Annotated in this window: 84 protein-coding genes, 3 tRNA genes and 1 pseudogene; 39 read left to right on the top strand and 49 right to left on the bottom strand. The window is 71.9% G+C overall.

Going from position 1 to position 112,288, the window contains the following annotated elements:
• From IH00_RS39915 to IH00_RS0106310, 14 genes are all read right to left on the bottom strand, one after another.
• On the bottom strand, positions 1 to 359 hold a 359-nt coding region (locus IH00_RS39915), incomplete at its 3' end, for a hypothetical protein (protein WP_039946301.1).
• A gap of 183 nt (positions 360 to 542) precedes the next feature.
• The gene (locus tag IH00_RS0106250) at positions 543 to 1,319 is read right to left on the bottom strand and encodes a TIGR03936 family radical SAM-associated protein (protein WP_031070443.1); all 777 of its coding nucleotides are present in this window, start codon (positions 1,317 to 1,319) and stop codon (positions 543 to 545) included.
• A 125-nt stretch (positions 1,320 to 1,444) separates the two neighbouring features.
• Entirely contained in the window at positions 1,445 to 2,428 is a 984-nt protein-coding gene (locus tag IH00_RS0106255) for a hypothetical protein (RefSeq protein ID WP_039946303.1), read from the bottom strand.
• Between the two features lie 70 nt (positions 2,429 to 2,498).
• A complete protein-coding gene (locus IH00_RS0106260) occupies positions 2,499 to 4,421 on the bottom strand; it encodes a TIGR03960 family B12-binding radical SAM protein (protein ID WP_031070447.1) in 1,923 nt (640 codons plus the stop codon).
• Positions 4,422 to 4,481: 60 nt separating this feature from the next.
• Positions 4,482 to 5,990, bottom strand: a complete 1,509-nt coding sequence (locus tag IH00_RS0106265) for a CYTH and CHAD domain-containing protein (protein ID WP_031070449.1) — start codon at positions 5,988 to 5,990, stop codon at positions 4,482 to 4,484.
• Between the two features lie 55 nt (positions 5,991 to 6,045).
• A complete protein-coding gene (gene rodA, locus IH00_RS0106270) occupies positions 6,046 to 7,248 on the bottom strand; it encodes a rod shape-determining protein RodA (protein ID WP_031070450.1) in 1,203 nt (400 codons plus the stop codon).
• A gap of 6 nt (positions 7,249 to 7,254) precedes the next feature.
• On the bottom strand, positions 7,255 to 9,444 hold the full coding sequence (gene mrdA, locus IH00_RS0106275; protein ID WP_031070452.1) for a penicillin-binding protein 2: 2,190 nt from the start codon (positions 9,442 to 9,444) through the stop codon (positions 7,255 to 7,257).
• Positions 9,445 to 9,463: 19 nt separating this feature from the next.
• On the bottom strand, positions 9,464 to 10,126 hold the full coding sequence (mreD, locus tag IH00_RS0106280) for a rod shape-determining protein MreD (protein WP_031070453.1): 663 nt from the start codon (positions 10,124 to 10,126) through the stop codon (positions 9,464 to 9,466).
• 4 nt (positions 10,127 to 10,130) lie between these two features.
• A complete protein-coding gene (mreC, locus tag IH00_RS0106285) occupies positions 10,131 to 11,081 on the bottom strand; it encodes a rod shape-determining protein MreC (RefSeq protein WP_031070455.1) in 951 nt (316 codons plus the stop codon).
• 150 nt (positions 11,082 to 11,231) lie between these two features.
• Positions 11,232 to 12,251 carry a rod shape-determining protein gene (locus tag IH00_RS0106290; RefSeq protein WP_031070458.1) on the bottom strand — a complete coding sequence of 340 codons (1,020 nt, stop codon included), beginning with the start codon at positions 12,249 to 12,251 and terminating at the stop codon, positions 11,232 to 11,234.
• Positions 12,252 to 12,514: 263 nt separating this feature from the next.
• Positions 12,515 to 12,928 carry a nucleoside-diphosphate kinase gene (ndk, locus tag IH00_RS0106295; protein WP_031070460.1) on the bottom strand — a complete coding sequence of 138 codons (414 nt, stop codon included), beginning with the start codon at positions 12,926 to 12,928 and terminating at the stop codon, positions 12,515 to 12,517.
• Positions 12,929 to 13,027: 99 nt separating this feature from the next.
• Entirely contained in the window at positions 13,028 to 13,381 is a 354-nt protein-coding gene (locus IH00_RS0106300) for a DUF4233 domain-containing protein (protein WP_031070464.1), read from the bottom strand.
• Between the two features lie 7 nt (positions 13,382 to 13,388).
• A complete protein-coding gene (gene folC / locus IH00_RS0106305; protein ID WP_031070466.1) occupies positions 13,389 to 14,885 on the bottom strand; it encodes a bifunctional tetrahydrofolate synthase/dihydrofolate synthase in 1,497 nt (498 codons plus the stop codon).
• A gap of 61 nt (positions 14,886 to 14,946) precedes the next feature.
• Entirely contained in the window at positions 14,947 to 17,568 is a 2,622-nt protein-coding gene (locus IH00_RS0106310) for a valine--tRNA ligase (protein ID WP_031070468.1), read from the bottom strand.
• A gap of 139 nt (positions 17,569 to 17,707) precedes the next feature.
• Between IH00_RS0106310 and IH00_RS0106315 the strand changes: the two genes are divergently transcribed.
• Positions 17,708 to 18,694 carry a hypothetical protein gene (locus tag IH00_RS0106315; protein WP_031070470.1) on the top strand — a complete coding sequence of 329 codons (987 nt, stop codon included), beginning with the start codon at positions 17,708 to 17,710 and terminating at the stop codon, positions 18,692 to 18,694.
• A gap of 81 nt (positions 18,695 to 18,775) precedes the next feature.
• Here the strand turns inward: IH00_RS0106315 and clpX are convergent, their stop codons facing one another.
• The 5 genes from clpX to IH00_RS0106340 form a co-directional block, all read right to left on the bottom strand.
• Positions 18,776 to 20,059, bottom strand: coding sequence for an ATP-dependent Clp protease ATP-binding subunit ClpX (gene clpX / locus IH00_RS0106320; protein ID WP_031070473.1), 1,284 nt, complete (start codon positions 20,057 to 20,059; stop codon positions 18,776 to 18,778).
• A 157-nt stretch (positions 20,060 to 20,216) separates the two neighbouring features.
• Positions 20,217 to 20,891 (bottom strand): ATP-dependent Clp protease proteolytic subunit, encoded by a 675-nt coding sequence (locus IH00_RS0106325; protein WP_031070475.1) that lies wholly within the window; start codon positions 20,889 to 20,891, stop codon positions 20,217 to 20,219.
• Positions 20,892 to 20,935: 44 nt separating this feature from the next.
• Positions 20,936 to 21,553, bottom strand: coding sequence for an ATP-dependent Clp protease proteolytic subunit (locus tag IH00_RS0106330; RefSeq protein ID WP_031070477.1), 618 nt, complete (start codon positions 21,551 to 21,553; stop codon positions 20,936 to 20,938).
• 263 nt (positions 21,554 to 21,816) lie between these two features.
• The gene (tig, locus tag IH00_RS0106335) at positions 21,817 to 23,202 is read right to left on the bottom strand and encodes a trigger factor (RefSeq protein WP_031070480.1); all 1,386 of its coding nucleotides are present in this window, start codon (positions 23,200 to 23,202) and stop codon (positions 21,817 to 21,819) included.
• A 183-nt stretch (positions 23,203 to 23,385) separates the two neighbouring features.
• Positions 23,386 to 23,462 (bottom strand) — tRNA-Pro (locus tag IH00_RS0106340).
• A gap of 129 nt (positions 23,463 to 23,591) precedes the next feature.
• Here IH00_RS0106340 and IH00_RS0106345 point away from each other — a divergent pair.
• Positions 23,592 to 23,665 (top strand) — tRNA-Gly (locus IH00_RS0106345).
• 114 nt (positions 23,666 to 23,779) lie between these two features.
• On the opposite strand, the gene IH00_RS0106350 is transcribed toward IH00_RS0106345, so the two are convergent.
• Positions 23,780 to 25,855, bottom strand: coding sequence for a protein kinase domain-containing protein (locus IH00_RS0106350; protein WP_031070482.1), 2,076 nt, complete (start codon positions 25,853 to 25,855; stop codon positions 23,780 to 23,782).
• A 31-nt stretch (positions 25,856 to 25,886) separates the two neighbouring features.
• Entirely contained in the window at positions 25,887 to 26,081 is a 195-nt protein-coding gene (locus IH00_RS0106355; RefSeq protein WP_052411211.1) for a hypothetical protein, read from the bottom strand.
• Between the two features lie 394 nt (positions 26,082 to 26,475).
• Here IH00_RS0106355 and IH00_RS0106360 point away from each other — a divergent pair, with 394 nt between their 5' ends.
• Complete coding sequence (locus tag IH00_RS0106360) at positions 26,476 to 27,633, top strand: acyltransferase family protein (RefSeq protein WP_031070487.1); 1,158 nt, start codon at positions 26,476 to 26,478, stop codon at positions 27,631 to 27,633.
• On the opposite strand, the gene IH00_RS0106365 is transcribed toward IH00_RS0106360, so the two are convergent.
• Together IH00_RS0106365 and IH00_RS0106370 are read right to left on the bottom strand one after the other, a co-directional pair.
• A complete protein-coding gene (locus IH00_RS0106365; protein ID WP_031070489.1) occupies positions 27,620 to 28,078 on the bottom strand; it encodes an HD domain-containing protein in 459 nt (152 codons plus the stop codon). The two genes, IH00_RS0106360 and IH00_RS0106365, sit on opposite strands and share 14 nt — an antisense overlap.
• Before the next feature lie 89 nt (positions 28,079 to 28,167).
• The gene (locus tag IH00_RS0106370) at positions 28,168 to 29,313 is read right to left on the bottom strand and encodes a PP2C family protein-serine/threonine phosphatase (RefSeq protein WP_031070492.1); all 1,146 of its coding nucleotides are present in this window, start codon (positions 29,311 to 29,313) and stop codon (positions 28,168 to 28,170) included.
• 106 nt (positions 29,314 to 29,419) lie between these two features.
• Here IH00_RS0106370 and IH00_RS0106375 point away from each other — a divergent pair, with 106 nt between their 5' ends.
• Positions 29,420 to 30,649 carry a GNAT family N-acetyltransferase gene (locus tag IH00_RS0106375; protein ID WP_031070493.1) on the top strand — a complete coding sequence of 410 codons (1,230 nt, stop codon included), beginning with the start codon at positions 29,420 to 29,422 and terminating at the stop codon, positions 30,647 to 30,649.
• On the opposite strand, the gene IH00_RS0106380 is transcribed toward IH00_RS0106375, so the two are convergent.
• Together IH00_RS0106380 and IH00_RS0106385 are read right to left on the bottom strand one after the other, a co-directional pair.
• On the bottom strand, positions 30,637 to 31,446 hold the full coding sequence (locus IH00_RS0106380) for an Fpg/Nei family DNA glycosylase (protein WP_031070495.1): 810 nt from the start codon (positions 31,444 to 31,446) through the stop codon (positions 30,637 to 30,639). The two genes, IH00_RS0106375 and IH00_RS0106380, sit on opposite strands and share 13 nt — an antisense overlap.
• On the bottom strand, positions 31,446 to 31,940 hold the full coding sequence (locus IH00_RS0106385; RefSeq protein WP_031070497.1) for a ribose-5-phosphate isomerase: 495 nt from the start codon (positions 31,938 to 31,940) through the stop codon (positions 31,446 to 31,448). Before IH00_RS0106385 ends, IH00_RS0106380 begins: the two co-directional genes overlap by 1 nt.
• A 160-nt stretch (positions 31,941 to 32,100) precedes the next feature.
• Here IH00_RS0106385 and IH00_RS0106390 point away from each other — a divergent pair, with 160 nt between their 5' ends.
• Complete coding sequence (locus IH00_RS0106390) at positions 32,101 to 33,534, top strand: amino acid permease (protein ID WP_031070499.1); 1,434 nt, start codon at positions 32,101 to 32,103, stop codon at positions 33,532 to 33,534.
• Between the two features lie 167 nt (positions 33,535 to 33,701).
• Here the strand turns inward: IH00_RS0106390 and IH00_RS0106395 are convergent, their stop codons facing one another.
• Positions 33,702 to 34,286 carry a biotin transporter BioY gene (locus IH00_RS0106395; protein ID WP_031070501.1) on the bottom strand — a complete coding sequence of 195 codons (585 nt, stop codon included), beginning with the start codon at positions 34,284 to 34,286 and terminating at the stop codon, positions 33,702 to 33,704.
• Positions 34,287 to 34,552: 266 nt separating this feature from the next.
• Here IH00_RS0106395 and IH00_RS0106400 point away from each other — a divergent pair, with 266 nt between their 5' ends.
• The 4 genes from IH00_RS0106400 (at position 34,553) to IH00_RS0106415 (ending at position 39,478) form a co-directional block, all read left to right on the top strand.
• Entirely contained in the window at positions 34,553 to 35,953 is a 1,401-nt protein-coding gene (locus tag IH00_RS0106400; protein ID WP_031070503.1) for an amino acid permease, read from the top strand.
• A gap of 136 nt (positions 35,954 to 36,089) precedes the next feature.
• Positions 36,090 to 37,529: an amino acid permease gene (locus IH00_RS0106405; protein ID WP_031070505.1), complete on the top strand. Its 1,440-nt coding sequence runs from the start codon at positions 36,090 to 36,092 to the stop codon at positions 37,527 to 37,529.
• A 143-nt stretch (positions 37,530 to 37,672) separates the two neighbouring features.
• A complete protein-coding gene (locus tag IH00_RS0106410; RefSeq protein ID WP_031070507.1) occupies positions 37,673 to 38,740 on the top strand; it encodes a glycerophosphodiester phosphodiesterase family protein in 1,068 nt (355 codons plus the stop codon).
• 93 nt (positions 38,741 to 38,833) lie between these two features.
• A complete protein-coding gene (locus tag IH00_RS0106415) occupies positions 38,834 to 39,478 on the top strand; it encodes a superoxide dismutase (RefSeq protein ID WP_031070508.1) in 645 nt (214 codons plus the stop codon).
• Between the two features lie 135 nt (positions 39,479 to 39,613).
• On the opposite strand, the gene IH00_RS0106420 is transcribed toward IH00_RS0106415, so the two are convergent.
• A complete protein-coding gene (locus IH00_RS0106420; RefSeq protein ID WP_031070509.1) occupies positions 39,614 to 40,255 on the bottom strand; it encodes a mycothiol-dependent nitroreductase Rv2466c family protein in 642 nt (213 codons plus the stop codon).
• Between the two features lie 143 nt (positions 40,256 to 40,398).
• On the opposite strand from IH00_RS0106420, the gene pepN (IH00_RS0106425) reads away from it, so the two are divergent.
• On the top strand, positions 40,399 to 42,945 hold the full coding sequence (gene pepN, locus IH00_RS0106425) for an aminopeptidase N (RefSeq protein ID WP_031070510.1): 2,547 nt from the start codon (positions 40,399 to 40,401) through the stop codon (positions 42,943 to 42,945).
• Between the two features lie 226 nt (positions 42,946 to 43,171).
• Positions 43,172 to 44,167, top strand: coding sequence for a hypothetical protein (locus IH00_RS0106430; RefSeq protein ID WP_031070511.1), 996 nt, complete (start codon positions 43,172 to 43,174; stop codon positions 44,165 to 44,167).
• Between the two features lie 28 nt (positions 44,168 to 44,195).
• Here the strand turns inward: IH00_RS0106430 and IH00_RS0106435 are convergent, their stop codons facing one another.
• From IH00_RS0106435 to IH00_RS0106445, 3 genes are all read right to left on the bottom strand, one after another.
• Positions 44,196 to 45,362, bottom strand: coding sequence for a serine hydrolase domain-containing protein (locus IH00_RS0106435; protein ID WP_031070512.1), 1,167 nt, complete (start codon positions 45,360 to 45,362; stop codon positions 44,196 to 44,198).
• Positions 45,363 to 45,452: 90 nt separating this feature from the next.
• Positions 45,453 to 46,370: a pyridoxamine 5'-phosphate oxidase family protein gene (locus tag IH00_RS0106440; RefSeq protein ID WP_031070514.1), complete on the bottom strand. Its 918-nt coding sequence runs from the start codon at positions 46,368 to 46,370 to the stop codon at positions 45,453 to 45,455.
• 11 nt (positions 46,371 to 46,381) lie between these two features.
• A complete protein-coding gene (locus IH00_RS0106445; protein WP_031070516.1) occupies positions 46,382 to 46,843 on the bottom strand; it encodes a VOC family protein in 462 nt (153 codons plus the stop codon).
• Between the two features lie 127 nt (positions 46,844 to 46,970).
• Between IH00_RS0106445 and IH00_RS0106450 the strand changes: the two genes are divergently transcribed.
• The 4 genes from IH00_RS0106450 (at position 46,971) to pepN (IH00_RS0106465) (ending at position 54,908) form a co-directional block, all read left to right on the top strand.
• Positions 46,971 to 47,519, top strand: coding sequence for a CGNR zinc finger domain-containing protein (locus tag IH00_RS0106450; protein ID WP_031070518.1), 549 nt, complete (start codon positions 46,971 to 46,973; stop codon positions 47,517 to 47,519).
• A 199-nt stretch (positions 47,520 to 47,718) separates the two neighbouring features.
• Entirely contained in the window at positions 47,719 to 51,036 is a 3,318-nt protein-coding gene (locus tag IH00_RS0106455; RefSeq protein ID WP_031070520.1) for a S8 family serine peptidase, read from the top strand.
• A gap of 165 nt (positions 51,037 to 51,201) precedes the next feature.
• Positions 51,202 to 52,218, top strand: coding sequence for an aspartate-semialdehyde dehydrogenase (locus IH00_RS0106460; protein ID WP_031070521.1), 1,017 nt, complete (start codon positions 51,202 to 51,204; stop codon positions 52,216 to 52,218).
• A gap of 107 nt (positions 52,219 to 52,325) precedes the next feature.
• Positions 52,326 to 54,908 carry an aminopeptidase N gene (gene pepN, locus IH00_RS0106465; RefSeq protein WP_031070523.1) on the top strand — a complete coding sequence of 861 codons (2,583 nt, stop codon included), beginning with the start codon at positions 52,326 to 52,328 and terminating at the stop codon, positions 54,906 to 54,908.
• Positions 54,909 to 55,225: 317 nt separating this feature from the next.
• Here pepN (IH00_RS0106465) and wrbA read toward each other — a convergent pair whose 3' ends face one another.
• Positions 55,226 to 55,831, bottom strand: coding sequence for an NAD(P)H:quinone oxidoreductase (gene wrbA, locus IH00_RS0106470; RefSeq protein ID WP_031070525.1), 606 nt, complete (start codon positions 55,829 to 55,831; stop codon positions 55,226 to 55,228).
• 139 nt (positions 55,832 to 55,970) lie between these two features.
• On the opposite strand from wrbA, the gene IH00_RS0106475 reads away from it, so the two are divergent.
• Positions 55,971 to 56,612, top strand: coding sequence for a TetR/AcrR family transcriptional regulator (locus tag IH00_RS0106475; RefSeq protein ID WP_031070527.1), 642 nt, complete (start codon positions 55,971 to 55,973; stop codon positions 56,610 to 56,612).
• 78 nt (positions 56,613 to 56,690) lie between these two features.
• On the opposite strand, the gene IH00_RS0106480 is transcribed toward IH00_RS0106475, so the two are convergent.
• Entirely contained in the window at positions 56,691 to 57,593 is a 903-nt protein-coding gene (locus IH00_RS0106480) for a LysR family transcriptional regulator (RefSeq protein ID WP_031070529.1), read from the bottom strand.
• Positions 57,594 to 57,819: 226 nt separating this feature from the next.
• Between IH00_RS0106480 and IH00_RS38800 the strand changes: the two genes are divergently transcribed.
• Positions 57,820 to 58,401: a peptidase inhibitor family I36 protein gene (locus tag IH00_RS38800; protein WP_107064408.1), complete on the top strand. Its 582-nt coding sequence runs from the start codon at positions 57,820 to 57,822 to the stop codon at positions 58,399 to 58,401.
• A gap of 299 nt (positions 58,402 to 58,700) precedes the next feature.
• On the opposite strand, the gene IH00_RS0106490 is transcribed toward IH00_RS38800, so the two are convergent.
• On the bottom strand, positions 58,701 to 59,633 hold the full coding sequence (locus IH00_RS0106490; RefSeq protein WP_078887572.1) for a DMT family transporter: 933 nt from the start codon (positions 59,631 to 59,633) through the stop codon (positions 58,701 to 58,703).
• Between the two features lie 50 nt (positions 59,634 to 59,683).
• Positions 59,684 to 60,619, bottom strand: coding sequence for an EamA family transporter (locus IH00_RS0106495; protein ID WP_031070535.1), 936 nt, complete (start codon positions 60,617 to 60,619; stop codon positions 59,684 to 59,686).
• 107 nt (positions 60,620 to 60,726) lie between these two features.
• On the opposite strand from IH00_RS0106495, the gene IH00_RS0106500 reads away from it, so the two are divergent.
• Entirely contained in the window at positions 60,727 to 61,284 is a 558-nt protein-coding gene (locus tag IH00_RS0106500; RefSeq protein WP_078887573.1) for a MarR family winged helix-turn-helix transcriptional regulator, read from the top strand.
• Between the two features lie 145 nt (positions 61,285 to 61,429).
• On the opposite strand, the gene IH00_RS0106505 is transcribed toward IH00_RS0106500, so the two are convergent.
• Genes IH00_RS0106505 through IH00_RS0106515 form a run of 3 tightly spaced genes read right to left on the bottom strand, consistent with a single transcriptional unit; the run spans position 61,430 to position 64,065 of the window.
• Positions 61,430 to 61,660 (bottom strand): hypothetical protein, encoded by a 231-nt coding sequence (locus IH00_RS0106505; protein ID WP_031070539.1) that lies wholly within the window; start codon positions 61,658 to 61,660, stop codon positions 61,430 to 61,432.
• 20 nt (positions 61,661 to 61,680) lie between these two features.
• On the bottom strand, positions 61,681 to 63,819 hold the full coding sequence (gene malQ, locus IH00_RS0106510; RefSeq protein WP_031070541.1) for a 4-alpha-glucanotransferase: 2,139 nt from the start codon (positions 63,817 to 63,819) through the stop codon (positions 61,681 to 61,683).
• A complete protein-coding gene (locus IH00_RS0106515) occupies positions 63,820 to 64,065 on the bottom strand; it encodes a hypothetical protein (RefSeq protein WP_031070542.1) in 246 nt (81 codons plus the stop codon).
• 283 nt (positions 64,066 to 64,348) lie between these two features.
• On the opposite strand from IH00_RS0106515, the gene IH00_RS0106520 reads away from it, so the two are divergent.
• Positions 64,349 to 67,327, top strand: coding sequence for a glycoside hydrolase family 84 protein (locus IH00_RS0106520; RefSeq protein ID WP_031070544.1), 2,979 nt, complete (start codon positions 64,349 to 64,351; stop codon positions 67,325 to 67,327).
• A 332-nt stretch (positions 67,328 to 67,659) separates the two neighbouring features.
• On the opposite strand, the gene IH00_RS0106525 is transcribed toward IH00_RS0106520, so the two are convergent.
• Positions 67,660 to 68,196 (bottom strand): HNH endonuclease, encoded by a 537-nt coding sequence (locus IH00_RS0106525; RefSeq protein ID WP_031070546.1) that lies wholly within the window; start codon positions 68,194 to 68,196, stop codon positions 67,660 to 67,662.
• A 237-nt stretch (positions 68,197 to 68,433) separates the two neighbouring features.
• Between IH00_RS0106525 and IH00_RS0106530 the strand changes: the two genes are divergently transcribed.
• The 3 genes from IH00_RS0106530 to IH00_RS0106540 all read left to right on the top strand — a co-directional run bounded on the left by IH00_RS0106530 (position 68,434) and on the right by IH00_RS0106540 (position 70,264).
• Positions 68,434 to 69,531, top strand: coding sequence for a mechanosensitive ion channel family protein (locus IH00_RS0106530; RefSeq protein WP_031070547.1), 1,098 nt, complete (start codon positions 68,434 to 68,436; stop codon positions 69,529 to 69,531).
• Between the two features lie 62 nt (positions 69,532 to 69,593).
• Positions 69,594 to 69,884, top strand: coding sequence for a DUF1778 domain-containing protein (locus IH00_RS0106535; RefSeq protein ID WP_031070550.1), 291 nt, complete (start codon positions 69,594 to 69,596; stop codon positions 69,882 to 69,884).
• Complete coding sequence (locus tag IH00_RS0106540; protein ID WP_107064409.1) at positions 69,884 to 70,264, top strand: PIN domain-containing protein; 381 nt, start codon at positions 69,884 to 69,886, stop codon at positions 70,262 to 70,264. Before IH00_RS0106535 ends, IH00_RS0106540 begins: the two co-directional genes overlap by 1 nt.
• 679 nt (positions 70,265 to 70,943) lie before the next feature.
• Here the strand turns inward: IH00_RS0106540 and IH00_RS0106545 are convergent.
• Together IH00_RS0106545 and IH00_RS0106555 are read right to left on the bottom strand one after the other, a co-directional pair.
• Positions 70,944 to 77,528, bottom strand: a complete 6,585-nt coding sequence (locus IH00_RS0106545; protein ID WP_031070554.1) for an RHS repeat-associated core domain-containing protein — start codon at positions 77,526 to 77,528, stop codon at positions 70,944 to 70,946.
• Between the two features lie 237 nt (positions 77,529 to 77,765).
• Positions 77,766 to 81,443 carry a laminin G domain-containing protein gene (locus IH00_RS0106555; protein ID WP_078887574.1) on the bottom strand — a complete coding sequence of 1,226 codons (3,678 nt, stop codon included), beginning with the start codon at positions 81,441 to 81,443 and terminating at the stop codon, positions 77,766 to 77,768.
• 482 nt (positions 81,444 to 81,925) lie between these two features.
• Here IH00_RS0106555 and IH00_RS0106560 point away from each other — a divergent pair, with 482 nt between their 5' ends.
• From IH00_RS0106560 to IH00_RS0106620, 13 genes are all read left to right on the top strand, one after another.
• Positions 81,926 to 83,086, top strand: coding sequence for an ROK family transcriptional regulator (locus tag IH00_RS0106560; RefSeq protein WP_052411213.1), 1,161 nt, complete (start codon positions 81,926 to 81,928; stop codon positions 83,084 to 83,086).
• Positions 83,087 to 83,114: 28 nt separating this feature from the next.
• Complete coding sequence (locus IH00_RS0106565) at positions 83,115 to 84,443, top strand: ABC transporter substrate-binding protein (protein WP_031070560.1); 1,329 nt, start codon at positions 83,115 to 83,117, stop codon at positions 84,441 to 84,443.
• Positions 84,440 to 85,390, top strand: coding sequence for a carbohydrate ABC transporter permease (locus IH00_RS0106570; RefSeq protein WP_031070562.1), 951 nt, complete (start codon positions 84,440 to 84,442; stop codon positions 85,388 to 85,390). Before IH00_RS0106565 ends, IH00_RS0106570 begins: the two co-directional genes overlap by 4 nt.
• Positions 85,387 to 86,271, top strand: coding sequence for a carbohydrate ABC transporter permease (locus tag IH00_RS0106575; RefSeq protein ID WP_031070564.1), 885 nt, complete (start codon positions 85,387 to 85,389; stop codon positions 86,269 to 86,271). Before IH00_RS0106570 ends, IH00_RS0106575 begins: the two co-directional genes overlap by 4 nt.
• A 7-nt stretch (positions 86,272 to 86,278) precedes the next feature.
• Entirely contained in the window at positions 86,279 to 87,550 is a 1,272-nt protein-coding gene (locus IH00_RS0106580) for a 6-phospho-beta-glucosidase (protein ID WP_031070565.1), read from the top strand.
• A complete protein-coding gene (locus tag IH00_RS0106585) occupies positions 87,541 to 88,536 on the top strand; it encodes an N-acetylglucosamine kinase (RefSeq protein ID WP_031070567.1) in 996 nt (331 codons plus the stop codon). The genes IH00_RS0106580 and IH00_RS0106585 overlap by 10 nt, the downstream gene beginning before the upstream one ends.
• Before the next feature lie 289 nt (positions 88,537 to 88,825).
• The gene (locus tag IH00_RS0106590; RefSeq protein WP_420710861.1) at positions 88,826 to 90,196 is read left to right on the top strand and encodes a hypothetical protein; all 1,371 of its coding nucleotides are present in this window, start codon (positions 88,826 to 88,828) and stop codon (positions 90,194 to 90,196) included.
• A 17-nt stretch (positions 90,197 to 90,213) separates the two neighbouring features.
• Positions 90,214 to 91,356: a glutamate ABC transporter substrate-binding protein gene (locus IH00_RS0106595; RefSeq protein ID WP_078887575.1), complete on the top strand. Its 1,143-nt coding sequence runs from the start codon at positions 90,214 to 90,216 to the stop codon at positions 91,354 to 91,356.
• A 31-nt stretch (positions 91,357 to 91,387) separates the two neighbouring features.
• Entirely contained in the window at positions 91,388 to 92,656 is a 1,269-nt protein-coding gene (locus IH00_RS0106600; RefSeq protein WP_031070573.1) for a hypothetical protein, read from the top strand.
• Positions 92,653 to 95,232 carry a serine/threonine-protein kinase gene (locus tag IH00_RS0106605; RefSeq protein ID WP_031070574.1) on the top strand — a complete coding sequence of 860 codons (2,580 nt, stop codon included), beginning with the start codon at positions 92,653 to 92,655 and terminating at the stop codon, positions 95,230 to 95,232. Before IH00_RS0106600 ends, IH00_RS0106605 begins: the two co-directional genes overlap by 4 nt.
• A 3-nt stretch (positions 95,233 to 95,235) precedes the next feature.
• Positions 95,236 to 96,645: a PP2C family protein-serine/threonine phosphatase gene (locus IH00_RS0106610; protein ID WP_031070576.1), complete on the top strand. Its 1,410-nt coding sequence runs from the start codon at positions 95,236 to 95,238 to the stop codon at positions 96,643 to 96,645.
• A 55-nt stretch (positions 96,646 to 96,700) separates the two neighbouring features.
• Entirely contained in the window at positions 96,701 to 98,059 is a 1,359-nt protein-coding gene (locus tag IH00_RS0106615; protein ID WP_031070578.1) for a vWA domain-containing protein, read from the top strand.
• A 52-nt stretch (positions 98,060 to 98,111) separates the two neighbouring features.
• Positions 98,112 to 99,380 (top strand): FHA domain-containing protein, encoded by a 1,269-nt coding sequence (locus IH00_RS0106620; protein ID WP_031070580.1) that lies wholly within the window; start codon positions 98,112 to 98,114, stop codon positions 99,378 to 99,380.
• Between the two features lie 19 nt (positions 99,381 to 99,399).
• Here the strand turns inward: IH00_RS0106620 and IH00_RS0106625 are convergent, their stop codons facing one another.
• Positions 99,400 to 100,401 (bottom strand): methyltransferase domain-containing protein, encoded by a 1,002-nt coding sequence (locus IH00_RS0106625; protein ID WP_031070582.1) that lies wholly within the window; start codon positions 100,399 to 100,401, stop codon positions 99,400 to 99,402.
• Between the two features lie 137 nt (positions 100,402 to 100,538).
• On the opposite strand from IH00_RS0106625, the gene IH00_RS0106630 reads away from it, so the two are divergent.
• Positions 100,539 to 100,943 carry a globin gene (locus IH00_RS0106630; protein WP_031070583.1) on the top strand — a complete coding sequence of 135 codons (405 nt, stop codon included), beginning with the start codon at positions 100,539 to 100,541 and terminating at the stop codon, positions 100,941 to 100,943.
• A 25-nt stretch (positions 100,944 to 100,968) separates the two neighbouring features.
• Here the strand turns inward: IH00_RS0106630 and IH00_RS0106635 are convergent, their stop codons facing one another.
• The 7 genes from IH00_RS0106635 to IH00_RS0106665 all read right to left on the bottom strand — a co-directional run bounded on the left by IH00_RS0106635 (position 100,969) and on the right by IH00_RS0106665 (position 109,755).
• Complete coding sequence (locus tag IH00_RS0106635; protein ID WP_031070585.1) at positions 100,969 to 101,640, bottom strand: DUF8010 domain-containing protein; 672 nt, start codon at positions 101,638 to 101,640, stop codon at positions 100,969 to 100,971.
• The gene (locus IH00_RS0106640; protein WP_031070587.1) at positions 101,637 to 102,086 is read right to left on the bottom strand and encodes an acyl-CoA thioesterase; all 450 of its coding nucleotides are present in this window, start codon (positions 102,084 to 102,086) and stop codon (positions 101,637 to 101,639) included. Before IH00_RS0106640 ends, IH00_RS0106635 begins: the two co-directional genes overlap by 4 nt.
• Positions 102,087 to 102,096: 10 nt before the next feature.
• Positions 102,097 to 103,761, bottom strand: a complete 1,665-nt coding sequence (gene ettA / locus IH00_RS0106645; RefSeq protein ID WP_078887576.1) for an energy-dependent translational throttle protein EttA — start codon at positions 103,759 to 103,761, stop codon at positions 102,097 to 102,099.
• A gap of 178 nt (positions 103,762 to 103,939) precedes the next feature.
• The gene (locus IH00_RS0106650) at positions 103,940 to 105,397 is read right to left on the bottom strand and encodes a Cys-Gln thioester bond-forming surface protein (protein ID WP_078887577.1); all 1,458 of its coding nucleotides are present in this window, start codon (positions 105,395 to 105,397) and stop codon (positions 103,940 to 103,942) included.
• Positions 105,398 to 105,591: 194 nt separating this feature from the next.
• A complete protein-coding gene (locus IH00_RS0106655; RefSeq protein WP_031070592.1) occupies positions 105,592 to 106,038 on the bottom strand; it encodes a single-stranded DNA-binding protein in 447 nt (148 codons plus the stop codon).
• Positions 106,039 to 106,321: 283 nt separating this feature from the next.
• Positions 106,322 to 108,178, bottom strand: a complete 1,857-nt coding sequence (locus IH00_RS0106660) for a GTPase (RefSeq protein WP_039946313.1) — start codon at positions 108,176 to 108,178, stop codon at positions 106,322 to 106,324.
• Positions 108,175 to 109,755: a dynamin family protein gene (locus IH00_RS0106665; protein WP_031070596.1), complete on the bottom strand. Its 1,581-nt coding sequence runs from the start codon at positions 109,753 to 109,755 to the stop codon at positions 108,175 to 108,177. The genes IH00_RS0106660 and IH00_RS0106665 overlap by 4 nt, the downstream gene beginning before the upstream one ends.
• Before the next feature lie 324 nt (positions 109,756 to 110,079).
• Here IH00_RS0106665 and IH00_RS0106670 point away from each other — a divergent pair.
• The 3 genes and pseudogenes from IH00_RS0106670 (at position 110,080) to IH00_RS43860 (ending at position 110,961) form a co-directional block, all read left to right on the top strand.
• A tRNA-Arg gene (locus IH00_RS0106670) sits at positions 110,080 to 110,152 on the top strand.
• Positions 110,153 to 110,224: 72 nt separating this feature from the next.
• Positions 110,225 to 110,620: pseudogene (locus IH00_RS43855) on the top strand (exonuclease domain-containing protein); the annotation flags it as partial.
• A gap of 92 nt (positions 110,621 to 110,712) precedes the next feature.
• Entirely contained in the window at positions 110,713 to 110,961 is a 249-nt protein-coding gene (locus IH00_RS43860; RefSeq protein WP_420710862.1) for a TerD family protein, read from the top strand.
• 239 nt (positions 110,962 to 111,200) lie between these two features.
• Here the strand turns inward: IH00_RS43860 and IH00_RS0106680 are convergent, their stop codons facing one another.
• Positions 111,201 to 112,094: a helix-turn-helix domain-containing protein gene (locus IH00_RS0106680; protein WP_031070601.1), complete on the bottom strand. Its 894-nt coding sequence runs from the start codon at positions 112,092 to 112,094 to the stop codon at positions 111,201 to 111,203.
• Between the last annotated feature and the right edge of the window lie 194 nt (positions 112,095 to 112,288).

The following is a 112,288-nucleotide window of genomic DNA, read 5'->3' on the forward strand; positions in this document are numbered from 1 at the left end:
GTACGAGCCGGAGCGGCGGCCTCCTCGGCCGCGGCCTCCTCGACCGGGGCCTCGGCGGAGGCTTCCGCGGCGGGCGCACCGGCGGGAGCCGTCGCCTTGCGCGTGGCACGGCGGCGCGGACGGGCGGGTGCGGCGTCCTCGGCGGCCGGAGCCGCGGCGGCGGGCGCCTCGGCGGCGGCCGGTGCCGGCTCCGGGGTGTCGACGACGACCTCGGCGGCGCCGGTGGCCGCGGACGGCGGCCCGGCGGGGCGCGAGGCGGCGCGGCGCCGACGGCGCGGCGGCAGCGTGTCGCTCGGAGAGTTGTTCTCTTCGCTGGTGTTGTTACCGGCGGTGACGCCGGATTCGTTCGGCTCGAGCATGCGGGCGGTTCTCCCGTCACGCTCCCGGGCGCCGCGTCTGGCGCGGGCGCCGCACGGGAGCTGTTATGTCTGGCTCGCCGGTTCCGTACGAGGTACGCACGGCCTGGCGAAAGTCTTGTGTGTGTGCACGCGGCCCGACCCAGGTGGCTCCCGAGTGCCAGGGCTGCGCTGCGACGACCACCCCTACGCGGAACCTGCACCCTGCGTCGCCGCGGCATGTTCGGCGGCCTTGGGTGGGGCGGCCGTGACTGCCTCGCGGTCGGGCGCGAGCGGGTCGGTCACCGTGCCGGTCTCCTCGTCGAAGAGCCCCTGCGCCAGCCTGGTCACCGCTGCGGGGACCGGCGGCGCCAGGTCGGCCACAGCTCGGAGACCGGACAGGACGTCGTCGGGTCGTACGGCAGGTGTCACGTGCCGAACAACCAGCCGCAGTATCGCACAGGGGCCCTGCCCGGGCCTATCGTCCGGCGCGGAGGCCGCTTCCAGGCCCGCCACGGCGGCCCGTGCGTCGAAGGTGCGGATGCCGTTCTTCGTCTTGCGCTGCACCTCGACGGTGCCGGCTGCCAGGAAGGCGGCGACGGCGCGCTCGGCGTCCTCGGCGCCCACACCGTCGAGCCTCAGCTCCCAGACGGAGGCGGTGAGCCGGTCGGCGAGTCCGGACGTGCGTGCCTCGACGGCGTCGATGATGTCGAGGCCGTCGGGGAGCGATTCGTCGAGCAGCTCGCGCAGCGTGTCGGGGTCGCGCGGCTCGGTGAGGGCGATCTCCAGGTACTCCGCTTCGGAGCCGGTACCCGTGGGGGCGGCGTTGGCGTACGACACCTTCGGGTGCGGGGTGAAGCCGGCCGAGTACGCCATGGGCACCTCGGCGCGGCGCAGTGCCCGCTCGAAGGCGCGCTGGAAGTCGCGGTGGCTGGTGAACCGGAGGCGGCCGCGCTTGGTGTAGCGCAGTCGGATGCGCTGCACCGCCGGTGCGGGCGGCGGGCCTTCGGGCTGTCGCTTGCCCAGTGGTTCTTCTCCTCGGTGCGGGGCGGGCGCGGGTGGCGCACCGCCCACGAAAATTCGGGCGGCTCCCGGGGGTCCCGCCCGGCTCACCCCCGCTTGCGCAGGGAGATCTCGGGTGCGGGCGCCGCGCCAGGAGCGGTCGTCGTACTACCCAGAGTACGCGCCGGGACGTGCGCGCGTTCCAGGGGCTGTCGCGCGGCGGCGTCGCCGACCAGGGCCCGCCATGCGTCCCGGCGGGCCTTGCGCACCACTTCACCTGCGGAGACGAGCGCCGCCTTGGCCGCCCGCCCCGCCGCGACGGCGGCGCGCCGGGCGGGGCGCCAGAGGTGGTCGCGCACGGCATGGCCGACCGGGGTGCACACGGTGCGGTAGAACCAGGCGGCGGGCCGGCCGACGAGCTGCCAGGCGAGCCACTTCAGCGCACGGCCCACGGCACGCGAGACGTACCCGGCGACGCGCCAGGCGACCTCGGCCGCGGCGACGATCTCGCGCCCGACGGCGAGGAGACCGCGTCCGACGGGGGTGAGCACCCAGCGGTACAGCCACCGGCAGGGCACCACGACGAGGACCGTGCCGAGCCAGGCCAGGCCGTGTCCGACCGGGGTGAGCACCCAGCGGTACAGGGCGGTGAAGGGCCAGACGAAGACGGCCCGGAGGATACACCCCAGGCCCCGCCCGACCGGTGCGAGCACGGTGCGGCAGAACCAGACCAGCGGTGTGACGACCAGCGTCCTGACCAGCCAGGCGATGCCCCGGCCCAGCGGCGTGAGCACCCGGCGGTACAGCCACTGGCAGGGCACCACGATGCCGTACGTCACCAGGCCCGACACCAGCCACGCCAGGGCGCGGCCCACGGGCACCAGCAGGGTGTCCCACACCCACTCCAGGGCCCGGCCCAGCGGGCGCAGCAGCACCCGGTCGATCGCCCGGCCGCAGGCGGTCAGGACGTCCCAGACCATGCGGACGGGGATCACCACGAGCAGCACCACGATCCGCACCGGGATCCTGATCACCGTGGTCAGGCAGCCTTCGCCGCCTTCGTACGCCTCGTTCCGCTTTTCCAGGTCCATACCCGGCATGACGCAACGGCCCGGCCAGGGGTTTCTTCCCCGGCCGGGCCGTTGCGCGGACGTTACATGATCACTTCACGACGGTCAGCGGAAGGAGCTTCTTGCCGGTGGGACCGACCTGGATCTCCGTCTGCATGGCGGGGCACACGCCGCAGTCGAAGCACGGGGTCCAGCGGCAGTCCTCGACCTCCGTCTCGTCGAGCGCGTCCTGCCAGTCCTCCCAGAGCCAGTCCTTGTCGAGACCGGAGTCCAGGTGGTCCCAGGGCAGGACCTCCTCGTAGGTGCGCTCGCGGGTGGTGTACCAGTCGACGTCCACGCCGTACTCCGGCAGCGTCTTCTCGGCGCAGGCCATCCAGCGGTCGTAGCTGAAGTGCTCGCGCCAGCCGTCGAAGCGGCCGCCGTCCTCGTACACCGCGCGGATGACCGCGCCGACCCGGCGGTCGCCGCGGGAGAGCAGGCCCTCGACGATGCCGGGCTTGCCGTCGTGGTAGCGGAAGCCGATGGAGCGGCCGTACTTCTTGTCGCCGCGGATCTTGTCGCGGAGCTTCTCCAGGCGGGCGTCGGTCTCCTCGGCGGAGAGCTGCGGAGCCCACTGGAAGGGGGTGTGCGGCTTGGGGACGAACCCGCCGATCGACACCGTGCAGCGGATGTCGTTGGACTTCGACACCTCGCGGCCCTTGGCGATGACGTTCGCCGCCATGTCGGCGATCTGCAGCACGTCGTCGTCGGTCTCCGTCGGCAGGCCGCACATGAAGTACAGCTTCACCTGGCGCCAGCCGTTGCCGTACGCGGTGGCGACGGTGCGGATCAGGTCCTCCTCCGACACCATCTTGTTGATGACCTTGCGCATGCGCTCGGAGCCGCCCTCGGGGGCGAAGGTCAGACCGGACCGGCGGCCGTTCCTCGTCAGCTCGTTGGCGAGGTCGACGTTGAACGCGTCGACGCGGGTGGAGGGGAGGGACAGGCCGATCTTGTCCTCCTCGTACCGGTCGGCGAGGCCCTTGGCGATGTCACCGATCTCGGAGTGGTCGGCGGAGGACAGCGACAACAGGCCGACCTCCTCGAAGCCGGTCGCCTTCAGGCCCTTGTCGACCATCTCGCCGATGCCGGTGATGCTTCGCTCCCGCACGGGGCGCGTGATCATGCCGGCCTGGCAGAAACGGCAGCCGCGGGTGCAGCCGCGGAAGATCTCCACGCTCATCCGCTCGTGGACGGTCTCGGCGAGCGGGACGAGCGGCTGCTTGGGGTAGGGCCACTCATCGAGGTCCATGACGGTGTGCTTGGACACGCGCCACGGGACGCCCGACCGGTTCGGTACGACGCGGCCGATGCGGCCGTCGGGCAGGTACTCGACGTCGTAGAACGCCGGGATGTAGACCGAGCCGGTCTTCGCCAGGCGGAGGAGGACCTCCTCGCGGCCGCCGGGGCGGCCCTCCGCCTTCCAGGCGCGGATGATCTCGGTCATGTCGAGCACGGCCTGCTCGCCGTCACCGATGATCGCGGCGTCGATGAAGTCGGCGATCGGCTCCGGGTTGAAGGCGGCGTGGCCGCCCGCGAGCACGATCGGGTCGTCGAGCGTGCGGTCCTTCGCCTCCAGCGGGATGCCCGCGAGGTCGAGCGCGGTGAGCATGTTGGTGTAGCCGAGCTCGGTGGAGAAGCTCAGCCCGAAGACGTCGAACGCCTTCACGGGCCGGTGGCTGTCCACGGTGAACTGCGGCACCCGGTGCTCGCGCATCAGGGCTTCGAGGTCGGGCCACACGCTGTAGGTGCGCTCGGCGAGCACGCCCTCACGCTCGTTGAGCACCTCGTACAGGATCATGACGCCCTGGTTGGGCAGGCCTACCTCGTACGCGTCCGGGTACATCAGCGCCCAGCGCACGTCGCAGCTGTCCCACTCCTTGACGGTGGAGTTCAGCTCACCGCCGACGTACTGGATGGGCTTCTGCACATGCGGGAGCAGAGCTTCGAGCTGTGGGAAGACCGACTCGGACATCTCGAACCTTCGTGAGCTGGCAAGGGGGCGACTCTCAAGCGTAACCCGGCCCCCGGGGCTTCAGAGCCGCCCCGCTTTCCCGCCCGGGGCCGCCCGGCCCCACACCTGCGGCAGCTCGCGCTCGCATTGCTCCGCCCGGGACTCCTCCCTGCCGTACAGCAACCCCCAGGTGAACGCGGTCTCGCCGGCCGCGTGGGCTTTGACCGCCATGTCCCGCAGGGTCTCGCGGGCGACGACGGCGTCCTGGTGCTCGCCGAGGAGCTGCTGGACGCTCTTCATCCGCCGGGCGAAGCGCTTCGCGGGCTTGCCGAGTGCCGGGCGGGCGGCCTCCGTGGCGTACCGGACCCGCTTGGCGGCCTTGCGGGCGTCGTGCAGGGCGTGGTCGCGCGCGTTGCCCGGGGGCAGCGCGAGGGCGCGGTCGACGCGGGCGGCGAGCCGCTCGTACTCCTTGAGCACCGCGCCGCGCAGCACCTTTGCGGCGGGCCCGCGGGCCGCGCGGCGCAGCGGCGGCTCGGCCAGCAGCGCGGTGAGGGAGGCGAGGAGGGCGAGGTAGCGGTCGCTGTCGAGGGCGGCGGCGGTGCGCTCCCTGGTGCCGGCGCGGCCGGCCGCGGCCCAGGCCTGCAGCCTGGCGCGCACCGGGCCGAGGAGCAGGGTGTCGGGCAGGGCGTCGATGCGGGCGGTGAGCCGCTCGGTGAGCACCTCGTGATCGCGCGCGGCGCCGAGTTCACCCGCCAGCCACTTGAGCTCGTCGGCCACGGGGTCGGTGGCCGTGCGGTCGAGGACCTTGCGGTACGAGCGCAGGGCGCTGCGCATGCGGCGTGTGGCGACCCGCATCTTGTGCACCGAGTCGGGCAGGTCGCGCCGTACGGCGGCGTCGTAGGTGAGGAGTGCCTCGGCTTGTTCGCGCAGGTAGCGCAGGACGTGGTCGCCCGCGCTCCCGTCCCCCTCGGGTTCCCGCGCAGGGCGCCAGCCGGTCTCCGCGAGCGCGCGTTCGAGCTTGGACGAGGAGGCGGCGGGGCGCAGGCCGGCCTTGCGCAGCCGCTTGTGCACGGCGTCGAGGAACGCGGGGTCCCCGCCGTCCGCGAGCTCCACTTCGATCTCGGTCCACTCGGCGTGACGGCCCGAGCCGTTCAGGCGGTCCGCGCGGACCGTGTCGGTGCTGAGTTCGGCGAGCAGCGCACCCCGGTCGTCCAGGAGGTGCCGCACGTCCCGCGACGACCGCAGGCGCACGACGGGGACGACGGCGGCGCCGCGGGTCCGGGCACGGACCAGGGCTGTCAGGGCGTCCGGCACCTCGTCGGCGAGCGGGGCGCTGATCTCGTCGCGGGTCCCGGGGGCCACGGGCAGTTTGAGGTGCCAGCCGGCGTCGCCGCCCCCGGTGCGGCGCCGCAGGGTGATGCCGGCCGCGGCGAGGCGCAGGTCGGCGGTGTCGTAGTACACGGCGTCCAGCTCGGCGACGCCCTGGTCGACGGTCCGGGCGGTCCCGGCCACGCCGGTCAGGACGGGCAGCCGGGTGCCGGGGGTGGCTTCGTACTTCCGCTCGATCTCGCGTTTCGTATCCGCCGTCATTCGATTCGGGTTACCCCGGACGGGCCTGTCTACGCCGGACCGCGCGCCGTGCCGCTCAGGCCGTTATCGGCCGCTGCACCCTGATCGACTGGAGCAGCCCGATGGCCACCCACACCGCGAACATCGACGATCCGCCGTACGACACGAACGGCAGCGGCAGACCGGCGACCGGCATGATGCCGAGCGTCATGCCGATGTTCTCGAAGGACTGGAAGGCGAACCAGGCGATGATGCCGGCGGCGACGATCGTCCCGTAGAGCTCGGTCGTCTCGCGGGCGATGCGGCAGGCCCGCCACAGCACCACGCCGAGCAGCGCGAGTATCGTGCCGGCGCCGATGAAGCCGAGTTCCTCGCCGGCGACGGTGAAGATGAAGTCGGTCTGCTGTTCGGGGACGAACTGGCCGGTGGTCTGGTGGCCGTTGAAGAGGCCCGCTCCGTACAGCCCGCCCGAACCGATGGCGATGCGCGCCTGATTGGTGTTGTAGCCGACGCCCGCGGGGTCGAGTTCGGGGTTGGCGAAGGCGGCGAAGCGGTTGATCTGGTACTCGTCGAGGACGCCGAGGGCCGCGACCAGGGCGGCGCCGACGGCGCCCGCGCCGATCAGGCCGAAGATCCAGCGGTTGGAGGCGCCGGAGGCGAGCAGCACGCCGAGCACGATGACGACCATCACCATGACCGAGCCGAGGTCCGGCATCAGCATGACGATGGCCATCGGTACGACGGCGATGCCGAGGGACTTGGCGACCGTCCGGTGGTCCGGATGGAGCTGGTCCCCCGCGTCGACCTTCGCGGCGAGCAGCATCGCCATGCCCAGGATGATCGTGATCTTCACGAACTCGGAGGGCTGGAGGGAGAAGCCGCCGCCGATCACGATCCACGCGTGCGCGCCGTTGATGGTGGCGCCGAGCGGGGTGAGGACGAGCAGGACCAGCACCACGGAGATGCCGTACAGCACGGGCACGGCACCGCGCAGGGTGCGGTGGCCCAGCCAGATCGTCCCGATCATCAGGGCGAACCCGATGCCGCTGTTGAGCACGTGGCGCAGCAGGAAGTAGTACGGGTCGCCGTGGTTGAGCTCGGTGCGGTTGCGGGTGGCGGACCACACCAGCAGCGCCCCGATGAAGGACAGCGCGATGGAGGAGAAGAGCAGCGGCCAGTCGAGCCGGCGCACCCAGGAGTCGCGTGCGGTCAGTCGGGACCAGGCACCGCCGCGCTGCGGCGCGTACCCGGGGACGGAGAAGTTGTTGGTTCCGGCCATCGTGGATCAGTCCCTCCAGGCCGGGGGCGGGCCCGCGAGCTGCGGCTCCCCGTCGCCCTGCCGGGCCGGGTCGACCTTCTGGGATTCGGGGTCGTACGGCGTGACTTCCGGTGCCTCGATGGTGCCGTCCGGCTGGATCCTGGGCAGCGTCTTCTGCGGCTGGGGCAGCAGGGCGCGCTTGATGTCCTGGTTGCCGGCGTCGTCCAGGCCGTAGAGGGCGTCGTAGATGTTGCGCACGGCGGGGCCGGAGGCACCGGAGCCCGTGCCGCCCTGGGAGATCGTCATGACGATCGTGAAGTCGTCGGTGTAGGTGGCGAACCACGAGGTGGTCTGCTTGCCGTAGACCTGGGCGGTGCCGGTCTTGGCGCGCATCGGGATCTTGTCCTGCGGCCAGCCGCCGAACCGCCAGGCGGCGGTGCCGCCGGGCTCGACGACGGAGCGCAGGCCCTTGTCGAGGTTGCTGATGGTCCGGGCGTCGACCGGCAGCCTGCCGCTGGCCCTGGGCTTGATCTCCTCGATCCGCTTGCCGTCGGGGCTGATGATGGCCTTGCCGATGGTGGGCCGGTGCAGGGTGCCGCCGTTGCTGATGGCGGCGTAGGCGGTGGCCATCTGGATGGGGGTGACGAGGACGTCGCCCTGGCCGATGGCGTAGTTGATGCTGTCGAAGGCCTTCAGCTGGTTGCCTTCCAGGCAGCTCTCGTAGGCGATCTGCTCGACGTAAGTGCCGCCCTTCTTGCCCTGCTTGCACCAGGAGTCCTTGTTGGCCTGCCAGAACCTCTGCTTCCAGTGGCGGTCGGGGATGCGGCCGGTGACCTCGTTGGGCAGGTCGATGCCGGTCTCGGAGCCGAGGCCGAACTCGTGGGCGGTCCGGTAGAACCAGTCGTGGGCGTTCTTCTTGGGCTTCAGGCCCCCGTCCTTCTGCCATTCCTGGTGGCCGAGGGCGTAGAAGACGGTGTTGCAGGAGAACTTGAGGGCGTCCCCGAGGCTGATGGGACCGTGCCCCTTGGACTCGAAGTTCGCGAAGCTGCGGCCGCCGAGGCTGTAGGAGCTGCTGCAGTTGTAGCGGCCGTCGAAGGGGTAGCCGGCCCGCACGGCGGCGCTCGCCGACACCACCTTGAAGATGGAGCCGGCGGGTGCCTGGCCCTGGATGGCCCGGTTGAGCAGCGGGTAGTTGGAGTTCTTGCCGGTGAGCTTGGCGTACTCCTTGGCGGAGATGCCGCCGACCCAGGCGTTGGGGTCGTAGTCGGGCTGGGAGGCCATGGCCACGACGCGGCCGGTCCTCGACTCCATGACGACGACGGCGCCCGCGTCCGCCTCGTACGGGCGACCGGTGATCTTGTCGGTCTCCTTGCGGACGGTCTTCATCGCCTGGTGGAGCTCGTACTCGGCGACGGCCTGGACCCGGGCGTCGATGCTGGTGACGACGGTGGAGCCGGGGCGGCCCGGGTCGCTCTCGGCCTCGCCGAGGACACGGCCGAGGTTGTCGACCTCGTAGCGGGTGACGCCCGCCTTGCCGCGCAACGCCTTGTCGTACGTGCGTTCCAGGCCGGAGCGGCCGACCATGTCGGAGCGCAGGAACGGCGAGTCGGTGTCCTTGGCCTTCTCGATCTCCTCGTCGGTGACGGGCGAGAGGTAGCCGAGGACCTGCGCGGTGCGGGCGCCGCCGGGCGCGGTGTAGCGGCGTACGGCGGTGGGTTCGGCGGTGATGCCGGGGAAGTCCTCGGCGCGCTCGCGGATCTGGAGGGCCTGCTGCGTGGTGGCCTCGTCGGTGACGGGGATCGGCTGGAAGGGTGAGCCGTTCCAGCAGGGCTGGGGCGTCTTGGCGTCGCAGAGGCGGACCTTGTCCATGACCTCCTTCGGCTTCATGCCGAGGACGCCCGCGAGGCGGGTCAGGACGGCCTTGCCGTCGTCCTTCATCTTGAGCAGCTCGGTGCGGGACGCGGAGACGACGAGGCGGGTCTCGTTGTCGGCGAGGGGCACGCCGCGGGCGTCGAGGATGGAGCCGCGGACGGCGGGCTGGACGACCTGCTGGACGTGGTTGTTCTTCGCCTCGTCGGTGTACTCCTTGCCCTGCCGGATCTGGAGGTACCACAGGCGCCCGCCGAGCGTGAACAGCAGGGAGAAGACCAGGACCTGGATGACGATGAGACGGATCTGGACCCGCGGGGTCCGGCCGGTCTCGGGGATGTTGCTCATGTCGCGGTGGCCCCCTCGGTCACAGTCGCTTGACGCCCTTGATGCGGCCCGCGCGGGCCGCCCTGCTGCGGGCGGCCTTGATGCGCAGTCCGCTGCGCTGGCTGCCGATGCGCAGTCCGGTGCCCGAGGCCATCCAGCCGGTGGAGACGTCGGCGCCGCCGGTGTTCTCGGCCAGGGGATCGTTCTCGGCGCGCCGGGCGAGCGCCATGATCAGCGGCACCGTGAAGGGCGCGAGCAGGATGTCGTAGATGACGGCGCTGATCAGCAGGGAGACCAGGCCGACGTGGCGGGCGGCGGTGTCCCCGACGAGGGCGCCGACGCCCGCGTACAGCAGCGTGGAGGCGACGGCGGCGGCCACGACCATGACCATGGGGCCGGTGGCGGAGCGCAGCTGCCCGTTCTCCGGCTTGGTCAGGCCAGCGAGGTAGCCGATGACGCACAGGACGAGGGCGTAGGTGCCGGCGGCGTGGTCGGCGGGCGGGGCGAGATCGGCCAGCAGCCCGGCGCCGAAGCCGATGAGGGCACCGCTGACGTGCCCGTACACGAGGGCCAGCGCGAGGACGACGAGCAGCAGCAGGTCGGGCACGGCGCCGGGGAGCTGGAGGCGGGCCAGGATCGACACCTGCAGGACCAGGGCGACCACGACGAGCGTGGTGGAGAGCAGGATCCGGTTGAAGCGCATGGTCTTACTCCCCCTCCGGTGCGCCGCTCGGCGAGCCGCTGGGCGTGCCGGCCGCGGACGGGGTCACCGTCACCGTGACGGTCGGTTCGGGCGTGGGCTTGGGCGGCAGCACCGTGTCGCGGGGGTCGGTGCGCGGGGCCTGGACGACGACGCCGACGATGTCGAGCTTGCTGAAGCCGACGTACGGGCGGACGAAGACGTTGCGGGTGAGGTCGCCGCCGGACGGGTCGACGCGGATGACCTCGCCGACCGGGACGCCGGGCACGAACGGCTTGGCGGCCTGCGAGCCGAAGGTGACGAGCCGGTCGCCGGGCTTCACCTTGGCCTTGCCGTTGAGGAACTGCACCGACAGCGGGCGGTCGCCCTGGCCGGTGGCGAAGCCGAGCTCGTCGGTCCTCTCCATCCGGGTGCCGACGGTGAAGTCCGGGTCGTTGGCGAGGAGCACGGTGGCGGTGCTCGGCCCGACGGTGGTCACGCGGCCGACGAGTCCGTCGCCGTTGATGACGGTCATGTCGCGCCGGATGCCGTCGGCGGAGCCGGCGTCGATGGTCACGGTCCACGAGAAGCCCTGGGCGGCTCCTATGGCGATGACCTCGGCGGCCTTGATGCCGTACTGGCCGGAGCCCGCCTTCTTCAGCAGGTTGTCGAGCTCGCGGACGCGGCTGCGGTTGCGGTCGTCGCTGCCGAGTCTCGCCTTCAGCGCGGCGTTCTCCCGCTCCAGCTGCGCGACGCGGTTGTGGCGTTCACCGGAGTCCCGCACGGCGGCGATCGCGTTGCCGACCGGGTCGACCGCGGACGCGACGCTCTTCTCGACGGGGCCGAAGACCGTCGCGGCGGCCCGCCGGGCGCCGTCCACGGGTGACTCCTCACCGCCGCGGATGTCCACCGTGATCAGCGCGAACGCGATGGCTACCAGCAGCACCAGGAGCAGCCGGCTCTCTCGTGTGTCCCTCACGTGGGGCGGCCGTGCCCTTCCTCGTAGGAAAACTCACAGGGATGTGTGTCGCAGGGTGTGTGTGCCGTTATACCAACCGGAACGACCGGATCAACGATCAGCCGTACGGGTCTGGACAGCACCCGTACGGCTGACCGCTGGCGGGACGCGCTATCTGCGCGGCTGGGCGTCCAGCACCTGCTGGAGCGCCTCGAACTCCTCGACGCACTTGCCGGAGCCCAGCGCCACCGAGTCCAGCGGGTCCTCGGCGATGTGGATGGGCATGCCGGTCTCACGGCGCAGCCGCTCGTCGAGGCCGCGCAGCAGGGCGCCGCCGCCGGTGAGCACGATGCCGCGGTCCATGACGTCGCCGGACAGCTCCGGCGGGCACTTGTCGAGGGTCGTCTTCACGGCGTCGACGATGGCGTTGACCGGTTCCTCGATGGCCTTGCGGACCTCGGCGGCCGAGATGACCACGGTCTTGGGCAGCCCGGAGACCAGGTCGCGGCCGCGGATCTCGGTGTGCTCGTCGGTCTCGAGGTCGAACGCCGAGCCGATGGTGATCTTGATCTGCTCGGCGGTGCGCTCCCCGAGGAGGAGGCTGTACTCCTTCTTGATGTGCTGGATGATCGCGTTGTCCAGCTCGTCGCCGGCCACCCGGATGGACTGTGCCGTGACGATTCCGCCGAGCGAGATGACGGCGACCTCGGTGGTGCCGCCACCGATGTCGACGACCATGTTTCCGGTGGCCTCGTGGACCGGGAGGCCGGAGCCGATGGCCGCGGCCATGGGCTCTTCGATGATGTGCACCTGGCGCGCGCCGGCCTGCGTGGACGCCTCGATGACGGCGCGGCGCTCGACTCCGGTGATTCCCGAGGGAACGCAGACCACGACCCGGGGACGGGCCAGGTAGCGACGCTTGTGGATCTTCAGGATGAAATACCTGAGCATCCGCTCGGTGATCTCGAAGTCGGCGATCACCCCGTCTTTCAGCGGGCGGACGGCGACGATGTTGCCGGGGGTCCGGCCGATCATCTTCTTCGCTTCGGCACCGACCGCCAGGATGCCACCGGTGTTGGTGTTGATGGCGACGACGGACGGCTCGTTGAGGACGATGCCGCGACCCCTGACGTACACCAGCGTGTTGGCGGTCCCGAGGTCGACAGCCATGTCACGGCCGATGAACGACATTGAGTTCCCCTTGTTTCCCATGAGGATGCGTCGGGCCTTCCCAATTAGAGCGTTGACGGCTTCTCAGGTAGGCGAGGTGGGTGGTGTGGCGCGGAGATTCACATCGTAGTCCCGCCTGCACGGACACGGCGCGGTGGCCCGCCTCTGTATAGGTGACGAGGTGTCGGACGGATGCGTTCCCGGACGGGGCGTTCATATGCCGAAGGGCGACCGAAATTCCATCGGTCGCCCCAGGTCATGGGCGCTGTACGGCTGACAGCGGGTCAGGAAATACCGGGGAAGAAAATCTTCAGTTCCCGAATGGCGGACTCCTCCGAGTCCGACGCGTGGATGAGGTTCTCCCGGACGATGGTCCCGAAGTCGCCCCGGATGGACCCCGGCGCTGCGGCGATCGGGTCGGTCGGCCCGGCCAGCTGCCGTACGCCCTCGATCACGCGCTCGCCCTCGACGACCAGGGCGACGACCGGACCGGAGGACATGAACGCCACGAGCGGCTCGTAGAACGGCTTGCCCTTGTGCTCGCCGTAGTGCTGCTCCAGCGTCTCCTGATCGAGGGTGCGCAGCTCCAGCGCGGTGATGGCCCAGCCGGCCTTGCGCTCGATGCGACCGATGATCTCGCCGATCAGGCCGCGGCGTACGGCGTCGGGCTTGAGCAGGACGAGCGTGCGCTGGGTCATGTGTGACGGCTCCTTGCAGGCAAACGGGTGCGGTGAGCTGAGGCTACAGGGCCCCTGCGGCCCGCCGGCACCCGGATCACCCCACCGGCCGGGCCCCCGCTAGCGGGGCTGGGCCGCCTCTTCCGACTGGGCCGCCCAGCGCGCCTTCGCCTCGTCGATCCTGCGGCCGAAGTGGATCGACGCCCACCACAGGCCCGCGAAGACCGCACCCAGGAAGAACATGATCGGCACGACGAATCCGCTCGCGATGAGCGCGATCTGCAGCGCCCAGCCGAGCTGGAGGCCGCCCGGCCGGGTGATCATGCCGCACAGCAGCACGCTGAGGGCCATGAGCACCCCGCACACCGTCCACACCGTGCCCAGCGCCAGGCCGTCGTCCTTCATCGCCACCAGACCGGCGAAGCCGATCACGAAGAACTCGCCGATCAGCGTGGACGCGCAGAGCGTACGCATCGAATCCTCAGCCCTTCCCCAGCAGCAGCCGGGCCTCGCCGACCGTGATCACGGAGCCCGTCACCAGGACACCCGCACCCGAGAACTCGCTCTCCTCCTCGGCGAGCGTGATCGCCTCCTCCAGCGCGTCGTCCAGCCGCGGCTCGACCACCACGCGCTCGTCGCCGAAGACCTCGACGGCGATCGCGGCCAGCTCGTCGGCGTCCATCGCGCGATGGCTGGAGTTCTGCGTGACCACGACCTCCGCGAAGATCGGCTCGAACGCCTCCAGCAGGCCCCGCACGTCCTTGTCGCCGCTCGTGCCCACGACACCGATCAGGCGCGAGAAACCGAACGCCTCGCTGATGCCCTCGGCGGTCGCCTGCGCCCCGGCCGGGTTGTGCGCGGCGTCCAGCACCACGGTCGGGCTGCGCCGCACCACCTCCAGGCGGCCCGGCGAGGCCACCGAGGCGAACGCCCGCCGGATGGTCTCCATGTCCAGCGTGCGCCCCTGCGCGCTCACCCCGAAGAACGCCTCCACCGCGGCCAGCGCGACCGCCGCGTTGTGCGCCTGGTGGGCGCCGTACAGCGGGAGGAAGATCTCCTCGTACTCGCCGCCGAGACCGCGCAGCGTCAGCAGCTGCCCGCCGACCGCCACCTCGCGCGAGACGACACCGAACTCCAGTCCCTCGCGGGCCACCGTCGCGTCGGCCTCGACGGCCTTCTTCAGCATCACCTGCGCGGCGTCCACCGGCTGCTGCGCCAGGACGACGGTCGCGCCCTCCTTGATGATCCCGGCCTTCTCGCCGGCGATCTCGGCGGGCGTCGAGCCGAGCCGGTCCGTGTGGTCCAGCGAGATGGGCGTGACCACGGCGACGGAGCCGTCGATCACGTTCGTCGCGTCCCAGCTGCCGCCCATGCCGACCTCGACGACCGCCACGTCCACCGGCGCGTCCGCGAAGGCGGCGTACGCCATTCCGGTGAGGACCTCGAAGAAGGAGAGCCGGTAGTCCTGCTGGGCGTCGACCATCTCGACGTACGGCTTGATGTCCCGGTACGTCTCCACGAAGCGCTCGTGGCTGATCGGCGCGCCGTCCAGGCTGATCCGCTCGGTGATCGACTGCACGTGCGGCGAGGTGTACCGCCCGGTGCGCAGGTCGAACGCGGCGAGCAGCGCCTCGATCATCCGTGCGGTGGAGGTCTTGCCGTTGGTGCCGGTGATGTGGATCGAGGGGTACGAGCGCTGCGGCTCGCCCAGCACGTCCATCAGGGCGGCGATCCGCGCCACCGAGGGCTCCAGCTTGGTCTCGCCCCACCGGGTGGCGAGCTCCTGCTCCACCTCCCGCAGCGCCTGGTCGACCTCCGGGTCGGTGGGCCGCGCGGGCACGGTGTCGGCCTGGGGAGGTCCGGCCTGGGCGCGCAGCGTACGGCTGCCGGCCTCGATCACCGCCAGGTCGGGGTCTCGGTCGGTCTCGGCCTCGACGATCTCGTCGAAGTCATCGCTGGAGGGGGGCTGCTCACTCACGCCGTCCAGTCTACGGAGCGGCCCCGGAACCTTTCGGTTCCGGGGCCGTTACCGCGGTGCGCTACGCCTGCGGCAGGTTCCGGAGCTGGGCGGTGATGCGGGTGATGTCCTCGTCCGCCTGGGCCAGCCGTGTGCGGATCTTGTCGACGACCTGGTCCGGCGCCTTGGCGAGGAAGGCCTCGTTGCCGAGCTTGGCCGTGGCCTGCGCCTTCTCCTTCTCGGCCGCGGCGAGGTCCTTGGCGAGGCGCTTGCGCTCCGCCTCGACGTCGATCGCGCCGGAGAGGTCGAGCGCGACCGTGGCCCCGGCGACCGGGAGGGTCGCGGTGGGCTGGAAGGACTCGCCCTCGGGCTGGAGGCGCAGGAGCTGGCGGATGGCCGGCTCGTGCGGTGCCAGCGCCGTGCCGGCCAGCTCCAGACGGGCCGGGACCTTCTGTCCCGCCTGCAGGCCCTGGTCGTTGCGGAAGCGGCGGACCTCGGTGACGACCCGCTGGACGAGCTCGATCTCGCGCTCGGCGGCCTCGTCACGGAAGCCGGAGTCGGCCGGCCAGTCGGCGATGACGACCGACTCGCGGCCGGTGAGCGTGGTCCACAGCGTCTCGGTGACGAACGGGACGACGGGGTGCAGCAGCCGCAGCATGACGTCCAGGACCTCGCCGAGCACCCGGGCGGAGACCTTGGCAGGCTCCCCGCCCGCGAAGAACGTGGTCTTGGACAGCTCGACGTACCAGTCGAAGACCTCGTCCCACGCGAAGTGGTAGAGGGTGTCGGACAGCTTGGAGAACTGGTAGTCCTCGTAGAACGCGTCGACCTCGGCGACCGTCGTGTTGAGGCGGGAGAGGATCCACCGGTCGGTGGCCGACATCTCCGACGGGTCGGGCAGCGGGCCCTCCACCGTCGCGCCGTTCATCAGCGCGAAGCGGGTGGCGTTCCAGATCTTGTTGGCGAAGTTGCGGGACGCCTGGACCCAGTCCTCGCCGATCGGGACGTCGATGCCCGGGTTGGCGCCGCGCGCGAGGGTGAAGCGGAGCGCGTCGGAGCCGTACTTGTCCATCCAGTCCAGCGGGTTGACCGCGTTGCCGAAGGACTTCGACATCTTCTTGCCGTTCTGGTCACGGACCATGCCGTGCAGGGCGATGGTGTGGAACGGCGGCGTGCCGTCCATCGCGTACAGGCCGAACATCATCATCCGGGCGACCCAGAAGAAGAGGATGTCGTAGCCGGTGACGAGGACGGAGTTCGGGTAGAACTTCGCGAGGCTGTCGGTCCGCTCCGGCCAGCCGAGCGTGGAGAACGGCCACAGGCCGGACGAGAACCAGGTGTCGAGGACGTCGGTGTCCTGGTGCCAGCCCTCGCCGGACGGCGGCTGCTCGTCGGGACCGACACAGACGACCTCGCCGTTCGGGCCGTACCAGACCGGGATGCGGTGGCCCCACCACAGCTGGCGCGAGATGCACCAGTCGTGGAGGTTGTCGACCCAGTCGAAGTACCGCTTCTCCATGTCCTGCGGGTGGATCTTGACGCTGCCGTCGCGGACCGCGTCACCGGCGGCCTTGGCGAGCGGGCCGACCTTGACCCACCACTGCATGGACAGCCGCGGCTCGATGGTGGTCTTGCAGCGCGAGCAGTGGCCGACGGAGTGGACGTACGGACGCTTCTCGGCGACGATCCGGCCCTCGGCGCGCAGGGCGCCGACGATGGCGGAGCGGGCTTCGAGCCGGTCCAGGCCCTGGAACGGGCCGTGGGCGGTGATGACCGCGTGCTCGTCCATGACGGCGATCGCCGGCAGGCCGTGGCGCTGGCCGATCTCGAAGTCGTTCGGGTCGTGCGCCGGGGTCACCTTGACGGCGCCGGTGCCGAACTCGGGGTCGACGTGCTCGTCGGCGACGACCGGGATGCGGCGGCCGGTGAGCGGCAGCTCGATCTCGGTGCCGACGAGGTGCCGGTAGCGCTCGTCGTCGGGGTGGACCGCGACGGCGGTGTCACCGAGCATCGTCTCGGCGCGGGTGGTGGCGACGACGATGGAGTTCTCGCCCTCGCCGTACCGGATGGAGACGAGTTCGCCGTCGTCGTCCTGGTACTCCACCTCGATGTCGGAGATGGCGGTCAGGCAGCGCGGGCACCAGTTGATGATGCGCTCGGCGCGGTAGATGAGCTCGTCGTCGTAGAGCTTCTTGAAGATGGTCTGGACGGCCTTCGACAGGCCCTCGTCCATCGTGAACCGCTCGCGCGACCAGGCGACGCCGTCGCCCAGGCGCCGCATCTGGCCGGAGATCTGGCCGCCGGACTCCGCCTTCCACTGCCAGACGCGCTCGACGAACGCCTCCCGGCCCAGGTCGTGGCGGGACTTGCCCTCCTTGGCGAGCTCGCGCTCCACGACGTTCTGGGTCGCGATGCCGGCGTGGTCCATGCCGGGCTGCCACAGCGTCTCGTAACCCTGCATGCGCTTGCGGCGGGTCAGGGCGTCGATCAGCGTGTGCTCGAAGGCGTGGCCCAGGTGGAGGCTGCCGGTGACGTTCGGCGGCGGGATGACGATGGTGTACGCCGGCTTGTCGCTGTGCTCGTCGGCGTCGAAGTAACCGCGCTCCACCCAGCGCTCGTACAGCGGCCCCTCTACCTCGGCCGGCGCGTAGGTGGTCGGCAGTTCGGGGAGGGACGCTGGCTGCTGCTGAGTGTTCTCGGTCACGGGCCACAGTTTAGAGGTGTCACAGCCCCGTACTGAAACGGGAATGTTCCGTAACGGTGTGGACCCCGCCGTGCGACCAGAACGCTCTTTCGGCCAGGATGTGAGAAACGCATAAGCATGGTGGAGGGGGAACCCCTTAATGAGCTACAACCAGCCGGGCCCGTACGGCGGGCAGCCTCAGCAGCCGGGACCGTACGGTCAGCCGGGTCCTTACGGCCAGCAGCCGCAGGCCCCGCAGCCCGGCTACGGCTATCCGCAGCAGCCCCCGGCGCCGCAGCCGGGCTACGGGTACCCGCAGCAGCAGCCGCAGGCGCAGGCTCCGTACGGCCAGCAGCCGCAGGCCCCGTACGGCCAGCCCCCGCAGCAGCCCCCCTACGGCGCGGGCCCCGGCGCCTACCCGCCGCCCCCGCCGCCGGCCTCGGGCGGTGGCAAGAAGACGGGCATCATCATCGGCTCGGTGGCCGTGGTGGCGGCGATCGCCGTCGGCGCGTACTTCGTCTTCGGCGGCAGCGGCAACGCCGCGGTGGCGGACGACACCAAGGGTTACAAGGTGACGCCCGCCGAAGCGATCGACGGCTACAAGAAGAGCGGCCCCGACAAGCCGATCGAGATGGACGACAAGATGAAGGCGAACGCCACCGCCATGGGGATCAGCAACCCCCAGATGGTGTCCGCCAGCTACAGGGAGGGCGGCTCCACCACCGACCCCGCGCAGGCGATGGCGGGCCGCAACATGAGCCTCAATGGGACCTGGGGCGAGATCGCCGACCCGGAGAAGGCCATCGACATGGGCTTCGCGAACTACACGAAGAACCAGAAGATGACGGAGGACGAGGCCTTCAAGATGGAGCCCGTCGGCAGCCCGGAGGAGAAGACTCCCGACGGCTTCGAGGGCGCCCTGATGAAGTGCCAGTTCATCAAGTTCGTGAATCCGGCCGGGGACGGGACGCCGAAGAACGGCCCCAAGGAGTTCACGATCCCGACCTGCATCTGGGCGGATTACAGCACTTACGGCGTGGTCAACACGATGGACCTGGCCAAGGCGATGACCGGTCAGGCCGGCACGCTCGACGAGGCGGCCGCCCTGACGGCGAAGCACTACAAGGCGTCGCGCTCCAAGATCTGACGCACCGGAGCACGCCTCGTGAAAAAAGGGGGCGCCCCGCCGACTCGGTCGGTGGGGCGCCCCCTTCGGGGTCTCGCGGGGTTACGCCGACTTCTCGTGGCGGCCCGGGTCCTTGACGACGCGGGGCACGAGCGTCGGGTTGACGTTGTTGTGCACGACGTCCTCCGTGATGACGACGCGGGCGACGTCCTTGCGGGACGGGACCTCGTACATCACCGACATCAGCACCTCCTCCATGATGGCGCGCAGGCCGCGCGCGCCGGTGCCGCGGAGGATGGCCTGGTCCGCGATGGCCTCCAGGGCCGGGCGGTCGAAGTCCAGTTCCACGCCGTCGAGTTCGAAGAGGCGCTGGTACTGCTTGACCAGGGCGTTGCGCGGCTCGACGAGGATCTTCAGCAGTGCCTCGCGGTCCAGGTTGTGGACCGAGGTGATGACGGGCAGGCGCCCGATGAACTCGGGGATCATGCCGAACTTGACGAGGTCCTCCGGCATGACCTCCTGGAACTGGTCGCTGGCCTCGATCTCGCGCTTGGAGCGGATCGTCGCGCCGAAGCCGATGCCCTTCGCGCCGGCCCGCGACTCGATGATCTTCTCCAGGCCGGCGAAGGCACCGCCCACGATGAACAGGACGTTCGTCGTGTCGATCTGGATGAACTCCTGGTGCGGGTGCTTGCGGCCGCCCTGCGGCGGGACCGAGGCGGTCGTGCCCTCCAGGATCTTCAGGAGCGCCTGCTGGACGCCCTCGCCGGACACATCGCGCGTGATGGACGGGTTTTCGCTCTTACGGGCGACCTTGTCGATCTCGTCGATGTAGATGATGCCCGTCTCGGCCTTCTTGACGTCGTAGTCGGCGGCCTGGATGAGCTTCAGCAGGATGTTCTCGACGTCCTCGCCCACATAGCCCGCCTCCGTGAGCGCCGTCGCGTCCGCGATGGCGAACGGGACGTTGAGCATGCGGGCCAGTGTCTGGGCCAGGAGCGTCTTGCCGGAGCCCGTGGGGCCCAGCAACAGGATGTTGGACTTGGCGAGTTCGATCGCGTCGTCCCGGCCCTGCGCGCCGCCGTTCTCGCCGGCCTGGACGCGCTTGTAGTGGTTGTACACCGCGACGGAGAGGGCCTTCTTCGCGGGCTCCTGCCCGACGACGTACCCCTCCAGGAACTCGTAGATCTCGCGCGGCTTGGGGAGTTCCTCCCACCGCACCTCGGAGGTCTCCGCGAGCTCCTCCTCGATGATCTCGTTGCAGAGGTCGATGCACTCGTCGCAGATGTACACACCGGGGCCTGCGATGAGCTTCTTCACCTGCTTCTGGCTCTTTCCGCAGAACGAGCACTTGAGCAGGTCGCCGCCATCACCGATGCGTGCCACGAGGTGCTTCCCCTTCGCCTGGGAGCGGCTTGGTTCAGCCTGCTCCTGGTGCCTCATATCCGACGGTACCTTGCCGGGCCCCCCGTTCGGGCCCCCCTTGGCACGGTTCGCACGGAGGTGAAGCCGTGCGGGGCCGTGCCAAGGGAAAGGCAGCGCGTCAGGCAGCCGCCGCGGCGGTGCTCTTGCGGGTCGACACGATCTGGTCGACCAGGCCGTACGCCAGGGCGTCCTCGGCCGTCAGGATCTTGTCGCGCTCGATGTCGTCGCGGATCTTCTCGATCGGCTGGGTGGAGTGCTTGGCCAGCATCTCCTCCAGCTGCGTCCGCATGCGCAGGATCTCGTTGGCGGCGATCTCCAGGTCGGAGAGCTGCTCACGGCCGGTGCCGCCGGACGGCTGGTGGATCAGCACACGGGCGTTCGGCAGGGCCATCCGCTTGCCGGGCGTACCGGCGGCGAGCAGCACGGCCGCGGCGGACGCCGCCTGGCCCATGCACACCGTCTGGATGTCCGGCTTCACGAACTGCATCGTGTCGTAGATGGCCGTCAGCGCCGTGAAGGAGCCGCCGGGGCTGTTGATGTAGATGGAGATGTCGCGGTCCGGGTCCATCGACTCCAGGCACAGCAGCTGGGCCATGACGTCGTTGGCGGAGGCGTCGTCGATCTGCACGCCGAGGAAGATCACGCGCTCCTCGAACAGCTTCGCGTACGGGTCGTACTCGCGCACGCCCTGCGAGGTGCGCTCGACGAAGCGCGGGACGACGTACCGGTTGTCCACCTGCGGGCCGGTGTAGAGGCCGCTCGCGGAGAAGTTGCTCATGTGGGTGTTCACCATCCTGGTGACGTTCGGCGGGCTGGGAGGCGGGGGTGCGGGTCGGCTCAGGCGCCGGTGCCGCCACCGCCCGGCACGCCCGCGGCGGCGGACATGATGTCGTCGATCAGGCCGTACTCCTTGGCCTCCTCGGCCGTGAACCAGCGGTCGCGGTCGCCGTCGCGGATGATGGTCTCCACGGACTGGCCGGAGTGGCGCGCGGTGATCTCGGCCATGCGCTTCTTCGTGCGGAGAAGGTACTCGGCCTGGATCTTGATGTCCGAGGCGGTGCCGCCGATGCCGGCGGAGCCCTGGTGCATCAGGATGTCGGTGTTGGGCAGCGCGAAGCGCTTGCCGGCGGTGCCGCCGGTGAGCAGGAACTGGCCCATGGAGGCCGCCATGCCCATACCGATGGTGACCACGTCGTTCGGGATGTACTGCATGGTGTCGTAGATGGCCATGCCGGCCGTCACCGAACCACCCGGGCTGTTGATGTACAGGTAGATGTCCTTGTCCGGGTCGGCGGCAAGGAGCAGCATCTGCGAGGTGATCTTGTTGGCGATCTCGTCGTCGACCTGCTGGCCGAGGAAGATGATCCGCTCGCCGAGCAGCCGGTTGTAGACATGGTCGCCGAGGCCGCCACCGATGGACGGCTCACCCGCGGCGTAAGGCTTCAGATTCGTCACGTATCCACCTGCTCGTCTCTGACGGCTCCGGCGGCCGTCTCAGCGTCTTCGTAACCGGGGCGGGTAACTGCCCTGGGCGGGTACTCCCCTGCCCTCGTATTCATGGACCCTAACGCGCAGGTGGGACAACACCATCCCGCTTCCCGAACTGTTCGCTGGGAGCGCAAGGTCCGGTGCCGGTGGCCGGCGCATCCGGCCGTACGGCGACGGGCCCGGCCGCACACGGGGTGCGGGCGGGCCCGTCGGAGGGTTCAGCGCGGGGCTCAGGCCTCGGACTTGTCCTCGGACGCCTCGGTGGCGGCCTCGGCGGCGTCGGCGGCCTCCGCGGCCTCGTCCTCGTCGTCGTCCAGCTCGACCGGCTCACCGTTGGTGTCGACGACCTTGGCGGCCTCGACGACGACCGCGAGCGCCTTGCCGCGGGCGACCTCGCCGACGAGCATCGGCACCTGGCCGCCCTCGACGACGGCCTTGGCGAACTGGTCGGGGCTCATGCCGGAGGAGGCGGCACGCCGCATGAGGTGCTCGGTGAGCTCCTCCTGGTTGACGTTGAGCTTCTCCTGCGAGACCAGCTCGTCGAGGATGAACTGGGTCTTGATGCCCTTGACCGCCTGCTCGCGCGTCTCGGCGTCGAACTCCTCGGCGGTCTTGCCCTGGAGCTCCAGGTACTTGTCGAGGGTCAGGCCCATCTGGCCGAGCTGGTGGTGCTCGAGGTTGTGCTTGCGGGTGTTGACCTCGTCCTCGAGGAGCTTCTCGGGGATCGGGACCTCGGCCAGCTTCAGCAGCTCGTCCAGGACGCGCTCCTGGGCCTGGGTGGCCTGGTCGAACTGCTTCATGTTCTCGAGGCGCTTGCGGCTGTCGGCCTTCAGCTCGTCGAGGGTGTCGAACTCGGACGCCATCTGGGCGAAGTCGTCGTCGAGCTCGGGGAGCTCACGGGCGGCGACCTGGGTGACCTTGACGGTGACCTCGGCCTCCTTGCCCTCGGCGGAGCCGCCCTTCAGCGTGGAGGTGAAGGTGGCCTCGCCACCGGCCTCCAGGCCGGTCACGGCCTCGTCGATGCCGTCGAGGAGCTCGCCGGAGCCGATCGTGTACGACACGCCGTTGGCGACGCCGTCCGGGAGGACCTCGCCGTCGACCTTGGCCTCGAGGTCGATCGTCACGACGTCGCCCTCGGCGGCGGCGCGCTCCACCGGGGAGGTGGAGGCGAAGCGCTCGCGCAGCTGCTCCACGGACTTCTCGACGTCCTCGTCGGTGACCTCGACGGCGTCGACGGTGACCTCGATGCCCGAGTAGTCCGGGATCTCGATGGCCGGGCGGATGTCGACCTCGGCGGTGAAGGCCAGCAGCTCGCCGTCCTTCAGCTCGGTGATGTCCACGTCGGGCTGGCCCAGCACGTTGAGCTCGGCCTCGTTGACCGCCTCGGTGTAGAGCTTCGGAAGGGCGTCGTTGACGGCCTCCTCCAGCACCGCACCACGGCCGAACCGCTGGTCGATCACCCGGGCCGGGATCTTGCCCTTGCGGAAGCCCTTGACCGTGACCTGCTGGTTGATCTTCTTGTACGCCGCGTCGAGGCTGGCCTTGAGCTCCTCGAAGGGCACCTCGACAGTGAGCCGAACCCGAGTCGGGTTCAGGGTCTCCACGGCGCTCTTCACGGTTCGGTCTCCTTGGTGGCTGATTCTGGGATTCTGCCGGGCGCTCGGTCGGGCGGCCCGGCGGATCGGCCCGGTCTTGAAGACACACGGGCACGCAGCTTGCATAGTAACCGCAAGCGGGATGAGGCCCACAATGTGATCTTGGTTGCGCGGCGGCCGCCGGGAGCGGGGAGCGCGCGTATTTGGTCGGGGTGGCGGGATTTGAACCCACGGCCTTCCGCTCCCAAAGCGGACGCGCTACCAAGCTGCGCCACACCCCGTCGGTGCGACACGTAGGGTACATGGCCGCGGGCGCTGCGTCGGCACCTTTGACGGGCGTGCGGCGACCGGCCCGGACCCGCTACGATGCTCCTCGTGCCGCGGCCCTCGCGACCTGCGGCGCGCTGCATGCGGGCGTAGCTCAATGGTAGAGCCCTAGTCTTCCAAACTAGCTACGCGGGTTCGATTCCCGTCGCCCGCTCCACGGCCTCCGGCCCGCCCCGATGCGCTGCACCGGGGCGGGCCGGAGGCGTTTCGGCGCCCGAGTGCTTCCGTTCCCGCGCACTCGCGTGTACGGCGCACCGGACGTCCGGGCCCCTCACACGCGGTGGGTGACGTCCAGCGAGAAGACGACCTCGCTGACGGCGGAGGCGTACAGCGCGTCCCCGATCAGCAGCGGCGCGGGCAGTGGGTCGCCGTTGGAGGACTGCTCGTCGTCGGCCTGAGGCCGGCGGCTCACCCAGCGCTCCGCCCCCGTCCCCGGGTCCAGGGCGATCACCCGGCCGGAGCCGGAGGTGGCGTAGAGGGTCCCGTCGCGGCCGGCCGCGGGCAGCGAGACGTTCTCCACCGAGGTGATCGCGTCCCACAGCGTGTTGCCCGTGCGGGGTGACACGGCGCGCAGCCGGCCGTTGCCGTACGGCACGTAGAGCCGGTCACCCACCAGCGCGGGGGGTCGGGGGGCGGCCGCGGCCAGCGGGATGCGGCGCAGCGCACGGGTCGTCGGGTGAACGGTGTACAGGGCGGTGTACGAGCCCTCGTCGGCGCCTTCGGTCACGGCCGCGGTCAGGATCAGGGTCCCGTCGAGGACGCCGACGGGCTCGAGGGGCTCCCGGTAGGTGCGGGACCACGTGGCACGGCCGTCGGCGGGGTTCACCTCGGCGACGCGGGTGGCGGGGTACCGGCCGCGAGGCGTGCACACCAGGTGGAGCCGGTCGGCGCCGCCCCAGATGCCGCATTCCTCGGCCGCCGTCTCCAGGGGTGCGGTCCAGCGGGTCCGGCCGTCGGCGAGCCCGATCAGGCGGTAGGTCTTCCAGCCGCGGTCGACGGCGAAGACGCCGGCGCTGGTGAGGACGCCGTGTTCGGCCGGGACGCTCCAGCGCGTGGCGCCGGTCCGCGTGTCGTAGGCGCTCAGATACGGGACGGGGTCGTCGCCGCGGGCCGCGCGTTCACTGTGGGCCACCAGCAGCCCGGCGGTGGTGCCGGCGATCGCGTCACCGGAGGAGCGGGCCGGCGAGACGGCCTCCCGGGCGTCGGAGGGGCGGCTCCAGAGGACCTTCCCGGTGGCCGGATCCAGCCGGACGGCCCGGTGGTCGCCGCCGACGCAGTACAGCGCGGCACGGTCCGTGGCGCAGGAGGCCAGCGAGTTGCTGACGGATCCGGGCTGGGCGAGCGTACGGCGCCAGGCGTGCCATCCGGCCGGCAGGTCGGCGCGCGGCGGCGCGGCGGGTTCGTCGCCGTCGGCGAGCAGCGGGACGCCCGCGGCGGTGAGGAGGCCGGCCAGGAGGGCGCCGCCCGCGGCCAGGGCGGCGCGTCGGCGCCGGCGGGCGCGCGCGGGCTGCCGCGGGCCGGGCTCCGGGGGCGGTGCGGGCGCCGGGAGCTCCGTGCGCAGCCAGGCCAGCAGCTGGTCGGGGGTGGGGCGGTCCTCGGGGGCCTTGGCGAGGCAGCGTTCCACCAGGGGCCGCAGGCCGGCGGGAACGTCCGCGAGGTCGGGCTCGCCCTGGACGACCCGGATGGCGGTCTCGTACGGGCTGTCGCTGTCGAAGGGGCCGCGACCGGTGGCCGCGAAGGCGAGGACCGCGCCGAACGAGAAGGTGTCGGATGCGGGGCCGGCCTCGCGGGGGCGGCTGAGCTGCTCCGGCGACATGAACGGCGGGGTGCCCATGATCCGGCCGGTCTGGGTGAGCGACTCGGAGCCGGCCGCGCGGGAGATGCCGAAGTCGATGACCCGGGGGCCGTCGTCGGCCATCAGCACGTTGGCCGGCTTCAGATCGCGGTGGACGACTCCGGCGTGGTGGATGTCGCGCAGGGCCTCGGCCAGTCCGACAGCCAGCTCGCGCAGGTCGTCCGGGGGGAGCGGCCCCCGGTCGGCGACGCGCTCGCCGAGCGTGGGCGCGGGGATGTAGAGGGCGCCCATCCAGGGCCGTGCGGCGTCGGCGTCGGCGTCCACGACGGGCGCGGTGAACGCGCCGCTGACCCGGCGTGCGGCGGCGACCTCCTGACGGAAGCGGCCGCGGAACTCGGGGTCGTCGGCGTACTGGCTGTGCACGACCTTGACGGCGAGCCGCCGCCCGGAGGCGGAGCGCGCGAGGTAGACGACCCCCATTCCGCCGGACCCGAGCCGCGCCTCCAGCGCGTAGCCGCCGACCTCGGCCGGGTCCCCGGCGTGCAGGACCACCGTCCCCCTCCCCCTGTCCCGGACGGACGCGCTAGAAGCTGATCTGGTTGATGGTGCTCGCTATCGAATTGAGGAAGCGCTGGATGTCGTCGGCCATGCCCGTGGAGGCGAGGAAGAAGCCGAAGAGGGCGGCGACGATCGCGGGTCCGGCTTTGATCGAACCGCTGCGGATCATCACCACGAGGATGATCGCCAACAGCAGCACCACGGACAGTGAAATGGCCACACTGATCACAACCCTCGGTCGGTCTGGTCCGCTTTGCCGGCCCGGGGGTGGGCGGACCCCCGTCCGGCTTATCGTGCCACCAACCTTCCCCCGATCGCGGCCGGGTGACGCATCGTCCGGCGCATCGTCGGCATTTCGATACCGGCATCTCCCCCGGAGTGCGAAAAACGGACTGACCGTTCAGCGTGATGGTTTCGTCACACACACGGAGCGCTCACAGGAAATTCGCACCGCGGAGGGCGGTAATTCATCCAGGGAAACCCGGTGGCAATATGCCCGATTTAAGACGGATTAATGGGGGCATATCGCGCACTTGGTTGCCGTGTCGTCTTCGAATGGACGCGCCTTGGCAGGGGTTTTACGAATACGCGGAGCCGCCACTAAGGTGCCTCAGATGTTCCACGCTCTGCAGGGAAATGAACGGGCCCCGCTCCCCCCGGCCAGGGAACCGGAGGCCCCCGGCACGAGCCGGAAGGCACCGGCCGTCGACAGACCCCCGCGGACGACGGGCACGGCGCGGACCGCGCCGCCGGCCGCGACCGGCGGGGCCCCCGCGGGCCGGGAGGCGTACTTCGACAACGCCAAGTACCTGGCGATCGTGCTGGTGGCCGTGGCACACGCCTGGGAGCCCGTCATGGAGGGCAGCCGGGCGGCCCGGGCGCTCTACATGCTCGTCTACACCTTCCACATGCCGGCCTTCATCCTGATCTCCGGCTACTTCTCCCGCAGCTTCACCGGGCGGCCCCACCAGGTGCGACGGCTGATCACCGGCATCGCCGTGCCGTACGTGGTCTTCGAGGTGGCCTACACGCTCTTCAAGCGCTGGGCGGACGACGACCCCCAGCACCCCTTCAGTCTCACCGACCCGTTCTACCTGACGTGGTTCCTCATCGCGCTGTTCGTCTGGCGGCTGTCCGCACCGGTCTGGCGCACCCTGCGCCACCCGCTGCCCGTCGCCCTGGTGATCGCCTGCCTCGGCTCGCTCACGCCGGGCATCGCCGACGACCTCGACCTCCAGCGCATCCTGCAGTTCCTGCCGTTCTTCGTGCTGGGCCTGTGCATGAAGCCCGAGCACTTCCGGTGGGTGCGCCGGCGCGCGGTGCGGCTGGCGGCGGTGCCATTGGTCGCGGGTGCCGCGCCGTTCACCTACTGGGTCGCCCCGCGGCTGCGGATGAACTGGTTCTACCGCTCCACCAGCGCCCCGGACCTGGGCTTCGCCTGGTGGACCGGGCCGCTGATGACGCTGGGGCTCTTCGGCTGCGCGCTGCTGCTGACGGTGGCGTTCCTCGCCTGGGTGCCCGGGCGCCGGACGTGGTTCACCGTGCTGGGCTCCGGCACCATCTGCGGTTACCTGCTGCACGGCTTCCTGGTGAAGGCCCTCGACTACTGGCACGTCGTCGAGGCGCACCCCTGGCTCACCGGGCCCGCCGGGCTGGTCGCCACGACGGTGGGCGCCGCCGCTGCGGTGACCCTGCTGTGCACGCCTCCCGTGCGGCGGGCCCTGCGCTGCGTGACGGAGCCGGAGATGCGGTGGGCGTTCAGGAAGGAGTGAGGCCCAGCAGGGCCCGCACCCGCGCGTACTTCGCGGTCAACCGGACCCGGGTCGCCTCGTCCAGCACGGCGAGGCGGCCCGGGTCCGCGTTGTGCGCCAGGTCGGCCTCCTTCACCAGGCGGGCACCCGGCACCGCGAGAATGCGGGCGGTGTACGCGGCGAGGTCCTCGCCGGGCCGCTTCGTGAGGGCCAGCACCATGTCCTTGGTCCCCTGCGGCAGCGCCGCCGCCGCGAGCCACTCGGCCGTCAGCCGGTCGTCCTCCACGGCGTCGTGCAGCCATGCGGCGGCGATCTGCTCCTCGCTGCCGCCCCGCTCGCGCACGCCCCGCGCCACCGCCTCGAGGTGCTCGGCGTAGGGGCGCCCCGCCTTGTCGGTCTGGCTGGCGTGGGCCTCCCGGGCGACGGCCTCCACCTGGTCGAGCGTCAGGTACGTCCCGTACGGCATGCGTGCCCCTCCCCAGGGGTGTGTCGTCGATGAGGCCGGGCCGGCGAGTGCCCGGTGTCGCGAGCCCGGCACGACCGGCGCGGCACCCCCTATGCCTCGCGGGTGATCAGCAGCAGGGCCCGGTCGTCGTTCACGTCCTTGGCGCACGCCTCGATCAGGTGCCACGCCGACCCCTCGAAGCCCGAGGCCACGTAGCGGTCGGCCTCGCCCGTCAGCCGGTCGATGCCCTCCGCGATGTCCCGGTCGGCCGCCTCGACCAGGCCGTCCGTGAACAGCATCAGCACGTCGCCGGGGCGCAGCGAGCCCTTGACCGGGTGGAACTCGGCACCGTCGTACACGCCGAGCAGCGGGCCCTCGGCGGCCTTCTCCTCCCAGCGGCCGCTCCCCGCGTGCAGCTGGAGCGCGGGCAGGTGGCCCGCCGACAGCAGCTCGTAGTCGCCGGAGTCCAGGTCGAGCACCAGGTGGATGGAGGTCGCGAAGCCCTCTTGCCAGTCCTGGCGCAGCAGGTATCCGTTGGCGGCCGGGAGGAAGCCGTGCGGCGGCAGCGAGCCGAGCAGCCCGCCGAAGGCGCCCGACAGCAGCAAGGCGCGGGAGCCCGCGTCCATGCCCTTGCCGGACACGTCGGTGAGGACGACCTCCAGGGTGCGGCCTCCGTGGGTGCGGGCCGCGACGACGAAGTCGCCGGAGAAGGACTGGCCGCCGGCGGGGCGCAGCGCCATCTCGTGGTGCCAGCCCTTGGGCAGCTGCGGCAGGGCGCTCTGCACCCGGATGCGTTCGCGCAGGTCGAAGAGCATCGTGCCGCCGCGCCGCCAGGGCACGCCGACGCGGGCCCGGAACTGCGCGAGCAGCAGCCCGAACAGTCCGCACGCGGCGACCACCAGCACCGTGCCGGGGGTGACCCGCGCCGCGCCCTCGGTGTAGGGCCCGAGGACCATCGACTCGACGATCAGCGCCACGGCGGACGCCGCGTACAGGCCGAGCAGGCTCGCGGGGCGCAGCAGCAGGCCGCCCGCCACGATGGGCAGGACGAGCGCCGCGGGCGAGGCCCACACGGGTGTGGCGATGGTGAGCAGGGTGATCGCCGGGATGGTGAGGAGCAGTCCGACGAGGGCGATCCAGTCGGAGCCGTCGCCCCGGAAGTAGTCGACACCGGACTTGCGCAGGGCGATGCGGGCCCGGCGCATCGACTTCCGCATCCGGGCCGGGTACGCGTCCACTCGTGCGCTACGGGCCATTGGCCTGGACCCTATCCACACGCCCGGCCCGCGTGCAGGGGGACCCCTTGACAATGCGCTCGAAATTGGGTCGCCCCGGGCGCCCGCCGCCTGCTAGGCATGGCATATGACGACGCAATTACGGGTACTCCAGCCGGCCGAGTGGGACCGGTGGTACGGGCAGCTGGAACTCGCCTTCGGCGGCGTGGCGGAGGCCCCGGAGGAGCGCGAGCTGTGGGAGGCGCTCACCGAGCCCGAGCGCTCGCTGGGCGCGTGGGACGGAGGGACCTGCGTCGGTACGGCGGGGGCGTTCTCGTTCCGGATCTCCGTGCCGGGCGGCGCGCTGGTGCCCGCGGCCGGCGTGACGATGGTCAGCGTGGCGCCGACGCACCGCAGGCGGGGTGTGCTCACCTCGATGATGCGGCGCCAGCTCGATGACGTACGGGCGTGGGGTGAACCGCTGGCGGTGCTGACGGCGTCCGAACCCGACATCTACGGGCGCTTCGGATACGGCGTCGCGACCCAGCAGCTGCGCGCGGAAATCGACACGACCCGGGTCCGGCTGTCCGTGCCGGAGGGGACGGATGACGTACGGCTACGGCTCGTGCCGCCCGCGGAGGCGAGCGGGGCGTGCGAGGCGGTGTACGCGCGGCTGGTGCGCGAGCGGCCGGGGATGATCGCCCGGGCGCCGGGCTGGGAGCGGCTGCCGCTGCTGGACCCGCCGGGCGAGCGCGGGGGCGCCTCGCCGCTGCAGTGCGTGCTGGCCGAGCGGGCCGGTGAGGTCGTGGGGTACGCCCTGTACACCAACAAACCGCGGTGGGAGCCGGCCGGCGCCGACGGGGTGATCACCCTGCGGTACCTCGGGGCGCTGGACCCGGCGGCGGACGCCGCGCTGTGGCGGTACCTCTTCGAGGTCGACCTGACGACGACCGTCCAGTTCTGGAACCGTCCGGTGGACGACGCCTGGCAGTTGCTCGTCTCGGACATCCGGCGCTGCGGCGTGAGCCCGCGCGACGGGCTCTTCGTACGGCCGGTGGAGGTCGGCGCGGCGCTGGAGGCACGGACGTACCAGGCGCCGGTGGACGTGGTGCTGGAGGTGGCCGACGCCTTCTGCCCGTGGAACGAGGGGCGTTGGCGGCTGTCCGGCGACAGCAAGGGGGCCACCTGCTCGCGCACCACCGACGCGCCCGATCTGGCGCTGTCGGTGCGGGAGCTGGGCGCCGCGTACCTGGGCGGGTTCTCCCTCGCCTCGCTAGCGGCCGCGGGCCGGGTGCGGGAGCTGCGCCGGGGCGCGCTGGCGGAGGCGTCCCTGGCCTTCGGCTCCACGGTCGCGCCCTGGCTGCCTCACGGCTTCTGACAGGCGGGGCACCAGAAGAGGTTGCGGGCGGCGAGGCCGGCGGTGCGGATCCCGCCCCCGCAGACGTGGCAGGGCAGGTTCGCCCGGCGGTAGACGTACACCTCGCCGCCGTGGTCGTCGACGCGCGGCGGGCGGCCCATGGCCTCGGGCGTGTGCTCGGGGCGGACGGTGTCGATGCGGTTGGTGCGCACGCCCTCGCGCATCAGCGCCACGAGGTCGGCCCAGAGGGCGTCCCACTGGTCGCGGCGGAGGTCCTTGCCGGCGCGGTAGGGGTCGATGCCGTGCCGGAAGAGCACCTCGGCGCGGTAGACGTTGCCGACACCGGCGATGACCTTCTGGTCCATGAGCAGCGCGGCGATGGTGGTGCGGCTCTTCGAGATCCGCCGCCACGCCTTCTCCGGGTCGTCGCCGGCACGCAGCGGGTCGGGGCCGAGCCGGTCGTGCACCGCCCGCTTCTCGGGCCCGGTGATCAGCGCGCAGGCGGTGGGGCCGCGCAGGTCCATCCACGACGCGGGGCCGGCGATGCGCAGGCGGACCGTGTCGGTGGGCGGCGGGGCGGGGGCGTCGCCGAAGGCGACCTTGCCGAACAGGCCGAGGTGGATGTGCACCCATGTGTCGCGCCCGAAGCCGAGGAAGAGGTGCTTGCCGTGGGCCTCGGCGGTCTCCAGCACCGTGCCGTCGAGCAGTGCGGCGGCGTCGGAGAACTTTCCCTGCGGGCTGGTCACCCGCACGGACCGGCCGCCGAACCGTTCCCGGTGGTCGGCGGCCAGTCGGTGGATCGTGTGCCCTTCGGGCATCAGGCGGTCGGCTCCTGCGGGTGGTGGGCCGGGATCGCCGGGAGCTCGCCGGTGGTCTCGTACGCCGACAGCATCTCGATGCGGCGGGTGTGGCGCTCCTCACCCGAGTACGGCGTGTTCAGGAAGATCTCCACGAATTTCGTGGATTCCTCCAGGGAGTGCATGCGGCCGCCGATGGCGACGACGTTCGCGTTGTTGTGCTCGCGGCCGAGCGCGGCGGTCTGCTCGCTCCAGGCCAGGGCCGCCCGCACGCCCTTCACCTTGTTGGCGGCGATCTGCTCGCCGTTGCCGGAGCCGCCGATGACGATGCCCAGGCTGTCGGGGTCGGCGGCGGTCCGCTCCGCGGCACGCAGACAGAACGGCGGGTAGTCGTCCTGGGCGTCGTAGATGTGGGGACCGCAGTCGACGGGCTCGTGGCCGTGGGCCGTGAGCCACTCGACGAGGTGGTTCTTCAGTTCGAAACCGGCATGGTCGGAGCCGAGGTACACGCGCATGGCTCCGAGTGTGGCACGGGTCCGGGCCGGGTCCGGTCAGCGGGGCCCCTGGGGTGCCGCCGCATCACGATCCGGAATCGGGTCTTTCGGTGCGTCCGGGTCTCGTGTTTGCATGCACGGGCTCGTAACCCGAGTGCCGCACAGACGTAAGGAATCGTCCATGACGACGCAGTCGACCCTGCCGAAGGAAGGCGGAGCGACCGGAGAACCCGGTACTTCGCAGTCCCCCGACGGTCTCAAGGCCGGGCTCAAGAACCGCCACCTGTCCATGATCGCCATCGGTGGCGTCATCGGCGCCGGCCTCTTCGTCGGATCATCCGGCGGCATCGCCAAGGCCGGCCCCGCCATCCTCCTCTCGTACGTCATCGTCGGAGCGATGGTCGTCTTCGTGATGCGGATGCTGGGCGAGATGGCCGCCGCCAGCCCGAACTCCGGCTCCTTCTCCGCCTACGCGGACCGCGCCCTCGGCCGCTGGGCCGGCTTCTCCATCGGCTGGCTCTACTGGTTCTTCTGGGTCGTGGTGCTGGCGGTCGAGGCGACCGCGGGTGCCGTGATCCTGGAGGGCTGGATCCCGGCGGTGCCGCAGTGGGGCTGGGCCCTGATCGTCATGGTCGTGCTGACCGCGACGAACCTCGCCTCCGTCGCCTCGTACGGCGAGTTCGAGTTCTGGTTCGCGGGCATCAAGGTCGTCGCCATCGGCGCCTTCGTGGTCATCGGCCTGCTGGCCGTGTTCGGCTTCCTGCCCGGCTCCGACAACCCGGGCGCGGGCTTTGCGCACCTCACCGACGCGGGCGGCTTCTTCCCGAACGGCGTCGGCGCCATCCTGACCGGTGTGCTGATGGTCGTCTTCTCGTTCATGGGCAGTGAGATCGTCACGCTGGCCGCCGGCGAGTCGGAGGACCCGCGCCGCGCCGTCACCAAGGCCACCAACAGCGTGATCTGGCGCATCGCCGTGTTCTACCTGGGCTCGATCTTCGTCGTGCTGACGCTGCTGCCCTGGAACGACAAGTCGATCGTCGACAAGGGCTCGTACGTCGCCGCCCTGGACTCCATCGGCATCCCGCACGCCGGCCAGATCATGAACGTGATCGTGCTGACGGCCGTGCTGTCCTGCCTGAACTCGGGCCTGTACACCGCTTCCCGCATGGCGTTCTCGCTGGGCGAGCGCGGGGATGCCCCGAAGGCCTTCGCCAAGGCCAACGCCAAGGGCGTGCCCACCGCCGCGATCCTCGCCTCGGTGATCTTCGGCTTCGTCGCCGTGTACTTCAACTACGCGTTCAAGGACACGGTCTTCCTGTTCCTGCTGAACTCCTCGGGCGCGGTGGCGCTGTTCGTCTGGCTGGTGATCTGCTTCACCCAGCTGCGGATGCGCGGCATCCTCATGCGCGAGGCGCCGGAGAAGGTCACCGTCAAGATGTGGCTCTTCCCGTACCTGACGTGGGGGACCGCCGCGATGATCTCCTTCGTGCTGGTCTACATGCTCTTCGACGACGCCAACCGCGAGGTCGTGCTGGCGTCGGTGCTGGTCGCCGCGGTCGTGGTGATCACCGGCTTCGTGCTGGACCGCAGGCGCCGCGCCGTTTCGCACTCGTGACGGGCGCTGCCTGACGGCTCCCGCCGGGCATGAGGAAAGGCCCCCCGGACCACCGGGGGGCCTTTTCCGTGCCCGCTCGCCGTTCGGGGACCGGCACCGCCCTCGGACGCGAAAGAGGCCCGCCGGGCGCTACGGCCCGGCGAGCCTCTCCGGCGGCAGTTCTTCCCTCAGCCCTTCCGGCCGATGAGCTTCCACGCGGCGGGCAGTGCGCCCATGGCGAGCGCGGCCTTGAGAGCGTCGCCGATCAGGAACGGCACCAGACCGGCCGCCACGGCCTGCTGCAGCGTCATGCCGGTGGCGAGCGCCAGATACGGCACGCCGACCGCGTAGATGATCAGCGAGCCGAGCGCCATCGTGCCCGCCATGCGCAGCACGGTGCGGTCGGCGCCGCGCCGGGCGAGGGCGCCGACGACGGTCGAGGCGAGCAGCATGCCGACGACGTACCCGAGCGAGGGGATGGCGTACCCGGAGGCCCCCTGCGCGAACCACGGCACGCCCGCCATGCCGGCCACCAGGTAGAGCCCGAGGGAGAGGAAGCCGCGGCGGGCGCCGAGCGAGGTGCCGACGAGCAGGGCGGCGAAGGTCTGGCCGGAGACCGGCACGGTCGAGCCGGGGACGTCCACGGCCAGCTGGGCGGATATGCCGGTGAGGGCGGCGCCGCCGACGACGAGCGCGATGTCGCGGGCGCGGCTGGCGGGCAGCAGGTCCGCGAGGACGGGTCCGGTACGGACGGGGGCGGCGGCAAGGCTCATCAGGGGCTCCGCGGGGTGAGGGCAGGTGAGGACAGCCCGACGCTAGCCCAGGAGTGAACGAGCGATCACCGTCTGCCCATGACAAAGCGGCGGCCGAGCGGTTGGTGGACTTCAGACAAAGGGCGTCACGCCTGCATGGCATGAAGTGACGCTCGTCACGAGCGGCTCTTGACGGACCGTCCGTTTTGCGCCGTGAGGGTTGCAGCGGAGAGACTGTCGAGTCCCACCAAACACCCATGATCCGCACCTGCGAGAGTACGAGCGCCATGCACGACGCCCCTACGGCCGCACCGCCGGCCCCCCTGGCCCCGGAGCCCGAGCCGCTCTCGCACGGGCTGAAGCAGCGGCACCTGACGATGCTCGGTCTGGGCGGGGTGATCGGCGCCGGGCTGTTCGTCGGCTCGGGCGCCGGGATCGCGGTCGCGGGTCCCGGGATCGTGCTGTCGTACCTGATCGCGGGCGCGCTCGCGATGCTGATCATGCGGATGCTGGGCGAGATGTCGGCGGCGATGCCCGCGTCGGGCGCCTTCTCGGTGCACGCGGAGCGGGCGCTCGGGCGCTGGGCCGGTTTCTCCGTCGGCTGGCTGTACTGGTTCCTCCTGGTGGTCGTGCTGGCGGTGGAGGCGTCGGGGGCGGCGCGGATCGCGCACGGCTGGGCGCCGGGGGTGCCGCAGTGGACATGGGTCCTGCTGTTCATGGTGGTGTTCACCGCGACCAACCTGGCGGCCGTGAAGAACTTCGGCGAGTTCGAGTTCTGGTTCGCCGCGCTGAAGGTCGGCGCGATCGTGCTGTTCCTGGCGCTCGGTGTGCTCGCGATCGGCGGCTGGCTGCCGGACACCTCCCCGGTGGGCATGGCGAACCTGACCGGGCAGGGCGGCTTCCTGCCGGCCGGCTGGGGCGGGGTCGTCTCCGGGGTGCTCGCGGTCGTCTTCGCCTTCGGCGGCCTGGAGGTGGTGACCATCGCCGCCGCCGAGTCGCGCGACCCGGCGCGCAACGTGGCCCGCGCGGTGCGCAGCGCCGTCTGGCGCATCCTCTTCTTCTACGTCGGCTCGATACTGGTCGTCGTGACGCTGCTGCCGTGGACGTCGATGGAGCCGGGGGAGAGCCCGTACGTCGCCGTGCTGGACGCGATCGGGGTGCCCGCGGCCGGGCAGATCATGAACGTGGTCGTGTTCGTGGCGCTGCTGTCCGCGCTCAACGCCAACCTGTACGGGTCGTCGCGGATGGTGTTCTCGCTCGCGGAGCGCGGCGAGGCGCCGGCCGGGCTGCTGAAGGTGTCGGGCGGCGGGGTGCCGCGGCGGGCGGTGCTGGCGTCGGTGGCGTTCGGCTTCGTGTCGGTGCTGCTGAACCTCGCCTGGCCGGACTCCGTATTCCTCTACATGCTGAACGCGGTCGGCGCCGTGCTGCTGTTCGTCTGGGCGCTGATCGCGGTGTCGCAGCTGCGGCTGCGGCGGCGGATCGAGCGCGAGGCGCCCGAGAAGCTGACGCTGCGCATGTGGGGCTTCCCCTGGCTGACGTGGACGGCACTGGCCGCGATGGCGGCGGTGCTGGTGCTGATGCTGGCCGACGAGGGCACGCGTCCGCAGGTGCTGTGGTCCGGCGGGGCGACGGCGGCGGTGCTCGCCGTGGCCGGGGCACGGGAGTGGCGACAGCACCGGAAGATGTGATGAATGTGTGGGCAAACCTTCACACTGTGTGAACAGGGTGTCCGTATAGCGGGCGAAGGTTCCCTGTGAGCGGTGCACCCGCCCAGACTGTGGGCCATTCTCGTCCCCCCGTCTCGGCTCACGAAGAGGCTCGCCCATGTCACGGACCTCCGCGCCGGCGCCGGCGGACTCGGCCCTCCCGGCCGACTCCCCCGCCCCGCTCTCGCACGGACTGAAGCAACGCCATCTGTCGATGATCGCCCTCGGCGGCGTCATCGGTGCGGGTCTCTTCGTCGGCTCCGGCACCGCCATCGCGGCCGCCGGCCCGGCGATCGTACTGGCGTACGCGATCTCCGGCGCGCTCGTGATGCTGGTGATGCGCATGCTGGGCGAGATGGCCGCCGCGAACCCGGCGTCCGGCTCGTTCTCCGTGCACGCCGAGCGGGCCATCGGGCCGTGGGCGGGCTTCACGGCGGGCTGGTCGTTCTGGTTCCTGCTCTGCGTGGCCGTCGGCCTGGAGGGCATCGGCGCCTCGAAGATCATGACCGGCTGGTTCCCCGGAACCCCGGAATGGGCCTGGGTGGCCCTGTTCATGCTGGTGTTCTGCGCCACGAACCTGGCGGCGGTGAAGAACTTCGGTGAGTTCGAGTTCTGGTTCGCGGCGCTGAAGGTCGGCGCGATCGTGCTCTTCCTCGGCATCGGCGTTCTGGCGATCACGGGCGTCCTGCCCGGCACCGACTCCCCCGGCACGGCCAACCTCACCGGCCACGGAGGCTTCCTGCCCAACGGCTCCGAGGGCCTGATCGTCGGCCTGCTCGCCTCCGTCTTCGCGTACGGCGGCCTGGAGACGGTCACCATCGCCGCCGCCGAGTCCGAGCACCCGGTGCAGGGCGTCGCGAAGGCCGTGCGGACCGCGATGTGGCGGATCGGCGTCTTCTACATCGGCTCGATGGCCGTGGTCGTCACGCTGCTGCCGTGGACCGACAAGGCGGTCGCCGAGAAGGGCCCGTACGTCGCCACGCTGGAGCACCTCGACATCCCGTACGCCGGCCAGATCATGAACGTCGTGGTGCTGGTCGCGCTGCTGTCCGCGATGAACGCGAACATCTACGGCGCCTCGCGCATGGCCAACTCCCTGGTGGCGCGCGGGCAGGGCCCGAAGGTGCTCGGCCGGATCTCCGGCGGGGTGCCGCGCATCGCCGTCCTCACCTCCTCGGTCATCGGCTTCGGGTGCGTGCTGCTCAGCTACTGGCGGCCCGACGACGTCTTCATCTGGCTGCTCAACATGATCGGCGCGATCATCCTGGTGGTCTGGATCTTCATCGCGGTCTCGCAGCTGGTGATGCGCCGCCGGCTGGAGCGCGAGGAGCCGTCGAAGCTGGTCGTGCGGATGTGGGCGTACCCGTACCTGACGTACGTGGCGCTGGCCGGCATGGCGGCGGTCTTCGTGCTGATGGCCCGCGAAGAGGGCACGCGGGTCCAGCTGTACGCCACGGGCGGACTGACGCTGGCGCTCGCGGTGGTGGGCTACCTCGTGCAGACGACCCGGGAGAAGGCCGCCCGGGCAGCGGCGGCGAAGGACCCGGACGCGGCCTGACGCTCGTCCGGAACGAGAGGGGCCCCGGCGCACCGCGCGCCGGGGCCCCTCTCGTGCGCGGTGCGGCACGCGAGGTGAAAACCGGCCGCACGGCCGGTGAAGTCCGGCGGCGCGGGCGGAAGGGACGCCTACCGTCCGGCGGTATGAGACGACGCTCGGTACTCCTCGCGGCGGGCGCCACCGCCACCGCCGCCCTCTCCCCCTCGCCCGCCCGGTCCTCCGCGCCCCTCCCCGGGCCGCCCGGGCGGGCGGCCCGGGCGCTGGTGATCGGTCACCGCGGCGCGGCCGGGTGGCGCCCCGAACACACGGCCGCCTCCTACACCTTCGCCGTCCAGTGCGGCGCCGACTGGATCGAGCCCGACCTCGTCGCCACCCGCGACCACCAGCTCGTCGTGCGGCACGAGAACGAGATCTCGGCCACCACGGATGTCGCCCGGCATCCCGAGTTCGCGCGCCGCCGCACCACGAAGACGGTCGACGGCCGGTCCGTCACCGGCTGGTTCACCGAGGACTTCACGCTCGCGGAGCTCAAGACCCTGCGGGCGGTGGAGCGCCTCCCCCTCGTCCGCAACCGCAACACCGTCTTCGACGGGCGCGAGCAGGTGCTGACCTTCCAGGAGGTCGTCGACCTCGCGCGCGGGCTCTCCCGGCGGTACGGCCGGACCGTGACCGTCTTCCCGGAGACCAAGCACCCGACGTACTTCCGCTCCCTCGGGCTGCCGCTGGAACCGGTGCTGGCCGATCTGGTGCGCCGCAACCGGCTGGGGCCGCGCGAGTGCGTGATCCAGTCGTTCGAGCCGTCCAGCCTGCTGCGGCTCGCCCGTGAGGAGCGGCTGCGCGTCCCGCTGTGGCAGGCCCTCGGCACCGCCGGCGGCCCGTACGGCCACCCCCTCACGTACGCGGAGATGGCGACGCCCGACGGGCTGCGCGCCATCGCGGCGTACGCGCGGTGGATCGGGCCCGACAAGTCGTCCCTGGTGGGGCCCTCCACGCTGGTGGCGGACGCGCACGCGGCGGGGCTCGCGGTCGGCGCGTACACCTTCCGCGCCGAGAACCGCTACCTGCCCGCCGCGCTGCGGCGCGGCAGCGGCCCGGACGACTTCGGCGACGCCTTCGCCGAGTACGCGGAGCACTACGCGCGGGGGGTGGACGCCGTGGTGACCGACTTCCCGGACCTGGCGGCGGCGGCCAGGGACACAGTCCCGTCCTAGGACGAAGGACTGATCAACTTCCGTCCCTCCTGCTGCTAACCTGCACTTGCATATAGGTTGCAATAAGCGGCACAGCAGTCGGAGGGCTCGGACATGGCGATCTACACACTTCCTGAACTTCCGTACGACTACGCGGCGCTCGAGCCGGTCATCGACCCGCAGATCATCGAGCTGCACCACGACAAGCACCACGCCGCCTACGTCAAGGGCGCGAACGACACCCTGGAGCAGCTGGAGGAGGCCCGCGACAAGGAGCAGTGGGGCTCCATCAACGGCCTGGAGAAGAACCTCGCCTTCCACCTCTCCGGCCACATCCTTCACTCCATCTACTGGCACAACATGACCGGCCCGAAGGAGGGCGGCGGTGGCGAGCCGCTGGCGGCGGACGGCGTGGGCGAGCTCGCCGACGCGATCGCCGCGTCCTTCGGCTCCTTCGCCAGGTTCCGGACCCAGCTGTCCAAGGCCGCCGCCACGACCCAGGGCTCGGGCTGGGGCGTCCTGGCGTACGAGCCGGTCAGCGGCCGCCTCATCGTCGAGCAGGTCTACGACCACCAGGGCAACGTCGGCCAGGGCTCGGTGCCGATCCTGGTCTTCGACGCCTGGGAGCACGCCTTCTACCTGCAGTACAAGAACCAGAAGGTGGACTTCATCGAGGCGATGTGGCGGGTCGTCAACTGGCAGGACGTGGCGAAGCGGTACGCGCGGGCCAAGGAGCGCACGCCGCTGATCGCACCCTGAACGGGGTGCGCCGAGACCCCCTGCTCGTGATCGTCTTCTCAGCCTTCACGGGGCAGGCGGATGAAGGAAGGCCCCCTGCGAGGACGGGACTCGCGGGGGGCCTTCCGTGCGGCCGGCTGCCGGAGGTGCCGGCGGTCAGAGGTTGCTGAAGTCGGGGCCCTGGGTCCGGGTCCGCTTGATCTCGTAGAAGCCGGGGATCGACGCCACCATCAGCGTGCCGTCCCACAGGCGGGCCGCCTCCTCGCCCTTGGGGGCGGGAGTGACGACCGGGCCGAAGAAGGCGATCTGCTCGCCGTCCGCGCCGGGGACCGCGATGACCGGCGTGCCGACCTCCTGGCCCACCTTCTCGATGCCCTCGTTGTGCGAGGCGCGCAGCTGCGCGTCGTAGGTGTCCTTGTCGGCGTACTCGATCAGCGACGCGGGCAGGCCGGCGTCCTCCAGCGACTCGGCGATCGCGGTGCGGGTCGGGCCCTCGCCCTTGTTGTGGAAGCGCGTGCCCATCGCGGTGTAGAGCCTGCCCACCACCTCGTCGCCGTGCAGCTGCTGGGCGGCGGTGACCACGCGGACCGGGGCCCAGCCCTTCGGCCCCAGCAGCTCGCGGTACCGCTCGGGGAGCTCGTCCAGCTTGTTCTCGTTGAGGACGGCCAGGCTCATCACGTGCCAGCGCACGTCCACGGGGCGGACCTTCTCCACCTCCAGCATCCAGCGGGAGGTCATCCAGGCCCAGGGGCACAGCGGGTCGAACCAGAAGTCGGCGGTGGTCCTGCTCTCGGACATGTCTCTCCTCGGAGAATCGGATAAGGGCCGGGGTGCGCCTGGACGGGCAACACCGGCGGGCGCGGGAGGCATTCCCGCGCACCGGCCGTCAGAGGCACGTGGGAGGATCACTGCTGTCAGAACGAGCCACGAAGGAGTTGCCCGTGCCCGGTGAGAATCTGTCCCGCGACGAGGCCCGCGAGCGGGCCGAGCTGCTGACCGTCGACGGGTACGAGGTCGCCCTCGACCTGCGGTCCGCGGTCGGGGAGAGCGCGTCGGAGCGGCGGACGTTCCGGTCGGTGACGACCATCCGGTTCCGCTGCCTCACGCCGGGCGCGGCCACCTTCGCGGACCTGGTCGCCCCCTCGGTGACCGCGGTCACCCTGAACGGGCGGGAGCTGGACCCCGCGGTCGTCTTCGACGGCGCACGGATCGCGCTGGACGGCCTGGCGGAGGAGAACGTGCTGGTGGTGGACGCGCAGTGCGCGTACAGCCGCACCGGCGAGGGCATGCACCGCTTCGTCGACCCGGAGGACGGCGAGGTCTACCTCTACACGCAGTACGAACCGGCCGACGCCCGGCGTGTCTTCGCGAACTTCGAGCAGCCCGACCTGAAGGCGCCGTTCCGCTTCGAGGTGACGGCGCCCGAGGGCTGGACCGTGTGGAGCAACGGCGCGGAGGAGTCCCGGGAGGGCGGGGTGTGGCGCTTCGCCGAAACCGCTCCGATCTCGACGTACATCACCTGCGTCGTCGCCGGCCCGTACCACTACGTGACGGACACCTACCGGCGCGGCGACCTGGAGATCGCGCTGGGCGCGATGTGCCGCAAGGGGCTGGCGAAGCACTTCGACGCGGACGACGTCTTCCTCGTCACCAAGCAGGGCTTCGACTTCTTCCACGACAACTTCGACTACCCGTACCCCTTCGGGAAGTACGACCAGGCCTTCGTCCCCGAGTACAACCTCGGCGCGATGGAGAACCCCGGCATGGTGACCTTCCGCGAGGAGTACATCTACCGCGGCAAGGTGACGCGGGCGGCCTACGAGCGCCGGGCGAACGTCATCCTGCACGAGATGGCGCACATGTGGTTCGGCGACCTGGTCACCATGAAGTGGTGGGACGACCTGTGGCTGAAGGAGTCCTTCGCGGACTTCATGGGGTCCTTCTCCCTGGCCGAGGCCACCCGCTTCACCAACAGCTGGGTCACCTTCGCCAACAACCGCAAGGCGTGGGCCTACCGGGCCGACCAGCTCCCCTCGACGCACCCCATCACGGCGGACATCCGCGACCTGGAGGACGCCAAGCTCAACTTCGACGGCATCACCTACGCCAAGGGCGCGGCCGTGCTGAAGCAGCTGGTGGCGTACGCGGGGCGGGAGGCGTTCCTGGAGGGCGCCCGGCGGTACTTCAAGCGGCACGCCTACGGCAACACACGGCTGGAGGACCTGCTGTCGGTGCTGGAGGAGACCTCCGGCCGGGACATGTCGGCCTGGGCGCGGTCCTGGCTGCAGACGTCGGGCGTCGACGTCCTGGCGCCGTCCGTGGCATACGGCGAGGACGGCCGCGTGGCGGAGCTCGCCGTGCTCCAGGAGGGCGAGGAGCTGCGCCCGCACCGGGCCGCCGTGGGGCTGTACCGCCTGGAGGGCGGCGAGCTGGTGCGGTACGCCCGCGCGGAGGTGGACGTCACCGGCGAGCGGACGGTCGTGGCGGAGCTGGCGGGCGCCGAGCGGCCGGCCTTGGTGCTGGTCAACGACGACGACCTGACCTACTGCAAGGTCCGCTTCGACGAGGGGTCGCTGGAGACGCTGCGGGCCCACCTGGGCGACATCACGGACCCGCTGGCGCGGGCGCTGTGCTGGTCGGCGCTGTGGAACCTGACGCGGGACGCGCTGCTGCCGGCGCGTGACTTCGTCGATCTGGTGCTGCGGTTCGCGGGGCGCGAGTCGGACATCGGCGTGCTCCAGATGCTGCACGCCTGGGCGCGGACGGCGCTGACGCACTACGCCGCCCCGGCCTGGCGCGAGGAGGGCGGCCGGCTGGTGGCCGCGGGAGCGCTGCGGGAGCTGCGGGCGGCCGAGCCGGGCAGCGAGCACCAGTTGACGTGGGCGCGGTTCTTCGCCGCGACGGCGGCCGCGGACGCCGACTTCAAGCTGCTGGAGGGCCTGCTGGACGGCTCGGTGGCGTTCGACGGACTGGACGTGGACCAGGAGCTGCGCTGGTCGCTGCTGGAACCGCTGGCGGCCCACGGCCACGCGGACGAGTCCGTCATCGCCGCGGAGCTGGCCCGCGACGACACCGCCTCGGGCAAGCGCCACCAGGTGCGGTGCCTGGCGTCCCGCCCGTCCGGGGCGGTCAAGGCGCAGGCGTGGGCGCAGGTCGTCGAGTCGGACGCGCTGTCGAACGCGCTGGTGGAGGCCACGATCGCGGGCTTCGCCCAGCCGTCGCAGCGGGAGCTGCTCGCCCCGTACGCGCCGGTGTACTTCGAGGTGATCGAACGGCTGTGGGCCGAGCGGTCCATCCAGATCGGCATGGACGTGGTGCGGGGCCTGTTCCCGTCCCTCCAGGACGACCCGGCGACGCTGGAGCGGGCGGACGCCTGGCTGGCCGCCCACGCGTCGTCCGCCCCGGCGCTGCGCCGCCTGGTGCTGGAGGCACGCGACGACCTCGCCCGCGCCCTGCGCGCCCAGTCCTGCGACGCCTCGGCGGCCTGACCCGCCGGGCCGGGCGGTGCCTCCGGTCCCCGGGACCCGGACCGCCCGGTCCCGGGCGGTCCCGGGCGGTCCCGGGCGGTCCCGGGGGCCCGCCGCAGGTCGGGGCGTTGATCGGGGTTCCTGATCGGCAGTCGAACGTCCGTACTTTAGGACGGGGTCGTCCCGGAATGTCGACGGGCTTGTAACAGCGGTTAGGGGATGGCCGGTCGGCGGGAAATCCCGGGGCATGACCAACACCCCGCTCTCCCCCCGCCCCCTCTCCGCCCACACCGACGTCCGCCACCGCGTCCTGTCCACCGCGCAACTGAGGGCGCGGGGCGTGTCCTCCGCCGAGGCCGGTGCGCAGTGCCGGCCCGGTGGACCGTGGCAGCAGGTTCTGCCGGGTGTGTACCTGCTGCACCCCGGACCGCCGACCAGCGAGGAGCGGCTGCACGCCGCGCTGCTGTACGCCGAGCGGCGGCCCGGCGGCACCGGTGAGGCGATGATCACCGGGCTGGCGGCGCTCGCGCTGTACCGGTTCGCCGCCGCGTCGCCGCTGCCGTCGCTGGACCGGATCGACGTGCTGGTGCCGCGCACCCGGCGGCTGCGGTCCACCGGGTGGGTGCGGGTCGTGCGGGCGCACGCCGAGGTCCCGGCGGCGCAGGAGGTGACGGGCCTGCCGGTCGCCCCGGTGACCCGCGCCCTGGCGGACGCCCTCGCGGAGATCGGCGACGCCCGTACGGTGCGCCGGCTGCTGACCGAGGCGGTGCGCGGCGGGTACTGCGAACCGGCCGCCCTGGTCCGCGAGTTGACGCGGGCGCGGCTGCTGTCGCGGGAGCACGTCGTGGGTGCCGTGGACTCGCTGCTCGCCGAGGGGCGGGCGCGGGCGGAGGACCGGCTGTACGAGATGGTGCGGGCGCACGGACTGCCCGAGCCGCTGTGGAACGTGGACCTGCGGCTGCCCGGCGGCCCGCACCTCGGCGGGGTGGACGCGTACTGGCCGGACCACGCCGTCGCCCTGGAGCTCGACACCCGCTCGCCCCGCCAGGACGGGGAGGACGCGGCGTGGACCCAGTACACGCGCAAGCGGGAGCACCTGGAGCGGCTCGGCATCACCGTCGTCCACATCACGCCGAAGAAGCTGCGCGAGGCCCTGGAGCAGCAGGCGGTCGTGGTACGGACGGCGCTGATGGCGGCCGGGGACCGGGCCCCGGCCCCGTACGTCGTGGTGCTCCCGAGGTGAGACGCCCGGGTGCGGCGTCCCGGACGGCTCAGCCGCAGAACTCGGCTTCGACGACCGCCTGCGTGTCGCCCGCCCAGTCACCGTTGACGTTCAGCGCAAGCGAGTGCTGCCCGTTCCGCGTGGCGACCATGTTGGAGCCGGATCCGTGGATGCCGCCGCTGTGGCCCCACACCTCCTTGCCGCAGCTCAGCTTCTGCGCGAACAGCCCCAGGCCGTAGCGGGCCGACGGGGTGTCCTTGCTCACCGGGACGGTGGTGGTCATCTCCTTCATCTGCCGCGGTGGCAGCAGCTTCCCCTTGAGCAGCGCCCGTACGAAGCGCTGGAGGTCGGCCGAGTCGGAGACCATCTCGCCGGCCGCCCAGGCGATGGACGGGTTCAGCTCGGTGACGTCGTGGACCTGTCCGCCCGGCTCCGGGGAGAGGGTGGAATAGGCGCGGCCGCTCGGCTTCGGCATCCGCGGGTCGGTACCGGGGACGCTCGTGGCGCGCAGCTTCAGCGGCGTGAGGACGCGGCGCTCGATCTCCTTCCCGTACGGCCGCCCGGTCACCTTCTCGATGACCAGGCCGGCGAGGACGTAGTTGGTGTTGGAGTACCTCCAGTCCGTCCCGGGCGCGAAGTCGGGCCGGTGCTGCATCGCGATGGCGACCAGCTGCTGCGGCGTCCAGGTGTCGTAGCGGTGCCGGAGGAAGTCCGGACCGAAGACCTTCTTCTGGAAGCCGGGGTCGGCGGTGACGTTGTAGATGCCGCTGGTGTGGTTGAGCAGCTGGCGGATCGTGATCTTCCGGCCGTCGTGGCCGTTGCCGCGCACGACGCCCGGCAGCCACCGCTCGACGGTGTCGTCCAGGTCGAGTCTGCCCTCGGCCTCCAGCTGCAGGACGACGGTCGCGACGAACGTCTTGGTGATGGAGCCGACGCGGTAGCGGTCCTGGGGCAGGCGCTCGCGTCCGGTCCGCAGGTCGGCGACCCCGGCGGCGCCGTTCCACGTGCCGTCGCGGTCCTGTGCCTGCGCGAGCGCGCCGGGCACTCCCTCCCGTACGACGGCCTCCAGGGCCGCCTGGGTCTTCGCGTGGTCCGTCCGGGTCTTCGCGTGGTCCCCGGTGGCGCGTGTCTGCGCCGCCGCCGGGACGGTGAAGGCGGTGGCGGCGAGGGCCGCCGTCACCATCGCCGCCGTCAGCGCCCTTTGCCGTATCGCCATGTGCGTTCCCCTCGCTCCTCGACTGTGGTCGCCGGGCAGGACTCCGCCGGGGCGCGGGGGGTTGCGCGGGGCTGGGGGGTTGAGCGTGTTTCAGCCTTCCTTGATCACTTCGGGGTTGGCGGGTGAGTACGCGGGCGCGGACCAGCGCGGCCGGCCGGCGCCCTCCCGCTCCAGGACGCGCTCGACGGTGAAGCGGACGGTGCGGCCGCGGGCGTCGGAGTCGGTGCGTGCGGTGCCGGTGAGCTGGAGCGTGGTGCCGGCGGTCCAGTCGAGGAACAGCAGCCCGGCACGGCTGTCGGTCTCGAGGTTGCCGAGGGTGAGGAACATGGCGTTGCCCGGGTAGTCGGGCCAGCTCAGCTCGGTGGGCGACGTCACGCGTACGAAACCGGGGTTGCCGCCGCGGTGGCTGGCGTCGGCGCCGTGCCCGGGCGCGACGGTGGCGATGAAGAAGGTGTCGGCCGCGCCGACGAACTCCCGCTGCGCGGCGGTGAGCCGTTCGCCGCGGTGTACAGCTCCGCTTCCCCGGCCGTCTCCGGCGCCGAGCAGCCGGCGCTGCTGGATGTACTTGGGGCAGTTGGAGAAGACCTCGCGCGCCGCGATGGTGAGGCCGCGCGGGCCGGGCCGCGCCGTGCCGTTGAGCCGCATCCGGCGCCGGGTGCGCGGGTCGAGGGCGATCGTGCCGACGGGGACGCCGGGATCGCCGTCGGGGGCGCCGGTGGGCCGGGCGAGCGCGGCGGCGAGCGGGTCGCCGTCGGGGACGCCGCCGGCGACCGACACCGAGTGCGGCCCGGTGGCCCGTACGAAGCCGGGCGCGCCGGTGAGCAGGGAGCTCCAGACGCGGCCCTCGTCGTCGGCCGCGCCGAGCACCAGCATGGGCTGGAGCTCCAGGAAGGCCGCGGCGACCGGGCGGATGCCCGGGCCGATGGAGCGGCCGACGTGATCGGCGAGCTCCCGCACACCGAAGCGGCGCTGCACGGCGAGCGAGCCCTCGTGGTAGGGGCCGGACATGGAGCTGCCTCCTAGAAGAAGCCGCAGGTGGGGGCGTCGGCGTACGGGGCGGGGGCGCCCTCGGCGCCGCTGGGCGCGTAGATCTCCAGGCGGGTGCCGTCGGGGTCGTGGAAGAAGATCCCGCCGGATCCGGCGCCCTCGCGGTGGGCGACGACGCCGTCGTGGGCGAAGTCGACGCCGTGCGCCGTGAGTCGGGCCTCGGCGTCCCGGACCCGGTCGATGCTGTCGACCTCGAAGGCGAGGTGGTGGAGGCCGGCGCGGGCGGGGGCGTAGGGGGCGTCGGCCTGCTGCCAGAGCGCGAGGACGAGCCGGCCTTCCTGGCCGAGGAGGGCGTACCGCCGGCCGTCCTCCTTGCCCTCGACGAGCACCTCGAAGCCGAGGAGGTCGCCGTAGAAGGCGAGGGAGCGGGCGAGGTCGGTGACGTTGAGGCCGACGTGGCCGGTGCACAGCGTGGTGTTGGTGGTCGCCGTCATGGCAGATCCCTTTCGCCGATCGATATCTAACTGTTGAAAGTGACTTTAGAGGTTAGATCTGTACGGCGCAACCGGCCACGTACGATTGAGGGGTTAGGTGTGCACGGCAGGGAAGGGACCGCCACCGATGGCCGCATCCGATCCGCGCCCGCTCGTCGGCGAACCGGTCTCCCTCGACCTGCTCAACACCCGCTGGGTCCACGAGGGCGCCGGGCAGGACCTCCTGACCGGCACCGACGGGCTGGCGGTGTGGCTGGCGGCCAACGGACTCGACACCGACGGCCGCTTCCGGGCCGACGCGCGCACCCTGGAGCACACCCTCGCCGCGCGCGACGCCCTCGCCGCCGTCGTCGACTCCCCCGGCGACCGCGCCGCGGCCGCCCGGCTGAACGAGGTCCTCGCACACGGCCGGATCCGGGCCACGCTCGGCCCCGCGGGCCCCGCGGAAGAGGCGGAGTTCGCCGACCCGTCCTGGGGCCCCGGCTGGCTGGCCGCCCGCGACTACCTGCACCTGGTGCACACCGCACCCGACCGGATCCGCGCCTGCGCCCACGAGGCGTGCGTCCTGCACTTCTTCGACACCTCGCGCAACGGCACCCGGCGCTGGTGCTCCATGGCGGTGTGCGGCAACCGCGCGAAGGCCTCGCGCCATTACGCGCGCAGCAAGGAAAGTTGAACGGTCGGCCTAACTGCCTGCGGAAACCGGGGAATTGACCTTGTTCGTCCCCGGTGGCGTACATCCCGCGGTGGCGGATGTACGCCATGACCCCCATCGCGTCTTCAGCAACCCTCCACAAAACCCGGTCCCGTACGAAAGGGTGAGCGGTCATCCGGCACCACATACCGGACCCTCTCTTTCACATACAGGGATGCTGATGACCACCCTCGAATCCCAGGGCTCCATACCAGGGAGCCCGACCCCCGGCCACAGACGGACGGCGCGCGTCGTCGCCGCCGCCGGCCTGGTGGCCGCGCTGGTCGCGGCCGGCACCGCTCCGGTGTTCGCCGCCGACGACCCGGCAGGCACCGCACCGGTCAAGGCGGCGACCGACAAGCTCGGCGCGGACGACGCCGACCTGCTCGCCGAGGCGGAGCACCGCGGCGACAAGACGGTGACCGTCATGGTCGCGACCGCCCCCGGCGCGACCGAGCAGGTCGCCGCCCAACTGGACGCGGTCCAGGGCGCGTCCGTCGGCAGGACGTACGACAAGCTCGGTTACGTGCGGGCCACCCTGCCGACCGCGCGGGCGGAGGCCGCCCTCGACGCGGCGGCCGACCTGTCGAGCGTCCACGGCATCGACCTCAGGCACGAGATCGAGCTGGACGACCCGAGGCCGTCCGCCGACCGGGCGCAGGGCGCGGAGGGGACCGCCACGGCGGCCGCGTACCCGGGCCCCGACGCCTCGACGCCCGCGAAGAACCCGTACAACCCGTCCTTCGAGACGGGCGCGGTCGACTTCGTCAAGAAGAACCCGAAGTTCGACGGCCGCGGCGTGACGATCGGCATCATGGACTCCGGTGTCGACCTGGGCCACCCCGCGCTGCAGAAGACCAGCACGGGCGAGCGCAAGATCGTCGACTGGGTGACGGCCACCGACCCGATCACCGACAGCGACGGCACCTGGCGCGCCCAGATCACCCCGGTCGACGGGCCCGCCTTCACGGCGGCCAGCCGCACCTGGACGGCGCCCGCCGGGAAGTACCACTTCAGCCGGTTCTCCGAGGCGATCACCGCCAACGGGGACATGAAGGGCGACGTCAACCGCGACGGCGACACCACCGACGTCTGGGGCCTGCTGTACGACCCCGAGGCGGGCACCGTCCGCGTCGACCTGAACGGCAACAACGACTTCACCGACGACACGCCGATGAAGCCGTACAAGGACGGCCACCAGATCGGCTGGTTCGGCACGGACAACCCGTCCACCGAGGTCGCCGAGCGGATCCCGTTCGTCATCGAGATCCGCAAGGACGTCCCCATGGACCCGCTGGGCGGGACCTGGGTCGGCAAGAAGGCCGACTTCGTCAACGTCGGCATCATCGAGTCCGAGCACGGCACGCACGTCGCGGGCATCACCGCCGCCAACGGCCTGTTCGGCGGGAAGATGAACGGCGCGGCGCCCGGCGCCAAGCTGGTCTCCTCGCGCGCCTGCTCCTGGAGCGGCGGCTGCACCAACGTGGCGCTCACCGAGGGCATGGCCGACCTGGTCATCAACCGCGGCGTGGACATCGTCAACATGTCCATCGGCGGCCTGCCGGCCCTCAACGACGGCAACAACGCCCGCGCCGAGCTCTACACCCGCCTCATCGACCAGTACGGCGTCCAGCTGGTCATCTCGGCGGGCAACGAGGGCCCGGGCACCAACACCATCGGCGACCCCGCTCTGGCCGACAAGGTCATCTCCGTCGGTGCCGCGATCTCCAAGGAGACCTGGGCCGCCAACTACGGCTCCGAGGTCGAGAGGCCGTACGCGATGTTCAACTTCTCCTCGCGCGGCCCGCGTGAGGACGGCGGCTTCGTCCCGACCATCTCGGCTCCGGGCTCGGCCATCAACACCATCCAGACCTGGCTGCCCGGCGCGCCGGTCGCGGAGGCCGGTTACAAGCTGCCCGCCGGTTACGGCATGCTCAACGGCACCTCGATGTCCTCGCCGCAGGCGGCGGGCGCGAGCGCGCTGCTGCTGTCGGCCGCGAAGCAGAAGAACATCGACCTCCCGCCGGCCGATCTGCGCACCGCGCTGACCAGCACCGCCAAGAAGATCAGCGGGATGGCGGCGCACGAGCAGGGCTCCGGCCTGATGAACGTCGTCGGCGCGTGGAAGGCGATCCGCGAGGGCGCCACCGCCCACGAGTACGCGGTCAAGGCGCCCGTCGACACCGCGATCGACTTCGCGCTGAAGACCCCCGGCTTCGGCACCGGCCTGTACGACCGCGAGGGCGGCCTGAAGGTCAAGCAGAAGAAGACGTACGACGTCACGATCACCCGCACCAGCGGCCCGGACCGTCCCGTCCGGCACGAGCTGGACTGGAAGTACAACGACGGCACCTTCGACCTCATCGGCTCGGGCGCCGTGGTGCTGCCGCTGAACGAGCCGGTCACCGTCAAGGTGACGGCCAAGCCGCTCTCCGCCGGTGTGCACAGCGCGATCCTGGAGGCCGACGACGAGGACACCGAGGGCGTCGACAAGCAGATCCTCGCCACGGTGGTCGCCTCCCAGGAGCTCGCCAAGCCGTCCTTCACGTACACGGCGAAGGGCTCGGTGCAGCGCAACCTCTCGAAGTCGTACTTCGTGACCGTGCCCGAGGGCGCCAAGTCGCTGGAGGTCACGCTCGGCGGGCTGAAGGAGAAGAGCCAGACCCGGTTCATCGCCGTCCACCCGTACGGCGTGGCCGTCGAGGACACCGCGTCCAGCGTCTGCTACCCGCACTACAACCCGGCGAACACCTGCCGCCCCGACCTGCGCTCGTACACCGACCCGCAGCCGGGCGTCTGGGAGATCGAGGTCGAGTCGCGCCGTACGTCGCCCGACCTGGACAACCCGTTCAAGCTGGGTGTGACGCTGCTGGGTGCCTCCTTCGACCCGGCCGTCAAGACCGTCGCCGAGGCGAAGGCCGGCACCCCGGCCCCCGTCGAGTGGAAGGTCACCAACGGGTTCGCCGCCCTGGAGGGCAAGCTGAAGGGCGGCCCGCTGGGCTCCGCCAAGGTCGCCGCTCCGACGATCAAGAACCACGAGCAGCAGACCAGCACCGTGACCGTCGGTGAGGGCGTCGAGCGCCTCGACGTCGCCATCGGCAACACTTCCGACAAGGGCGCGGACCTGGACCTGACCGTCCTCAAGGACGGCAAGCAGGTCGGCCAGTCGGCGGACGGCGACTCCGAGGAGAGCGTCTCCCTGGTCAAGCCGGCGCCCGGCACGTACACGATCGTCGTCGACGGTTACGCGGTGCCGGCCGGGTCGACCACGTACGACTACAAGGACGTGTACTTCTCGTCCGCGCTCGGCACGGTCAAGGTCGACGAGACCCGGCCCGTGCAGCTGGCGAACGGCGCGTCCGCGCAGGTCACGGCGGAGGTGCTGGTGAACGGCGCCGCTCCCGAGGGCCGGCGGTTCTTCGGCGAGGTGTCCCTGCTGAACGCCCGCGGCACGGCCGCCGGCACCGGCAGCGTCGTGATCGAGAAGGTCACGCCGTAACACCCCGTACGCGGTGAGTGAGGGCGGGCGTCCGGACGGACGCCCGCCTTTCGCGTGCCGGTGGTGCGCCTTCTCACGTCGCGGACAATGAATTGGACAAGGCGGGCGTGGACAGACGCATCATGGAGCGGCACCAGGGCCGCAAGCACGTACGGAGGAGTCCCCGTGAAGGTAGGAATCGTCGGAGCCACCGGTCAGGTCGGCACGGTCATGCGCAGGATCCTTGCCGAGCGGAACTTCCCGGTCGACGAGCTGCGGCTGTTCGCCTCCGCACGGTCCGCGGGCACGCTCCTGGACGGCGTGACCGTCGAGGACGCCTCCACGGCCGACTACACGGGCCTGGACATCGTGCTCTTCTCCGCCGGCGGCGCCACCTCCCGGGCCCTCGCCGAGAAGGTCGCCTCCCAGGGCGCCGTGGTGATCGACAACTCGTCCGCCTGGCGCCGGGACCCCGAGGTGCCGCTGGTCGTCTCCGAGGTGAACCCGCACGCGGTCAAGGACCGTCCCAAGGGCATCATCGCCAACCCGAACTGCACCACCATGGCGGCCATGCCGGTGCTGAAGCCGCTCCACCAGGAGGCGGTCCTGACCGCCCTGGTCGCCACCACCTACCAGGCCGTCTCCGGCTCCGGGCTGGCGGGCGTCGCCGAGCTGGACGGCCAGGTCAAGGCCGTCGCCGAGCGGGCGACCGAGCTGACCCACGACGGTGAGGCCGTCACGTACCCCGAGCCCGGCGTCTACAAGCGCCCCATCGCCTTCAACGTGCTGCCGCTGGCCGGCTCGATCGTCGAGGACGGCTCCTTCGAGACGGACGAGGAGCAGAAGCTCCGCAACGAGTCCCGCAAGATCCTGGAGATCCCCGGCCTGAAGGTCTCCGGCACCTGTGTGCGCGTCCCGGTCTTCTCCGGCCACTCCCTCCAGATCAACGCCCGCTTCGAGTGCCCGATCAGCGTCGAGCGCGCGTACGAGCTGCTGAAGGACGCGGAGGGCGTCGAGCTCTCCGAGATCCCCACCCCGCTCCAGGCGGCCGGCAAGGACGCCTCGTACGTGGGCCGGATCCGGGCCGACGAGACCGTCGACAACGGCCTCGCCCTGTTCGTCTCCAACGACAACCTCCGCAAGGGCGCCGCGCTGAACGCGGTGCAGATCGCCGAGCTGGTCGCGGCCGAGCTGAACGGCTGACACCGGCGCAGAACGCCACGAAGGGCCGCCCCGCGACAACCGTGGGGCGGCCCTTCGGTGTCCGTGGAAGGATGACCGGAAACGTCACACAACGAGGAGATGACCGGGTGCCTGGCACGAACCTGACCCGTGAAGAGGCCCAGCGGCGGGCGGAGCTGCTGACCGTGGACTCGTACGAGATCGACCTCGATCTCAGTGGCGCGCAGGAGGGCGGCACCTACCGGTCCGTGACCACCGTGCGCTTCGATTCCGCCGAGGAAGGTGCGGAGACCTTCATCGACCTGGTGGCGCCGGCCGTGCACCGGGTCGTCCTGAACGGTCACGCGCTGGACGTCGCTGCCGTCTTCCGGGACTCGCGGATCGCGCTCAAGCACCTGAAGCAGGGCCGCAACGAGCTGACGGTCGTCGCGGACTGCGCGTACACGAACACCGGCGAGGGCCTGCACAAGTTCGTCGACCCGGTCGACGACCAGGCCTACCTGTACACCCAGTTCGAGGTGCCGGACGCGCGCCGCGTGTTCGCCAGCTTCGAGCAGCCGGACCTGAAGGCCACCTTCCGGTTCACCGTGAAGGCGCCGGCCGGCTGGACCGTCATCTCGAACTCGCCGACGCCGGAGCCGAAGGACGACGTCTGGGCCTTCGAGCCGACGCCGCGCATGTCGACGTACGTCACGGCCCTGATCGTCGGCCCGTACCACGCCGTGCACAGCACCTACGAGGGCACGGGTGGGCAGGTCGTGCCGCTGGGCATCTACTGCCGTCCCTCGCTCGCCGAGTACCTGGACGCGGACGCGATCTTCGAGGTGACCCGTCAGGGCTTCGACTGGTTCCAGGAGAAGTTCGACTACGCGTACCCGTTCGCCAAGTACGACCAGCTGTTCGTGCCGGAGTTCAACGCCGGCGCGATGGAGAACGCGGGCGCGGTGACCATCCGCGACCAGTACGTCTTCCGCTCGAAGGTGACGGACGCGGCGTACGAGACGCGCGCCGAGACCATCCTGCACGAGCTCGCCCACATGTGGTTCGGCGACCTCGTCACCATGGAGTGGTGGAACGACCTGTGGCTGAACGAGTCGTTCGCCACCTACACCTCGATCGCCTGCCAGGCCGCCGCGCCCGGCTCGCGCTGGCCGCACTCGTGGACCACGTTCGCGAACTCGATGAAGACCTGGGCGTACCGGCAGGACCAGCTCCCGTCGACGCACCCGATCATGGCCGAGATCCGCGACCTGGACGACGTGCTGGTCAACTTCGACGGCATCACCTACGCCAAGGGCGCGTCCGTGCTCAAGCAGCTGGTGGCGTACGTCGGCGAGGACGAGTTCTTCCGCGGTGTGCAGGCGTACTTCAAGCGGCACGCGTTCGGCAACACGCGCCTGAGCGACCTGCTGGGGGCGCTGGAGGAGACCTCCGGACGCGACCTGAGGACGTGGTCGAAGGCGTGGCTGGAGACGGCCGGCATCAACGTGCTGCGGCCGGGCATCGAGGTCGACGGGGACGGGGTCATCACCTCGTTCGCGGTGCGGCAGGAGGCCCCGGCGCTGCCGGCCGGCGCGAAGGGCGAGCCGGTGCTGCGCCCGCACCGCATCGCGATCGGCCTGTACGACCTCCAGGACGGCAAGCTGGTCCGTACGGACCGGATCGAGATGGACATCCAGGCGGATGAGCTGACCGCCGTGCCGCAGCTGGAGGGCCGCGCCCGCCCGGCCGTGGTGCTCCTGAACGACGACGACCTGTCGTATGCGAAGGTGCGCCTCGACGAGGACTCCCTGAAGGTCGTCGCCCAGCACCTGGGCGACTTCACGGAGTCCCTGCCGCGCGCGCTGTGCTGGGCGTCGGCCTGGGACATGACCCGGGACGGCGAGATGGCCACGCGCGACTACCTGGAGCTGGTGCTGTCGGGCATCGCGAAGGAGTCGGACATCGGCGTGGTGCAGTCGCTGCACCGCCAGGTGAAGCTGGCCCTCGACCTGTACGCGGCGCCCGGGTGGCGCGAGGCGGGCCTGGCGCGCTGGACCGAGGCGACGCTGACCCACCTGCGGACCGCGGAGCCGGGCAGCGACCACCAGCTCGCCTGGGCGCGGGCCTTCGCCGCGACCGCGCGCACGCCGCAGCAGCTCGACCTGCTGGCCGCGCTGCTGGAGGGCCGGGAGGCGATCGAGGGCCTGGTCGTCGACGCCGAGCTGCGCTGGACGTTCGTTGAGCGGCTGGCGGCGACGGGCGTGTACGACGAGCCGGAGATCGCGGCGGAGCACGAGCGCGACCGGACCGCGGCGGGTGAGCGGCACGCGGCCACGGCCCGGGCGGCGCGTCCGACGCCGGAGGCCAAGGCCGAGGCGTGGGCCTCGGTCGTGGAGTCCGACAAGCTCCCCAACGCCGTGCAGGAGGCGGTGATCGGCGGGTTCGTGCAGACGGACCAGCGCGAGCTGCTCGCCCCGTACACGGAGAAGTTCTTCGCTGCCGTGAAGGGCGTGTGGGAGTCCCGGTCCTACGAGATGGCGCAGCAGATCGCGGTCGGTCTGTACCCGGCGGTCCAGGTCTCCCAGGAGACCCTGGACGCGACGGACGCGTGGCTCGGGAGCGCCGAGCCCAACGCGGCGCTGCGCCGCCTGGTCTCGGAGTCCCGGTCTGGCGTGGAACGCGCCCTGAAGGCCCAGGCCGCGGACGCGGCTGCGGGCGCGGACGCGTGACGGCTCTTCGCGAGTGAACCGAAGGGGCGCCCTCCCCCGTGGGGCGCCCCTTCGCCGGCTTTCAGGGCGCGGCGCACCGGGCGCGGAGCCGTGCCGCGCCTCCGGCGGTGCGGGAGCCGTGCCGCGCCTCCGGCGATGCGGGAGCCGTGCGGGCGCATGCGGGAGCCGTGCGGGCGCGTGCGGGCGATGCGGGAGCCGTGCGGGCGCATGCGGGCGATGCCCCGTCGGGGAAGGCGTCGAGGCGGCCGATCGGCCGGTCGTGGTCGCCCGGGTGGAGCAGGGTGCTCGCCGTCGACGCCGCGCCGGGAGGCGTGGGGTCAGGCCGCGGCCCTGAGGAGGCGGCCGGTGATGGTGGCGAGCCGCCGGCCCTGGTGGCGGGCGGCACTCAGCACGTTCTCGCCGGGGGCTCCGGCGGCCGAGGGGTGGGCGGTGCCGTAGGGGTTGCCGCCGGCCGCGTAGACCACCGGGTCGGTGAAGCCGGGCGGGACGATGAGCGAGCCCCAGTGGTGCATCGTGTTGTAGAGCGCGAGCAGCGTGGACTCGTTGCCGCCGTGGGTGTTGGCGGCGCTGACGAAGCCGGTGACGGGCTTGTCGACGAAGGCGCCCTGCTGCCACAGACCCCCGGTGGAGTCGAGGAACTGCTTCAGCTGGGCGGAGACGTTGCCGAACCGCGTCGGCGTGCCGAAGGCGTACCCGTCGGCCCACGCCAGGTCGTCCAGGGTGGCGGTCTCCACGTCCCGGGTCGCCTCGACGTGCTCGCGCCAGGCGGGGTTGGAGTCGATGGCCGCGTCGGGGGCGAGCTCGGGAACACGGCGGAGCCGGACCTCGGCACCGGCCTTCTCGGCACCTTCCGCCACCGCGAGGGCGAGCTGGTGGACGTTGCCGGTGGAGGAGTAGTAGACGACGGCGATCTTCGGTGCCATGACACAACCCTTCATCAAGACCTCGAAGCGGATTCTTATCCGCTTGCGACCCCGAGTTAACCGGATAGGAATCCGGATAGCAAGAGGGTGGGTGGAGCTAACCGGATAGCTTTCCGCTCCGGGGGCTATGCTCGGAGGCATGAGTCCGACGCCGCCGCGCCCCCCGCAACGCATCGACCTGCCGCTCGCGGACCGGTCCGTGAGTGAGCGGCCGGAGCGCGCGGACGCCGCGGACAACCGCCGCCGGATCCTCGAGGCCGCCGCCGCGATCGTCGCCGAGAAGGGCCCCGGGGCGCTGACCATGAACGCGGTCGCGCACGCCACCGGTATCGGCGTCGGCACGGTCTACCGGCGCTTCGGGGACGTCGCCCGGCTGCTGCTGGCCCTGCTCGACGAACGCGAGAAGCGGTTCCAGGAAGACTTCATGGCCGGGCCTCCGCCGCTCGGGCCCGGCGCTCCGCCCATCGAGCGCCTCCGCGCCTTCCTGCACGCGCTGGCCGACCGGGTCGCCGAGCAGCAGGACATGATGCTCGCGGCGGAGACCGCGGCGCCGCTCGCGCGGTACGACAGCGGCGCCTACACGACCATGCACATGCACACGGCGATGCTGGTGGGCCGCATCCGCCCGGGCGCGGACGCCGCGCTGCTGGCCCACATGCTGCTGGCCCCGTTCATGCCGAGCCTGATGCACCACCTCACCCGCGCCGACGCCCGCGCGCTCGACGCCGTCAAGGCGGCCACCGACGAACTCCTGCTGGGCCTGGCGCGGCCGGCACCCTGACGCGGACGGCCCCGCTGCCGTCGGCAGCCCGGACATCCGGATACCCGGCCACCGGGCTACCCGGCCGTCCGGCCCCGACTACCGCAGGGAGGCGGCCTCGCGCAGGGCCGTCAGTACGCGGGCGACCGCCGGGGCGGATTCCGAGCCGCGCCGGACCGCGGCGATCACGTGGCGGCGCGGCTGGTCGGCCTCCAGGACCCGCATCACCACCCCCGTGGACCGCTCCGCGGCCGCCATGCGGGGCACCAGGGCGACCCCCATGCCCGCCTCCACCATCGCCAGGATCGCCGTCCACCCGGCCGCCGAGTGCGCCTGTTCGGGCAGGAAGCCGGCTGCCTCGCACGCCGCCGTGGTGATCTCCGACCAGGGACCACTGCCCCCGAAGATCCACCGCTCCCCCGACAGGTCGGCCAGCCGCAGCCCGGGGGCGCCCGCGAGCGGGTGTCCCGCAGGCAGGGCCACGTCCAGCGGGTCTGCGAGCAACGGCACCCGGGTGAAGCCGGGGTCCCGGACGGTCGGTGCGTGCGCGGCCAGCGACAGCGCGAGGTCCACCGCGCCGGCGGACAGCAGCTCGTACGCCTCGGCCGCCTCCGCCTCCCGCACCCGCACCTCCAGGGCCGGGTGAGCGGTGCGCAACCGCAGCACCGCCGGCACGACGAGGGCCGGCACGGCGGTGGAGAACGCCCCGACGCGCACCTCGCCCGCCTCGCCCCGGAGATACCCCGTCAGTTCTGCGTCCGCGCGCTCCAACTGGGCGAAGACCTCTTCGGCGTGGCGCAGCACCAGGTGGGCGGCGTCGGTGAGCCGCACCCGGCGCCCCTGCGCCTCCAGCAGCCGCACGCCCAGCTGCCTGGAGAGGTTGGCCAGCTGCTGGGAGACGGCCGAGGGGGTCATCAGCAGCGCCTCGGCCGTCGCGGTCACCGTGCCGCGATCGCGGAGTGTGCGCAGGATCCGGAGCTTCTTGATGTCCCACTCGGTCATGCCACGCAACCTATCCGCCGGCCCGCGGGAGGGCTTGTGAGGCCCAACACAAGGATTTTTCCGGCCAGTCGGCACGCTGGAGGGTCTTTGGCGTCCACCGGACACCGCAGGCGGATCCGGTTGCCCGGCACTCCCGGGGACTTGGACACTCGGAGTCACGACCACCGCGGACGCGGCGGCCGTTCGACGGGCTTTCGTCCTGAAAGATCCGCAGGGGGGAATCCGCATGGCATTGCGCAAGGTGACCGCGGCGTTGTTCGCGGTCCTGGCACTCACGGCCACCGCAGCGATCGGGCCGGCCGCTCCGGCTGCCGCCGCGACCACCCTCCCCGACCCCGCCCTCGCCCACCCGGGCCACTCCCACGGCCGCCACCCCGGCTTCACCGCCGCAGCGGAGGAGGCGGGTCTGGACGACGACGAAGCGGAGGAACTCCAGCGGCAGGTGGACCACTACGTCGCCCGGCAGGGCGGAATCCAGGTGGCTCTCAACCGGGTCGCGGTCGCAGGCATGGGCGAGATCGTGCTGCCGCTCCCCGGCGCACGCCAGGCCCGCGCCGACTGCCCGGCCCAGAACTTCTGCATGTTCACCGGGCCCGACTTCACCGGCGCGCAGTTCAACCTCTACCGGTGCGCCACGTACACCCTGGAGAACTGGACCGGTGACGGGTCCTGGATCAACAACCAGACGCCGGGGACGCGGGCCAGGTTCCTCGACCGAAACCGGAACACCATCCACACCACCCCGGGTGCGTACTCGGCGAGCTCCCGCCACAACTGGGACCCGGTCTGGTACGTCGTCAACTGCTGACCCCTCCACCGTCCCACCGCCTCAGCTTCCGCCTCCGCCTCCGCCTCCGCCTCCAAGGCATCGTGTCCCCCGGCCCGCCCGGCCTCCCCGGCACGGCGGGCACGCGCGTCCCCCGCGTCCCGCACCTCCGTCAGCTCCCGCACCTCTCGGCCCCCCGTCCCCGCACCCCGCACCCCGAGTCCCGGCCTCCCCGCCTCCCCGGGCATGTGAGGCCTCCTCCGCCGGCCGACCCCCGGCGGACGAGGCCCTCACATCGCTGGGACCCTCACATCGCCGGGGCCCTCACATCGCCGGGGCCCTCACCTGCTCCGGCTCGCCGCGAGCACCACGCCGCCCAGGATCAGCGCCATGCACACCACCTGCAGCGCCCCCATCGCCTCGTCGATCAGCAGCCACGACAGCAGCGCCACGCACACCGGCTGGAGGTAGTACACGGCTCCCGCCCGCGCCGCGCCGATCAGGGAGACGGCCTTGTTCCAGGCGAAGAAAGCGAGCGCCGAGGAGAAGACCCCGACGTACACCAGCGGCGCCACCGTGCCCGCCGCCACCTCGAAGCCGCCCTGCACCACGAGACTGATGCCGTACGCCGGCAGCAGCATCACCGCCCCCAGCACGAAGGTCGCCAGGAGGAAGGCCGGCCCGCCGAGTTCCACGGGCCGCCGCTTGAGCAGGGCGCTGTACGAGGCGAAGCACACGGCCGCCGCCACGATCCAGAGGTCGCCGGCGGCGAAGTCCGTCCCCGGGGAGCCCCTGCCGACCAGCAGCACGACTCCGGCGCAGGCGATCAGCATGCCGGCCGCCCGGCGCGGGCCGAGCCGGGCGCCGCCGAGGCGCTCGTACACCGCCATCAGGACCGGGGAGGCCGCCATGACCATGCCCATGGTGCCCGCGGAGGTGGTCGTGCCGGCCTGGTTGACGAGGGTGTTGTAGACGGTGACGCCGAGCAGCGCGGCGAGGGACACGAAGCCGAAATGCCGGCGCAGGGCGCGGCGCTGGCGCCAGGCGGCGCCGGCGGCGAAGGGTGCGACGGCGAGGACGGCGACGATCCAGCGCCAGAAGGCGGCCTGGACGGGCGGCACGGAGTCGTGCAGGGCCCGGGAGGTGACGAAGCTGCCGGACCAGACGAGCGTCGCGACGGCCGCGAGGAGGAGGCCGAGGCCGGGCACCAGTCCCCGCCTCTTCGCGATCGCCGTCCTCTCGGGGTCGATCCGGACACGGGCCACAACTGCCACGGGAGTCCCTCCTGCGTACGCGCTCTCCGGCGCGTTCCGTGCGGTCGCCCCTACCGTCGCACCGGCGCTCCGTCCAGGTCCATCGAAACTTCCTGAGCCTTCCTTTCAGTGGAGCTGAACGTTCGCGGACGAGGATCCGGGGACCGCTGTCCGGCGAGCGTCGCCCCGAAGGCGAGGGCCATACCGAGCAGCTGCACCGGGCCCAGCGCCTGACCGAGCAGGACCCACCCGAGGACGGCCGCCGTGAGGGGCGAGAGCGGGCCGAGGAGCGTCACGGCGGTCGCCGTCAGCCGCTCGATACCGCGGAACCACAACCAGTACGCGACGGCCGTGTTGGCGAGCGCGAGGTAGGCGTACCCGGCAGCACCCCGCGCGTCGAGAGCCGGCGGCGCGCCCTCCACCAGCAGGGCGACGGGGGCGATCAGCAGCCCGCCGGCGCTCAGTTGCCAGCCGGTCATGGCGAGCGGCCCGACCCCGCGGGGGCGGCCCCACCGCTTGGTCAGCACCGTGCCCGCCGACATCGACGCGGCGGAGGCGAGTCCCGCGAGCACCCCGACGAGATCGAAGGCGGCCCCGGCCTTCAGGACCACGAGGCTCACGCCGAACGCGGCGGCGACGGCAGCGAGCAGCGAGCGCACGGTGGGCCGCTCGCCCAGCAGGAGCGCGGCGAGTCCGACGACGAAGAGCGGGCCGACCGAGCCGACGACGGCCGCGACCCCGCCAGGAAGGCGGTAGGCGGCGAGGAACAGCAGCGGGAAGAACGCCCCGATGTTCAGGGCCCCCAGCGCCGCCGATTTCCACCACCAGGCTCCGCGCGGCAGCTTCCGGGTGATGGCAAGCAGGGCCAGACCGGCGGGCAGTGCCCGCATCAGCCCGGTGAACAAGGGCCGGTCGGGCGGCAGCAGCTCGGTGGCGACGACATAGGTGGACCCCCAGGAGACGGGAGCCAGCGCGGTCAGCGTGACGACGGCGGCCTTGCGGGACATCGGTGTTCCCCCTCCATTTAGCTCAGCAATAAGTAGCTTAGCGCTAAGCTACTTACTTGCAAGTATCTTTCTTGCTCCTCCCCGATCGGTGAAGGGAGACTGCGGCCATGACCTCGACACCCCGCCCCGCGCCCCGTCCCCGGGAACAGGACCCGGCCGCACCGGACCCGGTCACCCCCGACCCGGTCGACGCGATCACCGCACAGTGGGCGGTGGTACGCCCGGACCTCGACACCCTCCCGATGGCCGTCTTCGGGCGCATCTACCGGCTCGGTCACGCGATGGCGACCCGTACGGACAAGGCGTACGCGCCCCACGGCGTCGCTCGTGGCGAGTTCGACGTCCTGGCGACGCTGCGGCGCTCGGGAGAGCCGTACACGCTCTCCCCGCGGGAGCTGTCGGCGACGCTGATGCTGACGACCGGCGGCATGACGGGCCGTCTGGACAAGCTGGAGCGGGCCGGGTTGCTGGTCCGCAGCCCCGACCCCCACGACCGGCGCGGCCTGCGGGTGACGCTCACGGAGCGGGGCCGCGAGCTGGTGGACGAGGCCGTGGCGGCCGGGCTCGCGGTCCAGCGGGCGGCCCTGGAAGCGGCCCTGGACGAGACCGAGGCGCAGCAGTTGTCGGCGCTGCTGCGCAAGCTCCTCGCGGCCACGGGCGCGTAGCGCCCGGCCCCTGACTCCCGGCCCCCTGGCGCCCGGCATGCGGCACGCGGATCGGCCCGGACGCGGCGAGGGGCGGAACGCACGTAGGCGCCACACAGCGGCATCCCGCTGTGCAGCGCCTACGGAAGAGAAGGCGGCGTGGTCCCTAGCTCTGCTTCCTGGACTTGTCGAGCACCATCACCAGCCCGGCGATGACCAGGAACAGCAGGATGGGGGCACCGACGAACAGGCCCAGCGTCTCGGCCACGCTCAGGCCGCTGCCCGGGTCGTCGCCGTCGTCCCGGACGAGTGCGAGCGCGGGGGACGACATGAGCAGCATCATCAGCGTCGTACCGGCCGCGACGGCGCCGGCGCGCAGGGCGTTCTTCTTGTCCACGGTGCAAACCTAGCGAACGCCTAAGGACGCCGCGCGCCCGGGGGTCCCATAGGGGGCTCCGCATCCGGTTCCGCCGCCGGCTCCGGGGGCGCCGCGGGCGCGCGCAGCTCCGCCATCAGGGCGTGCAGCCGGGGCGAGGCGGCCAGCTCCTCCAGGCTGACCGGCCGGCCCTCGGCGTCGGCGATGGGCAGCCGCCAGTTCGGGTACTGGTCCCAGGTCCCGGGCAGGTTCTGCGGGCGCCGGTCGCCCACCGCGTCGGGCAGCCACACCCCGGCCATCCGCGCGGGCGTGCGCCGCAGGAAGCGGTAGAAGGCGCGGATCTCCGCCTCCTCGTCGCGCGGGCCTCCGACCGGGAGGAGCCGCAGTTCCTCCAGGTAGGCCAGCCACTCGGCGGCGTCCCTCGCGTCCTCGGCCCGCTCCTGCTCCAGCGGCCCGGTGAGCAGGCCCAGCCGGTGGCGCAGCTCCACGTGCTCCCCGGTCAGGCGGGCGGCCGTGGACGGCAGGTCGTGGGTCGTGGCGGTGGCCACGCAGTCCGCGCGCCAGCTCTCCGGGGGCAGCGGCCTGCGGTCGCCCTCCCAGTCGCGTTCGAACCACAGCACGGACGTGCCGAGGACGCCGCGGCGCTGCAGGGCCTCCCGGACGCCGGGCTCCACCGTCCCGAGGTCCTCGCCGATCACCACGGCGCCGGCGCGGTGCGCCTCCAGGGCGAGGACGGCGAGCATGGCGTCGGCGTCGTACCGGACGTACGTGCCCTCGGTGGGCTCGCGGCCCTCGGGCACCCACCACAGCCGGAACAGGCCCATCACATGGTCGATGCGCAGGGCGCCCGCGTGCCGCAACAGCCCGCGCAGCAGGTCCCGGTAGGGCGTGTAGCCGGAGGCGGCGAGCGCGTCGGGACGCCAGGGCGGCAGGCCCCAGTCCTGGCCGCGCGCGTTGAAGGCGTCCGGCGGGGCGCCCACCGACATGCCGGCGGCGAACGCGTCCGCCTGCGCCCAGGCGTCGGCGCCGTCCGGGTGCACGCCGACCGCGAGGTCGTGGACGATCCCGACGTCCATGCCCGCTTCCCGGGCGGCCCGCGCGGCGGCGCCGAGCTGTTCGTCGGTGAGCCAGGCGAGCCGGCAGTGGAAGTCGATCCGGTCGGCGAGCTCCTCCCGCTCCCGCGCGGTGGCGGCGGACCGCGGGTCGCGCAGGTCGGCCGGCCACTGGGACCGGTCGGAACCGTACCGCTCGACCAGCGCGCACCAGGTGGCGTGGTCCTCCAGCGCCTGCCCCTGCGCGGCCCGGAAGCCTCGCAGGGAGGCGTGGCGGCCGGGGCCGAGCGGCACGGCGCACAGCAGCTCCAGGGCCCGGCGCTTGAGCACCCACACCGCGTCCCGGTCGATCAGCTCGCCCTTGCGGAGCACCTTCTCGCGCAGCTCGCCGGCGCGGGCGACGAGCGCGTCGAGCTCGGCGCGGTCCTCGGCCGTCAGGTGGGCGGACGCGTACGCGTACTCGGGGACGTCCTCGACGCGCAGGTGTACCGGGTCGGGGAAGCGCCGTGAGGAGGGCCGGTACGGGGAAGGGTCGGTGGGCGTGCCCGGCACGGCCGCGTGCAGCGGGTTGACCTGCACGAAGCCGGCGCCGAGCGCCCGCCCGGCCCAGTCCGCCAGCTCGCGCAGGTCGCCCAGGTCGCCCATGCCCCAGGAGCGCGAGGACAGCAGCGAGTACAGCTGCACCAGCAGGCCGTAGCCGCGGGCGGGGGGCTGCGGCACGCGGGCGGGGGCCACGACGAGCGTGCAGTGCGCGGTGCGGCCGTCGCCCGCGCGCGCCTGAAGCCGGTGGACCCCGAGCGGCAGCGCCGCCCAGTCGCCCGGCTCCCGGGTGACGCCGTCCTCGGTGGTGAGCCGCAGGGCGGTGCCCGGCGGGAGCGTCACGAGGGGGCGTGGCAGGCGTGGTGCGACGTCCTTCCACAGCACCAGCGTCGGCGGGAGCAGCCGCCGTGCGCACGTCTCCTCGACGGCCGCCAGGGAGACGCGGATCGCCTCCGGGGTGGCGGCATCGACGTCCAGGGCGGCGAGGACCTCGACCACCGTGGCGTCGGGGACCGGGACGGTGACGCCCGCGGACGGGGAGTACGCGGTGGCGACACCGTGCAGCGCGGCGAGCCGGGCAAGGGTCATTCAGGCTCCTGGGGACTCCGGTCCGCCGGCCGTGCGGTGCGCGGTCGGCTCGCTGGTGAGGGGGGTGAAGTCGGTGAGGGCGGGTTCGCTGGTCAGCGGGGTGGCGTCGGCGAGCGGCGGCTCGCTGGTGAGGGGCGTGGAGCCGGCGAACGGCGGCTCGCTCATGAGGGGACCGGCGGGGGCGGGTGCCGGGCCCGGGACCTGTTTGGAGAGGGCGGACATCAGGAGCTGGGCGGATGCGGCCACGGTGGCCTCCTCGGGGGTGCGGGCGGTGCCGGTATGGGGCACCGCTGAACAGGGGACACAGCAGCCCTACCCAGCGCACGCCGACGCATCCGCCCTACGTGGCGTGCGTCACAGGGCCCCCCGGGGGCGGGAGTTGGGCCACGGCTCCTACCCCGGTAGGCAAATACGACACAACGGCCACGCACATTGACACCTCCAGCGAGGGGGTGGTGGGCTCGAAACCGTCCGGTCCAGCCACCGGCAAAGCTACTCGCGGAACGACGAAGGACGAGGGGAGACGCGCGTGCAGTTCGGGCGCAGGAAGCGGACCGCCACCGCCGTCGCGGTCGCCGTGATCGGTGGCCTGCTGGGCGGCGCCCCGGGTGCGCTCGCCGCTCCCGGCAACCCCGGCTCCCCCTCCACCGCCGTGCCCGACCCCGGCCGCGACGCCGCGCCGCTGCCCGCCGTGTGGCCGCGCCCCCAGTCCCTGCGTCCGGCGGGGGCCGCGATACCGCTCGGCGCGGACGTGACCGTCGTCGCGGGCGAGGGCTCCGATCCGTACGCCGTGCGCGCCGTCGAGGACGTGCTGCGCGGGGCGGGCGTGCGCACGGTCCACACCGGGCCGGGCGTCACCGGCCGCGGACCGGTTGTGCTGATGGGCGGACCCGGCGCGCAGAACGCGCTGCGCGCTCTGCGGGCGCCCGAACGCGCCGATCTGCCGTCCGGCGGCTACCGCATCGCGACCGGCCGGTACGCCGACCGGGACACCGTCGCCGTGGACGGCGTCGGCGAGGACGGCCTCTTCCACGCCGTGCAGACGCTGCGCCAGCTCATAACGGCGACCGCGGGAGGCGGCAAGGCCGTGCCGGGCGTCGTCGTACGCGACTGGCCGGGCACCGCCGTACGCGGCATGGCGGAAGGTTTCTACGGACAGCCCTGGAGCCACGCGCAGCGCCTCGCGCAACTCGACTTCATGGGCCGCACCAAGCAGAACCGGTACCTCTACGCGCCCGGTGACGACCCGTACCGCCAGGCTCAGTGGCGTGACGCCTACCCGGCGGCGCAGCGCACCGAGTTCCGCGAGCTCGCCGAGCGCGCCCGGCGCAACCACGTGACGCTCGCCTGGGCGGTGGCGCCCGCGCAGTCGATGTGCCTGGCCTCGGAGGACGACGTCAAGGCGCTCAAGCGCAAGGTCGACGCGATGTACGCGCTCGGGGTGCGCGCCTTCCAGCTGCAGTTCCAGGACGCCAGCTACGACGAGTGGCACTGCTCCCGGGACGCCGACACCTTCGGCTCCGGCCCCGCGTCCGCCGCCCGGGCGCACGCGCGCGTGGCGACCGGACTGGCGCGCCACCTCGCCGACCGGCACCCGGACGCCGAGCCGCTGTCGCTGATGCCGACCGAGTACTACCAGGACGGGGCCACCGAGTACCGTTCGGCGCTCGCCGCCGAGCTGGACCCGCGCGTGCAGGTCGCGTGGACGGGTGTCGGGGTGGTGCCGCGCACGATCACCGGCCGTGAACTGGCCGGTGCGCGCGACGCGTTCAAGCAGCACCCGCTCGTCACCATGGACAACTACCCGGTCAACGACTACGCGCAGGACCGTATCTTCCTCGGCCCGTACACCGGCCGGGAGCCGGCTGTCGCGGCCGGGTCGGCGGTGCTGCTGGCCAACGCCATGGAGCAGGCCGCCGCTTCCCGCATCCCGCTCTTCACCGCCGCCGACTTCGCCTGGAACCCCAAGGGCTACCGCGCCCAGGAATCGTGGCGGGCGGCGATCGACGACCTGGCGGGCGGTGACGCGCACACCCGCGAGGCGCTCGCCGCTCTCGCCGGGAACGACGCCTCCTCCATCCTCAGCCCGGAGGAGTCCGCCTACCTGCGCCCCCTGCTCGGTGCCTTCTGGCGTACGCGCGCCACACCGGACGCGGCGGCCCGGGACCGGGCGGCCCGGGAGCTGCGCGCCGCCTTCACGGTGATGCGCGAGGCCCCGCAGCGGCTGGCCGGCGCGGCGGAGGGCCGGCTGGACGACGAGGTGCGGCCCTGGCTGGAGCAGCTCGCGCGGTACGGCCGCGCCGGAGAGGCCGCCGTGGACATGCTCCAGGCCCAGTCGCGGGGCGACGGCGCGGCCGCGTGGCGCGCGTCCCTGGAGCTGGAGCCGCTGCGTACCGCGCTGCGGGCCGGCTCCGTGAAGGTCGGCCGCGGCGTGCTGGACCCGTTCCTGGAACGGGCCGTCACGGAGGGGGCGGCGTGGACGGGCGCGTCACGCGACGCGGGCACCGCCCGGCGCGGGCCGACGGCGTACACGGTGCACCTGGACCGGCCGCGGTCCCTGGAGGCGGTGACCGCGATGGCGGTGCCGGCGGCGGCGGGCGGTCCGGCGGACGGCCCGGCGACCGGGGCGGCGGACGGCGGCGTCGAGGTGCACGTACCGGGTGAGGGCTGGCGGCGCCTGGGCGCCCTGTCGCCGACGGGCTGGACGCAGGCCGCGGCGCGGGGCCTGCGCGCGGACGCCGTCCGCGTCACCTGGACCGGCGCCCCGGTGGACGTCCGGGCCCTGGTGCCGTGGTTCGCCGACGAGCCGCAGGCCCGGCTGGAGCTCGGACGCACGGAGACGGACGCGGTGATCGGCGGCGCCCCGCAGCGGGTGGACGTCGTGCTGTCCGCGCAGCGCCCGGGCGAGGTGCGCGGCGCGCTCACGGCCAGGGCGCCCAAGGGCCTGAAGGTCACCGTCCCGAAGCGGACGACCGTCCCGCGCGGCACGGCGGCCACCGTGCCGGTCGCGATCACCGTCCCGAAGGACACACCCGCGGGCGAGTACCGCGTAACGGTGTCCTTCGCCGGCGAGGAGCGCACCCTGACCGTGCGCGCCTACCCGGCGACCGCCGGCCCCGACCTGGCCCGTACGGCGACGGCGTCGTCCTCCGGCGACGAGACCCCCGACTTCCCGGCGGCGGCCGCGAACGACGGCGACCCGGGGACCCGCTGGTCGTCGCCCGCGGAGGACGGCGCCTGGTGGCAGGCGGAGCTGCCGCGGCCCGTCCGCCTCGGCCAGGTGGTGCTGCACTGGCAGGACGCGTACGCGGCGAAGTACCGCATCCAGGTGTCGGCGGACGGCCGCACCTGGCGCACGGCGGCGACCGTCCGGGACGGCAAGGGGGGCCGCGAGACGGTCCGCATGGACGCCCCGGGCACCCGGTTCCTGCGCGTGCAGGGGGACGAGCGCGCGACGCGGTTCGGCATCTCGCTCTTCGGGGTGGAGGCGTACGCGGTCACGCCGTAGGCGTCCGCCCGCGCCGGGGCCCGGAGCGGCGCGGACGCCGGGGCGGCACGCGGCCCGGACGCGTCACCGGGCACGGAGGCCCGGCAGCGGACACGGACCGCGGCACGGGTCACGGGCAACGGCACGGTTCACGGACCCCGGCCCCCGTGCCACGGGCGCACCGGCCACGGCACGGGTCACGGACTGCGGACCGCGGCACGGGTCACGGACCACGGGCGACGACACGGGTCACAGGTCACGGACCGCCGCCCGCGGGGTCACGCAGGGTTCCGTTGCCCGGGGCCCCGGGGCAACGGGATCCCGGGGCAACGCAAAGGCCCGGACCGTGGGCATCAGGCGGAGATGCCGTCGATCCGGGCCATGGCGTCGTCAGCGCCGTACGGCTGCAGGTAGGGCAGCCAGCGCGGGTCCCTATGGCCGGTCCCGATGATGCGCCAGGCCAGGCCGGAGGGCGGGGCGGGTTGCTGGTGGAGCCGCCAGCCGAGCTCCCGCAGGTGCCGGTCGGCCTTGACGTGGTTGCAGCGCCGGCAGGCGGCCACCACGTTCTCCCAGGCGTGCTTCCCGCCGCGGCTGCGCGGAATGACGTGGTCGACGCTGGTTGCGACGCCACCGCAGTACATGCAACGCCCCCCGTCGCGGGCGAAGAGGGCCTTGCGGGTCAGAGGAACGGGCCCCCGGTAGGGGACCCGGACGAACCGCTTGAGGCGGACGACACTGGGTGCCGCCATGGCACGGGTCGCGCTGTGCAGGAAGGCGCCGGACTCCTCGAGGCATATGGCCTTGTTCTCGAGGACGAGGACGAGCGCGCGGCGGAGCGGTACGACGCCGAGGGGCTCGTACGACGCGTTGAGGACCAGGACATGCGGCACGGATGCCTCCTTGTACGCCGGCGGCGCGTGGCTCGCGCCGGGACGATCTGCTCTCAGTCTCTCCTCATGCCAGGTCGAAGCGCCACCACGTACCGGTAACGGGCTCGGAGTGTTTTCGACCACACCCTCTTGTCATCCCCAGGTGAGACATACCTCTCCCTCGAACATGGCAACGGACCCCCCTCGTTGTCCCGTTAGATTGTTTTGTCTGCTCTTCATGCCTGGAGGTACCCCACCGTGCACTGGTCCGCCGTACTGGCTGCCGACCCCACACCCGCGCCGGTGTCGCTCGACGAGGCTGCGAAGCAGGCCAACGAGGCCGCGGGCTGGGTCGAGGAGAACTGGTCCACCTGGCTGAACACCGGGCTGCGCATCCTGCTGATCCTGGTGGTCGCCTTCGTCCTGCGGATGCTGGTCCGCCGGGCGCTGACGAAGCTCATAGAGCGCATGAACCGCAGCGCCCAGGCGGTCGAGGGCACGGCGCTCGGCGGCCTGCTGGTCAACGCGGAGCGCCGCCGCCAGCGCTCGGAGGCGATCGGCTCGGTCCTGAGGTCGGTCGCGTCGTTCCTGATCCTCGGCACCGCGGGGCTGATGATCCTCGGCGCCTTCAACATCGACCTGGCCCCGCTGCTCGCCTCGGCGGGTGTGGCGGGTGTCGCGATCGGTTTCGGCGCGCGCAACCTGGTCACGGACTTCCTGTCCGGCGTTTTCATGATCCTGGAGGACCAGTACGGCGTCGGGGACTCCGTCGACGCGGGCGTCGCCTCGGGCGAGGTGATCGAGGTGGGCCTGCGGGTGACGAAGCTGCGCGGCGACAACGGTGAGATCTGGTACGTCCGCAACGGCGAGATCAAGCGGATCGGCAACCTGAGCCAGGGCTGGTCGACGGCGACGGTCGACGTCACGGTGCGCCCCTCGGAGGACCTGGACCACATCCGCGCCGTGATCACCGCGGCGGGCGAGGCCATGGCCAAGGAGGAGCCCTGGAACGAGCGCCTGTGGGGCCAGGTCGAGGTCCTGGGCCTCAACGAGGTGCTGCTCGACTCGATGACGGTCCGCCTCTCGGCCAAGACCATGCCGGGCAAGTCCCTGGGCGTGGAGCGCGAGCTGCGCTGGCGCATCAAGCGGGCCTTCGACGAGGAGGGCATCCGCATCGTGGGCGGCCTGCCGCAGCAGGCCGACGACGAGCCGAAGCCGGACCCGACGGCGGGCATGGCGCCGCCGTCGGCCTTCGCCAACACGACCTCGCCGCAGTCGGCGGCGGCGACCCCGCTGACCCCGACGGCCCCGGCTCCGGCTCCGTCGCAGCAGCCGGCGCCGAACCTGACGAAGTAGTTCTCACTCCATAGAGCGCATGCGGTAGGAATACGTTCCTACCGCGCGCTACGGTGAGTGGCATGACCGCACGGAAGCTGTCCATCTCCGTCCCTCCCGAAGTCGAGGAGACGATCAAGGCCGCGGCGGCCGAGGAAGGCAAGCCGGTCTCCGCCTGGCTGGCCGAAGCGGCCGTGGAGAAGGCGCACGTCGCGGCACTGCACGCCGAGGCCCGAGCAGCCGCCCGTGAGCTGGTGGCCGAGTACGAGAGCGAGCACGGGGCGCTGCCGAAGGAGTCCCGGCGGCGAGCCCGGGACTTCCTCGTGGAAACCGGCCTCCTCGACGAAAACCAGGAATGGCGGGCGGCCGGCTAGTGCCCGCGATCGTCTACGACACCGGCGCCCTGGTGGCCGCCGAGCGCCGCCGTCCTGACTTCCTGGCCCTCCACGACGAACTGACCGCGGCCCGTATCCGCCCGCTGGTTCCCGTGGTCGTCCTCGCTCAGGCCTGGAGGGGCGGCCCGCAGCACGGCATCTCCCGCGCCCTCAAAGGCTGCGACATCATCCCGGACACCGAACGCCTCGGCCGCGCGGCGGGCGTCGCCTGCGCCGCGTCCCGCACGTCGGACGTCGTGGACGCGATCGTGGTGTCCCTGGCGGTCCAGCACCAGGCCCCGGTGGTCACGAGCGACCCGGAGGACCTGACGCACCTGGCGGATTCGCTGGGCGTGAGGCTGCGGTTGTTCACGGTCTGAACTTCCGGAGCAATATCGCCACCTTGGCGGCAATGGTCGCACCGTGGATGCGGGCACATCTCATCTCGAATTATCATCGTTGTTACATGGAGCCCGGCAGTGCAATGCACGCTACTTAAGCATGACGAGCCGATCATCAACTTCCGCATTATTCCAAAGGACCGTCTCACCCTCGAATTTCCCTAGCCATAGAGTCAAGGTGCACCGGTCTGCAAATTTCAAGAAAACTGCGGTCGTACCTTCACTATCCCTGGCACTCCATGTACCTTCGCCGCTCTTGACGCCAACAACTGGCGAGTCAGCGGAGCATCCATAGTACTCCCCAAAAAGTCTCTCGGACGTAAACGCACCCCCCTCCCGCAAGATCAACAGAGAATCTTTAGGGCCACTCCAGCTTCGCATCACAAATTCTGCGTCACGCACTTCGGCCTTGGGAACCTTAGCGCTCGAATCTTCCAGGGAGGCACACCCTGATAGCCCGATGAACATCGATACCGTAAGCACAGCAGTGACAACTCTGCGCAAGCGCCCCAACGAGGCAGGCCTATTATCGGCAAAGCTCATTAAATCCCCTCACTTCGTCGCAAATATAAGCAAAGCTGCCTGCAAGTGGAGTGCCGGGCACGTCCACTTGCAGGAACACATTGCGACCCTATGCGACCCACACGAGCCGGGTCGGTCAAAAGTATATTACGGTCTGGAATGTGATTGTCATGTGATGGGACGTCATCATCCCGTTCGAGCCGAGCATCCTTGTGGCAATCACCCCGTCGTGATCTACCCACCGCTCAATAAACCTCTGCGATGGTGTTTCGTACCCCGTAGCAATGTGAGCGAAGGACGAAGCCGTCATGGAGTTTTCGATCGTCATTCTGGCTTGTATGCCCTTATGGTTGGCTCGAATGATCTTGTACCTTGTCTGATACGACCCCAGCACCGCTGTAGCTACGTTGTGATCTCCTGTGAGCATGGATTTCGCATCTTTTCTGAACTGTCCTCCATGATCAGTACCATCAGCGATCGAGTAGCGAAGTGCACCTTCGGTCAACCCCTCTTCCCTATACCGCTTGGCTATTTCGGCTCGTTGAATCGCCGTAAGGTCCGAAGCCATTACTTGTTGAGCCACCCGACTATCCTGGCCATAGACTTCAGCCGACTCCAACACACCGAGGAACCATTTGGCGCCTATCTCTACGAGTCCGTCATCTCCACCGCCAGTGATGGCATCACCAGGATTGCAGCGCGGGTCAATGGGCATGGCCGCACAGAAACGCGTTTGTTCATACCCCGGTTCTGCGAACAAGGGGTGTATGTAGGGAAGGTCCACTGGCGCGGGCCCTACGAGGGGGCCAGCGCCAGCACCGCCTCCGCACCTTCGAGGAGTCGGACAACCAATCACTGTGCTGCTGCCTGAGTTGCCACCGCTGGCTGTGCCAGTGTTGCCGCCGGAAGTGGGTCCTTTCTTGCCGCCTCCCGGCCCGCCGCAGCCCCGGCCCGAGCAGCCGGCGTGCGCTCCGTCGGGCCGGTCGTTGCCAGGAGCATTGCCGACGGTGCTCGTGCCGCCCGTGCCGCCGGTGTCGAAGTAGGGGCTGTTGTCGCCTTCCCATGTGAACAGGCCGGTGGGATCGGCATGCGTCGTGGGGTTGTTGTTGGCGTAGACGTATCCGTTGAGCGACTGGTGCTGGTCCAGAGCGAGCAGCGGGTCGACGCTGATGAACTGGCCGATCGCCGGGTCGTACTCGCGGGCGCCGATGTGGGTCAGGCCCGTGGACTTGTCGGCCGGCTTGCCGAGGAAGGCCTTGTCGTCGGGCCAGGTGGTCGGCGCGGTGCCGCGCGGGGCGCCGAAGGGGGTGGTGTAGCGCTTGGTGACGGCCAGGGTGGTGGCGTCCAGAGCCACGCTGCTGGTGCCGTGGTGGTCGGCGGCCAGGAAGCTGAGCTTCGTGCCCGTGACTCCCGCGGTGGCCGTGCGGACCGCGACTGTCTGGCCTGCGGCACTGTAGTAACGGGTGCCGCTGAGCGTCTTGGTGGTGCCCTTCGTGGTCAGGCGGACCTCCGTGCCGCCGAGGTAGAGGACGGTGTCTCCGTCGCCGGTGGCACGGCGGACGAGGAGCTCGCCGGAGGCGTCGTACAAGTAGCTGGTGCCCAGGGCAGGCTTGGTTCCGGCCGCCGGTTCGGTGGTGGCGGCCAGCTTGCCCTCGGTGTTCCACGTCAGGGTCTGCTGGGCCTGGGTGCCGGGCCGGCTGGTGGTGTTGCCCGCCTTGTCATGGGCGTACGTGGCGTTCTTCGCGCCGGTCGTCCTGGCCAGCGGGTGCGGCTGGGCGGCGGCGGTGCCGTAGGTGTAGGTGGTGGTCTTGTCACCCGAGGTGGTGTGCTCGGTCTCCGTGGTCCGCTGGCCCGCCGTGTTGTACGCGTAGGTGGTCCAGTAGGGAGCCGCGCCGTCGAGGCCGGCGGTGGCCGGGGCCGTGGCGCAGTCGGGGGTCTTCGGTGTCCAGGCGTCCTTCAGGCGGCGGTGGCCGTCGTAGGTGAAGCACTGGTAGTCCGGCTTCGCCGTGCCGCCCTGCGTGGTGGCGTCGAAGATCGACGTGACGTTGCCAGCGGGGTCCTGCGAGAACTGCAGTTCCTGCGGCATGTAGGCGTGGACGTCGTCGGTGACCCACGACTTGGTCAGGCGCCGTGTGCCGTCCTCATAGCTGTAGTTGAGATACGCCTTCTTGGCGGTCTGACTGACTCCCAGGTTGAGCTGGCGCAGGTCACCCTGCGGGGAGTACATGGCCGCCTGGACGTACCCGGTCATGCCCTGGGTGGACTCCAGCTGCCCCAGTGCGCCGTACTTGAACGCGACCATCTCGGAGGGCAGGCCGGCCACGGCCGGGCTGCTGGCCTGCTTGAGGGTTCCGTCGAGGTGGTAGTACGTCACTGCCGACAGCGTCTTGGGGACACCTGCCTGGACGAGCGGGTCGCTGTCGGGCAGGGTGAGTGATGTGCCGTTGGGCCGGTACAGCGGGTCATAGCTGGTGACCTTCTGGGTGTAGGCCTTGCTGGCCGTCTGGTTGACGCCGTTCTCGTAGCGGACGGCTGTGTCCTGCTGTCCCTTGGCGAGCGTGTCGAAGGTCCAGGCGGCGAGCTTGCTCGCGTCCGTCTTCGTTCCGTCCCACAGGCCCGTCCTGCGGCCGAGGGCGTCGTACTCGGTGACGAGGGTCTTGCCCCGGGAGTCCGTGGTCGTGATGGCCTGGTCGAGTTCGTTGTAGGTAGTGGTCGCCTTGCCCTTGTCCGGGTCGGTCGCGCTGCTCTGGCGGCCGAACAGGTCATAGGTGTACGTCCACTTGGCCTTGTCCGGGCCCTCTACGACGGCTTGCTGTCCCGCGGGTGCGTAGGTGTAGTTGGTCGCCGTGTAGTCGTCGCCGGTCGGTTGGGTGCCGCCGTACTCACGGCGCTGTGTGGTCTGGCCGAGGGCATTGGTGACCACCGCGGCGGCCTGTCCGCCGGCCGGGGCGGTCGTGGTGACGGTGTCACCCGTGTAGGCCGTGTCGATCGACCAGCGCAGAACGTTCCTGACCTTGGTCTCGGCCTTGACGGGCCGGCCTGCGCCGTCGTAGGTGGTGTCGGTCTGCAGGGGGGCCTGGCCCCCGTCGATCTCCACCATGGTGCCGGACGGGGCAGCCGTCTGGTCCCAGATGTCGGAGTGGACGGAGGTCGCGATGCCGCGCTCGTCGTACCGGGTCAGTGCGATCAGACGACCGCCGGCGGGTGAGGGCGACTGCGTCTGCCGCGGGCGCAGGAGGCTGTCGTAGATCTCGTAGGTGGTGTTGTAGCCGGTCCCCTGGTTGTTGAGTGTGCCGGTGGACACCCAGGACAGGTCGGTGGACGTGACGTTGTAGGTGTAGACGTGGTTCGGGCTGAAACCACCTGAGCGCGACATGTTCGGCAGCCAGACCTTGGTGACGCGGCCGAGGCTGTCGTACTCGCTCTCGGTGATCTTGCCGTTGGGGTCGGTCGCTTTCAGTGCCGCGCCGGTGGCGAAGTCCACGAGCGTCGTTGCCGTGTGCGACTTGGCGTTGGTGACGCTGGTCGCGGTGAGCGGGCCCGCAGCGGCGGGGGTGTAGGTGGTGGTGGCGGTGGTGGAGTCGTTGGTGTCCTTGACCGTCAGAGGGCGGCCGAGGGTGTCGTAGGTGGCTGTCGAGATCTTCTGCCACACGGGCTGGTCGTCGGTGCCGTACGACTTCGCCCGGCCGGTCCACTGCGCCTCGCCCTTTGTTGGCTTCTGCGCCGCGGTCCACGTGAGGGAGTCGTAGGCGGTCGCGGTGTCGGCGATGACGTCGCCGGGCACGGCGGAGGTGGCGGGCAGGTCCAGGGCCGTTTCGGCGGTGGCGCAGGGCTTGGCCGTCGTACGGCTGCGCGCGACGAGGCTGTTGATGCCGAGAGTGTCGTTGCGGGCGTACCAGGTGCGGGTGCACTTCTCGTCACCGGTGACCGCGGTGTCGCCCTTGTCCTCGACGGTCTCGGCCATGCCGTAGGCGTCGTACGCCGTCGCCGTGGAGCGGATGCGGTCGCGGGGCGGTGAGACGGTGGTGATGCTGGTGCGGGCGTGGGTGGCACCGGTGCGGACGAAGTACGCCTCGGTGTCGGCGTACGACTTGTGCTGGGTGGCGGTCCGCCTGGACCACGGGTCGTTGACCTGGCCGCCGATCTCGGGGCCGGTGGCGCCGTTGTAGGTGACCGATTCGCGCGTGAAGCCGGCGTACTGGTCGGTATCCGTGATGGCCGGGGCCTTGATACCGGTGACGGTGGCCGTCTTGCGGGCGTCCTTGTCGGGGAGTTTGCCGTCGGCTCCGAGGACGCGGTCGCCGTTCATGCCGCGCATGTAGACGGTGACGGTCTTGGACTGCGTCCTGTCGGCCGCGCCCGTGAGGTGGGTGACCTTGCCGAAGCCGCGCCAGACGGACCAGGTGCGTTCCTTCTCCTTGACCAGCGGGTCCTCGTTGTAGTGCCAGGCGCCGCCGCCCTCGTAGGTGTAGGTGTGGCGGACGGTGGCTGAGCCGCCCTTGGGGTCGGCGGTGGAGACCTGCGAGACGGGGTACTTGTGGAACCAGTCGAGGACCGGGTCCTTCTCGCCGTTCGGGGACCAGTAGACCGGGTAGCAACGACGGGTGTTCTCGTCGACCTTGGGCTTGGCCTGACCTGCGAGGCAGTCCGCCTGCAGGTAGTTGACGATCGTCTGCGCGCCCGTCTCGGACGTGACGACGTAGAGGCGGGGCTTGTTCAGCGGCAGGATGTTGTCCTGGGCGCCGTCGACGCGGTTCGGGCGGAACTCGTGGTCGAGCCTGACCGGGTCGAGGGTGATCGGCGTGCCGCGAAGGCCGGTGTGGCGGATCTCTTTCAGCCACAAGGACTGGTCGGACGAGTCCCCGGTGTCGCCCGGGTCCAGATACACCTGCGTGAGCGCCCAGCTGTCCACTGCCGCGAAGCCGGGGGTGGTGGCTCCCGCGTCCCAGGCGTGCGTGGTCACGGCGGTCATACGCTTGCGCGTGAAGAAGGACGGACCGGTGATGCCGGTGCACTTGGCGCCGGCCTGGCAGATCGCGTCCAGCGGCACGTCCGGCCAGTTGTCACGCGTGTCCGGGTCGAGGTTGCTGCACCCCGTGCCGGACTGGATGCAGCGCTCCGCGTAAGCGAAGACGACCTTGTGCGAGGCGGCCGGGGCGCCGGTGAACAGTGCTCCGGCACGCTGACCGTAGCGGATTTCCTCCAGGTACCCGCCGCGGGTGTACGGGGTGCCGGTGGTGTCGTCACCGAGCTTGTCGTAGTGGTTCTCCTCGGCCTCGTACCAGTAGCTGGAAGCGTTGCCATGGGTGTCGACGACGTAGTCGAGGTTCCACCGCCAGGCCTGCTTCTTGTCACGGGTGGAGAAACCGGTGCCATCCGCGTAGCCGGGCTCGCCCGCGTCGTCGCCGAAGACCGGGACGGTCCACACGGACTCAGTGCGCTGGTCGGCCGGTGCGCCCTCGAGCTTGTTGAGGCCGAAGACGTACTTGGTGCCGTCACCGGTGATGACGGTCCAGTGCTCACCGTTGTCGTCGCCGTTGTCCGCGCCGGTGGAGTGGACGACGGTGGAGGCGTCGTCGTTCTTCAGCCGCCACGTGCCGGTGGTGTCGTCCTTGACGAGCTCGCTGGCCTTGCCGTTCAGGACCAGGGAGGCGTTCTCGTACTTCCAGCACAGGTCGAACTTGTCGGTCTGCCCGTCGTCGTCGCAGGAGCCGTACTTGCGCTCGATGTACGACGAGGTGATGTCGAAGCCTTCACCGACCGTACTGCCCTGGTTGTTGGTGTTGGCCGTGCGGCCGTCCACGCTCCCCGAGTCGTAGGAGATGCTCAAGCCCGGCTTGGGTCCCGCCGCCGGGGCGGGGATGCGCAGCGGGTAGTTCCAGGTGTACGAGCCGGAGGAACCGCCGGCCTCCCAGGTCGCGGAGGCGGCAAGCGGGGTGGCCTTGTAGTCGCCGGACCCGGAACTCGTGCCCGCGGCCACCGCGAGCACCAGGGTCTGGCCGGCGGCAGGGGCGGACGCCGACTTCGGCATGACGGCTGCGCGCCGGGCCGAGGTGACGGTGGGCTTGAAGGCCAGCTGCGCGTCGAGGCGGTTGACCTTGCGGTGGTTGGTGAAGGGCACCGGCGTACGGGTGCGGCACTTCGCACTCCCCGGATCCTTCAGCGCGCAGTCGGGCAGGCGCAGCACCTGGAGCCGTCCCGCCCAGTCACCGCCGTAGGCGGAGGCGAACCTGCCGTAGTCGATGGCCAGCTCGGCCGCTCCCCCGGACGCCGGTGCGGTGACCGTGAGGACGACACCCTTCACACCGAGGGCGGCGGCGCGCTTCTGGTCCAGGACGTTGACCGTGACCGAACCTGTGGGCGCCGTCGCACTCCTGGCCTTCTCAGCCGCCTTCGCAGGTGCCAGGGCCACCGGCAGGCGGCCCGGCCGCGCCTTCGCAACACCGGACGACGGCAGCGAGAGCGTGGCGGTCCCGGCCGAGGGCCAGACGACCGCTTGGTCCTGATCAGCTCTGGCCTGAGCAACGTCCGCCTTGGCGTCCGCGACAGCCTTCGCCAGCCGAGTGGCAACTTTCGGGTCCAGCTGGGCGTCGAACCGTGCCACCTTCTGCGACTGCGGCGCCGGCAGGTCGGGACGGCCCAGGGGATCGGGACCACTCGCCGCGAAAGCCGGAGCTGTCAGCAATCCGGGTATCAGGGCCAGACCGATGGCTGCGGACATGGACCGCACCGAGAGAGACGCTCTTCTTCGGTATCTGCCTCGCCGGAAGGCGAGGGGCGTGGGCTTGCTCATGGTTCTCCTGTGGTAGGCCGCAGTTCGGGCGGCGTGATGAAGGGCCCGTCGGGGCGCCTGGCGACTGGATGAATGCGCTGGTGGGATGAGCGTGGCCACTGGCCGGGAGTCAGCCGGAGCTGCGCCACCTCGCCGGATGCGCAGGGGCATCCTGAGAGCTACGGCTCAGGCGCCGAGGACCTTGGTGAAGACCTGGTACTCACTCATGGCACCCACCCATACGCGCAGGCTCTGCAAGCTTCCCGGCAGGTAGTGGCCCGTGGTGCCGTTGGCTGAGCCACGGCCGGCGCTGAGCGCACCGCTCCCCTGACCAGGGGCATCGAGGGCGGAGTCTTCCCGGTGAGGCTGGCGCTCGAGATTCACGTACAGCTGCGTGTTACCGGAGGTGACGCCGCCGTCCGGGGACTCCGCCGCGTCGTAGACCCCCGTGACCTGCACCCAGGTATCCGTCACAGCCAGGCCGAGTGAGCTCACGAACTTGGTGACGGGCTTGCCTGCGGCGTCGATGACCGTCCGGCCGAACTTCCACCTGTACCCGGTGTCGTCCTTCTCGGCCCACAACGCCCAGGAGGATTCACCAGGCGTGGTCGCAGCCTGCCCGAATACATACGCGCGATATCCGGTTGCCTTGCTCGCGAGTACGGCATCGTTCAGCTTCACGGTGGCCGAGACGGTGAAGGAACCCAGCTCATCGACGACCGGACCGGTTCCCGTGACGTATCCCGCACTGCCGTTCAGCACAAGGCCGTTGTCCTCGCCGGGCAGCGATGCCCCCGACGCCGACAGCGCCAGGCCCCCGACCGGGTAGGCGGACTGGTTCGGCAGTGAAGTGCCCGTGGCACCGACGGCGTTCCAGTGCGCGACCAGCGCCGTGCTGGGCTGGTCGTCCACGGGCTGGACTCCCTTGGCCTCGCTGCGCAGTTCCTCGGCCGTCAGCGCCCGGTGCCAGACGGCCACCTCGTCGATGTTGCCGCGGTAGTACTGTGAGAAGGTCTTGTCGGCACTCTTGGTCTTCGTCCGTCCGAACTGCAGGCCGTTGGTCGGCGTCCAGGCGGTGTATGCCGCGGACTGCGATGAGGCCACGACCGGTTCGCCCTGCGGGCGCCCATTGACGAACAGCTGAATGGTGTCGTTCTTCGGGTCGGTGTCGTTCTTCGAGTCGAAGACACCGGCCAGGTGTGTCCATACACGAGCGGTGGCCGGCTGGGTGGCGGCTGTCACGACGTCCAGGGCATCGGCGGTGTCGCGCGTCCCGCGCTTGAAGACCCATGTCTTCTTCGTAGCCGAGTACATCAGCGTGAAGGCGGAGTCGTGCTCACCTGGCGCAGACAGTACGGCGCGATTGGCGATGGTATCGGTGAGGTAGGCCCAAGCGGACACCGTGAACGAGTCCTTCGCGTTGACCGCCGGGGTGTTCGTGTCGGCGTAGCCCCGTTGCAGCGCGGGGTCCATGACGGCCGTGTTGAGCGCGATCGAGTGGTCCTCGTCGCCTCGGCGGCCCAGCGGTGACCACGTCACGGTGGTCGTGCCCTGGGGTTGTCGCAGCGTGGCGTCGTGCCGGACGGTGCCCTCGGTTCCCGTGTCCGCGGCTGTCGAGCCGGTGGTTTCGGCGAAGCTCCAGCGGCTCGTCTCCGCGGAGCCCGGGGCGACCTTGAACACGAACTCGGCCGGCGTACCGGTTCGCTGCCGGACATCGATGGCCTCGACGGTCAGTACGTGTGTACCGGCCAACGAGGGGATGACGTCCGGAACCGTGGCTGTTGCGCCGCTTACCGTTTTGGCTCGGGTCACTGCCGTGGTCATCAGGCGCCACCGGTAACCCGTGATGTCCTTGTCGGCGATGTTCGGTGTGAAGGTGAAGCTGCCCGGCTCCCCCGGTCCGCCGTGCCCCTCGCAGAGCGTCGCGGTGCACTCTGTGTACCCCTTGCCGTCGATCAGGTTGGACCTGATCGCTGGAGCCTTCGGCGCGCTGGTGTCGACCTTGAAGTAGCACCAGGCCGAGCGTCCGGACGACAACTTGCCGTTCTGTCCGTTCCAGGTCCAGTAGGACTCCGTCAGTACGTTGAACCGGTAGGTGACGCCGTCGGCCACACCGTCGATCTCGTACCGCTCCAGCGTGTCGTCAGGGTCTGAGCCCGTGGACGGAACGTTGGTCTTGAAGGCGTCGGCCCATGTGCCATCGCTCTTCAGGTACTGCGTGTGGAACAGCGCACGGAGCGATCCGCGGAACTCGTTACCCTGCGGCTGCTGCTGCGTCTGCACCATTCCCTGGATCCGCGGCTTTTCGAACGTGACGATGGTGGGGTCCGACACGTCCCGCGCGCAGTACTGCTGCTTCCCGAGGCCGGGGATCACGCCGACGTTGTTCGGCAGGTGCGGCTTGGGCACGTAGATGACCTGAAGGTCGGCGTTGTCCTCGAACCGCTTCCACGCGTCCGGGTCGCTCTCGTCCTTCGCCTTGAGCATCAGCGTCAGGCGCGAGAACGAACCGTTGGCGAAGTTCCGGACCGTCGCGGTCAGGTTCTCGTCCGTCTCGGCCGGGTTGTCGTGGAACTCGATCCACTTGTCCGGCTGCTCCGGCGAGCAGTGCTCACCGCGGCCCGCGGAGACGTTCTGGTCCCCCATGTGGTCCAGCTCCGCCGGGCCCGGCCACCTGGTGGCCTCCGACATGTTGTTCGTACGCACCAGCTCGATCTCATGCGGCGTGCAGGAGAACGACCACGTCTCGTACGCGCGGAACGTCGCGTCCAGCACGTGCATGCCGGTCAGCTTCGTCGGCGCGAACTCGAAGAGCATGCGGTTGGTGTGGTCGGCGTCGCAGTACCACGGGCCGACGCGGTAGCAGCGGCCCACGCCGTAGTCGCCGTCGAAGTTCCACCAGCGGTCGCCGTCCGAGGAGATGACGGACTTCTCCGAGGCTCCGGTGCCGATCGGCGGGTCGATGTAGACGGGGAAGACGGTGTCCTTGCCGCGCAGCAGCCCCAGGTCCGGGACCACGGTCACCGAGCCGTCGGAGACCTGCACGGGCAGGACGGCCGTGGCGTCACCGGCGTCCGGCTGGGCCGGGTCCGCCGCACCCTCGGCCGACTCCGGGCCTTCGGCAGCCGGCATCAGCTGCGGCTGCACACCGTCACCGGCGCCACCGGAGTCACCGGAGGAGTCCCACATCATGCCGGCCGGGCCGCTGAACACCGCGTTCCCGTCACCGTCGAGCGCGCGCAGGCCGCCACCCGCGCCCGGCACGATGTCCAGGCCCTCGCCCCTGGCCGACAGGCTGATCCGGTTCAGCTCCGGATTGGCCGCGGCCTCGGCGGACTTGACCACCAGCACTTCGCGGAAGCCCTCGGGGGTCGCCGTCAGCTGCAGGTCGACCCCCTTGTAGACCTCGGGGTACGTGGCAGTCGCCCCCGAGAGCGTGGGCGACGGCAGAGCCTTCGGCCAGCCGAGCTCCAGCGCGCCGCGCGGCGAGGCGAGGCGAATCAGGTCCGCACCGCTGCCACCCCCCGAGAACGACACGTCCACGACCGCGACCTTCGGTCCGATCGTGCCGTCCGCCCGCTTCTCCAGCGTCACGTCGATGCTGCGCCACGAACCGTCCTCGGCGCGGGCCCGCTGCGGTGTCACCGACTGCGTCAGCGTGTACGTGCCGTCCGGGTTCGCCATCGTCCGCGTGTACTCGGAGCGCTCCGCGACGACCTCTACCGGCTCACCGGTCTCGGCCGCGAGCGTGGATGCGATCCGGGCCGTCACACCCTCGGCCAGCGCTCCTCCGGCCGCGGCGTCGGCCTGTTGTACGTATCCCGACGCGCCGGTGGCGATGAGCGCGAGGCTCACCGCCACCATCACGCTTCTGCTGCCTCGTCGTCTTCCTGTACGGACAGACATGTCTCGCCCCACCCCCGGGCCTCCCCAGGCCCGCCTAGAACACACGTTTGCTTTTGACAACGCGTGGACGTTACGGAGCGACACAGGTGTTGGTCAAGGAGTGACGGTAGGAAAAGGTGTCACATGCAGGAACCTGACCCCCCGCATGTCCGGATGAACCAGCGCATCGCGATCGAAAGAGTCGCGACGGCACCTCAGCCGCATATCGCCAGGCGATCCATGGCCCGGGCGTCCCCCTTGACGCCCGTCCACCTCCCCCGTACCTTCCTGCCCACCACAACAGGAAAGCTTCCTAACAGTCCTCGAAAGGCAGGTGCCGCCTCGTGGCCGGAGCCGGCGGAACGACGCTCGCAAGCGACGGGGACTCACCGGCGAGCGCGGGCGGGAGCGGCCGGGCGCCCGTCGGCGGCATCCCCGGGACCCCCCGCGTCCTGCGCGCCATGAACGACCGGGCCGCGCTCGATCTGCTGCTGGAACACGGGCCCCTCTCCCGGACCCGGATCGGGAAGCTCACCGGGCTGTCGAAGCCCACCGCCTCGCAGTTGCTCGCGCGGCTGGAGGCGGCCGGGCTGGTGGTGGCCACCGGGACCACCGAGGGGCGCCCCGGGCCCAACGCGCAGTTGTACGCGGTCAACGCCCGGGCCGCGTACGCCGCCGGGATGGACGTGGACCCGCGCCGCATCCGCGCCGCCGTCGCCGATGTGACCGGGACGGTCGTCGGCGAGTTCGAGCTGGCCACCCCCAAGCGGCCCGCCGGGAACGTGGTGCGCCAGGTGGGCGAGGCGCTCGACGGGGCCGTGAAGGCCGCCGGTCTCACCCGGGCGGACGTCCACCGGCTGGTGATCGGCACGCCCGGCGCCTTCGACCCCGGCACGGGACGGCTGCGGTACGCGAGCCACCTGCCCGGCTGGCACTCCCCCACCCTCCTGGAGGAACTGGCCGCCGCGCTGCCGATGCCGGTCGAGTACGAGAACGACGTCAACCTCGTCGCGGTGGCCGAGCAGCGCCTCGGAGCCGCCCGCGGGCACGGCGACTTCGTCCTGCTGTGGAACGAGGAGGGCCTCGGCGCCGCCCTCGTGCTGGGCGGGCGGCTGCACCGCGGTTTCACCGGCGGCGCGGGCGAGGTCGGCTTCCTGCCCGTTCCCGGCGCCCCCCTGGTGCGCCAGGTCACCAAGGCGAACAGCGGCGGCTTCCAGGAGCTCGCCGGCGCCCAGGCGCTGCCCCGCCTCGCCCGCGCGTACGGGATCGAGGACGTGCCGCGCGGCACGTACGCGGAGGTCGCCGCCGCCCTGCTGGAGCGCGCCGCCCACCGCGACGACGCCCCGTACACCCGGCTCCTCGATGCCTACGCGACCGCCCTCGCCACCGGGCTCGCCTCGCTCGTCGCGGTCCTCGACCCCGAGCTCGTGGTGCTCTCCGGCGCGCTGATCACCGCCGGGGGCGAGGCACTGCGCGAGCGCGTGCAGGCCGAGCTGGGCGAGCTCGCCGCTTCCCGGCCGCGGCTGGTCGTCGGCGGCGTACGGCAACACCCCGTCCTGCGCGGTGCGCTGGAGAGTGCGCTGGCCGCGACGCGGGACGAAGTCTTCGACACCTCTCGCTGAGCTCGAGCCCACACCCAGGGAGACGCCCATGGTCCGCACACACGCCGCCGCGCTCGCCGCGGCCGCCGCGACAGCCCTGCTCATCTCCGCCTGCACCGGTTCCGCCGGGGCCGGGGCCGACGACGATCCGAAGGCCCGGGTGACGCTGACCTTCTGGCACGGCTGGTCGGCGCCGAACGAGGTGAAGGCGGTCGACGCCGCCGTCGAACGGTTCGAGGACGCCCACCCGAACATCACGGTGAAGGCCGTCCCCAACATCACCGACGACAAGATCCAGCAGGCCCTGCGGGCAGGCGGCTCCGGCGCCCCGGACGTCGTGTCGTCGTTCACCACGGACAACGTGGGCAAGTTCTGCTCGTCGGGCGCCTTCGCCGACCTGAAGCCGTTCATCGGGAAGTCGGGGATCGACCTGGAGAAGACGTTCGCCAAGCCCCGCCTGGACTACACGCAGTTCGAGGACAGGCGCTGCGCGCTGCCGCTGCTCGGGGACGCGTACGGCCTCTACTACAACAAGGACGCCTTCGCGGAAGCCGGGATCGCGTCCCCGCCGAGGACCTGGAGCGAGTTCGACGAGGCCGCCGAGAAGCTGACGAAGGAGAAGGGCGACTCCTACGAGCGGCTCGGCTTCATGCCGAACTTCCACGGCTACGAGTCGACGCCGGGGCACCTGGTCGCCCAGTGGAGCCCGGCCTACTTCGACCGGGACGGGAAGTCGAACATCGCGAAGGACCCGGCCTTCGCCGCCATGTTCACCTGGCAGAAGAAGCTGATCGACAGGCTGGGCGGCTTCGAGAAGCTGGAGAGGTACCGCAACACCTTCGGCGACGAGTGGGGCGCCAAGCACCCCTTCCACACGGGCCAGGTGGCGATGCAGCTCGACGGCGAGTGGCGGCTCGGCATGACCGCCGACGCCGAGGTGCCCTTCGAGGTCGGCGTCGCCCCGCTGCCCGTCCCGGACGACCGGGCCGCCGAATACGGCAAGGGCTACCTGTCGGGCACGATCATCGGCATCGCGGCCACCAGCAGGAAGCAGAACGCGGCGTGGGAGCTGGTGAAGTACCTGACGACCGACACGGACGCGGTCGTCAACTTCGCCAACGAGCTGCGCAACGTGCCGTCCACGCACGACGCGCTCGCCTCGCCGCGACTGGAGCTGGACCCGCGCTTCAAGACCTTCCTGGACATCGCCCGGCACCCGAAGTCCAACACCACCCCGGCCTCCGTCAACGGCGGCGCGTACCAGGTGACGCTGCAGGAGTTCGGCTACCTGTACGAGTCCGGCCGGGAGAAGGACCTGAAGGCGGGGCTGGAGCGGACCGCCCGGCAGATCGACACGGACATCGAGAAGGCCAGGTGACCACGCACACGCTCCGGGCGAAGCGCACCCGCGGCGCGCTGCGCACCGCCGCCTTCCTCTCCCCCTGGCTGGTCGGCTTCGGCGTCTTCTTCGCCTACCCGCTGGTGTCGACCGTGTACTTCTCCTTCATGAAGTACGACGGGTTCCAGCCGCCCGAGTTCACCGGGCTGGAGAACTGGACCTACGTCTTCTCCGGCTATCCGGCCTTCTGGCCGGCCATGCGCAACACGCTGTGGCTGGTGGTCGTCATGGTCGCCTGCCGGGTCGTCTTCGGCCTCGGCGTCGGGCTGCTCGTCACGAGGATCAAGACGGGCGCCGGGGTCTTCCGGACGCTGTTCCACCTGCCGTACCTGGCGCCGCCCGTCGCCGCCACGCTCGGCTTCGTCTTCCTCCTCAACCCCGGTACCGGCCCGGTGAACGCGATCCTCGCCGACCTGGGCCTGCCGGCCCCCGGCTGGTTCACCGACCCCGCGTGGTCCAAGCCCGCGCTGACGATGCTCGCGGTCTGGGGCGTCGGCGACCTGATGGTGATCTTCATGGCCGCCCTGCTCGACGTACCGAAGGAGCAGTACGAGGCCGCGGAGCTGGACGGAGCGTCGGCGGTGCAGCGCTTCCGGTACGTGACCCTGCCCAACATCGCGCCGATCGTGATGTTCGCCGTGGTGACCGGGGTCATCCAGGCCATGCAGTACTACACGCAGCCCCTGGTGGCCGGGAAGGTCGCCTCGGGCATCATCGGCAACAGCGGCCAGCAGTTCGAGCCCGGGTACCCGGAGAAGTCGACGCTGACCCTTCCGCAGCTGGTGTACAACCTCGGCTTCCAGCGCTTCGACTACGGATCGGCGTGCGTCGTCGCCCTGGTGCTGTTCGCCGTCGCCATGGCTTTCACCGCGCTGCTGATGCGGCGGCGCGGCGGACTCGTACCGGCAGGTGACCGACCGTCATGACGTACGTCCTGGACACACCGCCGAAGGCCGCGGCGCCCACCGCGCGCGGCGCCCGCCGCAGAGCGGCGCTGCACTGGATCGGTGTGCACGCGCTGGGTGTCGCGGCCGCGCTGTTCTTCGTGCTGCCGTTCGTCTTCCTCTTCCTCACCTCCCTGATGAGCGACCAGCAGGCGCTCACCCGCGACCTCGTCCCGGACACCTGGGAGTGGGGCAATTACCGACGGGTGTGGGAGACGCCCGGGTTCCTCACCTGGTGGCGCAACACCCTGCTGTACGCCGGGCTGGGGACGCTGCTGACGGTCGTCTCGTCCGTGCCCGTCGCGTACGCGCTCGCGAAGTTCCGCTTCCGGGGGCGGCGGCCGGCGCTGATGCTGGTGATCTCGATGATGATGCTGCCGCCCCAGGTGGTCGTCATCCCGATGTACCTGTTCTGGGCGAAGCAGCTGGACCTGTCGGGCAGTCTGTGGCCGCTGATCGTCCCGATGGCGTTCGGGGACGCCTTCTCCATCTTCCTGCTGCGGCAGTTCCTGCTCACCATCCCGGACGAGTACCTGGACGCGGCGCGGATCGACGGCTGCGGCGAACTGCGGACACTCGTCCGGGTGGTTCTTCCGATGGCGAAGCCGGGTGTCGCCGCGGTCGCGCTGTTCCAGTTCTTCCACGCCTGGAACGACTACTTCGGGCCGCAGATCTACGCGTCGGAGAACCCGGCCGCCTGGACGCTGAGTTACGGCCTGGAGTCCTTCAAGGGGGCGCACCACACCGACTGGAACCTGACCATGGCCGCGACCGTCCTGGTGATGGCCCCGGTCATCCTCGTCTTCTTCTTCGCCCAGAAGGCATTCGTCGAGGGCGTCACACTCACCGGAGTGAAGGGCTGAGCCGATCATGAAACTGGCCGTAGTGGGGGGCGGGTCGACGTACACGCCCGAGCTGATCGACGGGTTCGCGCGCCTGCGTGACACCCTCCCGATCAGCGAACTGGTGCTGGTCGACCCGGCCGCCGAGCGCCTGGAGGCGGTCGGCGGGCTGGCCCGCCGGATCTTCGCCAAGCAGGGGCACGACGGGCTCATCACGACCACGTCCGACCTGGACGCGGGCGTCGACGGCGCCGGCGCCGTCCTGCTGCAGCTGCGCGTCGGCGGCCAGGCGGCCAGGGAGCGGGACGAGACCTGGCCGCTGGAGTGCGGCTGCGTCGGGCAGGAGACGACCGGCGCCGGCGGTCTGGCGAAGGCGCTGCGCACGGTGCCGGTGGTGCTCGACATCGCCGAACGCGTACGGCGGGCCAGTCCGGAGGCGTGGATCGTCGACTTCACCAATCCGGTCGGGATCGTGACCCGCGCGCTGCTCCGGGCGGGCCACAAGGCGGTGGGACTGTGCAACGTGGCCATCGGCTTCCAGCGGAAGTTCGCCGCGCTGCTCGGCGTCGCCCCGGAGGCGGTGCACCTGGACCACGTCGGGCTGAACCACCTGACCTGGGAGCGCGGGGTGCGGCTCGGCGGGCCGGACGGCGAGGACGTGCTGCCGGGACTCCTCGCCCGGCACGGGGACGCCATCGCCGGCGACCTGCGGCTGCCGCGGGCCGTGCTGGACCGGCTGGGGGTCGTGCCCTCCTACTACCTGCGCTACTTCTACGCGCACGACGAGGTCGTACGGGAGCTGGGCACCAAGCCGTCGCGGGCGGCGGAGGTCGCCGCGATGGAGCGGGAGCTGCTGGCGATGTACCGAGACCCGGCGCTGGAGGAGAAGCCGGAACTGCTGGCCCGGCGGGGCGGGGCCTTCTACTCGGAGGCGGCGGTGGACCTGGTGGCGGCGCTGCTCGGCTCCGGCGCCGGCGGGCCGCGGCTGCAGGTGGTCAACACGTACAACGACGGGACGCTGCCGTTCCTGCCGGACGACGCGGTCATCGAGGGGCAGGCGGCGGTGGACGCCGGCGGTCCGGTGCCGCTGGCGGTGCCGGAACCGGACCCGCTGTACGCCGGGCTGATCGCGCACGTCACGGCGTACGAGGACCTGGCGCTCCAGGCCGCGCTGCGCGGGGGCCGCGACCGGGTGTTCAGGGCGCTGCTCGCCCATCCCCTGGTGGGGCAGTACGAGCTCGCCGAAGGGCTGACGGACCGGCTGATCGCGCACAACCGGGAGCACCTGGCGTGGGCGTGAACCCCGCCGCCGCACTCGTGCTGGCCATCGACGCGGGCAACAGCAAGACGGACGTCGCCGTGGTCCGGGCGCACGACGGGGCGGTGCTCGGCGCGGCGCGCGGCGGGGGCTTCCAGCCGCCGGTGGTCGGGGTGGAGGCCGCGATCGACGTGCTCGCCGACGCGGTCGTCGCGGCGGCCGCCGCCGCGGGGCTGGGCGGACCGCCGTACGCCGCGCACGTGTCCGCCTGTCTCGCCAACGCCGACCTGCCGGTGGAGGAGCGGGAGCTGGCGGACGCGGTACGGGCACGGGGCTGGGCCGGCTCCGTCGCGGTCCGCAACGACACCTTCGCGATCCTGCGGGCCGGGGTGGAGGAGCCCCGCGGCGTGGCCGTGGTCTGCGGGGCCGGCATCAACTGCGTGGGCATGCGGCCGGACGGGCGCACGGCGCGCTTCCCCGCGCTCGGCAGGATCTCCGGGGACTGGGGCGGCGGCAGCGGTCTCGCCGAGGAGGCGCTGTGGTGGGCGGCCCGCGCGGAGGACGGGCGCGGGGAGCCGACGGAGCTGGCGCGCGCGCTGCCGGCGCACTTCGGGCTCGACTCGATGTACGCCCTCATCGAGGCGCTGCACCGGGGGCGCATCCCGGCCGGGCGGCGCCACGAGCTGGCGCCGGTGCTGTTCGCGACGAGCGCGGCGGGGGACGCGGTCGCCCGTGCGCTGGTGGAGCGGCTCGCGCAGGAGGTCGTCGCGATGGCGTCGGTGGCGCTGTCCCGGCTGGACCTGCTGGACGAGGAGGTGCCGGTGGTGCTGGGCGGCAGTGTGCTGGCGGCCCGGCACGCGCAGCTCAACCCCCGGATCGCCGAGCTCCTCGCGGCCAGGGCCCCGAAGGCGGTCACGGCCGTCGTCACCGAACCGCCGGTGCTGGGCGCCGGTCTGCTGGGGCTGGACCACCTGGGCGCACCGGCCCGCGCCCGGACGGGGCTGCGGGCGTGCTACGCGGGGAGGTGACCGGCCGGCCGGGCGGCACCGGAACGGGAACCGATCGGGGCCGGGCCGCGTATTCACAGGGGGATCGAATGAAGGTGCGACCGGCCGTTCAGCACGATAGGAACAAGATCGAGTCAAGCCTGGTGTGAATGTCGGCCCCTCCGGCCATACTGCGGGCAGCGACCGAGGGGGAGGTCACGTGACATACGCACCGGATGTGCCGAACGGGCCGCCGAACGCGCCGGGCGCGCCGCCGTCGCCGGCCGGCCCGCCGTCCGTTCCATCGCAGTCCGTTCCGCCGGTGTCCGTGCTGCCGCCGTCCGCTCCGGCGGCGGCCGCCGCGCCCGCGGCACCCGTGCCCGTGCCCGTGCCGTCCGCGCGCGGCGCGTGGGCCGAGGGGCGGGCGCGGCTGCGCGCCGCCGCCACGACCGAGCCGGGCCGGCTGCAGATCATCGGAGCCGTACTGGCGCTGCTGGTCGTGGTGTTCGGCGCCGTGACCGCGCTGGAGGTGGCCGACCGGGCCGCCGCGGCCGACGACGTGGTGAGCCGCAGCCAGCCGCTGAGCGCCGACGCCGCGGACATCTACCGCTCGCTCGCCGACGCCGACACGGCGGCCGCCAGCGGATTCCTGGCGGGCGCGCAGGAGCCGGCCGGGGTGCGCGAGCGGTACGCGTCGGACATCGCGACCGCGTCGAGGCTGCTCGTCAAGGCCGCGGCGAACACCGAGGGTTCGAGCCGGTCGGCACGCGAGATCGCCGCTCTCAACGAGGCGCTGCCGCGCTACACGGGGCTCGTGGAGCGCGCCCGCGCCGCGAACCGGCAGGGCCTGCCGCTCGGCGGCGCCTACCTGCGGTACGCCAACCAGCAGATGACGGCCGAGATGCTGCCCGCCGCCGAGCGCCTGTACGCGGCGGAGACCGCACGGCTCGCGCGGGACGACCGGGACGCCCGGGCCTGGCCGTCGATCTCCCTCGCGGTGGGCGTCGTGGTCATCGGGGCGCTCGCCTGGGCGCAGCGGCGCACCTATCTGCGGACGAACCGGGTCCTCAACCAGGGCCTGCTCGCCGCGACCGCCGCGTCCGTGGTGGTGCTGCTGTGGCTGGCGGCGGGCCACACGATCGCGCGGAGCCAGCTCGCGGACGCCACCCGGTACGGCCAGGACTCGCTCCAGGTGCTGAACGAGGCCCGGATCAACTCCCTCAAGGCGCGCGCCAACGAGAACCTGACCCTGGTCGCGCGGGGTGCCGTGCTGACCGAGGACGGCAAGGACAAGTACGAGACCGACTACGGCACGGGCATGGACCGGCTCGGCTCGGCGCTCGCCCGGGCCGGCCGGCTCGCCGACGACGCCCCGGGCCGCGGGCCGGTCCAGGACGCGGTGCAGCGGGTCGGCGAGTGGCGGGAGCGGCACGCGGCGGCACGCGCGACGGACGACGCCGGCGACTACGAAGGCGCCCTGGCCAGGGTCATCGGCGACGAGGAGTCCACCGGCCGGTCCTTCGACGAGGTGGACGCGGCGCTGAAGCAGGCGCTGGACCACGAGCAGGGCGAGTTCACCCGCGCCGCCGAGGACGGCCGCGGCGCGCTGGCCGGACTGCCGGCCGGAGCGGCGGCGCTGGCCGTGCTCGGGGCGGTGGGGGCCATCATGGGCATCAACCGCAGGCTGTCGGAGTACCGGTGAGGGTGAGGGGAGGCACGATGAAGGACCTCGGCGAGGGGGCGGCCCGCACCCCGGACGGGCCGGCGGCCGGTGACCCGGCCGCGGACGCCGGCGCTCCCGGCGCACGGCACGGCTCCGCGGCGGCGCGCGGGCGGGCGGCGCACGGTGGTGTGCGCGCCCTGGGCCGGCGGGCCGCCGGCCGGCTGCGCGGCTGGGGCGGTGTCGCCGCGATGGCCGCCGCGTGCGGTCTGACCGCCGCGCTCACCCTGGTGCCGCTGTCGCGGGGCACCGGCCTGGGCTCCTCCGCGGTGTCCGGTGCGAGCGAGGCCCTGACGGCCGAGGCGGACACCTGCAAGGACCCCGAGGCCTCCCTGCGGCCGTCGGCGGCCGGCGGGCCCTCCATCGACGCCATCAAGGCGCGCGGCAAGCTCGTCGTCGGCGTCGACCAGAACAGCTACCGGTGGGGCTACCGCAACCCCGCGACCGGCACGCTGGAAGGCTTCGACATCGATCTCGCCCGCGCGATCGCCACCGACATCCTGGGGAGCCCGGACGCGGTCATCTTCCGGGCCATCCCCACCAACCAGCGGATCGCCGCGTTGGAGAGCGAGAAGGTCGACCTCGTCGTCCGCACGATGACGATCAACTGCAAGCGCATCCAGCAGGTGGCCTTCTCCACCGCCTACTTCCAGGCCGGCCAGCAGGTCCTCGCTCCGAAGGACTCCCCGGTCACCGGCTACAACGCGACCCTGTCCGGCAAGCGGGTCTGCTCGGCGGAGGGCTCGACGGCCTACGAGGCGCTGGCGAAGAAGTCGTACGGCGCCACGTTCCGGGACGAGAACGACGGCAGGGCGGACGACAAGGACCGGTACACCGTGCCCAACCAGCTGGACTGCCTGGTCCGGCTGCAGATGGGCGAGGTGGACGCGGTCGTGACGGACAACGCCCTGGCCGCCGGGCAGGCCGCGCAGGACCCGGCGGTCGAGCTGAAGGGCGAGCCGTTCACCACGGAGTACTACGGCGTGGCCGCCAAGCTCGGCAAGGACGACCTGGTGCGGCGGGTCAACCAGGTGCTCGTCGAATACCGCAAGGGCGCCTGGACGAAGGCGTACGACAAGTGGCTGAGCGCCGACCTGCCCGGGATAGCCGGGCCCCCGGCACCGAAGTACCGGGCGAGCTGACCGACATGGGCACGAGGCGGAGAGGTGATCGATGGGCGTCACGGGACCCCCTGGTCCGGTGATGGACCGGGACGAGGTGGACCGTGCGCTGGCGCGGCTCGGGGCGGAGCACAAGGCGGTCGAGGACTCGCTGCTCGCCCTGCAGGACCACGCGGGCCGCAGGCTCCTCGAGGGCGCCGAGCTGACCGGCACGACCAAGGAGCGCTGGGCCGACACGGAGCGGACGATCAGCCTGCTGTGGACGTACTTCGACGTGTACACCGCCGCCCTGGAGGAGGCGCGTGAGGTGCGGGCGCGGCGGCGCTGGCCGGGCCGGGACGAGCTGGCCGAGCTGACGGAGCGGCTGCGCGGCGAGAGCGTCACGGTCTCCGGCACCACCACGCTCGCCGAGCGGTTCACGCTCGCGGGACTGCTCGACCGGATGAACGAGCTGTACGCGCGGTCGCTCGACATGGTGGTGACGGCGGACGCGGTGTGGTCCGCGCTGCCCGCTCGTATAGACCTCCTGGCGGCCGAGCTGAACCGCACCCGGTCGCTGGCCCACTCGGTGGGCGTGCGGCCCGGTGAGCACCCGGCCGGCGACGACCTGGAGGCCATCACGCACGAGCTGGCCTCGCTGCGCTCCCAGGTCGTGACGGACCCGCTGGCGTTCTGGCGGCCGGCCGCGGGCAGTTCCGCGCCCGGAGGCGGCCGGCCGGACACCGACCGGTACGACCGGGCGGCGAGGGCGCTGGAGGACGTACGGCGGGAGATCGAGGCGGTGCTCCAGGTCCGGCAGGACTCGGAGGCGCGGCTGCTGCGGCTGCGGGACGTGCTGTCGCGCGCGGACCGCACGCTCGCGGAGGCGCGGGCGGCCCGGGGCGAGGTGCTGGCGAAGATCGCCGCCTCGGAGGTGCCGGCGGTCAGCGGCCCGCCGACCGCGCTGCAGGAGCGGCTGGCGACGGCCGCCGAGTACCGGCGCCATGCCCAGTGGCACCGGCTGTCGCCGCTGCTGGAGGCGCTGGAGCAGCAGGCCGAGGAGGAACTGCTGCGGGCGCGCGAGTCGTTGACGGCCGTCACCGCGCCGCTCGCCGTCCGCGCGGAGCTGCGCGGCCGGCTGGACGCGTACAAGGCGAAGGTCGCCCGGCACGGCATGGCGGAGGATCCGCTGCTGATCGAGCGGTACGACGTGGCGCGCCGGATGCTGTGGAGCGCGCCGTGCGACCTGCGGGCCGCGGAGCAGGCGGTCCTGCGCTACCAGCAGGCCGCCGCCGAAGTCCTGTCGGGGGCCGGTCCCGTGGACCGTAGGGGGAGCCAGTGAAGACGTGTCAGCGGCCCGGCTGCGAGGGCTCGTACGAGGACGTGGGCGGCGGCGAGCTGTACTGCGACACCTGCGGGCTCGCGCCCGTCGTCTCCCCGTCGGGATCCGCCCCGCCCCGGCGGGGCGGGGAGTCCGGGGACGGCTCGGTGTCGTCGCCACCGACCGGTGTGGCGGCCGGCGGCAAGGGCTCCGGCAGCAGCTCCCGCTCGTCGTCCCGGTCGTCGCGGTCCTCCCGCTCGTCGCGGCGCTCGGTGTCGGGACGTCTGTCGCGTTCGCTGTCGGGCGGTACGGAGTCGTCCGGCCGGTCGGTGTCGGTGCGCAGCTCCGGCTCGTCCACCAGCGGCTCCGGGCGCAACAGGCTGGGTGCCGGACTCGTCTCGGTCCCGGCCGTGCCGCGCCCCGACCCGCGCTCGGTGGTGATGGAGAACCCGGAGGTGCCGGAGCGGAAGCGGTTCTGCTCGCGGTCCGACTGCGGGGCGCCGGTGGGGCGGGCGCGCGGCGACCGGCCGGGGCGTACGGAGGGCTTCTGCACCAAGTGCGGCCACCCGTACTCCTTCGTGCCCAAGCTGCGGGCCGGTGACATCGTGCACGGGCAGTACGAGGTGGCGGGCTGCCTGGCGCACGGCGGTCTCGGCTGGATCTACCTGGCCGTGGACCGTGCGGTCTCCGACCGGTGGGTGGTCCTCAAGGGCCTGCTGGACACCGGTGACCAGGACGCGATGGCCGCGGCGATATCGGAGCGGCGGTTCCTCGCGGAGATCGAGCACTCCAACATCGTCCGCATCTACAACTTCGTGGAGCACCTGGACCAGCGCACGGGTTCGCTGGACGGGTACATCGTCATGGAGTACGTGGGCGGCAAGTCGCTCAAGGACATCGCCAACGAGCGGCGCGGCCCCGACGGCAGGCGGGACCCGCTGCCGGTGGAGCAGGCGTGCGCGTACGGCATCGAGGCGCTGGAGGCGCTCGGGCACCTGCACAGCCGGAACCTGCTGTACTGCGACTTCAAGGTCGACAACGCGATCCAGACCGAGGACCAGCTCAAGCTCATAGACATGGGCGCGGTACGCCGGATGGACGACGAGGAGTCGGCCATCTACGGCACGGTCGGCTACCAGGCGCCGGAGGTCGCGGAGGTCGGCCCGTCGGTCGCGTCGGACCTGTACACGGTGGCACGGACGCTGGCGGTGCTGACGTTCGACTTCCAGGGCTACACGAACGTGTTCGTGGACTCGCTGCCGGACCCGGACCACATCGAGGTGTTCCGGCGGTACGAGTCCTTCTACCGGCTGCTGGTGCGGGCGACTGACCCCGACCCGGCACGCCGGTTCGCCTCCGCGCAGGAGATGGCGGAGCAGCTGACCGGTGTGCTGCGCGAGGTCGTCGCGCTCCAGACGGGCCGGCCGCGGCCCGCGCTGTCGACGCTGTTCGGCCCGGAGCTGCGGGTGACGGACACGGAGCTGTTCGCGGAGCCGGACGGCGAGGTGTCGGCGCTCGGGGCACGGGAGGTGCCCCGCGGCCTGCTCGGCGGTCGCGGACGGTCGGCGGCGCGGGCCGCGGCGCAGGGGCACGCACCGGCGCAGGCCGTGGTGCCGGCGCAGTGGGCCGGGCCGGGGGCGGAGCCCCCGGCGGGCCGTCCCGGCGCCCCCCTCCTGGGCGCGCTGGACGTACGGGCCACCGCGCTCGCCCTGCCCGTACCGCACGTGGACCCCGGCGACCCGAACGCCGGGTTCCTGGCCGGCCTGATGGCCGCCGGGCCCGCCGAGCTGATCGCCGCCCTGCACACCGCTCCCGCGACCTCGGTCGAACTGCAGTTGCGGGAACTGCGCGCGCTGCTGGAGACGGACCGGCTGGACGCGGCACGCCGTTCCCTGGAGGAACTGGAGGGCCGCCATCCGGACGACTGGCGGGTGGTCTGGTACCGGGGCGTCGCCTCGCTCGCGACGGGGGACGACGAGAACGCGGCGCTGTCGTTCGACGCGGTCTACGACGCGTTCCCCGGCGAGCCGGCGCCCAAGCTGGCGCTGGGCGTGTGCGCCGAGGTCCTGGGCCAGCTGGACAACGCCGCCGAGTACTACCGCCTCGTGTGGACGACCGACCCGAGCTATGTCAGCGCCGCGTTCGGCCTGGCCAGGGTGCAGTTGGCCGCGGGTGACCGCGTCGGGGCGGTACGGACCCTGGAGTCCGTGCCGGAGGCGTCCATCCACTACACGGCGGCGCGTGTCGCCGCCGTACGGGCCCGCCTGCGCCGCCGGTCACCCGGTGACGCACTGCTCGGCGACCTGACGGCGGCGGCCGAGCAGGTGTCCGCACTGCGGCAGTTCGGGCTGGACGCGGTGCGCCGGGAGCGGTTGGCTACGGAGGTGCTGGGTACGGCGCTGGACTGGGTGCTCTCCGGGAGCCCCGGGTCCGGCCCCGCACCGACGTCGTTGCTGGGCAGCGAACTGGACGAGCGCGGGCTGCGCTTCGGACTGGAACGCTCGTACCGGGTGCTGGCCCGGCTCGCTCAGCGCGGCGAGGAGAGGATCGAGATGGTGGAGCGGGCGAACCGCTTCCGCCCCCGGACATGGGTGTGATTGATGTCGCAGATGCACCAGCTGTCCGCCTGCCCCGGCTGCGAGGAGCCGCTGGAGTCGGGTGACCTGTTCTGCGGGGCGTGCGGGTACGACCTGTCCGCCGTGCCGGAACCGCCCCAGGACGACCCGACCATGGTGATGGGTTCACCGGTGGCGGGCACGGCCTGGCCGGCGGAGCCGAAGGAGGCCGGGCAGCCCCCGATACGGTTCGACGAACGCGCCGCGGACGGCGCGGACTTCCCGCTGCCCGCGCCGGCGCCGCCCTCGGCACCGCCCGCACCGGCGCAGTCCCCCGTGCCGCCGCCCCCCGCGCCGCCGGTCGTCTCCCCTCCACCCCCCGCGCCGCCGGCAGTCTCCCCGCCGACCGCCCCGCCGCCGGTCGCGGGCGGGGCCCCGGAGGCCCCCGTGCCGCCGCCTGCGCCGCCCGTCGCGCCCTCCGTGCCCGATCCGCGGACCGTCGAGCACGCCCCCACCCCGCCCGCCGGCACCAAGGTGTGCGTCGCGTGCCGCGCCGGGCACGTCGACCCCGACGGCTACTGCGAGAACTGCGGCCATGCCCAGCCGCGGGAGCGCGACCACATGGAGGAGGAGCTCGGAGCGGTCGCCGCCGTGAGCGACCGCGGGCTGCGCCACCACCGCAACGAGGACGCGTTCGCCGTGTCGTCGACGGCGCTGCCGGACGGCTCGCCCGCCGTCGTCGCGATCGTCTGCGACGGGGTGTCCTCGGCGACGCGCCCCGACGAGGCGTCGGCGGCCGCGGCGGCCGCCGCCAACGAGTCGCTGCTCCGGTCGCTGCCCCGCGGTACGCAGCCCCAGCAGGCGATGCACGACGCGATCGTCGCGGCCTCCGACGCGGTGAACGCCCTCGCGGACACCGGCGAGGGGCCCGGCGCGATGGAGCATGACCCGCACCGCCACCGGAACGCCCCGGCGTGCACGCTGGTCGGCGCGGTCGCGGCGAGCGGCCTGCTCGTCGTGGGCTGGGTCGGGGACAGCCGTGCCTACTGGGTCCCCGACGACCGCACCGGCCCCCCGGCCCGGCTCACCGAGGACGACTCGTGGGCCGCCCAGATGGTCGCGGCGGGCCTGATGAACGAAGCGGAGGCGTACGCCGACGAGCGGGCGCACGCGATCACCGGCTGGCTGGGCGCCGACGCGTACGAACTGGAGCCGCACACCGCCGCCTTCAAGCCGGACCGGCCGGGTGTCGTCGTGGTCTGCACCGACGGCCTGTGGAACTACGCGGAGGCGGCGGAGGAGATGGCCAGGGCCGTGCCGCCGGACGCGGCACGACGCCCGCTGCACGGGGCGCAGGTGCTGGTCGGTCACGCGCTCGACGGCGGTGGCCACGACAACGTAACAGTGGCCGTACTGCCGTTCACCGTGGCACCGCAAGGGGCAGGATCGGCCTGAATCGACCCGCCTGTCCCATCCGTCTGATGTGAGTGGTGGCCCAAGGAGCCGATGCATGGCGAACTTCTCCAAGTCGAACGTGCCGCAGTTCTCGGTGGACGTGTACCAGAACGAGTACCTGCCGGAGGGCGGGCGCGAGGTGAACGCGATCGTCACGGTCACCTCGACCGGCGGCGGCACCAGCGGCGGCGTACCGCTGGGCGGGGCGGCGGCGTCACCGTCGTCCATACCGGGAGGGCCCGCCACCGCGGCCGTGGTGGTGATGGTCGACTGCTCGGGGTCGATGGACTATCCGCCGACGAAGATGCGCAACGCGCGTGATGCCACGGCCGCGGCGATCGACACGCTGCGCGACGGGGTCGCCTTCGCCGTCGTCGCCGGTACGCATGTGGCGAACGAGGTGTACCCGGGCGGCGGCCGGCTGGCCACGGCCGATGCGCGGACCCGCGCCGAGGCCAAGCAGGCGCTGCGCAGACTGAGCGCCGGCGGCGGCACGGCGATCGGAACCTGGCTGAAACTGGCCGACCGGCTGCTGGGTTCGGCCGAGGTGCCGATCCGCCACGGCATCCTGCTGACGGACGGGCGCAACGAACACGAGTCGCCCGAGGACCTGCGCGCCGCCCTCGACGCCTGCGCCGGCCGCTTCACCTGCGATGCCCGTGGCGTGGGCACCGACTGGGAGGTCAAGGAGGTCACCGGCATCGCGTCGGCGCTGCTCGGCACGGCCGACATCGTCGCCGATCCGGCGGGCCTGGCCGCGGACTTCACGCGGATGATGGAGCACGCGATGGGCAAGGAGGTCGCGGACGTCAGCCTGCGGCTGTGGACGCCCGTCGGCACGGAGATCGTCTTCGTGAAGCAGGTGGCGCCGACCGTGGAGGAGCTCACGGACCGGCGCACGGAGGCGGGGCCGCGCGCCGGAGACTATCCCACCGGGTCCTGGGGGGACGAGTCCCGTGACTACCACGTGTGCGTGCGCGTGCCGGAGGCCGGAATCGGACAGGAGATGCTGGCGGCCCGCGTCTCGCTGATCCTGCCGGACCCGGCGGGCGGCGCACCGCGGGCCCTGTCGCAGGGGCTGGTACGGGCGGTGTGGACGGACGACATGGTGGCGTCGACGTCGATCAACCCGCAGGTGGCGCACTACACAGGCCAGGCGGAACTGGCACAGGTCATCCAACAGGGTCTGGATGCGCGCAAGTCGGGCGATTTCGACGGCGCGACGGCGAAACTCGGCCGTGCCGTACAGCTGGCGGCCGCCTCCGGCAACGCGGACACTGCGAAACTGCTTGCGAAGGTGGTGGACGTGGTCGATGCGGCGACGGGTACTGTGCGACTGAAGGCGAAGGTCGCGGAGGCGGACGAGATGACGCTCGAGACGCGCTCCACCAAGACGGTTCGCGTGAAGAAATAGGTCACGATCTGCTCGGCCTGCGGGCCGGATGAGGAGAGGGGGAAGCGCCGACATGCCGACCTGCCCGAACGGACACCAGTCGGGTTCCGACGACTGGTGCGAGGTCTGCGGCCACCGCATGTCCGGGGCGGGCGCACCTGCGGGTGCCGTTCCGCCGCCTCCCCCGCCCCCGCCGCCCGGCTACGGATATCCGGGGCCGGGCGGTCCCGGCGGTCCCGGGGGCCCTGCCGGTGACCCGAACGCCACCGCCCAGGCGGAGCTGTGCCCGCAGTGCCGCACTCCGCGCGAGCACATGGCCCCGTTCTGCGAGGAATGCCGCTGGAACTTCCTCACCAACACGGCCACCTCGTACACGCCGGTCGCCCCGCCGCCGGGCCCGGGCCGCTCCGGTGGTCCCGGCGGACCGGGCGGACCCGGGAGCTTCGGTGGTCCCGGGGGTCCGGGTGGTCCCGGGGGTCCGGGTGGTCCGGGTGCGCCCGGGGGGCCCGTCGCCCCGCCGCCGGGGCTCAACCTGCCGCCGGGCTTCCAGTCCCAGCAGCCTCCCCGGCCGCCGGACGCGTTCGAGTACCAGAGTTCCCGCCCGTCGCAGGTGAACCGCCCGGCCGAACCGCTCCCGCCCGAGCCGCACGGCCACCAGGGTCCGCCGCCGGCTCCGCAGGCGTTCCACCAGCCGGGTCCGCCGCCGCCCCCGCAGGCGTTCCGGCAGCCCGGACCCCCGCCGCCCCCGCCGCAGCCGCAGGCGCCGGGATCCGGACCGCAGGCGACCGGGGGTGGCGACGACTGGATGCTGCCGCCGCCCTCGCAGACGCACTCCGCGCCTCCGCAGGCTCCGCAGCACTCCCAGCCCCCGCAGCAGCACCAGCAGCCGCAGCACCAGCCCGGTCCCCCGCAGCAGCACCAGCAGCCGCAGGCGCCCGCGGGCTGGACCGCTACCGTCGGCCCCGACCGCGATTACTTCATGGCGATGATGCAGCGCAGCGGCCCCGAGGCAGCGGGCCTCAACCTGCCCGCGTACTCGCCGGAGCAGCGGCTGACGCTGTCGGGCAACCAGATCACCATCGGCCGCCGCCGCCACTCCACGGGCGAGTCCCCGGACATCGACCTGTCGGTGCCGCCGGAGGATCCGGGCGTGTCGCACCAGCACGCGGTGCTGGTGCAGCAGCCGGACGGCTCCTGGGCCGTGGTCGACCAGAACTCGACCAACGGCACCACGCTCAACGGCGGCGAGGACCCGATCCAGCCCTACGTGCCGGTCCCTCTCAAGGACGGTGACCGGGTTCACGTCGGCGCCTGGACGACGATCACCGTCCGGCGCGGCTAGGCGGGGCCGGCCGGGCCGGTCATGCCCGCTGCCCGGGTTGTCCGGGCGACCCGAGGGGCCAGAGGTAGGGCCCCTCGGGTTCGTCCAGCCACGCCCACTGCCGCTCGCCGCCGACGGTCACCCCGTACCGCTCCCGTGCGGGCCGGTCCTCCCGCTGCCAGAGCGCGTACGCCTCCTGCGGTTCCAGGCTGCCCGCCGTCAGCGTCAGCAGGAAGCGGAAGAGATCGTCCTCGGTCGCGCGCCGGGGCAGTCCGCCGGTGTGCACCGGCGCCCGCCCGGCGCCTACCGCGCCGCGCAGCGGTACGAAGTACGCCGAGGTGTGCAGGAACCGTCCGTCGGCATGCTCGGCGTCCCGCACCCGCAACGCGACCACGCCGGTGGCCAGCGGCGTCAGGATGCGCGCTCCCGGACGGCACTGCCCGAGCCACGCGGGCGGTACGGACGGCACGGCGCAGGTCGCGATGATCCGGTCGAAGGGCGCCCGCTGCGGGCAGCCCCGCGCCCCGTCGTTGGTGACCACGGTGGGGCGCCGGCCGGCCGCCGCGAGATGGGTGCGGGCCGCCTCGGTGATGTCCTCGTCCAGATCGACGGTGGTCACCCGCTCGTCGCCCAGCCGGTGTGCGAGCAGCGCCGCGTTGTAGCCGGTGCCGGCCCCGATCTCCAGGACGCGGTCGCCGTCCCGTACGTCCAGAGCCTCCAGCATGGAGGCCATCAGCGAGGGCTGGCTGGCCGAGGAGACCAGGTCGCCGTTGCGCACGCGGGTGGCGAGCGGCCGGTCCTCGTACGCCCCCGCCAGCCAGCGCTCGCGCTTGGCGGGGTCGGGATCCTCCCGCCACAGCCGCTCGTAGCCGCCCATGACCCCGACGTAGTAGTACGGCACGAACAGGTGCCGGGGCACCTCCTCGAACGCCGCCCGCCAGGCCGGGTCCGTCAGCTCCCCGGCCGCGACCATCCCGCGCACCATCGCGCGGCGTGCCACGGCGGCCCGGGCGGCGTACGGGTCCTCTCGCTCTGTCCCCATGCCTCCACTGTGCTGCGCGCGGGTCGCGCACGCGAGGACGCCCGGCCGCCCGGCCGGAGGGGAGGGGGCGGGGCAGGAAGCGGGGGGCAGGTCCTAGGGCCCGGGTCCTCGGCCGGCCGGTCTGAGACCATGGACGGGTGAATGAGATTCCGCAGGGCACGCTTCAGGAGCAGACCTTCTACGAGCAGGTCGGCGGCGAGGAGACCTTCCGGCGCCTCGTCCGCCGTTTCTACGAGGGTGTCGCCGATGACCCGCTGCTGCGGCCGATGTACCCCGAGGAGGACCTGGGCCCGGCCGAGGAGCGGCTCGCGCTCTTCCTGATGCAGTACTGGGGCGGCCCGCGCACCTACAGCGACCACCGCGGCCACCCCCGGCTGCGGATGCGCCACGCCCCCTTCACCGTCGACAAGGCGGCGCACGACGCGTGGCTGAAGCACATGCGCGTCGCCGTCGACGAGCTGGGCCTGTCCGAGGAGCACGAGCGCCAGCTGTGGAGCTACCTCACGTACGCGGCGGCGTCGATGGTGAACACCGCGAGCTGACCCCCGCGCCCAGGGGGGGTGCCGCTCACCGCTGGTGCGGGACGGCGGTGACGCTCAATCCGCCCAGGCCGCCCCCGGTGCGTACGGCGACGGAACCGTAGGGGGTGCGCAGCCGCAGCCAGGAGCCGGTGCCGAGCAGGGCCACCGGCACCCCGGGCGCCGGCAGGAAGCCCAGCGACTGGGCGGCGTGGACGGCCCGCAGCGGCAGGCCCGTCGCGCCGATCGTGCGGGACCAGATCTCGCGGCCGATGCGGTCGCGCTCCGCGCGGGTGCGGTGCTCCGCGGGCAACTCCTCGTCCCGCGCCCGGAATTCCGCGACCGCCGCGGCGACCGCGGCGCGCAGCTCGGCGGCCTCCGGCAGGCCGGGCACCTCCTGCCAGCCGCCGCGCGGGGGCAGGACACCGGTCCAGGGCGGGCCGGTGACGGCCGCGGGGATCATCGCCTTGCCCGCCGACTCCTCGATGCCCTCCAGGAGCTGACCGGCCGAGACGGTGATGTCCAGCGGCGCCTCGTCCATGAGCGTGGCCGTGCGGATGGCCAGCACCTCGAAGGAGGGTGGCCGGCCGAACACGGCCAGGGCGCCGCCGCCCGCCTGGATGCGGACGACGGCGGCCCGGTCGTAATGGATCAGCCGGGCCAGGAAGGCGGCGAGGTCGGCCGCCTCCCTGGCGTCGGCGAAGTGGAGCGGCGCGGTCATGCGGCCGCTGCCTCCCCCTGCGCCTTCGGGGCGTGCATGCCGTCGTCCACGTACTCCTCCAGGAACGACCGCTCCTCCGCGGTGATGCGGCGCGGGCGCTGCGCTTCTAGGTCGAACGGCACGACGATCGTCGAGGCCCGTACGTACACCTGGTCGGGGTCCTTGATCTCGTACGCGATCGTCAGCGACGCCGCGCCGATCTTGGTGACCCACGACTCGATGGTCACCGGCTCGTGCCGGTGGACCAGCGGCCGTACGTAGTCGATCTCGTGCCGGGCGACGACGGAGCCGCCGGAGAACGACGGTGAGCCGTTGCCCGGCGCCAGCCGGAACATGAAGTCGATGCGGGCCTCCTCCAGGTAGCGGAGGAAGACCACATTGTTGACGTGCCCGAAGGCATCCATGTCCGACCAGCGCAACGGGCACTGGTAGATGTGACGAGCCACTGCCGCTGCCTCAGCCCCGGGTGAGCTTCTTGTGGGTGGCGCGGTGCGGACGGGCCGCGTCCGGGCCGAGCCGCTCGATCTTGTTCTTCTCGTACGACTCGAAGTTGCCCTCGAACCAGAACCACTTGGAGTCGCCCTCGTACGCCAGGATGTGCGTGGCGACCCGGTCGAGGAACCAGCGGTCGTGGGAGACGACCACGGCCGCACCGGGGAACTCCAGAAGGGCGTTCTCCAGCGACGACAGGGTCTCGACGTCGAGGTCGTTGGTCGGCTCGTCGAGGAGCAGCAGGTTGCCGCCCTGCTTGAGGGTGAGTGCCAGGTTGAGGCGGTTGCGCTCACCGCCGGACAGGACACCGGCGGGCTTCTGCTGGTCCGGGCCCTTGAAGCCGAAGGCGCTCACGTACGCGCGGGACGGCATCTCGACCTGGCCGACGTTGATGTAGTCGAGCTCGTCGGAGACGACGGCCCACAGCGTCTTCTTCGGGTCGATGTTGGCGCGGCTCTGGTCGACGTAGGAGATCTTGACCGTGTCGCCGACCCGGATCGCGCCGGAGTCGGGCTGCTCGAGACCCTGGATCATCTTGAACAGCGTGGTCTTGCCGGCGCCGTTCGGGCCGATCACGCCGACGATGCCGTTGCGCGGGAGGCTGAAGCTGAGGTCGTCGATGAGGACCTTGTCACCGAACGCCTTGCTGAGGTTCTCGACCTCGACGACGACGTTGCCCAGGCGCGGGCCCGGCGGGATCTGGATCTCCTCGAAGTCCAGCTTCCGCATCTTGTCGGCCTCGGCGGCCATCTCCTCGTACCGGGCGAGACGTGCCTTGGACTTGGCCTGGCGTCCCTTGGCGTTGGAGCGGACCCACTCCAGCTCTTCCTTGAGCCGCTTGGCGCGCTTGGCGTCCTTCTGGCCCTCGACCTTCAGACGGGCCTGCTTGCTCTCCAGGTAGGTGGAGTAGTTGCCCTCGTAGCCGATGGCGCGGCCGCGGTCGAGCTCCAGGATCCAGCCGGCGACGTTGTCGAGGAAGTACCGGTCGTGGGTGATGGCGACGACGGTGCCGTCGTACTTGGCGAGGTGCTGCTCCAGCCACTGCACGGACTCGGCGTCGAGGTGGTTGGTGGGCTCGTCGAGCAGCAGCAGGTCGGGCGCCTCCAGCAGCAGCTTGCAGAGCGCGACGCGGCGCTTCTCGCCACCGGAGAGGTTGGTGACCGGCCAGTCGCCGGGCGGGCAGCCGAGCGCGTCCATGGCCTGCTCGAGCTGGGCGTCGAGGTCCCACGCGTTGGCGTGGTCCAGCTCCTCCTGGAGCTTGCCCATCTCCTCCATCAGCTCGTCGGTGTAGTTCGTGGCCATCTCCTCGGCGATGGCGTTGAACCGGTCGAGCTTGCCCTTGATCTCGGCGACGCCCAGCTGGACGTTCTCCAGGACGGTCTTGTCCTCGTCCAGCGGCGGCTCCTGCAGCAGGATGCCGACGGTGTAGCCGGGCGACAGGAACGCGTCGCCGTTGGAGGGCTGCTCAAGGCCGGCCATGATCTTGAGGACGGTGGACTTACCGGCGCCGTTCGGGCCGACCACACCGATCTTCGCACCGGGCAGGAAGCTCAGCGTCACGTCATCGAGGATGACCTTGTCGCCGTGCGCCTTGCGCGTCTTGCGCATCGTGTAGATGTACTCAGCCAAGAGAAACCGTCCGGCAATCCGAGAGTGGGCAGATACACCCCATCTTGCCTGACGTCCATCCCTTGATGGAAACCAGTAGGGGCGCGTGCGTGGGGGCGTGCTACGGCGGTGGCCCCGGTCCGCGTGTCCGTGCACGCCCCGGGGCCACCGCCGTCACGAACGGAGGGTCACTCTTAGGTCACTCGGCGGGTTCCCCGTCGGCTCCGGCCGCCCCGGCCGGGTCGTCCTTCTTCCTGCGGAGGAAGAAGACCGCCGCACCGCCGACCAGGACGAACGCGATCGCGGTTCCGGCGATCATCGGCGTGGCGTTGGACGCGCCGGTCTCGGCGAGGTCGAGACCGGTGCCCGCGGTCGCCGTCCCCGCGCCGGCGGTGACGCCGCCGGACAGGGGGCTGGGCTGCGAGGCGGGCTGCCCGGTCATGGTGGCTGTGCTCCCGGTGGTCCGGCAGTCCAGGACGCCCTTGAACGTCCTGGTGAAGCCGCCGGGCCCGGTGATGGTGAGGTGGTACGCCTGGTCCTCGGCAACGGGGACGGTCACCGTCCGGGTCTCGCCCGCCTGGATGGTGTGCTCGGTGCCCATGAGCGTGAAGGTGAAGGCGGCGTCACCCTTGTTGGTGGCCGTGATGTCCACGCCGCCCTCGGCGCAGTTCTTCTTCGCGGACAGCGCCGGTATGGCGCCCGCAGCGGCCCAGGTGGCGGTGGCCACCGCGGAGACGGTCGACTCGCTGGACCCGGCCAGGATCTGCGTCTGGCTCCGGGTGACGCCCGCGAAGGCGCGGCCGACCGGTACGGAGGTGGTGGCCTGCACGCTCAGCGCGGCGGTGCCGTCGGCGGCTCCCGCGGGCACGTCGAACCAGAGCTTGCTGCCGTCGACGGCCCTGTCGACGGGCTTGCCGGCCGCGTCGGTGATCCTGATGCCGCTGGCGGCGGCGTCGGCGGGCGGGTTCACCGTGACCCGGCCGGCGCCGGTGCGCACGGTGACCGGCCCGAGCCGGGTGCCGGCGGGGCCGGAGACGGCCCCGGGCTCCAGGCTCAGCGAGGCCCTGGGCTCGGCGACGCTGCCGGCCTCCTCCTCCAGCCAGTCGGCGAGCTTCTCGGCGGCCGGGTCGAGCGCCTCGACCTCGGCGCCGTCCGAGTACCGCCAGATCGCCACCTGGGTGCCGGCGGCCGCCGTCTCCGGCGTGAGCGGGCCGGTGCCGGCTTCCTCGGCGAGGCCCACGAGGTCGTCGACCTGCGGGTAGGAGTGCTGGAGGATCCACCGGATCCGGCCCGCGTCCTTGTTGCCCCCGAGCGAGGTCTGGTCCCAGGGGGTCTCCAGGTACCTGGCCTTCTCCTGGGTGGGGTTGTGCAGGTCGATGCAGTACGTCTTGAGGGTGCCCCCGCCGTCGACGGTCATCTCGAACAGACCGGCGGGCAGCTGCTGTTCCTGATTGCCGACGTGGAGCACGGCCTGGTGGAAGGTGGTCAGCCCGTTGAGGGTGGCGGCCGCACCACCCTGGTGCTGGGGCGCCTCGTCGGCGGAGGCCGGCGTCGCACCGCCGAGGGCGCCCGCCGTGATCAGCCCGGAGGCGACGACCGCGGCGGCCAGACGGGCGGCGCGACTCTTCCGCCTCCGTACAGAAAACGCAGCAAACACAGAATTCCCCTCTGGGCGAGGTGTTGTCGCGTGGGACGCGTGGGGGGAGTGCCTCGCCAGCCGACTCAAGTGCCCCGTGAGTACCCGGGAATCCTAAAGAGGCGGCCCAGCACAGTCCCCTGTCATACCGTCAGATAACCATTCCGACTCGGAATCGTTATCGCGCGCTTGCGCGGACGGCCGGCGGAGGCCCGTCACCGCACCAACTCCGCCGCGTTCTCGGCGCCGCGCTGCATTTCACCATGCGCGGCGGACTCTTGATCACCGGCCGCTTGCGGCTCGGCCCTCGCCGGCCGCCTGAACGCCGAGGTCCCGCGCGTCAGGTCGTGTCCCGCCGCCACCGCGTCGATGTCCACGAACGTCCTGCGCTGCCCCTCCCAGTCCTCCTCGCGGACCTTCAGCCGGCCGTGCACCACCAGCGGATCGCCGACCGCGACCGACGCGGCCAGGTTCGCCCCGAGCGTGCGCCACGCGCAGACCGTGTAGAAGCTGGTGGGCCCGTCGACCCAGCCCGCCCTCTCCCGGTCCCACCGCCGTGCCCGCGCCGCGAACCGGAACTTCGCCACTCCCCCGGCCGCCGTGTCCCGGTAGTCCACGCTGGTCGCCACATTGCCCACGACGGTCACCATGGTCTCGTTCACCGCGTCCACCCCTTCCGTCCGCCGGTCCCGCGCCGGCCGTCGACAGACCCCATGCTGAGCGCGCTGCCGAATTCCCGCCGACGGGTGTGTACAAGTCTGCTCATGTGCACAACTCCGTCACCCACATGGGGCAGCACGCGACGCTCCACCGTGCCCGCACCCAGGTCCCTGGCGCCCGCACCGCAGTGCCCTCGTGCCCGCACCGCAGGCCACCTCATGAGCCCGCCGCCCCCCGTGCCGCGACCGCCGCATCCGCCGGACCTCGACCGACCCGTCCCGGAGCTCAACCCACCCGCCGGCCCGAGTCCACCGTCGCGTACTGCTCGCGGACCTCGCGGTAGCGCATGAGCTCGGCCGCGATCGGGTCGAGCACCATCGCCCGGCCGCACCCCGCCGCCGCCTCCCGCAGCCGGCGCTCCGTCTCCTGGCCGTAGCGGCGCGCGGGCCCCCGGGCGGCCGCCGCGCACGCCCACTCCACCAGCGGGCCCCCGACGACACCGGCCAGCATGATCAGCGCGGGGACCATGAGGCCCGGTTCCAGGACGCCGACGATCTGGCCCGCCAGCCACAGGCCGCCGTAGAACTGGAGCAGCGTCATGGCCGCCTGGGTCAGCACCGCGGCCGGCCACCAGGCGGGGCGCGGCGGCCGCCCGTTCCTGCCCGTCCGCTCCTCCTTGCCCGCGCGCCCTTCCTCGCCCTGCTCCTGCTCCTTGCTCAGGCGACCCTTCCTCCCGCGCCGGCCCTGCTTGCCCGGCCGGCCTTCCCTGTCCGGCTGCGTTTCCTTGCCGGGCCGTGTTTCGTTGCCCGGCCGGCCGACCGTCACCGCCAGCTCGTCCAGGGCTTCCGGAAGCCCCTGCGAGCCCCGTACCGCCGCCTCGCGCACCGCCTGGGCCCATGGCGCCGGCAGTCCGCGTGCCGCCTCGTCCGCGACCACCCGTACCGCCTGCTCGACGCGCTGCCGGGCGGTGAGCTCGTCCTCCACGGGCACCTCGGCCTGCGGTTCCGCGCCGGCCCCGGGCGTCCGCAGCCGCTCGTACCACCGCCACAGCCGCAGCCACGGCGTGCCGCACGCCCGTCCCGCGTTGCGCCGCCACTCGCGCTCCGCGGCCTCGCCCGCCGCCCGGGCACCGACGGCGACCGCGAGCCGCGCCCCGAAGTCCTCGCGGGACCGCTCGTCGAGCCCGGTCCGGCTGTCCGCCACGTACACCGGGCGCAGCCGCCGTGCCGTCGCGTCCACGTCCGCCGACAGCCTCCGCTGGGCGGCGTTGCGCTGCTGGACGAACGCGCCGAGCATGTCGCGCAGTTCGCCGACGCCCTCCCCGGTGAGCGCGGACAGGGCCATGACCGTGGCGCCGGGTTCGCCGTGTTCGCCGAGGGCCATGCCGTCCTCGTCGAGGAGCCGCCGCAGGTCGTCGAGGACCTGGTCGGCGGCTTCGCCCGGCAGCCGGTCCACCTGGTTGAGCACCACGAACGTCACTTCCGCGTGCCCGGCCAGCGGCCGCAGGTAGCGCTCGTGCAGCGCGGCGTCGGCGTACTTCTCCGGGTCGACCACCCAGATCACCGCGTCCACCAGGGCCAGCAGCCGGTCCACCTGCTCGCGGTGGGCGATGACCGCCGAATCGTGGTCGGGCAGGTCCACCAGGACGAGGCCCTGCAGCGCCTCGTCGCCGGCCCCTCCCGCAAGGGGACGGCGGCGCAGCCGCCCCGGAATGGCGAGCCGGTCCAGCAGCCCGCCGGCGCCCTCGGACCAGGCACAGGCGATGGGCGCGGAGGTGGTGGGCCGGCGCAGCCCCGTCTCGGAGACCGGTACCCCCGCGAGCGCGTTGATCAGGGTCGACTTGCCGCTGCCGGTCGCGCCGGCGATGGCGACCACCGTGTGCCGGGAGGACAGCCGCTGCCGGGCGGCCGCCTCCTCCAGGACGCGCCCCGCCTCGGCGAGCGTCGCGCCGTCGAGCCGGGTCGCCGAGAGCCCGACGAGTTTGCGCAGGGCGTCGAGGCGGCCGCGCAGGGCGGTCGCGTAGGGGCCGTCCGGCGTCTGTGGTTCCTCGGCGGCGGGCTCCTCGTTCGCCGCCTCCTCCTGCACGCGGCGGGCGATGAGCCCGTCGTCCCAGCGTTCGTCCACGGCACTCACCGCAGTCACCTCTCCCTCTGCAGTACGGACAGCGCAGCGATCAGCTCGGCCTGCGGCTCGGGCGTGATGCCGAGCCGGTCGAGCGGCGCGAGGCGCCGGTCCCTTTCCTCGTGCAGGACGCGGTCGATGTACGTCTCCACCAGCTCGCCGCCCCGGTCACGCAGTCTCAGGGCGCTCTGCGCGCCGAGGAGTTCGGCGAGCCGCTCGCCGGCGTTGCGGGTGCGGCGTCCGCCGAGCAGCGCGGCCGCCAGGAGGGCGGCCACGGTGTCGGGGTCCGGAGCGGCGTTGCGCTCCATGCGCCGCACTTCGTCCTCGGCGAGCTCCTCCAGGACCCGCCGCCAGCGCCGTACGGCCATGCCGATGCGCTCGGCCGACTCGGCGTCGGGTGGCGCCTGTCCGCCGCCGAGCGCCCCGGACGCCGGTTCGCGCCCCCACGCTTCCTTTACGCGTTCGTCGGCGGCTGCGACGGCGCACTGGAACAGCGCGCCGAGCGACTCGGTGAGCGAGTCGAGCAGTTCGGTGGCCGAGCAGTCGCGGGGGAAGCCGCGCCAGCGGGTGCGGGCGTCCCCCGCGAGGACGGCGCCGCGCTGCAGCTCCCGGCGCACTCGCTCGCCCTCCTTCTCGTACGCGGCGTCGACGCCCCCGGAAAGCCGTACGGCGGCGGCGTACTGGGCCGCGACGGCCCCGGCGAGCTCGGGCATGCGCACCCGCAGCGAGGCGATGACGCCCTTGGCGGTGCGCCCGACGGCCTGCCGGCGGGCGGCGGGGTCCTGGGCGTGGTGGTTCAGCCAGGCGCGCAGGGCGGCCACGGCGTTCTCCGGCAGCAGTCCGCTGCCGCCGCCCGCCGACTCGGGCAGCTCGGGGATGGTGAAGCGCGGCACGTCGCCCAGTCCGGCCCGCACGAGCAGCGCCTCGTACTGCCGCGACACCTCGCCGATGACCTGGTGCGGCACCCGGTCGAGGACGGTGACCAGGGAGACGTCGTACTCCTTGGCGGTGCGCAGCAGGTGCCAGGGCACGGCGTCGGCGTACCGGGAGGCGGTGGTGACCATGACCCATACGTCGGCGGCGCAGAGCAGCTCGGCGGCGAGCTCACGGCTCTCGACGACGAGGGAGTCGATGTCGGGCGCGTCGAGCAGCGCGAGCCCGCGCGGCAGGCTGTGCGCGGTCTCGACGCGCAGCGCCTTGCCGCCCGCGGGCTCCGGCTCCCCGTCCTCGGGCCCCCACACGCGCGTCAGCTGGGGCAGCACCCGCATGCCGGCGAACCAGTGGTGGTCCTCGGGGTGGCAGACGAGGACGGGCGTCCGTGTGGTGGGCCGCAGGACGCCGGCCTCGCTGACGCGTCGCCCGACCAGCGAATTGACGAGGGTGGACTTGCCCGCCCCGGTGGAGCCCCCGACCACGACCAGCATGGGCGCTTCCGGTTCCTTCAGCCGTGGCACCAGGTAGTCGTCGAGCTGCGCGAGCAACTCGGCACGCGTCTGCCGCGCCCTGGGTGCCCCTGGAAGGGGGAGGGGGAGACGCACGGCAGCGACACGGTCGCGCAGGGCGGAGAGTGCGTCGATGAGCTGAGGCCGTACGTCCAAGGTCACCACATGCGAAGAATGCCCAATTTCGGCACCGTTTTGAAGCGTATGGGGGCCTCTGCGCGCCGATCAAGCACAATCCGGCACGGGGGACACAGGGGACGAGTGGGACGCAGGCATAACGAGTGCACAACACCCGGGCCGCGTGACGCGAAAAGCGCTGCGAGAATCGCACCTGCCTGCGATTATCGGTTCGCTTCACCGAACCTCCACATCGTGCCACGCAGGTGAAGCGACCGGGTCAAGGCGATCGGAGCCCTATCCTTGTCCCCGGCAAGGTCACGGACAACCCACCAGGGGCTCCAGGCCACAAGGCCACCACCGGCCCCCGTAGCTCAGTGGATAGAGCAGGCGCCTTCTAAGCGCTTGGCCGCAGGTTCGAGTCCTGCCGGGGGCGCACCGCCAAGCCCTCCCCTGGGAGGGCCTTCCTGGTTGAACGGGCGACCAATTCAGGATCATCCTTGCGGGCATGATCCTGCGAGCCCCCGCCCTCGATGCGGTCGCCGCGCGCGACTACGCCTTCGACTGGGCTCTCGTCGACGTGGAGACCTCCGGTCTCGTTCCTCGCCGGGACCGCGTGCTGTCGGTCGCGGTGGTGACCGTCGGGCCTGACGGAGAGCAGACCGGCGAGTTCTCGACGCTTCTGGACCCCGGGTGCGATCCGGGCCCGGTGGACATGCACGGCCTGACCGCCGAGCGGCTGCGCGGGGCGCCGACGTTCGAGCAGGTCGCGGGGCGGATCGGGGCATTGCTCCAGGACCGGGTCCTGGTCGCCCACAACGCGCAGTTCGACTACGACTTCCTGGCTCACGAGTTCGCACGGGCACGGATGTACCTGCCGGTCTCACAGCGGCTGTGCACCTGCCGGCACGGTTCGGCTCCTCACCGACGGCCCGGGCCGGGCAGACCATCGCCCTCGATCTCGCCTCGCTGCCGCCTTCCAGCCGGAAGATCGTCGTGGCTGCCGCCATCGACGGCGACGCCGCCTTCGGCGACATCGGCGCGGTCCAGGTCATCGCCGCTCCCGGCAGCGGCGCCGCCCCGTTGGCGCGGGCCACGTTGGACGCCGCGACCACGGAACGCGTGCTGCTCCTCGCCGAGGTCTACCGCCGCGGGCCGGCCTGGCGCTTTCGCGCGGTGGGCCAGGGATACGAGTACGGGCTCGACGCCCTCGCTCGCGGTTACGGCGTCGACATCGCCGACTGAGCGGACGGCGGACCGAGGCATCGGCAGGTCCCGCTCACCGGCGCCGAGGCGGGGCTGCGGGCGGGCACACTCCCGCGCCGGCTTCGACGTCGCAACCGGTCGGGCCGGTGCCACACATGCCACGTCGGAACGTCCCGAGTGCCCGCCGGTGCCCGGCCCGGGAGGCCGGCCCCGCCGCGAAACGGCCGGGCCCTCCCCCGCGGGTGGCGGGGGAGGGCCCGGGCGGGTGGCGGAGGTGGTCAGGGCGTGGTGCGGGCCGTGGTGCGCGGGGTCACCGGGTTGGTCGAGCGGGTGGCCGTGGCCAGGAGGCGGAGCGCTGCCTCCGACGGGCTTCCCGGCTCGGCGCTGTAGGCGAGTACGCGCTGGCCCGACGGGTCCGACAACTGCATGCTCTCGAAGCCGAGTTCCATCGGCCCCACCAGCGGGTGGTGGAACCGCTTCGCCCCCGAGGTGCAGCCGCGCACCGGGTGGCGCGACCACAGGGCGGCGAACTCCGTGCTCTTCATCGCGAGTTGGCCGATGAGCTCGGCGAGGGCGCGGTCGTCCGGGTGGCGGCCCGCCGTCAGGCGCAGGGCGGCGAGGGCCGTCCTCGCCTCCTCCTCCCACTCCGTGTACAGCTCGCGGGTGTGCGCGTCCAGGAAGAGCATGCGCGTCAGGTTCGGCCGCTGCGACGGGCTGTCCGGGCTCTCGGGGTCGATGTGGCCGGCCAGCAGGGCGTGCCCCAGCGGGTTCCAGGCCAGCACGTCGTTGCGCCGGTCCAGGACCACGGCCGGCACGTCGGCCATCGCGTTGATCAGGTTCCGCAGGTTGGTGCGGGCGTGCTCGGGACGCGCGGCCTGCGGGCGGCGGGGCCGGGAGGGGCGGGCCAGGTCCCGCAGGTGGGCGCACTCGTCCTCGCTCAGCCGCAGCGCCCGGGCGATGGCGTCCAGGACCGCCTCGGAGGCGTTGGTGCTCTGCCCCTGTTCGAGCCGCGTGTAGTGGGTGACGCTGACACCGGCGAGCAGGGCCAGCTCCTCGCGGCGCAGGCCGGGCACCCGCCTGCGGGTGCCGTGCGGCGGCAGACCGACGTCCTCGGGCCGCAGCCTGGCCCGCCGGCTCCGCAGGAAGTCTCCGAGCTCCGATTGAGTACCCATGCCCTCCAGTGTCCCCGCCGGGCGCGCCGGGTGCGAGCGCTCAGCCTGGTCCTGTCATGAGTAGTCTCCGGGCTCGTGGCCTCCCGGCGCCTAGCCAGAACAGAGGTCTGGGCACCCCCTGGCCGTGGCGCCAAGGTTCCTTCGTACCCCCGTTGCGGAGCGATACGAAGCGAATGGAGCTCGGAGACCATGTC

The sequence above is a fragment of the Streptomyces sp. NRRL S-118 genome (genome assembly GCF_000716335.1).
In the GTDB taxonomy this organism is placed as follows: Bacteria; Actinomycetota; Actinomycetes; order Streptomycetales; family Streptomycetaceae; genus Streptomyces.

Coding starts and splice junctions, on each gene's coding strand:
- IH00_RS0106255 (WP_039946303.1), bottom strand. CDS start 2,428: ATGGACCTGGAAAAGCGGAACGAGGCGTACGAAGGCGGCGAAGGCTGC.
- IH00_RS0106260 (WP_031070447.1), bottom strand. CDS start 4,421: ATGTCCGAGTCGGTCTTCCCACAGCTCGAAGCTCTGCTCCCGCATGTG.
- IH00_RS0106265 (WP_031070449.1), bottom strand. CDS start 5,990: ATGACGGCGGATACGAAACGCGAGATCGAGCGGAAGTACGAAGCCACC.
- rodA (WP_031070450.1), bottom strand. CDS start 7,248: ATGGCCGGAACCAACAACTTCTCCGTCCCCGGGTACGCGCCGCAGCGC.
- mrdA (WP_031070452.1), bottom strand. CDS start 9,444: ATGAGCAACATCCCCGAGACCGGCCGGACCCCGCGGGTCCAGATCCGT.
- mreD (WP_031070453.1), bottom strand. CDS start 10,126: ATGCGCTTCAACCGGATCCTGCTCTCCACCACGCTCGTCGTGGTCGCC.
- IH00_RS0106290 (WP_031070458.1), bottom strand. CDS start 12,251: ATGTCGTTCATCGGCCGTGACATGGCTGTCGACCTCGGGACCGCCAAC.
- ndk (WP_031070460.1), bottom strand. CDS start 12,928: ATGACCCAGCGCACGCTCGTCCTGCTCAAGCCCGACGCCGTACGCCGC.
- IH00_RS0106300 (WP_031070464.1), bottom strand. CDS start 13,381: ATGCGTACGCTCTGCGCGTCCACGCTGATCGGCGAGTTCTTCGTGATC.
- IH00_RS0106315 (WP_031070470.1), top strand. CDS start 17,708: ATGAGCTACAACCAGCCGGGCCCGTACGGCGGGCAGCCTCAGCAGCCG.
- IH00_RS0106325 (WP_031070475.1), bottom strand. CDS start 20,891: ATGGTGAACACCCACATGAGCAACTTCTCCGCGAGCGGCCTCTACACC.
- IH00_RS0106360 (WP_031070487.1), top strand. CDS start 26,476: ATGTTCCACGCTCTGCAGGGAAATGAACGGGCCCCGCTCCCCCCGGCC.
- IH00_RS0106365 (WP_031070489.1), bottom strand. CDS start 28,078: ATGCCGTACGGGACGTACCTGACGCTCGACCAGGTGGAGGCCGTCGCC.
- IH00_RS0106370 (WP_031070492.1), bottom strand. CDS start 29,313: ATGGCCCGTAGCGCACGAGTGGACGCGTACCCGGCCCGGATGCGGAAG.
- IH00_RS0106375 (WP_031070493.1), top strand. CDS start 29,420: ATGACGACGCAATTACGGGTACTCCAGCCGGCCGAGTGGGACCGGTGG.
- IH00_RS0106380 (WP_031070495.1), bottom strand. CDS start 31,446: ATGCCCGAAGGGCACACGATCCACCGACTGGCCGCCGACCACCGGGAA.
- IH00_RS0106385 (WP_031070497.1), bottom strand. CDS start 31,940: ATGCGCGTGTACCTCGGCTCCGACCATGCCGGTTTCGAACTGAAGAAC.
- IH00_RS0106390 (WP_031070499.1), top strand. CDS start 32,101: ATGACGACGCAGTCGACCCTGCCGAAGGAAGGCGGAGCGACCGGAGAA.
- IH00_RS0106395 (WP_031070501.1), bottom strand. CDS start 34,286: ATGAGCCTTGCCGCCGCCCCCGTCCGTACCGGACCCGTCCTCGCGGAC.
- IH00_RS0106400 (WP_031070503.1), top strand. CDS start 34,553: ATGCACGACGCCCCTACGGCCGCACCGCCGGCCCCCCTGGCCCCGGAG.
- IH00_RS0106405 (WP_031070505.1), top strand. CDS start 36,090: ATGTCACGGACCTCCGCGCCGGCGCCGGCGGACTCGGCCCTCCCGGCC.
- IH00_RS0106410 (WP_031070507.1), top strand. CDS start 37,673: ATGAGACGACGCTCGGTACTCCTCGCGGCGGGCGCCACCGCCACCGCC.
- IH00_RS0106415 (WP_031070508.1), top strand. CDS start 38,834: ATGGCGATCTACACACTTCCTGAACTTCCGTACGACTACGCGGCGCTC.
- IH00_RS0106420 (WP_031070509.1), bottom strand. CDS start 40,255: ATGTCCGAGAGCAGGACCACCGCCGACTTCTGGTTCGACCCGCTGTGC.
- IH00_RS0106430 (WP_031070511.1), top strand. CDS start 43,172: ATGACCAACACCCCGCTCTCCCCCCGCCCCCTCTCCGCCCACACCGAC.
- IH00_RS0106435 (WP_031070512.1), bottom strand. CDS start 45,362: ATGGCGATACGGCAAAGGGCGCTGACGGCGGCGATGGTGACGGCGGCC.
- IH00_RS0106440 (WP_031070514.1), bottom strand. CDS start 46,370: ATGTCCGGCCCCTACCACGAGGGCTCGCTCGCCGTGCAGCGCCGCTTC.
- IH00_RS0106445 (WP_031070516.1), bottom strand. CDS start 46,843: ATGACGGCGACCACCAACACCACGCTGTGCACCGGCCACGTCGGCCTC.
- IH00_RS0106450 (WP_031070518.1), top strand. CDS start 46,971: ATGGCCGCATCCGATCCGCGCCCGCTCGTCGGCGAACCGGTCTCCCTC.
- IH00_RS0106455 (WP_031070520.1), top strand. CDS start 47,719: ATGACCACCCTCGAATCCCAGGGCTCCATACCAGGGAGCCCGACCCCC.
- wrbA (WP_031070525.1), bottom strand. CDS start 55,831: ATGGCACCGAAGATCGCCGTCGTCTACTACTCCTCCACCGGCAACGTC.
- IH00_RS0106475 (WP_031070527.1), top strand. CDS start 55,971: ATGAGTCCGACGCCGCCGCGCCCCCCGCAACGCATCGACCTGCCGCTC.
- IH00_RS0106480 (WP_031070529.1), bottom strand. CDS start 57,593: ATGACCGAGTGGGACATCAAGAAGCTCCGGATCCTGCGCACACTCCGC.
- IH00_RS38800 (WP_107064408.1), top strand. CDS start 57,820: ATGGCATTGCGCAAGGTGACCGCGGCGTTGTTCGCGGTCCTGGCACTC.
- IH00_RS0106495 (WP_031070535.1), bottom strand. CDS start 60,619: ATGTCCCGCAAGGCCGCCGTCGTCACGCTGACCGCGCTGGCTCCCGTC.
- IH00_RS0106500 (WP_078887573.1), top strand. CDS start 60,727: ATGACCTCGACACCCCGCCCCGCGCCCCGTCCCCGGGAACAGGACCCG.
- malQ (WP_031070541.1), bottom strand. CDS start 63,819: ATGACCCTTGCCCGGCTCGCCGCGCTGCACGGTGTCGCCACCGCGTAC.
- IH00_RS0106535 (WP_031070550.1), top strand. CDS start 69,594: ATGACCGCACGGAAGCTGTCCATCTCCGTCCCTCCCGAAGTCGAGGAG.
- IH00_RS0106545 (WP_031070554.1), bottom strand. CDS start 77,528: ATGTCCGCAGCCATCGGTCTGGCCCTGATACCCGGATTGCTGACAGCT.
- IH00_RS0106555 (WP_078887574.1), bottom strand. CDS start 81,443: ATGGTGGCGGTGAGCCTCGCGCTCATCGCCACCGGCGCGTCGGGATAC.
- IH00_RS0106560 (WP_052411213.1), top strand. CDS start 81,926: ATGAACGACCGGGCCGCGCTCGATCTGCTGCTGGAACACGGGCCCCTC.
- IH00_RS0106565 (WP_031070560.1), top strand. CDS start 83,115: ATGGTCCGCACACACGCCGCCGCGCTCGCCGCGGCCGCCGCGACAGCC.
- IH00_RS0106575 (WP_031070564.1), top strand. CDS start 85,387: ATGACGTACGTCCTGGACACACCGCCGAAGGCCGCGGCGCCCACCGCG.
- IH00_RS0106580 (WP_031070565.1), top strand. CDS start 86,279: ATGAAACTGGCCGTAGTGGGGGGCGGGTCGACGTACACGCCCGAGCTG.
- IH00_RS0106595 (WP_078887575.1), top strand. CDS start 90,214: ATGAAGGACCTCGGCGAGGGGGCGGCCCGCACCCCGGACGGGCCGGCG.
- IH00_RS0106600 (WP_031070573.1), top strand. CDS start 91,388: ATGGGCGTCACGGGACCCCCTGGTCCGGTGATGGACCGGGACGAGGTG.
- IH00_RS0106610 (WP_031070576.1), top strand. CDS start 95,236: ATGTCGCAGATGCACCAGCTGTCCGCCTGCCCCGGCTGCGAGGAGCCG.
- IH00_RS0106615 (WP_031070578.1), top strand. CDS start 96,701: ATGGCGAACTTCTCCAAGTCGAACGTGCCGCAGTTCTCGGTGGACGTG.
- IH00_RS0106620 (WP_031070580.1), top strand. CDS start 98,112: ATGCCGACCTGCCCGAACGGACACCAGTCGGGTTCCGACGACTGGTGC.
- IH00_RS0106625 (WP_031070582.1), bottom strand. CDS start 100,401: ATGGGGACAGAGCGAGAGGACCCGTACGCCGCCCGGGCCGCCGTGGCA.
- IH00_RS0106635 (WP_031070585.1), bottom strand. CDS start 101,640: ATGACCGCGCCGCTCCACTTCGCCGACGCCAGGGAGGCGGCCGACCTC.
- IH00_RS0106680 (WP_031070601.1), bottom strand. CDS start 112,094: ATGGGTACTCAATCGGAGCTCGGAGACTTCCTGCGGAGCCGGCGGGCC.